The following is a 114152-nucleotide window of genomic DNA, read 5'->3' as shown; positions in this document are numbered from 1 at the left end:
GGTCCTGACCGTCAAACCGATCTATGAATTCTTCAAGGTCGGTCTGGTGCGAGAAGCCCATCGCAACGGCAGACATGTTTTCGATTTCGCCGCCTTGATCCTCATAAGTCGCGCTCACTTCGAGGACACCTAGCCGATCGAAGTTTGCTTGCATGTGAAATGAAAGCCAAACTAGATATTCTAGCGGATAGCCGGGATTCCCTGCATATGTCACGACATAGGGATAAGCCAAACGAAATCGTTCGGCCAACGCTTCGCCATCGGAGGCAAAGACGAGAAGATCGCTTTCCTCGTCGACGTCGTGAAGTTCGATCGTCAGATCGTGTTTGCGCAAAGCGACGTACGCGCCAAGTCGGTCAGATGGTAAGGATGTGAATATGATGTCGCGCCATTTTTGAACGGCTTCATCGAGATCGGTGCGGATCAAAAACATGAAGCATCCTCAGCAAAGCCATCCCATGATCAAGAGCTTGGAGCCGTGCATAGTACAATTCCAGCTAGTAGATATTAGTTGGATCTAAACTTCAAGCTTGGCAGGTTGATTCCAGAGTGTGGACATTCAACAGTCGCTAGCGAGGTGGTGAATCGTATAAAACGTTACAGAAGATCGGATAATCGATCGACCGGAACCGCCGCGCGACTATCCGCGCAAACCATTTGCAATGCGCGGAGATCGGAAGCGGACACCCAGGCCGGGAAATCGTCGCCATTCCGCAATTCAGCGGAGCGGCTTGCCGGCGGTGGTCCCAGTCCCAATCCCCCTCGGCTGGCCGGCGCTGTGCTGTCCTGCGGCGACCCTTTTGACCGGTCAAGCCGCGCGCGAACTGGTTCTGGCCGCGCGGCGCGGAGGACGCCTGGCGCTAAATCTGGGGGGAGCTACGCAATCCCGCGTTCGCCCATAAATCAGCCGCTGCGTTTGATCGAGCGACATCCGTCATCGAGTAAGCCGGAATTCCCCGCTGAAACTGACTAGGTGTTGGTGAAGCCGGTCGATGACCGCTGCTCGAGGACTGGCCCGGCGCTCTATAAGGCAGATCTGGCGGTAGATTGGCGGCTCGCCAAAGGGCACCGCGACCACCTCGCCGCCGGCTTCTTTTAAGGCGCTCCAGGGCGCGATTGAAAACTCCGAGTCCATCGACCACGCAGGCGACGACCGCTGTGATCGTGTCGATCTCGGCAATGACATTCGTGACGATCCTTTTGTCGGGCGGCCCTTCCTCTACGCAGCGGTTGTCGCCGGCAGTCCAGCTATCCGCAAAGCTATCGACATCCTAAAATCGGAAATCCATCAGGACATGGCGCTCCTCGGAGTCGTGGCGATAGATGACATCGATGGCTGTTTTGTCGTTCGCCCTGATCGCCTCGCGTGACGGTTAACGCGTGATTGCAGTAAGCGCTGTAGGTGGCGGTCGGGGTCTTGCCCAACGCAGCCAATGCCGCAGCTGGAGTCAATTGACGAAACGAGGGCTTATATTAGTGAGCAACGTCACCACCTCGTCTTCGATGGCCTGGCATTTGTCGGTGTATTCAGCCTTCAGCGGTTCATCAGACATGGCATGCTCGCTCAACTCATTGCGAGTGACTACAGCTAGGCCGTAGGCTTCGATCAGAGTGCTCAATGCCAGAAATCGCAATTCTGAGAGCTGTTTGCGGTGTCGTGGCAGCCGTATCATGAGGCGTGCTCGGCCGATTTTCTCGAAGTCCAATGGCTGTCGCCTCTCAGATCCAGGATCCGTCATTGTCCTCCACAAAATTGCCGATAGCAACGTCAATCCAAGCACGTGGACTAATGGTCGCCGATCGCTTCAAGAGATTGGATGCAGTAGCGATGCCTGATAGCTTATTCAGAAGCGTCCCCTGACGCCAACCTTTGCGCCCGCAGATGTCTCGCCGTCGCCTTCGATGTTGAATAGCAGACCGGTGTCAATCGACCAGCTCTCCCCGGTTTGCAGCGACAGGGCGGCCGAGAACGAACCGAAGAGGCCCGCCCCATCAAGGCCGGAGTATCCGAGCGTGCCGCCGAGTTTGGGTGTCAGGATCCTGTCGTTATCGAGGGTGAACGGCCGGGCGATCTCCGCCCCCAGGCTCACCCTCAGCTGCTCTTCGGTAAAGCCCTTGAGGTCGATCTCGTCGCCGGTGCCATTCCTCACCCCGTAGTCATCAACCGTTTCAGAGAAATAGACGGCCCGCAGCGCCGGCGTAAACACCGTTGCATCATCAAGCTGCCATTGCCCCTTGACCGCCGTGTCCAGCAGAAACCGGCGCGTGTCGAACGTGCCGTCAAGGGCAGTCGTGTCGATGGTGTTGGACGAGCCGCCATAGAGCAGGCTCGAATCCCAGAAGATGCCCTTGCCGAGTTCGAAGGAGGCATAGGGACCGGCCAGCCAGCCATCGCCGAACAGCTCCGCATCCTCGTCGGTCGGGTCGGTCATCCGGTCGTAATGGAAGGACACGCCGAGCAGTGCTTTCTCCGACAGCAGATAGTCTGCGCCAAGCGAGACCATGCCGAAGTTGCCCCACCTGTCGTCGTCGTCCTTGCGGCGGTGCATCAGGAACGTGCTGTCGAGCCAGATGTTGAAGGGCGAGGCTTCAGCCTGGTCAACCCCATCGGCCCTGTCGCGCGCGGCCTCCATTTGGGCAAGGCTGGTGGAAAAGCCGAGTGTGACGCCATCGGTGGAAGGTGTCATGCGCGTGGTGACCGTGTCCGTTCCTACGGCCATCCGCCGCCGGTCGAGCAGACCCGGCACCTTGATGGTCGAGGCGATCAGGTTCTGCCGCGTCCGCACGAAGTCACGCACGAGCGCATCGATCTCCGCGGCATGCCCGGACGCATCGAAGGCGAGATTGTAGGTCACGGTCCCGGTGTTGGAAGTACCGAGCGCACTGACCATGCGGAAGCCGACGCGCACCTGGCCGGAGTAGGCCCTGTTGGGCGTGAATTTCAGATACCAGCCAACCGGGGCGGCGACCGGACCGACCTGTGCCAATTCGCCCTGGATGATGGATGCCGTTCCGGCTTGGGCCGGCTCGACAAAGATCGTCTCGGCCGCTGTGAACGGGCCGCCGGTGGCGCCGCGATTGAGATAGACATCAGGCGGTGCCGATCCGGCCGGGACATCGACCACTTTGTCGGCGACCGTGATGGTGCGAGCTTGGACTTTCACGGTATAGCTCGCCGTTCCCGTTGCGCCGTTGGTGTCACAAACCTCGATCGTGAACGAGTAACTGCCTCCGGCGTCGGCGGCCAACGGGCCGGTCAGCTGACCGGTTGAAACGTTGAGGACCATGCCGTTAGGCAAAGCGCCGGATGCAAGGCGATAGAGCATTGGGCCGGTTCCGCCTTTGGCGGCGATCGGCTGGCTGTAGTCCTCGCCGGCCATGGCTTCCGCGAGCACTCCAGCGGGTGGCTCGAAGGTGAAATCGACTGGAGCCGCTGCAACCACGATCGAATAGCGCGCGGTTCCCGCAGCGTTGTTGGCATCTGTCGCCGTCACGGTGAAATCGTGGTTTCCGGCCCGGGTTGGAGTGCCGCCGATCGCGCCGGTCGCGCCGTCGAGCGCGAGGCCCGCAGGAAGCTGGCCCGATGTGATCGCATATCGATAGGGCGCGCCTCCGGCCGAGGCGGTGACGGTGATGCCGCTATAGGCGCTTCCGGCGGTTCCACTCGCCAGCGCACCAGCCGGCGGCGAGAAGGTGAGCGTCGGTGCTGTCACTGTGATCGCCACCGTTGCGGCAGGGGAGGTGCCGGCGGCGTTGGTGGCCACATAGGTGAAGCTGTCGGAACCGGAATAGCCCGGTGTCGGGGTGTAGGTGATCGCCAGTCCCGACACGGCGGCCGTGCCGTGCGCCGGCTGGGCGCCGACGGCCACGGAATTCGCTGGGCCGCCGGTGAGATCGAGCCTGATCGGGTTGGCTGCGGAGTTTGCTGCGACAGTCGCCCGCACATCGTTGGCTGTCGGAGCCTGGATGACGATGGCGATCGAGTAGCTTGCGGTTCCCGTTGCGTTGTTGGCGTCGGTCGCTGTCACGGTGAAATTGTAGCTTCCGGCCGTCGTCGGCATCCCCGAAATGCGACCGGTGATGCCATCGAGCGCAAGGCCTGCAGGCAGTGCGCCTGAAGTCACGGCATAGCGATAGGGCGCGGTGCCGGCCGACGCGACGAGGGTGACGTCATAGGCTGTCCCGACGATACCCTCGCTCAACGTGCCCGCTGAGGGCGAGAAACTGAGGGTGGGGGCGGTGATGGTGATCGTCACCGTCGACGCCGTGGACGTGCCGGTGGCATTGGTGGCGGTGTAGGTGAACCTGTCGGAGCCGGAATAGCCCGGTGTCGGGGTGTAGGTGATCGCCAGTCCCGACACCGAAGCCGTGCCGTGCGTCGCCTGCGTGCCGATGGTCAGAGTATCGGCGATCCCGCCGCCGAGATCTGGTGTGACGGGGTTGGCCGTGGAGTTCGCTGCGACCGTTGCGCTCACATTGCCGGTGGTCGGCGCCTCGACCGCAATGGCGATCGAGTAGGCTGCCGTCCCCGTGGCGTTGTTGGCGTCGGTGGCCGTGATCGTGAACGGGTAGTCCCCGGCCGTCATCGGCGTTCCCGATATGAGGCCGGACGCTGGATCGAGCGTCAACCCGTCCGGCAGCGTGCCGTTGACGGCGTAGATGTAGGGGGCGGTGCCGGCTGATGCCGCGACCGTGACGCCGCTGTAGGCGGTTTTGGCGGTACCGCCGGGCAAGGCGCCGGCCACGGGCGAGAAGCTGAGGGTCGGCGCAGAAACGGTGATGGTCACAGTCGCCGCATTCGACGTACCGGTGGTGTTGGTGGCGGTGTAGGTGAAGCTGTCGGAGCCGGAATAGCCTGGTGTCGGTGTATAGCTGATCGCAAGTCCCGAAACTGAAGCTGTGCCGTGGGATGGCGACGTCCCGATGGCCAGCGTATCGGCAACCCCGCCGCCGAGATCGAGCGCTACCGCGTTCGCCGTGGAGTTTGCCGCGACCGTCGCGCTCACATCGCCGACGGTCGGCGTCTGGACCGCGATCGCGATCGAGTAGGCCGCTGTCCCCGTGGCGTTGTTGGCGTCGGTGGCCGTGACCGTAAAGGTGTAGTCTCCAGCGGCCGTCGGCGTTCCCGAGATAAGACCGGACGCTTGGTCGAGTGTCAGCCCATCGGGCAGCGTGCCGTTGGCGGCGTAGGTGTAGGGCGCGGTGCCGGCTGCGGCCGTGACGGTGGCGCCACCATAAGCGGTCGCGGCCGTTCCGCCCGGTAGGGTGCCAGCCGGCGGCGAGAAGGTGAGGGTCGGCGCAGAAACGGTTATCGCAACGGTCGCGGCGGCGGAAGTGCCGGTGGCGTTCGTAGCGGTATAGGTGAAGGTGTCAGAACCAGAGTACCCAGGCGTCGGGGTGTAGGTGATCGCAAGTCCCGATACCGAAACCGTGCCGTGCGTCGGCTGCGTGCCGATGGCCACTGCGTCCGCCGCACCGCCACTGAGGCTGAGCGTAATCGGGTTCGCCGAGGAGTTTGCTGCAACCGTCGCAGTCACAGCGTCGGCGATCGGCGCAGGCTTCGGTGTGACCGAATTGGACGCATTGGAGGCCGGACCGGGGCCGATGCTATTAGTGGCCGTGACTTTGAATGTGTAGGCCGTGCCGTTGGCAAGGCCGTTCACGGTGATGGGACTTGATCCGCCGGTTGTTGCGGCACCACCCGGATCAGCCGTCACGGTATAGCTGCTAATCGGTGTGGTTCCGGTATTCACAGGGGCAGTGAAGCTCACCGTCGCCTCGCCGTCACCCGACGCAGCGCTGACGGCGGTAGGAGCATCCGGAACTGCGCCCGCGCGATTGACGACGATGTCGTATGTCTTCTTGGTGACGGCGTCCTGTGCCGTAACCACGATGCTTATGGCGTTGTCGCCGACTTGTAGATTGACGGGAAGGCTGCCCGGCGCCGTGATGACGGTCCCGTTGACCGAGACGACGGCGCTGGGATGTGCGTTGGCCGGCGTGACGGTGATGGCGGAAACGCTATTGCCCACCGAGACCGTGTAGCTGGTGGTGGCGGCGTCGAAGGCTGGGGCAAGCGTGCCGCTCGAAACGCCTATGTCCGAGAGGCTTGCGTCGCTCGAGGGCGGCGCGACGATCATGGGCGTGCCGCCGGTGAACCCACTGGTCATCTCGTTGCCGGCGCTATCCTTGATCCCTGTGCCGGTGGACAGGCTGAGAGCCAAGGTGCCGTCTCCCGAAACATCCGCCAGATGAACTTGATAGGCCGATCCCGATCCCGACACACTGTCAATCGTGCCTTGCGCCGTTCCTGTTTTCACCAGGTTGAACTTGCCGACGTCCACGGCCGTGACCGGTTCGGAAAACACGACATCGAATACCGTGCCCGTCGAAGCGGGTTTGATTGACGCGACCGTGGGCCGGACAGCGTCGATCCTGATGCCTGACGTGTCGGCAATATTGCGCAGGGTGATATCTGCGTCCGCTACGTGGTTGTAATCCTTGACCGTGGCGCCCTCGAGCGACATCGACGAGATTGCGATTCCGTCGTCGTCGAGATCGTTTTCGGCAACCGTGTAGGAAAACGTCATGGTGTTCCAGACATATCCGATCAAATTGATCCGCCGCTCGACAGCGCCAAAGACAGCCTTGAGTTGCGGGCCTCCGTTGCTGACGGCGATCTTCTGATCGAAATCTACGTCGAAGTGCAGCTTGGCGCCGATAGCATAGGTTCTTGCGGGCGTGTTGAGCGGTTTGACGGCGGTGACAACAGGCGTGCCGACGTAGGTATAGCCGTTCGCGCGCGTCACGGAGCTGTTGCCGACGGTGGTCACGGTCACATCGGCCGGTCCGGCCGTTCGAGCAGGTGTAGTGGCGGTAATCCGGGTGGCGCTATCGACGGTGAACGTGGACGCGGGAACGCCGCCGAATGCAACGGCGCTCACACCGATGAAGTTGGTGCCGGTTATGGTCACGGACTGTCCGCCGGCGGTGCTTCCGATGGACGGCGAGACATCGGTGATCGTGGGAGGTGCGGCGCGCTTGACGACCACCCAATAGGTCCGCTTGACCGTGCGGTCCTCGGTCATGTCGGTGATGGTGAGCGTGTTGTCGCCGACATTGAGTGGCACCGCGGTCGATGCGCCCGATACCGCGCTTACGCCGTTGATCTTGACCACCGCTGTGGTTCCGGCGGTGGACGGTGTCACCGCCAGGGTGGAGACGCCGTTGGCTACCGTGGCCGAATAGATCATGGTGTTGGTATTGAAGACCGGCTCGAGGTTGCCGCTCGACAGGGCGAGACCGGAAAGTGCGGCGTCCAGCGGGTTGCTTTTCGTTACGCAAACGACGTCCATACGCCAAGGAGAGGTCATCTGGCTATAGTTTATTGCTTCGACATAAATGCCGCCTAGGACAAGGTCTTGCCCGGAAAACGATGCGGACTCATTGCCAGTTACAACGCCGCCATCATAACTGGCCTCGATATATGAGGTTCCACTTCCGGCAAACGCATTGAAATACGCGCTCTCCCAAAAGGATGGATTGCGGATCAGATCGATATGAAGCTGGTCCGTCGCATGAAAATCGCTATTGGGGTAGGTCTTCGTGAGAAATCCGACGTCCTTCCCATTCAGATCAGCAACGATATTCTCGCACCCTTTCGACCCGGCGAACGCTTCTTCCGCTACCGCTACGAGGCCGGAAAGAAGGAAGATGAGGGCTGTCAGCAGCCGAATCTGATTGCGCCAAAACCGCTGCGTCTTTTCAGCCTTCGGCACAGCCTCCACCGGCGTGCCGATGCACTTTCGCTCGCGGCTGCCGTCAGACGGCATCGCATCGTGGGTGATGCCGCTTGCCACACGAACGGCTCGGTTGCAGGAGCGTGCGGACGTGGCCGATCGATAGCTTGGCATGACGGATTTCTCTCAACAAAAACCGCGCCATGGCAGACGCGCTTTGTGTTAGCTCGGAGAAAGTGCCGTCTTCAATTGTCGGAGGTGGGCAGACGTGGAAATGCGCACCACGTGCCAATGACCCTGCGTTTACTGCCAGATCGGCTGTCTCGCCACCACATCCAACGCTTGTCGCAGAGGTCCCTATCGCCCGATCAGGCCGATCCATTGTGACCAGTCGGTCGCCGACAATCCGGGTGAGGATTTCAGCAGGGCCGGATGGTGCGCCGAAAGATGGCGTAGCTCCCGCGGCGACAGGCCGAATTCGCGGCGAAATGCGCAGCTGAAATTTGCCGCGTTGGTAAAACCATGGGCTAAGGCGAGGTCCGCAATCGCGACATGTCTATAATCCGGCGATCGAAGGTTTATGAAGGCGCGCCGCAGGCGCTGCTGCGCCAGGAAAACCGAAAATCCCCCAACCTGTTCCAGAAGGCGGTAGACCGTTCGGCGCGACAGCGCGAATGTGGCCATGACACGCTCTACGGTCAGATCGGGTTCGAGCAAGTGGTCGGTTATGTAGCGCCTGACCGCGATCGACAGCGCATGGCCGACGCTCGCTGCATTGCCTTCGCTCGTCTGGCTGTTTATCGCAGCGCCGGCAAGATCAAGCAGTGGAGACAGGACCGCTTCCGCGTCGCCGACGGAGATATGATCCAGCTGCTTGTGAAGGCTGCCGAGCGTGTCCCTCAACAGCGAAACGAGCGGCATTTTCGCTGGTAGGACCAATTCATGATTGTCGTCCGGGCGCTTCAGGCGGGGGGCCAGCATCTGGCGCGGAATGACGAGGCTGAGATGCTCATGATCGATGGTGGATGTCGCGAGCGGCTGCGCCATATCGATCACATAGAGATCGCCAGGGCGGGCGACAGTGCCGGAGGTTCGACGGCTTCCGCTCTCACCGCTGAGATAGAACTGTACGAGATACCCATCCATGCCGTCCCGGGCGATTTTGTAACGGGATCGATCGAAATCTTGGCTTGTCGATCGGGTGCGTGCAACGCCGACGCCTCCGATCAGGGCGGCATCGACACTGGCAAAAAATGGGTCTTCGGTCGGCGCCCGAAGCCGCGTATCGAACAGTACGCCGATCGACTCACGCCACATCAGATGGGCGTCTTTCTGTCGCATGGTGGTCGTGTCGAATCGAGACCGTGGCAATCCCAAGGGCTCGGTATGTGTGTCCGAGCTTGCAGTTGATTCACATGACGAGTTCATAGACTTCATTCATTGCGGCGTGGGCTTGCGTGCAAGGATTGTGCACGCTCCGACGGGTTTCTAATGAAAGCGCAAGTTATTGAAAACTTCCGGCAAAGCAACCGCAGGCGGTGGGATCGCCAGAGGTTCGGGTCGACGATCGCGTGACCAAGGGGGTAAGGACCCACTGACGCGGTGCACCGGCACGCTTTCAACGCACGTTGGGGTGGTAGCAAACTGTGATCGTCTGTGAAGAAACTCTGAGTTTGTCCGCAACGACCTGATCAGGCTCGTAACCGCAACTGAGACGCGGAGGCGAGGGCGTCGAGTCGGTCTCCCGGGATGCCATATCAATGATTATCGCCAGGTCTGGAGCCTGCGGGTCCCCACGAAGAACCGATCGCCCCATGGTGACAGAAAAGCTTCGCGGGCGCGCTGCGCGAGCTTGAGCTTGATTGCAGGCTGATGGGCGGCCCGCCGCTCCCCGTTGAGAAGGGCGGAGGTCTTGCCGAACGCAACGGTTGGGCATTCACAACCTTAATGCGAAAATTCGTCGCGACAAAAACTAATCGTTGACGCGGCAATCCCAGTCACTTATAGATGCGGCATCGATCTTTTGCTTGCCGAGCTTTGTCTACCGCGCGATTGGCACCGCGCCTTAAGCGAACTTCCCTTTCAAAAACAGTCGGTTTCCACCTGCTCAGCATAGGCTGAGCGGTCCCTCACTCTATGCTTTGAAAGGGTTCATCATGACCACAGGCACAGTAAAATGGTTCAACTCCACCAAGGGCTTCGGCTTCATCCAGCCTGATAACGGTGGCGCAGACGCGTTCGTGCACATCTCCGCCGTCGAACGCGCTGGAATGCGCGAACTCGTCGAAGGGCAAAAGATCGGCTTCGAGCTCGAGCGCGACAATAAGTCGGGCAAGATGTCTGCTACCAATCTGCAGTCTGCCTAAAATTGAGATTTGCTTCCCTTTGACCACGGATGTACTGGCATTGCCGGAAGCAGTTTCAACAAGGCCGGGCGTTTCGCCTGGCCTTTTTTGTTCGCGACGCCGAACTAGTTGAGGTTCCAATGAAAGAAGCACATAGCAAATCCCGTCAGCAGGCGGAGATTGCCTTCATGAAAGTCCAGACGCAGTTCTTCTCCAAAAACAACGCGATGGAAGAGGTGGAATCCGTTGCTCAGGCCCGGGATGCCAAGACTCTCCGGCTTCGAGAGGAGCGCCTTGCAAAGGAGTTGGCCGACCGCTTGTCGGCGACACGCAACCTCATCGCCAAACGCGCCAACGCACGCTGATCTCTGACGCACTTACTATTGGGATACGAATGAAGAACGCCGGAAAAAACGACATATCCGACCGCCGAGCCGCATCGGCAGACGCCAAAGCTGCTCTCTTGAACGCCTACCGAGCGGCAAGGACTGCAGCAGAACCAGGGAGGATGGCAAGGCAGGCCGAGCGCGAAGCCCTTTCCACCGCTCGTGAAGAGCGGCGCGTTGAACGCGAGCGTCTGAAGCTTGAGGAACAAAAGCGTATCGAGACCGAGGCGACAGCGCGGCAGGCAGCCATTGACGCGGCAGCAGCCGCCGAAACCGAAGCGCGGGCGATTGCCGAAAACGCGCGTATAGCGCGGGTGATCGAAGATGAGGCGGTGCGAAAGGCCAACCGCGACAGGCGCTATGCCAATCGCAAGGCAAGACAAGGATAAATTTCTGCGTTGCGCCGCTACCCGACAGCATGGCGATGTCATGCGAGGAACCAATGAGTGGACCGAGGTGCTCGTCAAGGAACGGGCGCGCAATTTCGTAACCACCTTTGCTGACGTCCTTACCTACGACCGAGCCTGACTGGGAGCACATACGCTAGTTGCGATCGCCGATGCCGATGTCACGTTGCTTGGTTCTTGTAGCTGAGGGTCGGTTCGCTCATCCCGCAAAATTATTCGTCAATCTTTGAGCCACAGACAACGTGACAACCCCCGTGCAACGCCTTCGGCGAAGGCGTATCGGCATGTTCGGGCGAGGCAAGGCGCGTCTTGGCCATGGACGAAAGGGAATCATGATTTGCGTCCGGCACGGAATCCCCCTGGCGCCACCCAACGCGGCCAGCCTTCACTTACGCACACTTCCCGTCAGCCAGTCTGGCAGTCTGGCACGCAATTTGCTCCGGTTATCAAGAATGCGGCCGTTTCTTTCTGCCTCGGTCGAAAAGCGAGGGGCAACATGTAGATAACGGCGGCGGAACTCACAAAGAGCTCTGCGCCGATTTTTATGCATCCGCAGATCCGCCTAGACCTTGCGTGTCCGCGATCCGGGCGAGCGCAGCATCTTCGGGAAGCAGGTAGACCTTGTCGATCATTCGGTCGAGTAGTTCGCGCTCAAGCCGCAAGACCGGTTTTCGGCTGTCGGGCAAGACGTCTTCAAGATTGTCGATCATAGCGCGAAGCCGTCGAGCGATCTGAAGGTTGTCGGCGCCATAGATCCTGATTTCTCGACACGTCAATTGTACAAAGTCTTCCCAATCGGGCATTCGGTACATCACCCGCACGCGCCCCTGCGGGTCGCGGGAACTGCCGTCACGCAGATCGCGGCTACCGACACTGCGGAGCAAACGATGCAGTTGGTCAATAGCTAGCACAGCCGTCGTCGGATCGTTGATCGCTCTCGAAAGTGCCTTGGTCGCGATATCGACGATAACCCTGAAGGCAAAGGTCGGATCCTGTTCAATAGTACGCTCGCGCCCAAACGCAATACTGCCACGGAGGTCATTGGCCGGGATTGTCGCGGTTCCGCCGTAGAGCAGGAACAGCGGTTGGCCGTAAGAGACAAAGTCGCCAATCCGAGCGGCAAGTTCGATGACACCGTCAACCCTTGTTGCGCGGGTGGTCAGGAAATTTATGTCCACCGCAAGAATAATGTCCGATGTGCCGGCATGCGTCACCACTCTGTCTGGTACACCAAGTGAACCATACGACCGTTGTGTTTCGCTCGTCTCTCTTAGGACGTCAGGATACACCTCCTCGATCATGGCGAAGCCTTGCTCCGCGACGCGATGGATGATGCTGACTGGACGTAGCAAACGTGCTGAGTAGTCGATAAAATAGAGGAAGGCAGCCAACGACAACACGCCCAGTGCGCCCGAGATCCACACGATTGAGGGGGGTGGTGTCGACGTATTCACACGACTTATTACGCCGATCGCGAAGAGCAGCGTGAAGATGAACAACCCGACGGTGAAGCGAATAACATTGTCGCGCAGCAGGGTGATTGCGATGATGCGCGGCGTAAGTTGTCCGCTCGCAATTTGTATTGCGACAAGCAAAGATCCGAACGTGAAGACGATGAACGAAAGCGCGAGGCTGATGATTGCCTGCATAGCAGCGACAGTGCCCTCGACGCTTAAGGGCCACGGGGGTACCCATCGTGTCCACTCGTCGGACGCCATCACCATTCGGAAGAGAACTTGCTCGGCGACGAGTGCGAGGAAAGGGATGATCCAGAGCGAGGATCGCATGTAGTTCTTGAGCCTGTATAACCTGTTCCAGCTCATCTGATCTCTGCCCCTGCCTCCCGATAGAGTAGAGGCCAGCCCGTCAGTCCGAAACGGCAGCCCCCCGACATTTGTTTAATACGCTCGGTCAGGCTTTCATCGCGTCCGCACGAGTAGTCGCATGGGCGACCAGGCGAAGCCTTCCGTCGACAGAGCTGTCTCTAGCGTGCAGAGCTGAAGCTGAGGTCCCTCACGCATTCATTCTTCGTGCAACGTCCACCGCAAACCCAGTTCGGCAACTGTCGGAACCGACAGTTGCCGAGGAGTGGCACCAAGGGAGGGGAACTGGCATTGGCTAGCAGTTGTAGACATTCGCCGCACAACGTCGCGTGGTCCGGCGAGCAACGCCGGCCACGCTGACTGGCGTTAACGGTCGGCCAACTCTGGCGATGGCAGGGGTGACAAAGCTGAGGTCCGCTACGCTTGGCGTGTTGCTCGTCAAGTCGCCGATGCAGAGTACAGCGGCGAAAGCGAGCCAGATGATTCCGATGCGCTTAAGGAAAGTCATTTTCCATCTCCCATCACGAAGTTATCCGGCATTTCGCTCATTTTCTGCTTGAGGTCGTTAACGTCGGCCTTTTCGGCGTTTGTCGTGTTCTCGAAGGCGAAATCATCCGCGGGCACACCGTCCCCGGATTTCCAGTCCCTGATCTGGATGCTGTATTCCGGCCCTCCCTTGACCTTGCTGGAGGTGATGACCAACCGGCAGGGGTACGGTTGTTCGCCTTGTGCGACCCAGATCTGGAAGTCCACGTCGTCCTTGCGGAAGGCGAGTGAATCGCACTCCTTGCCGTTGACGAAGCCGCTTCCCAGGTCCTTAGCGTCATAGACGCCCGTCATCAGCTCCTCATATGAATTGGTCATCAGCAGGTCTGCGGCCGGCAATGGCAGGCCGTGCTTGTCCTTCAATTCGTCTATCAGCTGATCAACTGTCCCATGCATTTCTACCTGCGTGTACTTGTTGACGTTCTTTCCAAGGAGCGTGAGTGTTTTTCCGTCGAACAGGGTCTCGGTATCGACAAAACCGCCGGAACGGGTCGTATGCACCCGATCTGGCCGGCTAAGGTTCACGGTACCGGAGCTCGATAGCCCAAGCTTCTGGTCTGCGTTGGTGACGACCTGAAGGTTGGAGTCATAGCTGAACGACAGGGCCTTCTGTGCAGCCAGATAGTCCGACATGGATTTGAGAAGCTTCTTGGCTTCCGGGGAGTCAATAACTCGAATGAGTTCGACCCTTCGGTTGAGAGTTCGACCTTCAGCCGTCTTGTTGCTGGCAACTGGCAGAGTCTGACCGGCACCGGAGGCCATCAACTTGTCGGCGGAAATCCCTCGTTTGACCAGCGCTGCCTTGATCATCTCGGCACGTTCTTGCGAAAGGCGCTGGTTGGTTTCTGCATCGCCGCTCGCATCGGTGTGAACGACAATTCTCAAACTCCAGTCAGGGAACTTCATCAGCACGGCAGCAACGTCGTCAAGAAGCTGTTCTGCGCCAGCCCGCAAGGTGGACTTTGCTATGGCGAAGCGCAGGCCTGGCATATCGTACTGTTCTTTCGTCTGTAATGCCTGCTGCAAGGCTTCCCTGCTGTACTGCAAATTCGAGGCGCTCGTGTCCTGGGCCCAGGACGAGGCGCTTGGTGTCGCAGAGAGAATCAAGAGCGCCAACATTCCGCGAACGAAGCGTCTACTGATTGAACTCTCTGCGATAGATATCCTGACGATGCTTAGGATCTTTCCCTGCCCAGGCAGGTTGGCCGGCGCACTTGACATCGCAACGATCCTTCTCACTCAAGTGTAGGTTGAATTAGAATGCAATTGCGGCTAATCGCCTTCGGATATTTGGAACTCACGGGTGTCTGCGGGCTGCACATACGAATTATAGGATTCGCCATGGTCGATGTAGCAATGATCGCCCGAAGATGTATTTCTGCCAACACACAGAGCAGAGTATGAGCAAACGGATGTCGCCGCGTGTCCAAAGCAACGGTTTGGCTCTATGGTACATCTGCCGCATTACCGTGCAATTCATCCTATCTGATTAGGGAATTTGCCACTCTGCATGGGGCGGGCATTGTCTTGACGGCCGTTGACGAAGCTTTAGATCGCTCAAGCCCAAGCTGCCCAATGATGAGGGCCGCAATAAGCGTGGCTGTCACCGTCAATACGGACCTTACGACGACCTCAATCGTGATCATCCGTTCACCAACACAGTCACACCTCGAAACATAACGACGGTGATGGCTTGCATGACTTTTGCCGCACCCAGAAAAGTTGCCTTCTCCCGTCATCCCAGGTGCGTCCCTCAGAAACCGCATTAACAAATGCTCTGAAGCCGGCTCGGGAAATGGACCGGATCAGAAACTTCCTTCTGGAATGGGGCCAACAGCCCTACTCGATCTTCGGAGGACGACTTAACCACCGACGTTCGTGCGGACTGACTCCGCGGCGTTCCATTTGGCGGTGACCTGCTGGATAACGGAGATGAAGAGGGCTGTGGTGATCCCGAACATCATCAGACCGTTGGCAGCCTGAAGTGGCCCAAGCAGCCGCATTCGGCCCTGCAGCACAACGTCACCATAACCAAGCGAAGTGAAGGTTACTCCCGAAAAATACATCGCCGTTTCAAAGTCCGCAAATGCACCGAGCAATCTGTAGAGAAATGCCCAAAATGCGATCTGGACGATGTTGCCCATCATTAGCACCACCATCAGAATCGAGAATTGAAGGAAAATCCCGCGCAGCGGCTTAGGACCGAGCGGTTGCCGGGAGGCCTGGGCGAAGTAACGGGCTGCGAACACCGATGCCAGTACCTGAAATGCAAGACATGCCGACATTGCGAGCAAACCCAGAGCAATAATCGTGATCATGTCGGCGGATCCTCAGTGCGCGGCCTGCTCCCAATGGGGTCGTACCGGAGCCACTCCATGAGCAGTACGTAGCCAACCGCCAAGAGCACAGGGCCAACAAACAGCCCAAGAAGCCCGTCAGCGATCATGCCGCCAATCACCCCCATGAGAATGATCGGCATTGGAACTTCAAGTCCGCGGCCGAGCATCAATGGCTTGAGGAGGTTGTCGCTGAGCCCGGCAATGACGGTCCAGATCGAAAAGATGATCGCCGGCGTGGTGGCTTCCGTTGCAAGAACATAGGCTATGACAGGTAGTGTTATCAGCAACGCCGGCACCTGCACGATGGCAAACAATAGCACCGCGAGCGTCAAAACTCCGGCTGATGAAAGACCTATGGCGAAAAAACCTATCCCGATCAGCAGGGACTGGATGACGGCTACGCCGACTACGCCGACTGCCACACCTCGGATCGTCGCGGCGGTCATCGCCACCAGCCGGGGGCCTTGTGCCTTGCTGCCGGTAATACGTTCCAACAGGCGACTGGCAAATTCGGTGGCTCCTTCGCCATAGGCCATTAGCACTGCAGCGACTGCGAACGAAAGTACGAACGACAGTTGACCGGCGGCCAAACCGCCCGCGAACGACGCCAGCGAAGATGCAACCCCACCCAGCACTTTGCCGTATTTGGCGAGCGCCGCCGGCATATTCGTCTCGACGAGCCCCCATGTCTCCGTCAATTTCTTTCCGACCAACGGCAGGTCGGCAAGCCATGCCGGCGGCGGCGGCACCGTGAGGCTACTGTCTTGCAGGCCCGAGACGAACTCAAGTATAGAAGATCCAAGCGATGTCACCACCATAACCAATGGTACGAGCATCAGCGCGACGCTGACCAAACCGATTAATGTCGCCGACCAGCGATTGCCGACCCGCCCGACCAGACGTTGGTGCAGCGGATAGAGCATGACCGCGAGGATAACCGACCAGAGCAGGATGCCAGTAAAGGGCAATATGATGCGGCTACAGGCAAAGATCAGTAAGGCAACCAGTCCGATCTGAAGAGCTGAATCGAGCATTCTCAAGAGCGATGGGGGCCGCTCAGGGATTGTCACGTTCGGCTCCATCATTGCGCCCCTTCCCAGTCAACTGGATTTACCAGATAGCTTGGTCTCAGGCGAACTATTTACCTAATTCGCGCTTACTGCAAGACAGAGGCGAAAGTGCTCGCTGGACGCGCATCGGACAGGTCGCCCGAGAAGCCAGATGTGGCCTCGCCCTTTAGGGTTATACGAATTCCCTCGGTTAGGCAGGGCGTCGGCGCCCGTTGCGACGGTGACCGCTTAGGACTAGATTGCTATCCCAACGCGACGACCGCGTGATCTTAGGGGAAACGTCATGGTGTCGGATGCGACTGGAGCCTCTCATGATGACGCTCCAAATAAAGTGCACGCGCCTCTGAAGGAGAAAAACCCGCAGCGCAGGGTCGCGATTACTGTACTCCTGTCAGCCTTCCTTCTGTTCGTCGTGACGGTTTTCATGGAGCGCCGCACTCCTTCTTCCTCGCAGGCAACCGTCAGTGCATATGTCGTTGCAATTGCGCCGGAGGTCACTGGGCGAGTCATTGAAGTGGGCGTGACCGACAACAGCGCCGTGACGACCGGCCAGATGCTGTTTCGCTTGGACCCGGAACAGCACCGGCTCGCCGTTGCGGAGGCGGAAGCGCGCCTTGCAGGTGTCGGTCAGACGATCGGCGCTTCGACAGCGGCCGTCGATGCGGCCCAGGCTAAAGTGGTGGAGGCGAAGGCAGTCCGGGTCCACGTTCAGGACCAAGCCACCCGCGCCATGGAACTGGTGAGGCGCGGTATCTACGCGCAGGCCAAGTATGACGAGGCCGAGGCCGCGCTGGATCAGGCGGATGCCGGTGTGGATGCGGCCGAAGCCGACCTCGCGCGCGCTCGGGAGGAGCTTGGGCCCGCAGGAAATGATAATCCGCAGCTGAAGGAGGCGCTCGCGGCGCTTGCAACGGCTCAGCTTGATCTGATGCGCACGACGGTTTCAGCGCCGGCAGAAGGCGTGGTCACCAATCTTCAGCTTTCTGTTGGCGGTATGCTCAGCGCTGGTGAGAGTGCGATGACCTTTATCGATACCGGCACGATTTGGATCACGGCTGCGTTTAAGGAAAACAGCCTCGAGATGGTTGTCGCCGGCGACCGTGCAGAGGTGCTTTTCGATGTTCTCCCGGGTAAGATTTTCGCCGCCACAGTCGAGGGCATTGGGATGGGCGTGGCTCAGGGAAGCGTCGACCCGGCGACGGGGCTGCCCAAGATCTCTACAGAGACTGGATGGGTGAGAGCACCCCAGAGTTTTCCCATACGCCTAGTCCTCAACGAAGGACGGCCCAAGGGGGTACGGTACGGGTCGCAGGCGAATGTCGTAATCTACACCAGAGACCATCCCGTTACCAATGCGCTTGGCCGCATCTGGATCCGTATCCTGTCGGTTCTGACCTATGTCAGCTGACATGCAACTTGCGTACGATGAGGACCGCGCTAATGTAAAGCGCAAGGGTTTGCGTATAGCGATCGCCGTTGCGGTCGGCTTTTCCTGGTTGCTCTATTCGGGGGCACTAATCCCTTTCCTTGGGCCCTTGTTTGCGGCACAGTTTCTGATCTCCAGTTCCCGCCCAATGCCCCTGCAAAAGGCGTTGGCAGTCACGGTGCTGATTCTTGTCGTTGGAGCATTTTTGCAGTTTGTAACGGTTCTGACTGGCGATCGGCCGCCCGTTCTGTTGCTGCTGCTCGGACTGATCTATTTTGGATGTTTCCACCAGCAGGCGAATGGCAGGGGCGGTCCTACAATCTTTCTTATCCTCGTCATCGCGGTTATGGTGCCGCTCCTCACAATCCTGAATGAGGATCTCGGCGACACTATCCTCATGATCCTGGTGCAGAGTGTGTTGACCGGAATGCTTTTGATGTGGCTGGCGTATGCCCTTATCCCGGACAGTGGCGCCCCCCCCTTGAAGGTTGCGACGGCGACGACATATCCGCGTGCGGCACACTACGCTTCCGCTAATACCGCCATACTCCTGATCGCGGTAATCGCCTGTCTGACCCGCGACGGTCTGGCTACGGCGATTGTCATTCCAATAACCGTCGTTTCACTGCTCTTACAATTCGACACCGCAGCCAGCACGCGCGCGGCCGTTGGGCTCATGATAACCAATGTCACTGGAGGCGTGGCCGCGTCCGTCGCATTCGGACTGCTTCAGGTACGGCCGTCTCTCAGTTTCCTTTTTCTATTGGTACTGCTGGCCGGCTTGGTATTCGGCGGTCGTGCTGCCATGCATGCGCCTGCCGCCAAACTTTACGCGGGCGCCTTCACGATTTTCCTCCTCGTATTCGGAACAGGCGTGTCACCGCTTCCGGGGTCTGCTGCCGACTCCTTCTCCACCCGAGTAAGTTACATCCTGGTGGCCATCGCCTATGCGATGTTCATGACGACGTTGCTTTGGCCCAGGCAGGAACGTGGTCTCGATTAAGAAACCGCGACTGCGTTGTGGCCGCGGTGTTGAATGGTGAGAGCAGCCGTGCGGTAGCGGCACGGTTTGGCGGCGCCGTCTGTTCGATGGCCAACGGGAGCAGGAGGCCGTCCTTCGGTAATGCCTTTTCGGATTGGCAGTTTCCAACCGAGTTTGCTCATGAAAAGTCGCGGCAGGCCGTCCCCGACCTGAATGCGACGCTGCCCCACCCCAATCCGAACTTCAGGACCATGTCCGCCCTGGCGAAGCAAGTCGGAGGGCATGACGTCAGGCCTGGTGGATGCCGAGCTGGCGGACATGTCACGGCAGCCGTTTGTCGGCGAAACAACAGACATCTCACGCAGTCGTCTCGAAGTGCGCGACTTGATTACACAAGTGCGGGAAAGCGGATTGAGCAGATGCCGTTCCGGTCTGCTGACGGACTACACTGCGCTCTCCGCTCACACAGGCACGATCATTGCTGCACCACCGTCGCGGGGGCTGCGTGGAGTCCTCAACGATGACATGAGCGGTCCGAACGCCACGGTAATCCGGACGCTTGCGCAGAACATCTCTCGTGATGCGGGACAGCGCACGACCAGCTATATTCCGAACATGTCGAGGGGCTGAAGAAGCGCGCAGCAACCAGCGTTGCTCGGCGATTGAAAGTGGCGTTCCCGTTCGGGAGATCCTAACTGAAGTGCAACCCGCCGGTTTTCAAGGTAGGGGTTCCTTCGAAGGGAACCTGGGCATGTTCATCATCGCTACTTTGTTCATCGCCGAGCTTCTGACTCCGTCAAACTCGGCACTCTCGGCGCGTCCGTCATCTCCGCAGCCCTGGGTCTCTGGCGCTGATCTGGCTGACGTCTCCTGGCAGATGGTAGTAGCTCGCTCCGTCGGCGCCACTCGGCGTTCTACTGTCCGGATCGGCGATTGCTGGCCTCAACTCGCAAGTAGCAGCCCGTCTACGAGATTTTCGAACCGCCACCGCCGCGCGGGAGTATGAGCGCAGTTCATTCGGCTAAACCTCAAAGTGCAAATTACCTGATTGAAAAGCGGGCTAGAATTCCGCGTCTACGTGCTGGCCTCCCGTGCCACCGGCAGACCTTGGGTGCCACCACGGTGAACGTGAAAGTGGAATTGAAACGACGCTTTCGCTAAAGCGGTGGCCAAAACCATAGGATCAGAGGCACGCCCAGCACGACCACAATGAATGAGAGCGGCAGCCCCAACTTCCAATAATCGCTGAAACGATAACCGCCGGGTCCCAACACCAAGGTGTTGCACTGGTGTCCAACCGGCGTAAGAAAGTCACAAGCCGCCCCCACCGCGACTGCCATCAAAAAGGCGTCCGGATTGTAGCCAAGGCGCTGAGCAAGGGTGACAGCGATCGGCGCGACGACGAGAACGGTGGCTGCATTGTTCAGGAACGGTGTTGCGGCCATTGCGACCACCATGATCATTGCAAGGGCCCCATAGGGAGGCAACGTGGCAGCAAGTTGAGCGAGGCCGCCGGCGATTAGGTCGGCACCACCGGTCTCACGGATCGACTCGCTGACCGGAATGAGAGCGCCCAGCATTATCAGTATGGGCCAATCGACAGCCTCGTAAGCTTCCCGAAGCGAAAGTGAACCGAGCATTACCGTCAGCACAGCAGCCGTAAAGAAGGCCGTGGTGACGGGCAGCAGGCCGAATGCCGTTAGCATCATGGCACCAGCCAGGACCACCACCGGCATCAGGCCTTTTCGGGGGTTCCCCAAGCGGATTTCGCGCCCGACCAACGGAAGAAGACCGAGTTCCATCAACCTGGTCGGGAGAAGCACGAGATCGCCCTTCAAAACGAGAACGTCGCCTGGTCTTAACGCGATGTCGCGCAATCGATCAGTGAATCGTTCGCTGCTTCGGCTTACGGCGAGTAGATTGATATTGAAGCGATCATGCAGCGCCAAACGTTTGGCGGTTTGCCCGATCAAGACTGATTTCGGGCCGATCACTGCTTCAATTCCGGCAATCTCCTCATCTGCTCCCTTTGCTTCCGTCGGGCGGTCGTGCCCCTCAAGTTCCAAACGCGCACGACTGATGCCCCGTTCGAGCGCCTGAGGGTCTCCTTCCAACAGAACGATATCGCCTTGATGGAGAATGACCTCCGGCAGGGGCATCAGCGGTTCGACCCGATTGCGAATGAGGCCAGTGACCAGAACCTCCTCGTCCAACAAGATCGACAGGTGACGGATCGACTTGCCGATGACGGACGAAGTCGCAGTGATGCGGGCCTCTGTCATGTAGTCGTTAATGTTCAGCGCCTTCTCCATTGTCGCGGCCGCCTTGCGCTCCTTTGGAAGCAGCCGGTAACCAAACGCCAGAAAGATCACGCCCGCTGCGGCAAGCCCTATGCCGACGGGGGTGAAATCGAACATGTTGAAAGGGCGGCCCGTCAGTTCCTCGCGCATCCGGGAGACGACGATATTTGGCGATGTTCCGACGAGAGTCGTGAGACCGCCAAGCAAGGAAGCGAACGCCATGGGCATGAGAAAAGACGACGGGGAGGCTTTCGAACGGCGCGCCATCTGGAATGCGACTGGGATCATCATCGCCAAAGCGCCGATGTTCTTGATGAAGATGGAGAGAACCGAGACAGTCGTCACGAGAATGACAACCTGACCCTGGACAGAGGTCATGCTTGGCGCCGCCCGATGGAGGAGTGCCTCTATGACGCCACTTCGCTCAATCGCGGCGCTGACGACCAGCGCGCTGGCTACAATGATGACAATGTCGTCGCCGAAGCCGGAAAACGCTGCCTTGTGGGGCACTATCCCGGTGAAAACTGCGGCAAGCAACGCGAGAACCGCAATGAGGTCGTAGCGGAGCCGTCCCCAAATGAAAGCGACCATCAGGCCGATCAGAATGGCGAAGGCGAAAGCCTGAGCCTGTGTCATGGATAAAGTCCCGACCAACTCTTCCCAATGCCGGGCCCATTTTACTCGCCTGAAAGAGCTAATGTCTGGATTGCTTACCAGCTTTTTTCAAAGGCGCCGCACCCCGAACGTCCATCCAGGACGTTTTCCAGCCTCGTAGCCCGGATGCACGCATGATCAGGCGACTACAGGATGCTTCCGAAGAGGACCGAATAGACAATCACTGCAATCGCCAGAGTAAACGCAAGCGATACCAACAGGCGCGTGAAGTCGTACGTAGAGAAGCGGGCGGGGATGAGGTTTTTCATAACGATCTCCTATGTTTCGTCGGATGCCCAAAGAGCCGCGTTACCGCGCTTCAGAATAGTGCGCGACTGCAACTCGTGCTGACCTTGCTGACGACGTCAGCTGGAACTTGGATGTTGGCCATAATGCTCGCTACGAGTTCGTCACGCTTCGCACGATTGGCGTAGCCCTGAAGCGTTGCGAGATCCGTGCTGGTGGCAGTAGCCATTCGTCCAGCGGTGTCTGAACAGATGCCGGCAAAGGCGTCCACTCTGGCCGTTTCTGCCGCCAGATTGCTGGCAGTCGTAGTGGTGAGCCATCCCGCATTGAAGCCGATGATTGGGCTGAAGAAAAGCCCGACCACCAAACCAATGGCGTAGGGTTTTGCATGTTCAAGGATTTGTCCGAAGGTCATGGATTTAATTCCCTATAATCAGGTGATTATCGGGATCGTTGCGGGCCCGCGCTCCGACCAGGAGCCAATGGCAATCCAGATCCTCTACAGTGCGCTTTAAAAGAATTAATGTAAACAACCAATTCCGATCGTCACTAAAAAGTACGTTCCAAATAATGATCATGCATGATCTTCGGACGAAAACGACCGTATCTCGATTTATCAGTGCTCGTATATTTATAGGGTCTGAACGTATTTTTCGATAACAGCTTCGCAATCAACAAACAGAGTAAAGCCGTATTCAAGGCATACAGGGTTTTGATTGTTTTTGGCGCCAGATTGGCTTTTTGCTTCACCAAACTTATCGGTCTCGATTTCGCATATTCACCTGCGGCGCCGTGGTTATGAGCTTCGTGCGAGTACGCTGAAGCGATGGGAGCTGTTTGCGCAGTGACAAACGGCCGATCCCGGCTGAATCTCGCCCACGTATGCCGCAGAAAAGGAGGGCAGCGTGTTGCCCGGACGAAACATCGAACAGTCCATTTCGACCGACCATTTTGGATGCTAGACCTCGGCGAGATAGTGGCACCTGGCGAATAGCCGCAATCTTGCCGTCACCCTAACCGTATTAGCAACGTTAAAGTGTCACCATCGATCCCGACCGGTCTGTCAGTGCGCCATGGAGATCGCGCAAATATTTCACCCCGTGCGGCGGAAACGATCCACATCGCCAAATCCGCTTCAGGTACATCTCGCCTCGGTATCACATCCGCATGATGAACGCGGCCAAAGAGAGCAACGAAAGACAATCCGCAACCGATGAACAGGGCATGACGCCCGATAGCAGAGCAGTGTCGCCCGTCGTGGCACATCGGCTGCCGCAAGGATGGCTGCAGATGAAAAGCAACGAAGAACACGCGTTCGTCATCAGCGAATGGGAATCCGAAGGGGGGGCGCCGAACAGGTCTGAACAGCTCGGTCAGTATGGTCGCCGTTTCGACGGAGACGGAACCTATTCGATTTATCACCTCTTCACGGGAAAGACCGCAGAAATAGGCACCTGGAAGATGGAAGGGCTCAGCCCTAAAAATGCAGCGCGAGCGCTGCGTATTCTCAATAGCCCCAAGCTGGCCGGCAGTCGCCTCCGCCCGTGAAGAAACATTCGCAGCGTGTGTTGATAGGAGGCGCTGCGGCCCGGCGTCTGCCCAGCATTCCATCGGCCGAAGCCCTACTACGTTCGGAGATCGCTATTCCATGCTCAGAGCCCGCTGCGGAGCCGATACCGCCGGTTGCACTCCCAGGCGTTACCGGAGCTCTGAACCCGGCGACGTCAACGGCTGACTATGTCGTCCGATGCGAGTATGTTGGAGGGCGTATGCCTGCAATCTTTACTGTGCCTTGGTACCTTGCTTCAGGCGAATGCTGACGGGCCGGCCCTCCGCATGCTGGACCTCGAACTTGTTTGTCTTTCGGATGAGGTCGCTGAGCTTTCGAAACCCGAAGGTACGCGGATCAAAGTCTGGTGCCAAGTTGAGCAGTTGCTTGCCAACAGTACCGAGGTTTACCCAACCTTCCTCGGTTTCTTCTTGGGCAAGAACTTTTTTTATCAACGGCACGGCGGCGCTCACCGGTTGCAAGGACTTTGCGGCTGATGCGGTATCCTGTTCGTCTTTCCCTGCGTCTGCGAGCAGGTTCTCAGTGTAGATGAATCGGCGGCAGGCCTGCCGGAAGCTCTCCGGAGTCTTTTGTTCGCCAAAGCCAAAAACGTCGATGCCCTGCTCGCGAATACGGGCGGCCAAACGCGTGAAATCGCTATCGGACGAAACGAGGCAGAAGCCATCAAAACGACCACTATGCAGCAGGTCCATGGCGTCGATCACGAGCGTGATATCTGAAGCGTTCTTGCCGGTGGTGTAGGCGAACTGCTGCTGGGGAATGATCGCGTGTTTCGCGAGCACATCCGCCCAGGCCTTGGAACGCGTGCCCGAGAAATCGCCGTAAATGCGGCGGACACTCGCTTCCCCGATCTTTGCCACCTCTTCGAACAACCCGTCGGCGATCTTTGCCGAGGTATTGTCAGCGTCGATAAGGACCGCCAGGCGTGGTGATCGAGGCTCGAACGGCATGCTTTGCTCCTCTCGTCCAATCATCAAAGCTTAGCAGCCGGTTCGCCATAGCACTATCCGGCTTTCCAGCCAGCACTCTTTTTCACCCGCATCAACGCCATCAGCATCGGGCCGAGGGAGAATTCCCCCGCCGCGCTTTGCCGATCAGATCCCTGAGATAGCCGCCTGGCGAAACTGATATACCCCGCCCCAAGGGTGATCACGCTTACATTTATGGAGGCGTAGTCCGGCAATTGGAGATTGCTGGTCCTTTGGAGATGCGAAAGGTCATCTGAAGATGATTGTGCGGCTTGACAGAGGGCCCATGGCGGCAAGCCGCTAAGAGAAGTCGGGAAACGTCATGGGCGATGGTCAACGGCGTCTGGCGTCGCGCCAAATAAACAGCTCTGAACAATGGCGAGCGGGTGTACCGTCGCCCACCGCTGGCGCCGGAACGAACGCGCATTTGGCGCGTTACATCCTACGTTGGAGTACGGCAGGAAATAGCATCGTCAATCATCCTGATCGACGATAACCAGGTACTCCCAAGAGGCCCCGATGGATATCACCACACTACTCATCATCGTTCTCGTTGTTCTCTTGCTGGGCGGCGGCTGGTACGGTCGCGGTCGCTGGTATTGAGCCGTTCGTCACGGGCGGGCACTCCCCTATCCTGGACTGATCGGATTTCTCGAAGCGATCCCTTTGAGGCCCATCGTGACCGGATCGCAGCCTTATGGGTCAGTTCCTCTTATTGCGGTCACGCGCATCCCTAGCTCCGAGAGTGTTTCAGCAACGCTCGTCGGAGCTACTCGTTCTGAACCTCTGACCGCTGCCAGGTTTCAGCGTTTCCGCAGTGTCCGTCCAATGCGACTTGCCATGCGAGACGTCGCCCCGCTTTCTGGCAAAACGGCGATCGGTCCAGAGGAGGCGGATCGGTAATGTTAGATCTTCGCAGCTGGATAGGCTCTGTACTCGCTCTCGGTGCGCTTACACTTCTATTTGTCGGCTGCGCGCTGGTCCTTTGGCCCTTCCTGTCGGCCTTGCTATGGGCTGCGGTTATCTGTTTTTCGACGTGGCCTCTCTACCGCCAATGCGAACGTGCCGTCGGAGGATACCGTGCCGCTGCCGCGGCGATAATGACGATGGTGGTGGTCTTTGCTTTGGCAGCACCGCTTGCGTTCCTTGTGACCGCGCTCGTGGACGACATAGAGAACCTGGCAGAAGCGATTACGCAGGTCCTGGAGGAAGGGCCTTCGGCGCCACCCAACTGGGTCAACGGTCTACCCATCATCGGCGAAGGCGTCGCGGCCTACTGGGAGAACCTCGCTCACGATGCTCCAGCGTTCATAGCTGAGCTCAAGAAATTAACAGGCCCAATCACGGATATCGCGCTTTCAGGCGGAGCGGCCCTCGGCGGCGTCCTGATTGAACTTGCCCTCAGCATATTCATCACCTTCTTTCTTTTTCTGCATGGTCGTCGCATGATCGGCTTCATGCGCCAGATCAGCGAGCGCGTTGCTGGCCCGCGGTCCAAGAGGCTGCTGACGGTCATCGGTGCGACCGTAAAGGGGGTCGTCTATGGGATGATCGGAACCGCGCTTGCGCAGGGCTTGCTTGCCGGTACGGGCTTCTGGATCGCCGGTGTGCCCCAGCCCGTATTGTTGGGTTGCCTAACTTTTGCGCTGTCATTCGTGCCGGGTGGTCCACCGTTTCTGTGGGTGCCGGTGGGGCTTTGGCTTCTGCTCCAAGGTTCCATGGGCTGGGCGATTTTCGTCGGCTTGTGGGGTTTTCTTCTTGTCAGCAGCATCGACAATTTCCTGCGGCCGTACCTGCTCAACCAAAACACCAATCTGCCGGTGTTGCTCAGCTTGTTTGGACTCGTTGGAGGGGTGCTCGCCTTTGGGTTGATTGGCCTCTTTCTTGGACCCACATTATTGGCGGTCGCGTACAATCTGTTTCTCGAGTGGGTGGCAGCCGAGATCGAGGGACGGGCCCAAGCAGCCTCCGGCTTGCCCGTGGATTTGGCAACCAACTCAGAGAACTGAGCAAACGTTGTAAATCTGGCCTTGCTGAAGTTCCTGTCTGGCTGGGCTCTTCTCACCGGCGGCCCGGCGATAGCAATGGCCTGGCAGTGACCTCATGCTTTGCCTGTCGAGGAGATAGCGGCTACCGGCACCAAAGTGAGCAATGCAGAAGAAAACGGCAATTGGTGCCCCATCCGATCAATGGACTGTCTCCGGCGCTGCGAGATCAGGCTGTACGCCGCCACCTTCGTTTTCCCAGCGGTCGACATCTTCACACGGGAAAGGTGGCGAGAGCATTTCGATCTGGCTCATCAGAATGGTGACGAGCGCTGCTTCGGAGCAAGTGCCGCGTTGAAAAGCCGAGATCAGCAATCGAGCTGCGGCTCGTCTTTTCGCGCGGTGCCACGTACTCCCGACATCGAATATCCCGACGGTGTCGAGCACCCGTTTGAGCATATCGAGGGGAACGGGGACATGGGAGGCTACGTTGGAAGACATCTTGTCCTCCTTTGGTTGGAGGTATATCCGCAGACCGAACTTGAGGCCTGCTTAAGAGTTTGCCTGCCATCACTGTGATCCCGCTGCAAAGATATGGGAAGCACTTTCGTGATCGCAGTCTGATATCATGAGTTGGAGACGACAGACTGGACCCCCGGCTGTAGCCGGGAAGCTTTGCCAGAGTCCCGGTCCCGACGCCAAGCTTGAGCCCGGAGCCTTTGCCCGGCTCGATAAAAGGATCAAGCCGGGCTGGTGTTTGCGTCAGGCCGCTTTTCGGCGGTCTGATTGACGACCTTGGTGGCGGTCGCGGTCAGGGCGATCTCCGTCGCCTGCTCTTCGTCAAGCGTCGTCATAAGCAGCTTGGCGTCTTTCATGCCCAGCTGCAGCGCCCAGGTCCTCGGCGAGCCGTTCGTAGTGTTCGACAGCCTGCGCGGCTGCAAGCAGTCCGGCGTCGAGCGCGGGCGAGCCTTGATACACTTCCAGGATCGAGCCGCCTTCCCATGATCGCGTCACACGGCTTTTCAGGCTGTTTGCCGGTGATCCTGAACACTTCCTCCAGCCGCTCGACATGGACCTTTGTCTCTGCGAGATGCTTGATAGACGCGTCTTTAAGGTGCTTGCTCTCGGCGGCATCGCGCATCACGTGTTGGAGCGCACATGGTACCCGACGGTGCGCCGGTTTAGCGCGCGGGCCAATTCAATAGTTCGCCAGCCTTCATGACGTTCTCCCCTTTCTTGAGGGATTCAAGCACACGAACCTTCGCGGATGTTCCACACATCCCGGTTGGCTACGCTGACCTTGAATTGACCTCAATTGACGCGCATGCTCGTTAAGTTGATTTAAGCCTGCTTGGCCTGTCGCGCGTCAGAAACTCTCGCCATTTCCCCCTTAGATCGTCGCGTCGTAGCGCTGCGCCATGCAGCGGTATCGGCTCACAACCATCATGACAAACGAGATCGCGTGCCGGGCAAATGCCGGTATGGAGAGGAGATGTCATGTTCGACTGAACGATCAACCGGACAATCCATTTCGACCGGCCGTTCAGATGGCGGGCGTTGATGAGACAATAGTTGCGGGCGACTACGATATAGGTGCCGATCGAATGGCATAACTGCCTAGCCTGCCGTGATGTTGCCACCGCCATCAAATGGCCCGTGACAGTCGAGAACCGCTCCGGCAAGCGAATGATTCCAATTGAACCCGACGAGTTGGCGCGTCCGATCGCGCTTGGTGGCGCCGGAATATCAGATGCGCCAAGACAGGAGATAGACGCAAATGGAATCTACCCATCGAAAAAATGAGATTGTCATCGCGCGCTGGCAGCGAGACGGTGGGGCACCCGATAACTTGGGCAAACTCTATCAATACGGCAGGCGTGTGGAAGGTGACGGGTCCTGGACGATTTACCACGTGTTTACGGGAGTGCCGGCCCATATCGACTCCTGGACGATGACCGGTCTCGATCAACAGTTGGCCTCCGATGTGCTTCACATCCTCAATCGGCCTCTCCAGATCTAGGAGGAGGCGAGACGGGTGCCCGAATTCAGCGAGAATGGGAACGACTTGATGACCGTCGCGGAAATCGACCTGCTGAGGCGGAGGCGGTTTGCGCAAGGTATCAGATACGCAACGGTTCTCGTGCTGAACATCTCGCACGGCTTCTGGTGTCCGAGTTCCGAGTATCCATTTCGAACGAAAGCTCTCTCTTGGCCGCTGTGCTACCAGCCTACGTCAGGCGGGAGAACGCGCCATCTGGATTAAACAGCGGAGGGTGAGTTGATATGTCGTCTTCAACGACGCAGGACGACAACAACGAGCTGCCGCCCTTCTGTCGGAAACGTTATCCGTTTCGGCGATTTCGACTTTGCGACACGAGCCGATCGAGCGCGTGCAGCCGACTTTACGCGCCCGCATGTTGCGCGCAACATATTAGGAACGCCGCAAGGAAGGTCATTGATCACGTAAATCTTGCGGCCAAGACGTTTTTGCCGTCCATCAGTTGATGGCCTCGGCGGTTGCCCAGAGGGATATATTCATGAAGCGTCGCCACTTGGCGCACGTTCTCAGCTCTTCACGCGCAATGGCGCATCATTGAAAGGGTGTCCCGTGCCAAGACAATCATTTGTAAAGAGCGGTCTTAAAGGACCTACGGCGGTGCGGAGGCTTGCAAGAAAGACGACCTCTTCTGTTGCTGCCGCCGACATTCCGGTCGTCGGCATCGGCGCGTCAGCTGGCGGCATCGAGGCACTGAGCAGCTTTTTTGACGCCATGCCGGTTAACAGCGGCTGTGCCTTCGTCGTAGTGCTGCATCTCGATCCGAAGCGCAAAAGCGAGATGGCTCGCATTCTTGGCTCTCACACTGGAATGCCAGTCGTGCAGGTCGAAGGCGCACTTTCGCTCGCTCCCGACAGCGTCTACGTCATTGCCCCCGATACGGATCTCGAGCTGGAATCCCAGCGGCTGAGAGTATCAAGGCCAGCGGAGCCTCGCGGGAAGCGGCATCCGATCGACGTGCTGTTTGCGTCGATCGCGGCGGAACGCCATGAGCGCTCAGTTGCAATCGTGCTTTCGGGGACCGGAAGCGACGGCACGGAAGGCCTGAAGCAGATCCGGGCGGAAGGCGGGATGAGCCTGGTGCAATCGCCCGAGACTGCCAGATTCGATGCTATGCCGCGAAGTGCGATCGCTGCTGGGCTTGCCGACCATGTGCTGGCTGCCGAGGCGATGCCAGCAATCCTGGTTGCGTATCTCAAGCATGGCTATGTTTCCGATCCCGCCGGGGTCGAGCCCGGTCACGCGGCGGGCGAAGCGGCGATAGAACAGATCCTGGACGTCGTGCGCGCTCGAAACGGGCACGATTTCGGCAGCTACAATCGCAACACCCTGAGGCGGCGCATTCATCGTCGCATGGGGCTGAGAAACATCAACACACCCTTGGACTATGTCAAAGATCTCCGGACCGACGCCGGCGAGGCGGCCGCCTTGGCGGCCGACCTGATGATCAGCGTGACCGGGTTCTTCCGAGATCCGGAAGCATGGAGGGCGCTCGCCAGCCTCGCAATCGCGCCACTCGTTGCAGAACGCGACAGCGGCAGTGAGGTCCGCATCTGGGTTCCTGCCTGTGCCACGGGAGAAGAGGCCTATACCAACGCCATGCTAATAACCGAGCAGGCGGAGGCCGCCGGAAAGCGGTTCGATCTGAAAGCCTTTGCCACCGACGCGCTGGAGGACAATCTGCGCAAGGCGCGTGACGGCATCTATCCGGCAGCCGCGCTGGCAGGGTTTTCGCCCGAACGCCTCCACCACTTCTTCGAAAAGCTCGACGGTTCGTTCCAGGTCACCAAGGAGCTTCGCGATACGGTTGTTTTCGCGGCGCAGAACCTCCTGCGCGACCCGCCGTTCTCGCGGCTGGACCTCATTTCCTGTCGCAATTTCCTGATTTATCTGGAACCGGAGGCGCAGAGCCGCGTCATCGCCCAATGCCACTTCGCCCTGCGTCCCGATGGGCATCTGTTCCTCGGCAATGCCGAGACGATCGGGCGGCATGACGATCTCTTCGACACCGTCTCGAAGAAATGGCGCATTTATCGCCGCGCCGGACCAACCCGCCACGATCTCATCGACTATCGCCCCCTGCGCGGACCCGCCAGCGCGGGAGCCGCGGGCGAGCCGCGCTCGATAACATCTGACACGGCGACCCTAGCTGAAACCGCGCGCCAGGCCCTGCTGGAGCGCTACGCCCCCGCATCGGTCCTGATCGATCACAAAGGTCGCGTCGTCTATTTCCACGGGACGACACGCGACTACCTGGAACAGCCCTCTGGGGAGCCGACCAGAGATTTGCTTTCCATGACGCGGGAGGGATTGGGCCTCAAGCTACGCGGGGCGCTACGCGAAGCCACAAAGAGCGGCAAGACCGTCACGGCACATGCGCACGTGGTTCAGACCGGGGCCTCCCGAAGGATAGCCATAACCGTGATGCCGCTGCCCGTCTCGCTACAAGGGGGGAAGCTGACTGTGGTGAGCTTCGCGCCGAATGAGTCTGTTGCCGCATCCGACGACGCGACTCTTCGCGATGTCGTCGAAACGACGTCCGGCGAGCGCGCCCTTCAGGAAGAACTCGTGTCGATGCGTTCTGAGTTGCGCAGCACCATCGAGCACCTCGAGACCGCCAACGAGGAATTGAAGGCATCAAACGAGGAAGCGATCTCGATGAACGAGGAGCTTCAGTCGAGCAACGAGGAGCTTGAAACCTCCAAGGAGGAGCTTCAGTCCTTCAATGAGGAGCTGAACACCGTCAACAGCCAGCTTCAGCACAAAATCATGGAACTGGAGCGAACCACCAATGACCTAAACAACCTTTTGGCTGGCTCGGAGACGGCAACGCTGTTTCTCGACGAGAACCTGGCAATCACCTGGTTTGCGCCGGCGATGAAGGAGCTGTTCGATCTCGTGTCCTCCGACATCGGTCGGCCGATCGCCCACTTTGCGCGCAAGTTCTCCGACGAGAACCTGCTCGATGATACGCAGACAGTGCTCAGCAAACTCACGACCAGCGAGGCCGAAATTCGCGCTGACACCGGGCGCTGGTACCTCCGTCGTATCCTGCCTTACCGCACGCGAGACAACCGCATCGCCGGGGTCGTGATCACCTTCATCGATATCACCGAGCGGCGCAAGGCAGCCCAGGCGATCGACGAGGCGAGGCGTTATGCCGAAGCGATCGTTCGAACGGTTCGCCAGCCCTTGCTTGTTGTCGACGCCGAACAACGCGTGGTCTCGGCCAATCCCGCCTTCTACGAGCTGTTCAGGGTTTCGCCGAAAGACGCCGAAGGCAGGCTGCTCTATGCGTTGGGCAATGGGCAGTGGGATATTCCGGCGTTGCGGACATTGCTCGAAGAGGTGCTACTGAAGGATCAGGTGGTGACCGACTACGAGGTCGAGCACGAATTTCTTGGTCTCGGCTGGCGCAACATGGTGCTCAACGCCTGCAAACTCTCCGAGGGCGACGGTCTCGGCGACCTCCTTCTGCTCGCCATCGAGGACGTTACCACACGAAAAGAGGCTGACGATGCCATTCGCGCCAGTGAACAGCGCCTGAAGGATCTCGTCGAGTCGCTGCCGGGCGCAGTTTACACGACCGATGCCGAGGGCCGGATCACCTCCTACAATCCCGCCGCCGCCGAACTGTGGGGACGCAGTCCGGATCTGGGCACGGCGTGGTGCGGCTCCTGGCGTTTGTATCGACCGGATGGCACGGCCCTGCCGCATGAGGAATGCCCAATGGCAATTGCCCTGAGGGAGAAAAGATCGATACACGCTGCCGAAGCCGCGGCTGAGCGACCCGACGGCGTGCGCGTACCCTTCCTGGCCTGTCCGACCCCTTTGCGCGATGCCTCCGGCGAGGTCACCGGGGCGGTGAACATGCTGGTGGACATCTCCGAACGCAAGCAGGCCGAGGCGGTGGCGCAACGCCTGGCCGCCATCGTCGCCTCGTCAGACGACGCGATCATCAGCAAGTCGCTGGAGGGCGTCGTCAAAAGCTGGAACATCGGCGCAGAGCGGCTGTTCGGCTACGAGGCCGATGAGATTGTCGGCCAATCGATAATGACCCTGGTTCCGCCGGACCGCCACGATGAGGAGCGGGATATCCTGGAGCGTGTCCGAAGGGGCGAGCACATTCAGCACTACGAGACGTTGCGCCAGCGCAAGGACGGAAGCGAGATCTGGGTTTCATTGACGATCTCACCGCTCAGGAATGCCGTGGGCGTTGTCATCGGCGCTTCGACCATCGCACGAGACATGACTGAACGGCGGCGCGCCGATCAGCATCGCATAACCCTGATGGGGGAGCTCAACCATCGCGTCAAGAACACGATGGCTGTCATTCAATCTATCGCGGCGCAGACACTGGGGCACGCATCGACGCTGGAGGAAGCGCGGGAGGCTTTCGGGTCGCGGCTGATCAATCTGTCCAAGGCGCACGACCTTCTGACGCGAGAGAGCTGGCAGAGCGCAGATCTGCGTGAAATCGTGGCCGATACGGTGAGGCCTCATGCCGGGGGAGAAAACCGCTTCCAGATTGAAGGCCCGAGCATTCGGCTTTCGCCGAGTGCGGCATTGTCGGTTGCCATGGCGCTCCATGAACTTAGTACGAATGCCGCAAAATATGGTGCACTTACGTCGGAAAAAGGCCGCGTCCTGATCGCATGGAAAATCCAAGGCGAGGGCGCCGGACGGCAGCTCTTCCTAAGCTGGCGGGAGAGCGGCGGACCTCCGGTCGCTCGGCCGACACGCAAGGGTTTTGGCTCACTCCTGATTGAACGGGCACTGGCTTCGGAACTGCGAGGAGAGGTTCGTGTTGGCTACGAGATCACCGGCCTTGAGTGCACGATGGTCGCACCAATTCCCGCCGGTGAAGACTTCCTGGGAGGGCGAAGTGGCCAGAGCGGAGGGGCGGCGGATTCTGATCGTCGAGGATGAAGTTCTCATTCTCTAAACCTTGAGGACCTTCTCACTGAAATGGGACATGAGGTCGTGGCTTGCCGCAGCTTAATGCCGCGACGCATCTAGCAGCTCAAAGGAACTCGATTTTGCCCTTCTCCACATAAACTTAGGTAGAGATACGTCGTTTCCGGCCGCCGCCATCTTGCCCGCAAGATATTCGGCTTCGCTGCCGCGTCCGGAATAACGGGCTTTTTAGCGTGACATGGCGACTTGGCTGAAATCCGCTCATGCACGTGCAGGAGCAACGACCGCTTCGCCGAAATGTCCATATCTTCCCGACCTTAGCCGGCAATAGGCCGCATGCAGGTGAGGAATGTTGTTTCATAAAACCGGGGTACTGCACCTCTTCGCGATTTACGCCTTCCGAATCCAACCGAATCGGAGGGCTGCGCGACGTCGCCCATGTACCCATGTGCGACAAGCCAGTCGCGCAACTAGCTCGTGACGAGTGACGCTGTCTGCAAACATTGAGCGGCCCGAGCATGCGCCGTCCGGCCAGTTCTCCAAGTCGGGGAGCGCGATGAAGCGGTGCCTGCCCGCGAACAGGCCGAGCAGCTCCGTTCTTCCGTCAGGAGAGAACGCGCAGCTTGCAAGAAGGTTCTGTGTGCCTTTGGTGATTGGCCTGTGGCAGAAAACTCCGGGCATCCGGGAACCAGTCACGCCGTTCGCGGGTTCGGTTGATCTTGAAGGAGGCACCGGGCATGAAAGCAGTCGGCAAGTGGCGGCATATCTGCGTCGATGCCCAGCGGATGTTTTTGGAGCAGACGCCCTGGCACGTGCCGTGGATGAAAAACGTACTACCGCAACTTGTCGAAATATCGGAACGCCATGCGAGCAACACAATCTTCACCCGATTTATACCACCCCTAAATCCACGCGACGCGGCGGGAAGTTGGAGGGACTACTATCAAAAATGGTGGATGATGACCGGCGAGCACCTGCCTAAAGAAATGCTCGAGCTGCCGCCCTCGTTTCAAAACCTTGTGCCGCCAGCCCGCGTCTTCGACAAAACGACCTATTCGCCCTGGGTTGATGGCCGGTTGTTTTCGCACCTTCGACAAGAAGGCGTGGAAACCCTCGTCGTTACTGGCGGCGAGACGGATATCTGCGTCCTGGCGACCATCCTCGGCGCGATCGATCTCGGGTTTGGCGTCACCGTGCTTTGCGATGCGGTCTATAGCGGCGCCGACGAAACGCACGATGCCGCCATGGATCTGCTCAGCGATCGGTATTCAGTCCAGCTCGAACTCGTGAAGACCGAAGATTTCTTAGCGGCGACGCCTCGCCGTGAAGCGTAACGCAGTCCGGAGCGTCAACGACATCTGGTCGTTTGAACAACCCGGTTACCCGTCCCGAGTGAGAAGGATCCGTCGATGCCTCTGAAAGCGCTTGCCTTAAACTGCACCTTAAAATCCTCCGCAGCCACCGAGGCGTCGTCCACCGATAAACTCCTAAGTCTTATTGCGGCGGAATTCGAGAAGCATCGCGTCGACACTGAGACGATCCGCTTGGCCGATCGCAACGTAAAACCAGGCGTGACTTCCGATGAAGGCGAGGGGGATGATTGGCCCGATATACGCAAGAAGATCCTCGATGCTAACATCCTGCTCATCGGCACGCCCATCTGGCTCGGGCAGCCATCGAGTGTGTGCAAGCGTGCCCTGGAGAGGATGGACGCATTCCTTGATGAAACCGACGAAAAAGGGCGCATGGTTTCTTACGGCAAGATTGCCGTCGTTGCTGTCGTCGGCAACGAAGACGGCGCCCATCACGTTTCCGCCGAAGTTTTTCAGGCACTCAACGACGTCGGCTTCACCATTCCGGCAAATGCGGTCGCTTACTGGGTTGGCGAAGCGATGGGCTCTACCAACTTCGTCGATCTGAGAAAGACCCCTGAGCCGGTAAAAACGATGATTGCAATGCTTGCCCGCAATGCATCCCATGTTGCCACCCTGCTGAAGAACTCTGCATATCCGGGTGACGAGAACTAAGGCCCTCCTACAACCGCCAAAGCAAGCCCCCTCGGTACCGGTTGAAGGATCGGGGTTGCAGAGACTCAAGCGCTCCTTCTCAATTTCCCCTGCTACAGGGATTGCGCGCCGCGTCAAAGCGGGTCCAACCCTGCTCGGAGTAAGAGCCCGCGACCGCGCGGATCCGCAACAGATAGGCTGGGGTAAACGGTCACGAGGATCATGAAGGCGGCAGCGACGTCTATCGGGCGCCCGCGATCGCGCATGATCTTGACCGACCCCCCGAGCAATGCCTGCGCGGCGGTCGCGCCAAGTGCGACGACCGCATCCGAGCGGACGAGGGCAGCTCGGCGCCGAACCACCAGCAGCAACGTTGGAGTTCGCCTGCATTCGGTCGTGCATGTAGCCTTCGTTTGCCCCGTTGTTCATGCTTGAAATCCTTGACGGCGTTGGTCAGGTAGCAGTCTTGGCGGGATACCGGCCAAGACGCTGAGGACCCGACCGGCCGGAGCGACGAAAGGGTGGCCGGCGAGGTCTTATCCCCGGCTGTTCCCCGACGAGCACGAGGTCCGCGTCGGGCGGCGCTTCACCAAACACGATTTGGGTTGCGTGCTTGGGGCCGCAGCAGCGGCAGTCCCTGGCCTCCTTTAAGACCGCGCGGAGCGACGAGCCAGGGACATGGTCGCCGAAAGCGAAACCGCCCGATCGGCGATCGGTAGTTGGCGCGGTGCGGTTGATGCTTAAGGTCGCCATAACACGAGAAATCCGTCTGAGCCCGGGGGCAACCGGGCGGACGGGATTTGGTTCCACGGCTGCAGGGGCGCGCACCAAACTTGGATGGTTCAAAGCGCAATCTTGTGCCCGGCTACCCGGAGGCTCGCACTGCGATCCTCGTCACATCGAGTTTCATCTCGGATAGTCCCGGCCGTGCCCTCGAACGCCATTGCGCTATTTGATAAGGTTCTCCGCCATTTCCAGATGGTGCTCCAGGGCCGGAAGCATTTTTGCAGCCCAAGCCTTCAACTCCGCGTTTTCTCCGCCTTCGCTGTAGCGCTTGAACAGGTCCACCGCATCTTCATGCGCTTCCTGCTGATCGGAACGGTACTGTTTCCCAAAGTCTTCGCCCTTGAGATCGTTCAGCTTGGCGAGCATCTCCTTTTGAGCGGTCGTCATGGTCTTCGGCAGGGTCGCCTTTACCTTGCCACTGGAGACGAGGCCACTGAGGTCAGCAGTCGTCTTTTCGTGGTCTTGGACCATTTTCTGAGCGAAGACCTTCGTTGCGGCATCGCCCTTTTCCAAAGCAAGCCTGCTGGACTGAACTTCGAACAGATCGCTTGTCGCCGCTTCCTGGACGAAATCCTGTGTTTTAGGTGCAGCGCCGATCAGCGAGTTTATGCCGGATTTTTCCATTGCGGACTGGGCGAGGGCCGAACCGGCCAGAGTGAGCACGAGTGAAGCAAGAACGAGCTGTTTCATGATAGGTCTCCTGTCGGCAGGTCCAACTGCCAAGTGGAAAGAGTTACGCCGCATGCGGGAACCGGGGTGCAGCCGAGCGCCCGCTGGCAACGCGCTGGCGATCGAGCAAACAAGACGTGCGCGCGGGCCGCGTGTCTAGCTTTCGTTCTTCGAGGGATCGGAGCGTCCGGTCGGAATAGAGCTGGTGGTCGCGGCAACCGGGTCGCTTGCGGGAAACGAACTCTCGAGACCTTCGTCGAGCTGTTCTTCCAGAGTGCCGGTATCCTTTGCGCTGCGCGCGCTTCTCAAAGACTCCACCGCCGGCGATCCCGTTTCATCGCCACCGACGATTTCGCGGTCATCCCCCTCTTCGAACGCGGCTACTTGCACCATCATAGCTTTGGCCTTGGTCACGGCCGCATCGACGCCAAGGTCTCCGCCAGTGCTTTGTAGGCGTACGGAAATCACATCTCCGCCTTCTGCAACCCATTCGACGGTCATCACGCCTCCGGGATCTGTGAGCACCTGTTGTGCGATGATGTTCATGGTTCATGTCTCCTGTCGTTGGTACACGCCAACGCAAAACACGGTGCGGCGACCGGTGGTTCCGAAGATAGTCAACGCTTTCATGCAAAAAGGACCGCCCGCCGAGTATGGCGGACGGTCATCATGCTAAACCAGGATGAGCCAGCCCGTCCGGTTAGCGAGTGGACAAATCGGCACTCGGGACCTCGCCTGGAACCGGGCAGACAGTCCGCATTTCGTCCTCAGTCTCCAGACGGACTTCCGCGTTTCGGTCATCTGATCCCGGGAAGGGTTCGAGGCACTGTAACCTGCCGACTTCCCGAAACCTCTGGGTTCGGTCGACGTCATCGAGTCGTGCACGTCCTTGGCCGCCTTTCCATGGAACCTCAGCTCTTGCGGTCGGTGCCGCGACCGCCGCCCGTGGTGCCAGCGCCACTCTTAGCCCCGCCCGAACCGGCACTCTTGCCAGCCCCGGTTTCGCGACCGCCGGATTGTCGCTGCTTGTCGTCGTTCTTATGGCTTTGTTCGCCAGCCTTGCGATGCTGTTCGCTGCTGCCGCCCTGGCTGCGTTGATTTGCCATTGTCGTTCTCCTCGGTTGGTGCCCGCCGTAGACTCGGCGGGCACCAACCGAAGCGTGGGGGATCGATATGGTTCCCCGCCAAGCAAAAAATCGCACCCCCGACCTTGGGTTTCGAACCCGCATACGTGCAGCGCGCCGTTGCCTGTGCGGATGCACCCCGATGGGAACTTCAACGCGCATCGCCGGTTCGGCCTTTCAAAAAGGAGGCAGACATGTCGAGTAACAAACCGAACGATGGCGCGCCGGGCACCGCTGACCAGTCACCGCGATGGGGAGGGCCCGAGAAAACGAGGCCGGATGATCCCGAAAAGGATCGGGATGCGGCCGGCGAAAACAATCGGGAACCCGCGAGAAATCGCCCTTCTGACGCGACCAAGACCAGGGACGACGCGAAGGGCCAGTTTGCGGAGCCCCAAGGCAACCGCAAGAGCACGGGAGTATCGAGTGCCAAGCCGACAGTGATCACCGGGTCTGAGGATATGTCGGGTCACCGCAGTCCGCCAGGAGGTAGGGAACCTCCGAAAGACTGGGACGTGGGTTTCGATCAGGCCGCACCGGACCGATCGAAAGAATAGTTCGCTCGGCGAGTGGGCGCCGGTTGGGGCGGTCGTGGAAACGACCGTCGCACCCGCGAGATTCTCCAACATCCCGGCGGATCAAGCAACGAAGCTCAAGAACTGCCGCAATAACAACCACGAGAATGTTCCTAACGCGTTGGTTGAGTTCGGAAATCAGAACCCGCTCCCGCGCCTCTCAGCGAGCAGCGTCGATGTCCCGGCCACGCTATAGGGTGCCTGCCCTCCGGTCGCGGGCCAGTTGAAGTGCGCGGGCTCGCCGCTGTCGAATACGCCCTGGTAGCCATCTCCAAGGTGTCCTTATGCCCCATTGCGGGGGGGCAGAAAGAGGAACCACGGACCCTAGGGAAGATCGAGAGAGTAACGAGAACGGCGGTCGATAGAAATGCACTTTGCCAGTTCTGAAGGACGCGAATCAGAACTGAGAGCTGGCGAGGTGATCGGTCACTGAAACAGAGGATCCCCGTGGCTCGAGGCTTCCGCGTTCTCCGCCTGACTGCTTCGTGTTGTTATAGCATCGTGATTGGCGCTAAGGAGGGCTATCGCCTTTCAAGTGGCGCGAGAGAAATTGATTCCGACCGTAACATCGTTCCTCAAGCGGCGATGGCATTCGGTGTGAGCTTCGCTGAGCAGGCGTATCATGTTTGGGAATGCAATTTGCGTCTGACTACCAGCTCTCCTCGTGAAGCCGGTCAAGCACGACGACGACCTCAGCCTGTAAATCCAGGCAAAGCTGCTGAAAATCATGGATTCGCTCCTCCCGTCGGGGCGTCTCTCGCTGAAGAGCATCGAGTGTATTTGCCGCCAACGCATATTTTTCGAAGAGGTCGTACAAACCATGATCTTTGACTGAACGCAATCGTTCGCGATGAGCGGGCAGAGCCATTGCCAAGCGCGCCCGTCCGAGGTGAACTAAACCCATGTAGCCTCCAGATTACTCATGTGAGGGGCCACGAACACGGGATATTTCACCCAGCCCACGACGAGACAAGAACTCCGATTGTCGCGTATCCCGCTTTGTGAACCAGAGAGCGCACTCCAGGAGGCAAGCCTCGTCGGTATGGCCGACACGGAACTCGTCAATCAGGAATCTTGCCAGTTGATTGCCTCGCTTGGAAAGTTTGGGAAATCCCGCTAAAAAGCAGGTCCTCTCAAATACTCGATGCAGCATTTCTACGTCTTTAGGACCGAGAGCGCAGTTGAGATCATCCGAGTGAAAGTACATTTGGGACCTCCCATGAAGGGCGGCGAAGCGTTCGTGGTATTCGCGTCCAGAAAACGTCGGCAGGGCTTGCCTGGTTCCACCGGGGAAATACCCAATTCGGGCTATTCGGGCACGTGATGAAGGGGATTCTGGAGGGAGGTCGAGGGCGGGCAGTTGAGGACATATGAAATTATGGCCCCAGGGCTAGGGCGACCAGCCAACCTCCAAGGCGATCAAGACCCAGAGGCGTGCGTGCCTAAACCGTTCCCATATGGCCCTCTCCCAATCGTAGCTCAGGAAGCGAAACTTTTCATGTCGGCGGGAGCATGCACTTCCATTCGGGTGAATTGTCGCCCCGCCCTCCATCTGTAGCTTTTGAAGCGTGCTCCATCCGTTCAGACGAGCCGCTTGCACCAGCGTGCTTTGGCCTCTGCCGATCCCGGCAGAGGCCTTTATTCTACCCGTAGCCTCGGCACTGTGTCTGCCCGCGGGAGTTTGCGAAACTAGTGACGGGTGATTTCGGACGCAAGCTCTAGGAACCGGCCAATCGACCAAAGGTAGGCGACGATCTCCCACCTCAGGGCGTCGCGATTGCCGTACTTCTCTACTATTCGGTCAAGCTTTTCCTTAGTTGCAGTCTGCTCCTCAATTTCGCTAATCACGTAGCTGTCATGCCCCACGGCGCAGATGTCGCAGCCTGCCTCGATGACGTCGTCGACGAAGGCCGGGATTTCACCGGGGTCCATCTGACGTCGATTGTTTTCAGTCGAGCCGCTCCTCCATTGAGGCCGTGAAGCCCTACTGCGACCCACTTCGCTATCAGGCGCAAAACTGTCTCCGCCCTTGTCGGGGATACTGGGACAACGCTTGCGCTTGGCCATGCTCATGGAAATAGTAGCTCATCGGTTAGCGTGAGTAGGCGACGACTCTGCCTTGTCGGCGTAGATCTGTTGGCGTTCGGCAATCTGCTCTTTACGGGCCGGGTATTCCCGCAGAAGCTCGCGTTGAGGAGACGATCGCGTAAGCCTCGAAGAGATCGAGTAGGCAGCGCTCTCTGGCTTGGCGTCGCTGAGGGCGATATCGTGGCAGAGCATTTCAAGGCGGGTTCGCCCTAAGTGCATCAGTCTCATGGCTGTTTTCCTGTTTCAGTCGAAAACTACTGCGGGGATGCCAAAGGTGTCGGAAGGACGATGGCGACGGATTGTTGAGGTTCGTGCGATAGCGCGCTGTTCACGACGAGGTATCCGCCGATGACGAGCATCGCCAAGAGCATCACGCCGATAAGAAACCCTGTCGAGAATTTTTTCGGTGGCCCGCCGTAGCGGTATTGTTCGTACATAGTCCATTCCTCCGGTCGGCAACGACACCAGAGCGAACCGAAGGGACGGGCAGGCTGCCCTGGTGTCGTTGTCGGCCTATGCCGAATAGTTCGCCATAGGCTGAGGTGAGAAATAGCGTATCAGGGTCAGTTCTCCACGGGATTAGGACCATTGCGCCGGGGTTATGGGACTGAAGTCCCATGGTGGAACCGTTGGCGCTTTCCTAAGCTCTAACGTGTTGCTCGACCGCCGCTTGGTGATCGAAAGCGCCTCTAGGCCCCACCTTCAACCTCAACTCCGCAGATGGGGCCTATCGAGCGCGGTTTGCCTGTAGAAGCGTCAGATGTTTTACCTCACGGCCCCAGCGATGGGGCTGTCTTTTTCAATGAACGCACGCAGAAGCGACTAAATAGGAAAAGGCCCCTTCCGTCGACAGAGCCAACAGGCTGTGTTTGCAACGGGGTCCACTCCCACGGCGCGCGCCGATCCTGCTCAATGCATTCGCCGCTAAATCGGGCGCCTTCGTCCACCCACGACGATAATCCTCATCGGCAACCTCCAACCAGCTGCGCGGGCCCCGTCGTGGAAATGGCCGCGGCGACTAGGGATCATAAAAGAAATGGCCCCGTCGGGACGAGGCCAGAGGCACTTATCGAGAGAGAGTACTTCACTTCCGGGCGGATTGTGAAGGTGTCACCTGATCGGGGGCTCAGGGTCTCACGAAGCCAGAAACGTCGAGACTTCGTATCGGTTCCATTACACCGTAAGAAATGACCAGGCGGCGCGCTGGCGCGTGGGCGTGGGGCTCGTCCGTCGGGCACCTAGTGGGCCAAAGCCATCGCAGGTCCGGGAATCCCCTGTCGATCAATTCATAAAGAAGTGGCCCCGTCGGGCGCGACGAGGCGAGGGGCTACTTCGGGGGACACTTGGCATCAAGACAAGCGAAAAAACGCACGGGGCTGAACAGGTTCCTGTCGGCAGGGAGCGAACACAAAAAATGGCCCCGAAAGTCGATAACGGGGCCAAGCGAGCGTGTACCTGGCAGGTTTCGCACGCCTTCGCGTCGGAACCCGGTCGATGATCCGGCGTCGGGGATCATCGGCAAATCACAAACGGCCATCGATCCGAAAAGTTCCCTATGCGTCCGCACCGCGTCGGCGTGCTCCAGCCACATGGCACTCTCGAACAGTGCACCCTCGTCGCGTACATCCACGATCGAACTGGATACACGACTATTTTTGTCACGCACGACCCGGGGGAGGCGCTTGAGCTAGCCGACCGTATTGTCGTGCTGAACAACGGCTCAATCGAGCAGACGGGGCACGCCGGACGAGATCTACGATCACCCGTCTCAGTTCGTTTATGGGTTCATTGGCCAGTCGAACTGCCTAAGCGTCAGCGTGTCCGGCCGCGAGATCTGGCTTGAGGGCCGATCTACGGGGCTACCGACAACTGAGCACGATGGTCAGGCGGCCCTCTACTTTCGGCCCACGATATACAACTCGTCATGGGCTCCGAACACGGTCTTGTGGGGTCAATCACCGGAAGCCGGCGCGTGGCAGGCACTCGGCATCTTGAGGTGAGGTTGGAGAAATCCGCTTCAGTTGTGGAGCTCGAACTGCCGCCCGATCGAGTACTCTTTCCCCGCGAGAGTCGCATCGCCTTCAAGCCAACGGATGCTCTTTCGCGGCGAACACCGCGCGAATTTATCTGAGGCAAGTTTTCCCGACCGGTAGTTGGAGGTCAGTTTAGCGGCCCGACGCGCCGTAGCCGCCGGGCCGCTTAGGGAACAACAGATGCTCCGCCTGGGGCGGGGCGCTCTGAAGATTACCAGGTTTGCCGGCCGAACCAGTCATCCACGTCTTGTCGTGCCCGATCTTTTTCGAGGCCATACCGTTCCTGAATCTTGCCTTCGAGCTGATCGCGTTTGCCAGCAATTTGGTCCAAGTCGTCGTCGGTCAATTTGCCCCACTGTTCCTTGATCTGTCCCTTGAATTGCTTCCAGTTACCTTCAACACGGTCCCAATCCATGTCATTTCCTCCTGTGAATTGTGGATAGCAGCTAAACGCCTTGGCTACGCATTTGTTCAAATCTGCCTGCGGCGATGGTTCCGGGGACAACGGTGCGACGACTCCACAGGCGATCCAGCCGATCCCGCCACGGGAAGAGTTTGCCCGTCGACGATCCCGCGCCCGTAGCTTTATGGCCTCAGCGGAGAGCAAAGCAGTGCTAAAGATACGCGGCGCCAGCTGGACGCCGGCGAAATCCCGGCATTCGTCACTCGGGGGATAGAAGCAGGCTGCGACATCAGCGCGGTGGGCCACCTGAGCTATGGGATTGGCGAGGCCGAGGAGCAGGGTTACACGACGAAGCTCGACCAGATGGGAGAGACCGCGACCCGATTAGACTGCAGATCGTCGGGCTAATCTCTGGTCGATCGCGCGAAACGTGGAGGTTCCCTCCGAAGCAGTAAGTCAGTGATGTTACCGGCGGAGCCTCGCTCCATTGTCTGCCGGCCGACGATTCCAGCGAAACCGGTACCGACACCATGTCTAGTGGTTTGATCGAGACAAAGGAGTCCGATTTAGGATTCCAATTTTTGTGCGCCTATGCGACGATCTTGCATGCGCACAGGTATCATATTTGAGGTTTCCGCTGCCGACCGGGCTCGGCTGAACGCAATCGTTTCGGCAGGCAACTCGCCGCAAAAGCATGTGTGGCGGGCGAGGATCATCTTGATGAGCGACGCCGGTCTCGGAACCGTCGCGATCATGGAGGCCACGTCTAAGTCAAAGACCTGCGTCTGGCGTTGGCAAGAGCGCTTCATGACCGAAGGCGTAGACGGCCTTTTGCGCGACAAGAGCCGGCCGCCCGGCACTGCGCCGCTTGAGGTTGACCTTGTCGAGCGTGTTGTTGCTCTGACGCAGGAGCCGCCCACCCAGGAAGCCACACACTGGACGGTTCGTGCCATGGCAAAGGCTGTGGGGATTGCGGCATCCTCAGTCGTCAAGATCTGGCATGAGCATGGTCTTGCACCCCATCGGTGGCGCAGCTTCAAACTATCGAACGACAAGGCTTTCGCCGAGAAGCTTCACGATGTGGTCGGTCTCTACGTCTCGCCGCCGGCCCATGCGATTGTCCTTTCCGTCGATGAGAAAAGTCAGATCCAGGCGCTGGATAGGACGCAGCCGGGTCTTCCCATGAAGAAGGGTCGTGCCGGCACGATGACCCATGATTACAAGCGCCACGGCACCACGACACTTTTCGCGGCTCTGAATGTTCTCGACGGCTCCGTCATCGGCCGCAACATGCAGCGTCACCGGCATCAGGAGTTCATCCGCTTCCTCAACACGATTGAGGCTCAGTTGCCCAAGGATAAGGCGGTTCACGTCATCCTGGACAACTACGCCACACACAAACAGCCCAAAGTCCGGGCCTGGTTGGCGCGGCACCCGCGCTGGACCTTCCACTTCGTTCCGACATCCTGTTCCTGGTTGAATGCCGTCGAGGGTTTCTTCGCAAAGCTCACTCGACGAAGACTGAAGAATGGTGTCTTTCATTCCGTCGTTGATCTTCAGGCAGCCATCAACCGCTTTATCAAAGAGCACAACGAACAGCCGAAGCCGTTCATCTGGAAAGCAGACCCTGACGACATAATCGCAGCCGTCAGACGTGGGCACCAAGTGTTGGAATCAAACCACTAGACGCCGATCCCGACCTGTTCCTCTTCCCGGTGCTTGAGCTTCTGCGAACAGTCTGCGATGTTGGTTTCGGTTTTGTGCGCCAAGGATCCCTCATGATGTTGGAATGCCTTACCGAGGTCGGGGTGACAACGTCCTGACGCGTTGGAAGACGCCGCGTGAAAGTGCGGGGGCCTGTCGCTTCACGACCCCATCAACAATTTCCGACAGGCGCCCATGGCAAGAAACTCATTCGTAAGGGGCCTTGCGGGGGCACCCATCGACAACGAGAAGAAGGCAGACCGGCGATAAGAGGGGGTCGGATCCGTGCCCAACCTCGCTGCTCGAACTGGGAACACATTCCTGTTTTTCCGGTTTGAAGGTGTTCGAGAAGGAGAACGCCATGGCAGAGGATCGGTGGGAACGCGAGGAACGCTACGGACGCGATCTAGAGAAAGCAAAACAACCGGCGCCCTGGAACGAAAGCGTTGTGATAAGCCTGCCCAATGCGGATCACGAGGGGTTGGTTGGATCAGCCAGTGAAGCGGTAGCGGTTTTGCGAAACACTTGGTCCGGATCCAGATCCGGTCCGGCATATCAGGCTGCATTGACCACCTGTCTCGAAGCCATGAATGGTCACTTGCCTGGTTACATGGCCCGATTGGCCTTTGAAGAAGCTGCCCGTGAAGCAGGAGTCCTGCGCTGAGGCTTGTAGGACGTCAACTTTGAAGCCTTTCACCCTCTGGCCGATGCCTTGGTGCGAGGGGAAGCGGAGTGGAACGTACCGTGTTCGAACCCTCGCGGCACTCCACCTCGAGGCAGATTTCGCTCGAGCAAAATTCGGCCTTTGGGTGATACGCCCGCGGATGAGATCAAACATTTACGGAAGGAACAAAGCCGCGTGCTCATCGGTTGATGATCGACTGCACATCGAAACGAACGCGTTGGATCGGATCGTTCACATGGAGGCGCCACCACTTGAAAGAAAGCTTGCAGCGATCCTGGCTGCCGATATCGAAGGTTACTCGCGGTTGATGAATGCCGACGAAGAGCAGACCCTGGCGACCTTGACATCGCATCGTACTATCATCGACGGCCTTATTGAAAGTGCTCATGGAGAGATCTTCGGGACCGCGGGGGACAGCGTGTTGGCGGAATTCCCATCGATTGTGCATGCCTTCAACTGTGCGATCGCCATCCAGCAGGCCATGTGGCGTGCCAACCGGCCGCTTGCCGACAAACACAAGATGTACTTCCGCATCGGGATCAACGTCGGCGATGTTCTGGTGAAAGACGGCGATATCTTCGGGGATGGGGTCAACATCGCCGCTCGGCTTGAAGGCCTGGCCGATGCCGGCGGCATCTGTGTAACGCGAGGAGTACGAGATCATCTGCGCGATCGCGTCGACACCACCTTTGAGGATTTGGGTGAGCATCAGGTCAAGAACATTTCGCGCCCGCTCCGGGTGTTCCGTGTTCTGTTTGACCCGCAGTCCGAACCAAGCCCCAGTGCAGAGCTAACGTCCGTCCAACACCCGGAGCGATCCTCTTCGGTCGATCAGACCCTGCCGGAAGACCAAGACAAAGATGAAGCGCGCCGGGTTGAGGTGGCTTTTTGGGAGGCGGTTCAGGAGAGCGATGATCCGGCCGAATATCTCCTATATCTGAAGCGATACCCTGCGGGCGAGTTCGCCGAACTCGCAGCCGCGCGCGTTGCTCAAGGTGGGTCTGGGGCGGGCGAGCCAGGAATCGAGGTTTCATTCTGGGAAACGGTGCGGGACACCCGTAACGCCGAGATGATTGAAGCGTATTTATCAAAGTATCCAACGGGTCAGTTCGTCGAACTCGCCAAGATCTTGTTGGCAGACATTCACGCCAAATAAAAACACGCAACGATCCTCGTCACGACCAAATGGCTTGAAAAGCAGATGAGAGCGCCGACAGCGTCCGGAACGGGTGCGATGTTCCGGGTCGAGCCAAGTATGCAACGTGATTGTGGAGGTATCGCTAGGGTAGCGCGTCTGATTCCTGTGCAACGCCCGCCTGAGAAACGCTAAAGGCTTGCCTTCCAAATCCGGCGCGGTGAAGCGGCCGCCTTGCGGCGGCCTCTTCTACTATATGATTTGGGTCTTGGGTGGAGGAGTGATCTGCCCTTCGAAAGGGTCGTCCTCTTGAGGCAGGACGCCGTTGGGGGTCAGATCGTCAACCGCCTTTGGCAGATCTCGGCTGAGGCGGCTCAAAATCTCCTCAGGAGAAAGACCCGTCCGCGCGGAAAGATCCTCCAGGACTTCCGGCCCGAGCGCTTCCGATAACTGCCTATCATCAATCTCGCTGTTTGGACCGGTCTGCACCCAGGATTTTGCGGTCTCCCCGTGTCCGTTGTGCTCGAACTGTTTGAGGAGATCGTCGAGACCACCCCTCAACACGCCGCCGGTCGATGAACCGCCGAGCAAGCCTCCGAGGCCACCAGAGCCTCCAGTCAGACCGCCAAGCAGGTCACCCAAACCTCCTCCGGCCTCCTGCTGACCGGTTGGCCCTTGGTCTTGTCGGTTCTGGGTCAGACCTTTCAGAAGCTCCCCGATCTTCTCCCTGTTCTGGTATCCTGCCACCGCAAGGACACTTAGCAGGGCTTTAAGTGCAGTGCTTACCATGTGCTTCTCCTCTTCTGTCATACATGCCCGTTCAGGCATCTACTGATTAACGACGGAGGTCGCGATCGCTGTTAACGCGAGGTCGGTGGCCTGCTCATCGTCGAATTTGTGGCGGATGGATCGCCAATGGCGCGGACCGAGGCTGGGTAATGGCTTTTCCTTTGGGTTAGAAGGAGCATCGGTAGACGCTTAAACTCCACCCGGCATCTCTTGTTCCGTTCAGCTGATGTTCCATGCCCCGATGGCACAGCGTATAAACTTTACTGACGAGCGAAAGTGGACTGGGGACGGCCTCAAAATCGAGGCTCATGATGTTAACGCCAGTCTTCAGTCGAAAGAGGGGAACGATAGTCAGAGCACGGTGTTTTGATCTTACCCGCCGGGCCGGATCTGCTGCCGCGCCAATACCTTAATCTCCAAACGAGAGAAAAGCCATGATTGAACGTCCAAATCAGCCCCCTGGGACGCTTGAGCGCAAGGTCGAACTCGAGCAGACGGTGCACTATGCAATCCAGGTCCTTGTCGAGGAAGCTTGCCTTTTGGGTTGGACCCAGGCTGAATTTCTGACGAGCATATCGGACACTGCGATCGCCAGGCTGAGCCTTCTGGATGAGGACGAAGCAATTTCCCCACCCGCAGAGGGTGACTTATCGCGGACCATTTATCCAACCGATTAGCCGGGTTGCCTGTGTGATCAAAAATGGGCTTGGAGCAGCGAAGCCGGTGTGCGGTGTCGGTCTCAAGATTTGTCCCGGCATCGTTCAGGCGCCGCTTGGCACCAGCCGCATCCTGATCCACAAAGAGGAACACCAATGTCGAGTTTGCCATGCGCGTGCGCTGCGCATCCACCCGCGGCATCGTCGCCGCTATCTCCTCCTTCCTGGCGGAAGAGGAATGCAACATCACCGACAGCGCACAGTTCGACGACGCTGATACCGGTCACTTCTTCATGCGTGTCAGTTTCCGCTCCGAAGGGGGGCGGGCGCTAGAACTGCTGAAGGATGAGTTTAAGCCGATTGCGGACCGTTTTGGCATGGAATTCGAGTTCTTCGACAGCCGATCGATGACGCGGCTGACCGCCGCCGCTTTGCGGCTCATCTCGCCTGAAGCGGTGCGCACGATGTGGTTTAAGGCAGCCTTCGAGGCTTGGTAGGAGATCCAGCCTCTCAGGCGATTGTCGCCGATCGAGCCGACCCGTGCGAGCAGCTCCCCGCTGAGCGGAGAGAGTTCATGATTTTTGCGTTCGTCGCCTAATGTTCCGTTGGGAACTGACCGCCATGGCGATTTGTGTCCTTGTTACCTTTGAGCGATCGCTTGTTCGTTTGTTCTTTACTGCCAAGCCGAATGTCCACGAAGCGCGCATCGCTTTAAGAACCAGACTTATAATTGTGGGATTGGTTCGCAAATGGCGAGCATTGAATGACTAGAGCAACATGGTGAAGTGATGCGGAGTTTTACGCTCGAAAACAACTGTCTCATCAACATCGATGAGAAGAGATCGGCCCACGGCGACATTCGCACGTTGATTGAAGCCGCAAGGCGTGGAGAGGCGGATATCGCCATTTTGGCTTCGAGCGCATATGAACGTCAGCCCGGTGGCGCACATCTAAAACGATTTGCAGACTTTGAAAGCCGAATGAGCGCGCTCGGACTTGGTCACATCAGCCTCTTGCGGCCGATCGGGCGACACGGTCTTTCATTCCATGGTTTCTCTATTATGAGTGATGAAGCGGCGATTGAGCGCGAGCGACTTATCTTCAGAACCCTTTTTCCGACGACGCCAGCACGATGGTCGGACTACGCGGTGAGCTACGGCTTGGACAAAAAGGATCTGTCCAGCGCCGCTGCTTGGCATTGGCGCAATTGCCTGGGCGCTGCTCAGGCGTTCTGGGCACATGAAAATGGCGGGCGCCATGTGTTCGTGACCACCAACGAAGGCTTTGCGCGCCTTCCGAAGAAACTCGAATTTGCCAACGCCGTAATCATGACCCCGACGCAGGCGGTTCAGGTTTTAGCTGGCGACAATCGCCGCAGCCCGGCAGCCGGCTTGCGCAGACAGAGTCGGCCCGTTGCGAACATGGATTTTCTACTGAGGTAGCAACAACTGCCATGGGCCTGCTTGGACAGGCTTTCTCCGCAAGCGATCATTGCAAAGGCTCTGTGCCACCTAATGGTGTATAGCGACTGAACTGCACCTTCGGATCATCGCCCCGTCGCGAGTTTCGTCCGACCTCGGATGAATTGAGGGTTCCTTACGCCCAAGTTCATTCTAGTGTTGGTGACGAACGTTGACCTCGACCCGGACGAGAGCCCTGCCGGGCCGACCTTGCGGGGAAGCGAATGGCCTATGCCGAAAGGCGGTCCTTGGCGAAGTGCGCCGCGGCTTTTTCTAATGCCTCCTCGGCCCACTGATTGAGACTCTTCCCCGACAGTTCGGCAGCCAGAGCAGCTCGGCGATGCACTTCGGGAGCAACTCGAAACATCATCTTGCCGGAATAGGGTCTTTGAGGCTCTTTGCCGATGCTCTTGCAGGTCTCAAGGTAATCATCGACAGCCTCATGGAACGCCTTCTTCAGTTCAGCAACGCTGTCCCCGTGAAACCCGACTACGTCAGAAATGCCAGCAATCTTACCGAAGAACAGCTCGTCCTCCGCGTCGAATTCTATGCGAGCGTGATAACCGTTGTAAGTCATGGTGTTCATGGTTCTACTCCAATTTGCGTCAGGAATTCGCGAGCATCGCGAACTTGATAACGTTTTGCCTCCTTGTCGGGATGAGGACGATGGAAGCTCGCGATTATGCCGTCCTTTTCGAACTTAACGCGCGAGCCGTTTCCTTCGATGACGTTCGCGCCGGCAGCGACAAGCAGGTTTTCTATAGTGGCCCACTCGATGGTTCCCGAGATCGGATCTTTGAAAACCGCCACGAGAGTCTTTTTCTGCTTGCTGTTCATGCTAGCAAATATAGCGATGCTTGCTAATTCTGCAAGCATTATTTCTCATGCAAATACGATCCGTGTGTTTAGAGCCCTGGGTGCGAATCGCTCGATGGGTCCGATTTCAGTGCACCCGTGATGCTGCGAAAATCCGTGCGCTCGTGACTTTTGGCATAGCCATTTGCAAGTCGCACGCCCGGAAAGATCCAGCTGCGGGTTCGATTCTCTTCAAGGACAGAGGTTCGTTGGTTAACTTTCGGCCCAACGCCGACAATAGCTTTGAGCGGGCCGGCCAATTCCGAATGGCACTTAAGTCGCACTAGTCGACGGGCGGCCACGCACGAATAACGAGCCAGCTGGGAACGGGTACGACAGTCACGCTCTTTCTCCCGGATGGGTCCGGCGCCGACAAAGCAAGCATCGGCTCGGCTCCGTCCCAACACGGGAGTCTGATGGGTGAAGGTGAGGTCGTGCTCGTTGTGGAAGACGACAGCGCCGTGAGGCTGCTGATCGTCGACGTTCTGAAGGAACTTAGATACAGGACGCTCGAAGCCGAAGACGGAGAACATGCGCTGCCGATAATCGAAAGCGCGCAGCGCATCGATGCCGTGGTTTCCGATGTCGGCTTACCAGGGATCAACGGGCGGCAGTTGGCCGAAGTGGCTCTGGCAAGGAGGCCGGGCCTCCGTGTTCTGTTCTTAACGGGCTATGCAGCAACAGCATTGTCACGCGCGGACTTTCTCGGACCGGGCATGGACATGATGACCAAGCCGTTTTCCATGGACGATCTGGCGCGAATAGTTCGAGAAATGCTTGCAAAAGATTGAGACGCCGGCGCAACTCATGCCGACAGTCAGCGCCGACTAGCCGGCAAGGTGTGCGGCCTCTGACGTGCCGCCGTCGCGACGTAACAACCCTTCTCGCGACGGAAGACCACCGACCGCCTGGGGACGACCCGGTTCGTGCTCGATCAAAGCATGGAAACATGGGAAATCATGATTGCTAGGGGCGTTCGGCAGGCAAACCAAATAAGGGTAAAGAGCGGTTGCTATTCGAATGACAAAGGCGCAGTGTCCAGTCTCCAGTAGCAGATGTCACGGGCGCTGCTGTATGAGGGTTTGATACCCTGGCCCCAATCAAGGGGGCGCCATGTCCTACACCGAACAGACATTTTCGCCTTGCGATCCAGCAAATTCCGGTCGGTCCTAGACATTTGAGGCTGCGAACTGCACAGCGCTATGCGCAGTATGTTCCCTGCCACGACAATCTGGCATTGGTTGGGACGAACCGATGGGCGCAGGTAAGCGCCGGCCGCAATGGCTTCACACTTCTGTGACCACTCAACCGCCCATTTGGAGACATAAGGACATGCTTCAACCGTTCTTCCTAGCGTTGGCTATACAGGCGAGCGTTCTTCTATCCGCAACTCTGCTCTTGATCCCTGGGGCATATGGTCAAGGGTCGGTGCCAGCAAATTCCGAAGCAAAACGCTACGGATCGGGATGGGAGTGCAATCGTGGATTCCGACAAGAGGCCGATTCCTGCGTTGCTGTGACGGCTCCCGACAATGCTTTCCTGACATACGCTTCCTATGGCAACGGCTGGGAATGCGATTACGGGTTTGCCGAAAAGGACGGCCAGTGCCTTGCGGTTCGGCTGCCCGCCAATGCTTTTCTCGACTCTTATTCTGGTGACCGCTGGAAGTGCATGCACGGATATCGTCAGCGCGATACTGAATGCGACCTCATCGAGGTGCCGGACAAGGCGTATCTGACGGATTCGAGCTATGGCGAGGGCTGGATCTGTGAACGGGGGTATCAGGTCATCGCTAGCAAATGCGTCGCACTGATCGTTCCTGACCATGCCTACCTGACCACCAGCGGCAATGAATGGTTGTGCGACCGTGGATTTGAAATGAAAGATCAGGCCTGTGTTGCTGTAAAGGTTCCCGAAAATGCAACCTTTGCGGACAACTCCTATGGCCAGAAATGGAAATGTGACCGCGGATTTGAAGCAAAGGGATCGGTCTGTTCACAGATCAATCTTCCTGAAAACGCACATCTGGATCGTTCCGGAAACGGCTGGGAGTGCAACCGTCCGTATCGGCTCAGTCGCGGGGTATGCGGTATGGAGTGACGGCAGCGCGACATATCTAGATGTGCGCGTCTAGATGTGCGCGCCGTCGCCGCTCGATGTGGCCGCTTTTCAAGAAATCGTCTGGACCCACCGCATAGCGTGAGGGCTGAGAGTACGGCCCATCAGGGTGGGCGACCTTGTAAATTGGATGTTCGCTGCGCCGGCGTCACTCGCCGTTTGAGGCATCTCCACGCGGCGAGTCGACAGATCAAAAGGGCGGGTGGCCACGAAGGAAGTGTGCGCGGTGTTATCTCATCAGACCCGCTGCACGTAGCGCGTCTTCGATCGTCCGCCGAATGCCGTCCGCCGGTCCCTTGGGACTCGGATTATCGTTGCTCCGAGCCTTGGGGATAGCGACGTCAGTGGCGACGCCCCGGTTCACCTGTCTCAAGGATGGCGCCGCAACCCCGAACGATTTGGCAATTTCCTCGGTCGACGAAATGCCGACGTCAAGCATGTAGGGCCCTGCCCGACCGTACCCACTTTTCGCATTGATCGGTGTGCCGTGGCCCATACCCTTGACGCGGTAAAGCTGAAGGCGTTCCTCCCCGTTGGCATTGACCCAGACCCTGCGTTCAAGCCGCGACGTCGGTTGGTCTACCCGGGGCGATCCTCGGGTTTCAACAACGCCCAGCCACTGGTCGACAATCGCATCTGCGTTAGCCGAGTTGACGGTCATGTCCTGCGTTCCCTGCCAGACCGATATCGCCGGCCATGGGCCCGTTGTTTTGGAAGCGGACCGAAGCAGCTTTTGAAGCGTGTTAGTGTCGGGAATGCCTTGCGCGCGCATGCGGTCGAACGCTTGGGGTATCGTGTGTGCCGTGCCATAGGGGAGACCGGCTATGATTGCGCCGCCGGCAAAGACTTCGGGATAGGTCGCCAGCATCACATTGGCCATCGCTCCACCTGCCGAAAGCCCGGTTATGTAAACTCGCGAGGTATCGATGTCATAACGTGCTTCGGCGGTCTCGACCATCTGGCGGATTGAAAGCGCTTCACCATCGCCGCGCGCCATATCGTTCGGCTGGAACCAGTTGAAGCAAAGATTGGCGTTATTGCTGCGGGTCTGCTGCGGGAAGAGGACGACAAAGCCATAGTCGTCGGCCAATCTGCTCCATCCCGAGCCTGTGTCGTATGACGACGCCGTCTGGGTACAGCCGTGCAAGACGACGACGAGCGCCGGTCGTGGAATAACTGTCGATGGGACATGAACTTTTGCCTCAAGCTGGCCAGGGTTCGGTCCAAAGGCCTCGAATTCCGACAAGTGGCTCTCCCGAGAAGGGTCGACCGGATGGGTGCGGAACTGCTTGAGCAAAGCGAGGGTGTTAGACAAGGAGCGCATAACGAAACCTCCAGGCCGTAACGGCCAGGATGGCTATCATAGCGGCCTCATGCAGCACTCGGTAATCATTGCTGCAGTGCACAATATAATGCTGCGACGCAGCGTTTCAATGGAAGGCGCGAGATTTCGCCAGGCGAACGCAAATCCATCAATCGCGCCAGCGGTTGCTTCGACAGCCAAAGCTGCGGCACACGATCCCAGAAACGTTATGAGGCGGCTTCCAGGGAATGGGCGTCAAGAGGCGCGACCCCGCGCTGATCTCTACGCCCGCCTTTAAGATCGGTATTAAGTCCTCCTGTGTCCGATCGCGTTTAATCCCTCGATTGGCCGCCGTTCTTTCGTAACCTGAATGATTGGATATCGCTGCGCCCTCCTGCGCTCCATCATTCCCAACCAAAGAGGCCCGCCATTGTCCATGCCCTAGCGTAGAGCTGATCCTCGGTAGAGACCTAACTTCTCTTCCTGGAACTCGAAGCGGGCGTAGTCGTCAGTCGAAAATCAGCCATTTCCTTCGCCGTCAAATAATAAAGGCGATCCGCAGGCGTTTCCAAAGCGTTGAACCAGAGTTCAGCAGCAATGCCCATCGCCTCGAGATGGCGGGCGACACGTGCGGTGGCGGATTGTGTGGTCGACATGACCTCGTCTGCGGCAGGTATGACGTTGCTGACGTTAAATAGCTGGTGCACTCCAACCACCGCGTCTTTTTCCGCGAGGCGTTCAACGCCACCTGCAAGCACGATTGGACACGAGGATGCGCAGAGTGCTCTCGACACAACTTTCGTCGTCAACGATTTTTCGCGTATCAGCTTGGAAATTGCCAGCGCGTCGTCCACTGAGCCGCCTGGGGAGTTGAGCGCGACGGTTCTTACATACTCGCCGCGAACTTCGATCTCTCTGGCAAAGCGCAAAGACGCGCCTGGATCGAAGGTACCTTCGACAAGCAGGACGCCGCCGGGGCCAAGTTCCAATGTCATCGGCTTGTTCAGCACTTCGGCCGGGCTCGATGGGCTTTGCGCAGCATCGCTCGGATCCCCCTTGGTTCCTGCAGGCGGCAGGAAAGGGATTTGGTAGGCTGGGTCGGGGGTTGACAGCTTGGGGCTGGTTTCCATGTTGCGAACGTCGATAATGAGAAAAATCGCCGTCACCGACAGCAATAGATAGAACACGCCTCGCATCGCGGTGCCATCGTCGAGGCGCTTCAAGGCCTTGATCGGTTCATCGATCCTCATGTGGGCGATCCTTGGGACGTATTCTCGGGTCGAGGTTTGTGATGTTGTTTGCCTCTTCCGTAGTTTTCTGCGCTTCAAGCTCGGCGGCAACCTCCATCAGATCCGAGCCGCTTTCCGCCAGCGCACGCTTCAATTCTATTGCCTGCACGAGTTCGGCTGCCGTGATGCGTTCGGCAAATGGCATCCTCTCTTCCTGTTTTCGGATCGCGCCGTGCACGACTGCAAGAATGAACACGAGTACACCGGGCAGGAGATCGATGGAGATGGCGCCAGCCCATGCTGGAATAAAGTCCGAAGCGTAGCGCAAAACTGCTTCGGCGGACGATAGTGGAACGAACCTTCGCTCCTTTACCGGTGCGCGCGCAAGGATCTCGTCAGCGGCGTCGGACAGAACCTTCGACTGGGCCGCTACTGAAGCGCGCACTGTCGCCATTACCCTGTCCTGGCGGTCAACTAGGTCGGCATCGCCACCGTCGGCGACAGGTGCAATAAAGCCGAGTGAAAGATCATCGGCCGCGCGACGGATCGAAGGGGCAATTGAAGTCTGTCCGAGCGAGGCTATGACCCCGGTGAGCGCGACGACTTCGGAGGAGAACTGATCGGCACGCGGTTCAATGGCGCCGGGCGCCGATACCAGCGTACGCATGGTCTCAAGCCGCTTTTGTCCTTGTTCGAACAACGTCGTTACCTGTTCGCGCGAGGCGTTGATGCCGTTCTCTAGATCTTTCATCTGCGCTGACATCTGCGACAGCAACTGAACGACGCTTCCTGAACCGGTCGTACCGGTCAGAGCGCCCGATTGCCGTTCCGACAGCGCCAGCTGAGCAAAGCGCTCGGAGGCGCGCTGGATATCGGGCAGAAGACTCTGGGCAGCAAGTGCGTTCTGGTGCGCCTGGTCGAGGTCGGCGGTATAGTCTTCGACCGTCTCGGCCAGGTGCTGCTCAAGTGCCGCAGAACCTGCTAGTGCAGCAGCATTTAGCCAGCTTGACATGGCCATGATCATGACCGCGCCGATGGCCATCACACCGAGCATGGCGGCGCGGCCCGTATGGGTCGTGATATGCGGAAAGAAGCGCGCCATATAGGACCAGAAAGCGTAGATGCCGACCGAGACGGAGGCCGAGTAGATAATCGCTGCGAAGAAGATCGCCGTTGGCGAACCGTCCAGGATGCTGCGCACGCCGAGATAAGTGTACACGCCGGAGGCAAGGGCTAGGACGGCAATGGCAAACCGCGTCATCGTTTCGACGGCAGCGACCCCGTCGTACAATCGCTGGGATGCGCCGGTCGCCATGGGCCAGTCTCCGTAGAAGGAAAGTATTCCTTAAAAGAGGATCAAGAAGCGGGCGGAATAAAGGCCGGTTTAACACCGCGTCCCGGACAGCCGTTCCAATTGATTGGGATGAACCAAAGCGCGCCGGTCGCGGATAAAGTTCAACGGCACCAAGCAGAAGCGCACGCACGTAAATCGCCTAGGAACTATCGCGTCCTCCGGCAGTTGGTGGTGTGCGAGAAGGAGAGCGCCGATGACCCCAGATATTCGAAACTCCACGTTCTATGTGTTGACCCAGGACGATCCCTCCGCGCCAACAGACGCGGTTCCGGTTGGCTTCGAAGAGGCCTATGAGGAGGCTCAAAGGCGCACCGAAAGCGGTTTGGCGGTTCATGTCCTTTATACTGAAGACGCAACTCAAATGCAGCTGACGCGGTTTACTGAGGCCGGAATCAGAACGAGCTTGGCTTCGCAAGGGTAAGGGGAACAGTCGGTTCTCGGCGATCGACAGGATTCACGTTCTGCCTGAGAAGTGATGAGGCCAGCAGTTTACCTTTCACCCGGTGTGATCGCCGCTGTTGTCCTCGTTATTGCCTGGGCTTACCGGACGCTTTTTGCTTTAAGCGACACGTTGATGGTGTTCGTCCTGGAGAACTCTCAAGATCGCGACAGCATAGCTATGCAGGCCTAACTTCATGAGCATTCAGACCTCCAAGGCGAAACGAGTATGTCGGTATCGAGAAGCTGGACAAACACGCGCTGCGAGCGCTGATCACGGTGTTGGAAAGACAAGCCGGGCGGTCTGGCGAAGAGGGAGATCGAGCGCCATCGCGCGGCCTCGGGCGTCGACTTGAGGTCCGAGCGATAAGCGGTCGCAGGCCGCGTCAAGCCGACCGCTATGGAGATGGAGAACATCCGGATTTTTCCGCCCTCTCCTTTGGCCCACGCAATGGCAGTCGAGCTCGCTACCCACCCCTCCCGCGACGGTCGGTCCGCCAGCGCTCGCCAAGATATCGACAGACGACGATACAACCTTCAAAAATGTACGAGAATGGAATCGTCGCAGTTTGCGTCTTCAAGGCAAAGTCGCACTGCCGAAGCGTAAAATCTGGTCGCGTAGGGATCTCTCAGCGACGCGACGGGCGGCCTCTCGATATTCGAACCAGACAAGTTTGCGCTCGCCCTTCTCCGGAAAGTTCCCGCGCAGGCCAGCAACTTTCATCGCAAAAACGCGGACCGTGCAAGAAACTTTCAGCCCACTGTCTAACTTCTTCCTGTAGAGGTAGTGGCCAATTGGAGCCCTCTCACAGCTCCCTTTTACACCGGCCTCTTCGAACGCCTCCCTTGCCGCGACCTCATGAGCACGTTTTCCTTTCATGGGCCACCCCTTTGGGATGACCCAGCGACCGGTATCCCGGCTGGTGATGAGAAGTATTTCGAGCGGATGCCCTGTGCGGACACGGTAGCACAAGGCCGCATACTGCAACCTCGGCGGACGACGAAGCATCAACTGCACGTCGGCAAGGACCCTGTGCAGCAATTGCATGGAACGTTTTCTCCCTCGGCGCGAAAAGAGGTTGAAGAGGACGTCAAATGAACAGTGGAGCCTGTCGTTTGGTTCCTCCGAATTGCTGGACGGGAACCCGAAACCAATCGACGAGTTTACCGATAATCGCCACATGAGGATTTACCAATGACCGATCGTCTGATGATGCAAGACCCCCGAACACAGTACCCCTCGCCGCCGTTTGACCCTCAACCACAATCCATGCCCGGTATTGTTGGTAGGATGCATCCAAAGCCCGATCACGGCGAGAAAACCTACAAAGGGGCAGGTCGGCTGAAAGGGCGCAAAGCCCTTATCACCGGAGGCGATTCTGGCATCGGACGAGCCGCTGCGATTGCGTTTGCACGGGAGGGTGCCGACGTCGCCATATCGTTCCTGCCGGAGGAAGAACCGGACGCGAAAGAGGTTATCGAGTTGATCGAGGCCGAGGGCCGCAAGGCGCTCGCCTTGCCGGGTGATGTGAAGGATGAAGACTGGTGCCGCGCGTTGGTGTCGCGGGCACTGTCCGAGCTTGGTGGCATAGATATCCTGGTGATCAACGCGGCCCGACAACAGTTTCGCAAGAACGTCTCGCTTGTAACGTCCGAGGACTTTGACGCCACGCTGAAGACCAACCTCTACGCCTTGCACTGGATTGCTCAGGCCGCCGAGCCGCACTTGCCCCCAGGCGCGTCCGTCATCACAACCGCGTCCATCCAGGCATATCAGCCATCGCCAATTCTCCTCGACTACGCCACGACCAAAGCTGGGATCGTCGCCTACACCAAGGCACTCGCAAAACAACTCATCGAGAAGGGTGTCCGGGCCAACGTCGTGGCACCGGGTCCGTTCTGGACGGTCTTGCAGCCAAGCGGCGGCCAGCCTGACGAGAAAGTGAAGAACTTCGGGAAGGACAGCGATTTCGGTCGGCCCGGCCAGCCGGTTGAGCTGGCCCCAATTTACGTCTTCCTCGCCTCGCAGGAGGCAAGTTTCGTCAATGGTGAAGTTTACGGTGCGACCGGCGGAAAAGGCGTTGATTGATGCCGTATGATTTCGGCGCGGCCGTTGCCCTACCAAAATCAGGGCCGAACCGCCGAGCGACGTTCGCGGTTAGAACTTCGTCGGCGCTGGGCAGAAGCGCAAGCCGAGCGAAGCAAACCGGAGACAAGGAAGGCACGTCGAGAGGAAAAACTGGGGGAGCAGGATGGAAAGGCCAAGGGCATGGAAAAAGTGCAGGCGCGCTATCCGATACTCCTCGATGGGAGATCGTCCTACGAGCGCGCGTAACCGGGTCTGACGGCGAACTAGCGGATCTCAGAACGGTCCGTAATCTCTATTTCCCTCCATGGGTGCGATGGAATTGTCTGGGCTACCTGGCCGCGGGTTCACTCGATGAACTGGTAAGGACCTGGCCCGAAAAAACGTCGCCGACCTCTGAACTCAAGCGGGGCTGATGGTTTCCGACATTGGAAGATTTGCGGCAGGCGCGTCGCGGGGGCCGATTGAAACGAGAAGCCGGGAGGCGTAGAGGTGAGGAGAGACAATGCGGTAAATGATCAGCAACGGGCGCTGGAACAGTTTCTGCGGCTTCCGCCGCTGGAACCGGGCGAGCTTGCCGGCCTCTGGCAAGGTCGGGGAGTTCCAACTGGTCATCCCTTCGATGGCGTCTTGGAGAACCTCGGCTGGTTCGGCAAACGGTTCAATCCGGATCTGCGGGCCGATGCCCTTCTTTTTCACGTCGGTGGGCGAAAACTGCGAGCCATCGATCCGAAGTGGGTTCCGCTTCCCCTCGCACTTCGCTTTCATGCGTTTGGAAGAACGGCCCTTGCCGCCGTGCTTTTTGCCCGTCTTCAACCGTGCCTTCAGGCAAAGGGTCCCGTCGCCTCGATCAAAACGGTTGTCTTTGAAGGCGTCGCAAGCGCGGCCATGATCTATGACGACCAGCCAATGGTTGAATAGCCCCGAGTTTCGTAGACACCCTCGGGTTAGATTTTCTGCTGCTTCTCGAACTCGACGGGTGACAGCATCCCGTTCCTGACGTGTTTGCGTTTCGGGTTGTAGAACATTTCGATGTAGTCGAACACGTCCTGGCGAGCTTCATCGCGTGAACGGTAGACCCTGCGACGTATCCTCTCTCGCTTCAGAAGATTGAAGAAGCTCTCGGCCACCGCATTGTCATGGCAGTTGCCGCGTCGGCTCATCGAGTGAACCAGATTGTGGTGCCTGAGGAACGAGGCCCAGTCCATGCTGGTGAATTGCGAGCCCTGATCGGAGTGGATCAGCACTTTGTCCTTCGGTTTGCGTCGCCACACCGCCATGAGCAGAGCCTGCAATACGACGTCCGTGGTTTGGCGGCTCTGCATCGCCCAGCCGATGACCCGGCGGGAATAGAGGTCGATGACGACGGCCAAATAAGCAAAACCTTCGCAGGTCCGGATATAGGTGATGTCCGTGACCCAGGCCTTGTCCGGAGCCGCTACGTCAAACTGCCGGTCGAGCGTGTTGTCGATAGCGACGGCAGGCCTGCCGCCATAGATGCCGGGACGGCGTTTGTAGCCAATCTGCGCCTTGATCCCGGCGAGACGGGTCAGACGCGCAACCCGGTTCGGGCAGCATATCTCGCCCTGATCGAGAAGGTCGTCGTGCAGCTTGCGATAACCGTAGACCTTCCCGCTCTCTTCCCATGCCTTCAGGAGCAGATCGGTCTGTCGTTTGTCCTCGTTGGCTCGCCTGCTCAGCGGGTTCTTCAGCCAGGTGTAAAATCCACTGGGATGAACCCGCAGAAGGCGGCAGATCGTCCGCACCGAAAACTGCAAGCGATGCAGAGCAATGAACGCGTACTTCACTTTGCATCCCTGGCGAAATACGCGGCCGCTTTTTTTAGGATATCTCGCTCCTCGGTAACGCGAGCCAGTTCCTTCTTTAGCCGCCTGATCTCCTCGGTCTCGTCGTTGCCCTTGGCGTTCGACGCAGCAAACTTCTTCTTCCATTCGTAGAGCGAATGCTGGCTGACGCCGAGACGCTGCGAAACCTCAGCAACCGGATAGCCTCGCTCCGTGATCTGGCGCACCGCGTCACGCTTAAACTCTTCGCTGAAATTCGATTTGCTCATGATGCTCTTCTTGCCTCAAAATTAGGAAAGAAGGCGTCTACAAATCTCGGTGCTATTCAGGTCGACCATTTTCGACGGATCAATGACGACAGCTTGATGGGACTGATGACCATGCGAGATGACGATCGGTTTTATGTCTTTGAACTTGAGAGGGTCATCGATCCCACCGCGCTGGTGCAGAACCTGCCCGTGGGCTGACGAGAGCCAGCCGTGCCGTCGTCAAGGTCTAAGGGTCGCGGATGGTTCATTTCCGGGGACGACGCTCCGCTGCGACCGACTTTTTCAAGGCGTCCATGATGTTGACGACGTTGCTGGGTGGCGATGGTGTGGTTGACGATTTGGACTTGGCCCTGGACGGTTTCTTTATCGCCTTCTTCTTGGCAGCGATGATGTCGACCAGGCGTTCCTGCACGGGGTCCTCCACCATGCTGGGGCTCCAATCCTTCGTCAGCTTCTTTATCAATCGCTGCACAAGCGGCATCATCTCGGGGTCCGCCTTGGCGTCGCTCGCGGTGGTGAAGTACGTTTCTTCGCCACGAACTTCGTCGCCGTAGCGCAATGTCCAGAGCACGATCCCCTTGCCACGCGGCTCGAGCATGACGGCTCGTTCCCGACGCGATATGACCAGTCGTGAAATACCGACCATTTTCTGGGCTTCCATCGCATCTCGGATAACAGAAAAGGCCTCCTGGCCGACCGGTTCGCTCGGAGAAAGGTAGTAAGGCGTATCGAGCCATATCCACTCGAGGCTGTCGCGCGGGGTGAACGTCGAGATATCAATGGTCCTGGTGCTTTCGAGTGCGACGGTCTCAAGCTCCTCGTCCTCGATCACGACGTACTCCTTTTCCCCGCGCTGGTAACCCATGACCTCATCGTCTTCCTTGACCTCTTCCCCGGTTACCGCATCGACGAAGTGACTGACGACACGGTTCTCGGTCTCGCGATTAAGCGTGTGGAAGCGAACCTTTTCGCTATCGGACGTGGCCGGCATCATCTCAACCGGGCACGTCACCAGCGAGAGTTTCAAATAGCCTTTCCAGTACGGGCGGACAGCCATGGCTCAATCTCCCGTCAGCCGGTGCGACGCGACGTTGCCGCCTGTTTCGACTTGGGAGACGAGCTCGACTCCTTTTGCCGACGAGCGCCCTTGTTTGCGTTGGCCGCTTGACGCTTGGACTTCGACTTGCTCGCATTGATGCCTGCGCTCTCGCGGAGCGCCTTGAGCAGATCGCCGGGCTTGGATGCTACGGGCAACTTTTTCTTCGGCAGTGCACGCCCCTCGATTTTGGCTTTGACCAGCTCGGCAAGAGCCGCCTCGTACCGATCGTCAAAGTCGCCGGGGTCAAAACTGCCTTTCTTTGTGCGGATAATGTGCTCTGCAAGTTCCAGCATCTCGCCCTCTATCTTGAGGTCGGGAAGCTCCTGGAACGCCTCTTTCGAAGATCGCACTTCATAGTCAAAGTTGAGGGTTGCCGCCACCAGCCCCTTGCCGTGTGCGCGGACAAGTACGGTTCGTAGCCGGCGAAAAAGCACGGTCTTGGCGATCGCGGCGACCTTGGCCTTAGCCATCCCATCACGGAGCAGTCCGAAAGCCTCCCCGCCCATCTTGTCGGGTGCAAGATAGTAGGGTTTGTCGAAATAGGTTGTGTCGATCTGCGAGCAGGGAATGAAGGCCTCGATCTTCAGGGTCTTGTCGCTTTCCGGAACCACCGCTGCGACTTCTTCAGGTTCCAGGACGACGTATCGTCCACCCTCGATTTCATAGCCTTTTACCTGATCGTCGGCCTGAACGGGCTCTCCCGACTCGCTGTCAACGAACTCGCGCTTTACCCGGTTGCCTGTTTTTCGATTGAGCCTATGGAAGCTGATGCGTTCGGACGAGGACGCGGCGGTGTAAAGTGCCACTGGACAGGTGACCTCTCCGAACTTGATGTAGCCTTTCCAGTTCGCTCGCGGGGCAACCATGGCTCCATTCCTTTCGACACCCGGGAGGACGCAACCTGTCGGTATGCAAATCGTTCCACGGTCAATTTCGTCAAACTCTACGAAACGTCTAAGCGCTTTTGTCAGGTGCCGTTGTTGCGCCTGAGTTGGGCGCCGGGACGAGAGAGCCTGCCAATCATCAGGAACGTGCGAAGGCCAGTTTACGGTTCAGGTGATCTGAACGCATCATGGCCGCCTTGGTTCAAACTAGCGCATGCTCTCGAGACGTTGACGTTCCTTCTCGACTTCGTCGGCGGTGTAGGGATCGAGCGTCTCGTCAAAGCGTGTCCAGCCCTGTTCCGTGTAGGCGGCGCGGCGTTGGACAGGATCCACCCAGGTACCTCGGCGCAGGATCGCTTCGGCATCCGCCTGGAGCGCGTCGTCGACCCGTGCCGTGACGACCGTGCCACCGCGCCGTACGCCTTCCGCATAGACATGGGCATGTTCCTCCGGAACGCCCGAATCCGTCATCGCTCCGATAATCCCGCCGGCGGCACCACCTGCTACCGCGCCGGCGGCAGCACCAGCCGCGGTCGCGGCAAGCCAACCGGCTGCGACCACCGGCCCGACACCGGGAATGGCCATGAGCCCGAGACCAGTCAACAGGCCGCCAATGCCACCGACCGCAGCGCCGACACCGGCGCCCGTTCCAGCGCCTTCAGCCGCGTTGCTTTCGTCTGCAGTGCCGTACCAATCGCCAACATTGTTGGAAACGATGCTGATGTCGTCCGACGGAACGCCGCGATCTTCAAGGGCTGACACTGCTGCTTGGGCGTCCGAATAGTCGTCAAAAAGTCCACTAACGGTTTTCATGGGAATTTCCTCTTTGCTGGAGTTAGTTGGCAACAATGTTGCCCTGATAGTCGAGCGCGACCTGCATGGATTTGCCGTCCTTCGAGGCCGTTGCACGCCAGACGCCCTTGTCGTCGAGCTTTAGACCGGTCACATCGGTGTAGCCGGCGTCAGTAAGGCGATCCTTGGCCTGTTCTTCCGTGAAACTGTTGGCGCCGGCGACGGGCGCTGTTGGATTGGTGGTGTCTGGTGTTGCCACGGCAGGCGTATCACCATCTGCCGTAGCCGGAGGTGTGGCGGTCTGCGCGAGCGCGCCCAAACTCGATGCGCCGAGGAAGACCGCGGCGAGCAGTACGTTCTTCATGATGTTCGGTTCCTTTTTCTCAGCCCGTTAACGGCAATGTTCAAACTCGGCGAAACGCTTTTGGTTCCTAAGCATTTGGTCTTTTCCACTCCCGACCGGAGCACTCGAACCATGAGCGGAGGCTAGTCCGCAATTCTTTGCGCTTACGCAAGTTGCATTTGCCGAAGTCGGGTGGGAGCCGCTTTTAGCATCAAGAAGTCAACGCCGGACGTTCTCTGCTTTGTAGGAAATGTGATTGCTGCGGATAGTCGACGTGCCATCGTGAGCCGAGCCTCACTGGCACGCCCGATGTCTGGCGCCGCAAATCTCGTTTAGCGTTGGCCCTCGAACGCCGTCCGCCGAGACCCATCGGTTAGAAGGTGCCATGCTTATTTTCTGGCGCTTTTGCCTCTTTGCATAAGAAGCTGCATTTCTTCAAATCGGCGTCGGCGTTCGCCATCTTCCTGGTCGGAAGAGTAGCAAGTCCGGGAGACGCAGAAGCGTAGGAGTTTTGTGATCGGATTTGGCTGATCGAATTCGCAGTCGAACGTATCTGACATTTCGGCCTTCTTCGTATCCGATCTCTCAGAATATTTGAAGCGGACGCCAGGGGGCTTAAGCTCAGGGAACGATTGCACGACCCCGACATTCAGCGTGTCGGTCATGAAAAAATTCCTTGCGACCGACGTGCAGGCCGATTCAAGTTCGGCACTTTGGGCAAAGGCTGGGCCAGCGATAAGAACTGCGGTGACAGGAAGCCATTTCATTTTCCTCTCCATTCGCACCTGGTCCACACGAAAAGGTTGTTGCGTGAACCCGAAAAGACCGGGAAAAGTTCCAATCCATGAGCAAAATGCGGACAACCGATAGAAACCCACGCCTGGTCCAAGAAAATCTCCTGCCACCACGACCTCATCGAGGTTTCAAGGAGCGAATGGAGGGACGCCGAGCTTAGAGGTGGGCCGCCAGTCGATGTCGTCATGCTGGACAAGAACCTTCAGGGGATAGCGGGCTTCCGGTAGCAGACGCCTGCAAGGAGAAATCGATAGCGTTTCTTATCTTGAAGTTCGGGAGCGCCCAAACTGCCCCAATTCTCTCCAAGCCGTTTTCGAGCTAGGCCTCATCGAGGGGGTTGAGGCCCTTCTTGAGCAAAGCAAGAGGAACGGCATCTTCCTCAACATGATCGGTCAGTAGAGTCCTAAGCTCGCAGCACCGCAGTTGGCGGACGCCGCGGTGCTGTGCAGGGGCTGAGGGAATCCCTGCGCAGGGCGGGGTTGTTCCACGAGATCGATCGCAGTCGCCCAGCGTCTTCATTGGGCAGCGCCTTCGGATCGAACAAACGCCAAGCCGAGTGGCCGTATGAGGCAGGGAACAAGATAGCGATCCGCTGGTTGGAGCGCAACGAAGGGCCCGCGTCAGATAACCAGGAGGTTTGTGATGATCGAAAACCCGGAGAACCGTAGACAACAACAGCAACCTATTTCGCCCTCACAAGAAGGCGGCCCTTATTCTGGGGGGGGCGAGAGCGATGCAGGTCGGCCCCGCGTCGACCAGAACGTCGCGAGTGACGATCTTTCGGGCCAGGCAAAAGCGGCAGCAGCCAAAGTCGTGGATGACGAAAAGGGGGCATTGGCGCGCCAATTGCGTGGTCTTGCTGGCGCCATGGAGAAGGTGGGATCTGAACTTCGCGATTCCGATCAACCGGGGCTTGGCCGCTACACCCAGGACCTTGGAAATTCGATCGGACGGCTGGCCCGCGAATGCGAAGACCGGGATCTCGGTGAAATCGCGTCGATTGCAGAAAACTATGGGCGGAAGCAGCCCCTTGCCTTTCTTGGCATGGCAGCGATTGCGGGACTGGCAGCGAGCCGATTTCTGATCGCTTCGGCAAAGCGAACGGCCACCAAGACATCGAACTCCTCGTCATCCCCCCGCGCAGGCGACGATTGGTCATTTGAAAAGGACTTCCGCGATGCATAACCCCCGTGACGACCGCTCTTTACCCGACCTGATGACGGGACTGGTGACCGATATAGCCGGACTGTTTCGCAAGGAGATCGACCTCGCCAAGGCCGAGGCAAGCGAGAATATTGACCGGGCGATCGGCAGCATCGAGACGCTCATGGTTGGCCTTATCTTTGCTATTGCCGCGATCGGCGTGCTTCTGAGCGCTGTGGTCGAGGGTCTGGGCGCCTTTTTGATGCAGCAGGGAATGCAAGAGGCAAATGCCCATGCGCTCTCAGCGGTCGCGGTTGGTCTTGTCGTCGGCGTCCTCGCGTGGGTTATGATTTCGCGCAGCCTTGCCAGGCTCGGAAACCGCAGCATTCGGTTTGAAAAAACGACGGCGTCGCTCCAGCGCGACCTGGACGTGGCCAAGGAGACAGTGAAATGAACGTCGACATGCATTCGTCCGCCGACCTTCAACGGGAGATCGAGACGGACCGTCAAAGGATTGAAGAAAAACTGCATGCCATTCAAGAGCGAATGTCGCCTGGCGAATTAATGGATGAATTCATCGCCTATGCCAGAAGGAGTGGAGGTGCCGACTTCCTCAACAATCTGGGTGGGGCAATGAAGGCGAACCCGATCCCGGTCGCATTGACAGGGATCGGTCTTGCATGGCTCCTTGCCGATCCCGCCTCGCGAGCGCCTCAAGCGTCGGGCGTTGAGAAGGGAGTGGATGATTACCCGCTTGCGAGAGTAAAGGGCAACTTGCGACGGGTCGGACCGATCGAGGCAAATTTTGGCGAGCGCTACAGCCATTTTGAGGATGAGGACGGCAGTCGTTTTCGCGCGAAGACCGATGCGGCCGGCCGAAGGGCCGGTCACTTCGTCGATCCAAGTGGAACCGTCTATCGCGGTTTCGCCGATACGTCGGGCCAGGCGATTGCGGAAATCCGGGATGAGGCAGGCAGTTTGTTCGATGAAACAACCGGCTGGGCATCAGCGACATGGCGCGAGGTGAAGGGGGCGGCCAGCGGTGTCTCCGGTGCCGTTTCAGATGCCGCCCGGTCAGCAGCCGACAGCATTCGGAGCGCCCATGAGAGTGCTCAGGATCACGGGGCGCAGCTGAATGCCGCCATGCTCAAGACATTTCGAGATCAGCCTCTGGTTGGCGGAGCGCTGGCCTTTGCGATCGGTGCGGCCATCGGAGCGGCACTCCCCGCAACGGACTTTGAGGATGAGACCGCTGGCGAGGTTTCGGATCGCGTTCGCGGCCAGCTTCAAGCAACGGCTGGTGCAGCTGCCGAGGGCGCGATCGAGGGTGCCAAGAGCGCCTTGGGAGAGGCCAACAAGCCTGAAAACGAAAACCCTTCTGGCTGACGGCCGGAAATTGTCACTGACCGCAACCTTGCGGACGCCTGCTGTTTGCTAGGGGCAGAGGCGATCCCCGCGCGCGCTGAGGATTTGCGATCTTGGCGTTCAGGAGAATGCCGAGCGCGTCGCGAAGTCTCCCCTGCTTTTGGGAGTGGCGGCAGCCGTTCTTCGGTTCCTGCGGCAATGCGGCGCGCCTCGCTCAATCGGGCGGAACGCCGTCATGCGATGGGCAAATTCGATAACGCGCACGAATTTGTCCGCTCTTGTGCCGAGCGCACAATCGCAGATTGCATCCTTGCCGCTCAGGCCGTAAGCGGCAACGAGCAACGGAACCTCCCTGTCGAGAGCGGTGCGTAGCTCACCGTTCAACACCTACCAATCCCGAGAAGTTAAAATCGGCGCGGGAACGCTTTCTGGAACTTTGCGGGGAGGCTCGGGTTAAGCGATCAACTCTTCTGGAAAGGACAGTAAAACGCCACGCCTCCGATCTCAAAGACGAAAATTGCTCCAAAGGCTGCCCTCAATCGCGGTTGCTCTGCCTGGCTGCCAGGGCACTCAATCCGCGTTGAGCCCTGCGGGTTCGGAAGCAGAGGCGACGTTGACCCTGTTTGTCGTCATGTCCTTCGGCGCAGCCGCGATCTGGTTCGCGGTGGTCGCCTTCGTCTGCTTTGCCGTGCGCAGTCAAAGACGAGTTTTCGCAGAGCCTGCCGCAAGCCGGCTCGTCCTGTGGGGCGGCGGCGTGTTCCCAACTGTGACGCTCTTTGCCCTTTTGACATATGCATTCTGGTTAATGCCGACGCTTAGACCTTCGCCGACTTTTCGCGATGCTACGGATTTTCGGGTCGAAGTCACCGGCAGGCAATATTGGTGGCAGGTGGTCTATGTCCATCGCGGCCTCACAATCGCAGCGGCAAACGAGATCCGCTTGCCGGTCGGTCGGCGAATAGAATTTTTACTGAAGAGCGATGACGTAATCCATTCCTTCTGGATACCCTCTCTCGGGGGCAAGATGGATATGATCCCGGGTCGCGAAAACCGCCTTTCGCTGATGGCGCAAAGAACGGGGGTATTTCGCGGCGCGTGCGCCGAATTTTGCGGGACGTCTCACGCATTCATGGCGCTCACCGCAGTGACCATGGAACCCGACGCGTTCGACGCATGGCTTGCCAGCCAGGCGAAAGCCTCGATAAACGTCGCGGGAGAGGGGCGTGCTCTCTTCTTGCGCCATGGCTGTGGCTCCTGTCATCGCGTTGCGGGCACGGAGGCCGCAGGCGCGGCTGGACCCGATCTTTCTCACCTAGGGTCTCGGCAGATGCTAGGAGCCGGGATCGTCGCCAACACCGAGGACAACATTGCTGGCTTCATCGCGAACCCGGGTGCGATCAAGCCTGGTGCGGCCATGCCCGCTTTCTCCATGCTGGCGCCGCAAGATATCCGTGCAATCGCCGCCTGGCTGAAAGGACTGAGATGACCGAGCCGGGCGCCCGCGCGAGTGAAGAGGAGCGCGCAGCGCAGAGCGAGCGGCTGCGCAAAGTCTGGGAGAATCCGCACGGCTGGCGCTACTGGACGAGCGTCAACAACACGCAGGTCGGGCTGTGGTATGCGTCCACCGCCTTCATCTTTCTGCTCTTTGCCGGCGCGCTGGCATTGATTATGCGGGCGCAATTGGCCATGCCCGACAATGATCTGGTTTCTGCGGACTTCTACAATCAGCTATTCACGCTGCACGGGACCGTCATGATGTTCCTGTTTGCCGTGCCAATCTTCGAGGCAGTGGCGATTTTTCTGTTGCCGCCGATGATCGGGGCTCGAGAGTTGCCGTTTCCGCGACTGGGCGCGTTCGGGTTCTGGAGCTTTTTTCTCGGTGGCATCTTTGTGTGCGGCTCGATTTTCTTTGATGCAGCGCCTTCCTCCGGTTGGTTTATGTATCCGCCGTTGGCAACCGACGAAAAACTTTCCGGCATTGGCGCCGACATCTGGCTGCTAGGCCTCTCTTTCATCGAGGTGGCTTCGATTGCAGCGGCGGTGGAGCTCATCGTCGGGATCATGAAATGTCGCGCACCCGGCATGCGCATCAATCTGATGCCGCTCTTCGCCTGGTATCTGCTGATTGTCGCCGGCATGATCCTCTTTGCATTTCCGCCGCTGATTGCCGGCGATATCCTCTTTGAAATGCAGCGCATGTTCGACTGGCCCTTCTTCGATCCGGCACGCGGCGGCGATCCGCTGCTGTGGCAGCACCTTTTCTGGATCTTCGGCCATCCGGAGGTCTACATCATCTTCCTGCCGGCGATTGCCTTGATGGCGATGATCGTTCCGACCTTTTCGGGGCGTCCGATCGTGGGTTACTCCTGGATCGTGCTTGCCGCGGTCGGCACCGGCTTCCTGTCATTCGGCTTGTGGGTACACCACATGTTCGCGACAGGACTGCCCCAGATATCGCTTGCCTTCTTTTCGGCCGCTTCCGAGGCAGTGGCGATCCCAACGGCGGTTCAAGTCTTCGTCTTCATTGCCACCATGCTTGCGGGCCGCGTCATCCTTTCTACTCCAATGCTGTTCGGGGTAGGCGGCATCGCCATTTTCGTCATCGGCGGGCTAACCGGCGTCATGGTGGCAATTGCGCCCTTCGACTGGCAAGCGCACGACACTTACTTCGTGGTTGCCCACCTCCACTATGTCCTGATTGGAGGGATGCTGTTCCCGGTCGTTGCGGGGATCTACTACTATTACCCCCTTATCGATGCAAAACGCCTGTCCAATACGCTCGGACGCATTGCCTTCTGGCTGATGTTTGTCGGTTTCAACGTCACCTTCTTTCCAATGCATCTGACCGGCCTTTTCGGCATGCCGCGTCGGGTTTTTACCTATCCGGGCGACCTTGGGTGGAACCTCTTGAACCTTGTGTCGTCTGTCGGCGCCATCGTGTTTGCCTTCGGCGTTTTGATCGTGGTGTGGGATGTCCTGCGCCCTAAGCACCGGGAGCCTCGCGCCGAACAAAACCCGTGGAATGCCGGAACGCTTGAATGGGTCAGCGAGCCTGAGGAAAACTGGGGTGTGCGCTCCGTTCCCTTCGTTTCGAGCCGCTATCCACTTTGGGATCAACCGACGCTTGCCCGCGAGATCAGCGAGGGGCGATGGTATCTTCCCGACGCCAAGGAAGGGCGTCGCGAAGGCCTGGTCACCTCCGTGCTCGATGCACGGCCGGAACAGGTCTTGCGCGTTGGCGGCACCTCAAAGGTCACCATCCTCTCGGCCTTCTCGCTCGGTGCCGTGTTCATCGCCTTGACGTTTAAGTGGTGGGTCGCAGGGGCCGTCGCCGCCTTCACCTGTTTCTGCGCGATCCTCTATTGGCTTTGGACGGGGACCGGGGAAATTCCCGAGAAGCCGCACAAGGACGTCGGCGTTGGGCTCGCCTTGCCGCTTTACGCATCCGGTCCGTCTTCAGTCGGCTGGTGGGCCATGTTCATCACGATGGTGGGCGACAGCACCGCCTTTGCGAGCCTGATCTTCGGCTATTTTTTCTATTGGACGATACACGAAGACTTCACGGCGGGATCAGCTGGTCCCGGGATGATGTGGCCACTGGTTTCGGCAGCGCTCTTTGTCTTTGCGTGGCTCGCCACCTTGGCTGCAAGACATTTCAACGCCCTCGCGCGTACGGCGTTCGCGCGTGCCGCTTTGATCGTGGCGCTCGCCCTGACGGTCGTCGCATCCGCGGCTGGCATCGCGGGGCCCTGGTTGCACGCCATGAACCCGACCGCACATGTTTACCCGGCCATCGTCTGGGTGCTGGTTTGCTGGACAGTCGTTCATGCTTGTGTCGGCGCTGTCATGCTAGCCTATTGTCTTGCGCGAAGCCTTGCCGGGCGCCTTACGAAAACCCACGACATGGACCTGCGCAACGTGGCCCTCTACTGGCATTTCCTGGCAATTACGGCGCTCATCACCTTCTTCGTGATCGGTCTTTTCCCGGAGGCACTTTAATGCGTCTGCTGCCAAGGGAAATCGAAACGTTCTGGACGCTGTTCACGGGGCCGGCCATCTGGGCCGGGCACTTCCTGATATGCTACGCCAGCGCGGCGATTTTCTGTGCCAAACCAGCGTTGTTCGCGATGGAGTTCAAATCCTTGCGCCTAGGCATCGCCGTCATCACGGTTTTAGCGCTCGCAGCCATTGGGCTTTCGGCGTTCCTTGCGTGGCGCCAGTGGGGCTTCGGCGCGCACGATCCTCCGCATGACGATCCGACGCGCCACGATCGCCTTCTGTTTCAGGGATTTGCAACCTTGCTGCTTGCCGGCTTGAGTTTCGTCGCCGTCCTGATGACGGCACTGCCGACGATCTTTGTTTCGGAGTGCTTGCGATGAGGGTGCTCTGGCTTGCGAATGGTTGCCTCCTTTTGGCCGTTATCTGGCTTGGCCCGCTTTTGAGTGCGTGGCGCGGCTCGGTTACCGCCCACATGCTCGCGCACATGGGGGTCGTAGCAGTCGCAGCACCTCTGATCGCTATAGGTGTTGCTCCCCGTCTCGCCAGCTGTCGCCGGCCCGTGCTCACCGGGTTGCCGATCGTCGCCTCGCTCGTCGAACTCCTGGTGGTCTGGGGTTGGCATGCACCGGCTGCACGTCGGTTGGCGGAGAGTTCGCTTTGGGGCACCGCCCTTGAGCAGGCCTGCTTTCTAGCCGCCGGGTTGTTCCTATGGTCCACGTGTCTTGCGGCCGGGAGCACGAACAGGTCTTCAAGCAATGCGGCAGGCACCTTCGGTTTGCTGCTGACGAGCGTTCATATGACGCTCCTCGGCGCCCTCTTGGCGCTCAGCCCACGCACGCTCTATCAATTTGGCGATGTCACCTGTTTCGGCACGACCTTGACGGCGGCTCAGGATCAGCAACTCGGCGCCGTTGTCATGCTGATGGTTGGCGCCGCAGCCTATCTCGCAGGTGGGGTCGCCTTGCTTTCCGGTCTGCTTGCAGAGCCAAACCGGAGGGTCGCCTGATGCATGTTCGATGGAAGCACCTGGCCGTCGGGCTCGCCATCCTGCCGATCGTCGTCCTTTTTGCCACCTGGATCGGCTTCTTCAACGTCGGTGCGTCTTCCGGCCATTGGAGAATAACCGAGTGGTTTTTGCATTTTGCCATGCGTTCGGCCGTTCGCACCTATGCGCTCGCCGTTGATGCCCCGGAGAGGCTACCTGATAACGGCATCCCACCGGCAGCCGGTCACTTTGCCCGTGGCTGTGCTACCTGCCACGGTGCGCCGGGCGAACCGCGGTCCCCAGCAGCACTTGCGATGTTGCCGCGACCGCCGGATCTTTCCGCTGTAGTCGAGCAATGGGAGGACGCAGAACTGTTTCGCATCGTGAAGCACGGGGTTCGCTTCACCGGCATGCCGGCGTGGCCGACCCAGGCGCGCGACGACGAAATCTGGAGCATGGTTGCGTTCCTGCGAAAGCTTCCGGCTATGGATGCGGCCACCTATCGTTTGCTCGCCTATCGCGAGAGGCCACAGCCACCCATGCATGCGTTCCGATTTGAAGATGCATTGGCAGAATGTACCCGCTGCCATGGGACCGGTGGGATGGGCTTTAGCCCGCTCACGCCTGTTCTTGCAGGACAGAAGGAGGCCTATCTGCTCGAAAGCCTCAACGCCTATCTCGAGGGACGTAGACCAAGCGGCATGATGCAACTTCCCGTGCAGTCGGTGGATCCGGGGCATCTTAGCGCTCTTGCCAGCCATTTCGCAGCTTTGAAGCGCAATGCGGTGGTGCAACCACTAAAAGACGATCGGGTGGGGCAGGGCGAGCAGATTGCGCAGCACGGCCGTCCCGCCCAAAAAGTTCCGGCATGCTTGGGCTGCCACCAAAATTCGCAACGTAACCCGTCCTACCCAAGGCTTGACGGTCAGCCCGAGGCATTTCTCGCGGCACAACTGAAGCTCTTTCGCGAAGGCTCGCGATCGGGAACTCCGTTCAGCCATTTGATGGAGAAAGCGGCAGAATACCTGTCTGACGCAGATATCGAGAATGTTTCGGCATATTTTTCGAGTTTGCCTCCTGAGGATTGAAACACCTTCGTGCCGAAATCGTTTGGCTCGGTCATTGAGGAGCCGGTCATGAAAAAGCTGCTGATCACCGTTCTTGTTGTCGCTGCGCTTGTGGTTGCCGCGGGTGGGGGCTTAGTTGCGCTGTCCCGGCATGAAGCCACGGTGCCGATCGAGCAGACCTATGGACCGGATCCGGTTCTCGTTGAACCGAAAGCGGAGTGGTTGCCCTCCGTGAACGTCGCCGAGGCCACGCCCTGGCCCAATGGGCAAATGCCCGTCGCGGCGCAAGGGCTTGAAGTCAAGGAATACGCCGGCGATCTGGAGCATCCACGCTGGCTCCATGTGCTGCCCAATGGCGATGTTCTGGTGGCCGAAAGCAATGCGCCGCCGAAGCCCGACGAGGGCTTTTCGATCCGGGCCTTCTTCATGGGCCTCTTCCAGGCTAGAGCCGGTGCCGAGACGAAGAGCGCCAACCGCATATCGCTTCTGCGTGATTCAGATGGTGACGGCGTGGCGGAAACCAAGACACCGTTCATCACTGGGCTCTACTCCCCCTTTGGAATGTCATTGCTCGACAGCACACTCTATGTCGCCAATGCCGACGCCATCGTGGCCTTTCCCTATCAGGAAGGTGCAACGCAAATCACCGGGGCGCCTGACAAGATCGTCGACCTGCCTTCAGGTCGCAACCATCACTGGACAAAGGATGTCATCGCCAGCCGCGACGGAACAAAGCTCTATGCAACCGTGGGCTCCAATTCCAACGTAGCCGAGAATGGCATGGATGAGGAGAAAGGACGAGCCGCGGTCCACGAGATCGACCTCGCCAGCCGACAGACGCGGCTGTTCGCATCCGGTCTTCGCAACCCCAATGGGTTGTCCTGGCAGCCTGATTCAGGCCAGCTCTGGGTCGTCGTCAATGAGCGCGATGAGATCGGCCCTGACCTCGTGCCCGACTATATGACGTCCGTACAAGATGGTGCCTTCTACGGCTGGCCCTATAGCTGGTATGGCCAACATGTTGATGATCGCGTCGAACCCCAGAACCAGGAGCTTGTGGCCGTCGCTATCAAGCCTGACTACGCGCTCGGGCCTCACACGGCGTCACTCGGCCTGACTTTCAACACCGGCGATCTGTTCGGGCCGGAGATGAAAAGCGGTGCCTTTGTCGGTCAACACGGCTCATGGAACCGCATCCCGCGCAGCGGCTACAAGGTCATTTTCGTGCCTTTTGCCGCCGGCCGGCCGTCCGGCCCGCCGCGCGATATCCTCACGGGTTTCCTAAGCGCCGAAGGTAAGGCTTTGGGTCGGCCGGTGGGCGTTGCGATTGCTCGCGACGGCGCGTTGCTGGTCGCCGATGATGTCGGAAACAAGGTGTGGCGCGTAGCACCCCACGCCAATTGAGTGTCGGGATCACCGCAGCGTTCGGCTGACCTTGCCCCTGGGCTGGAGGAATGCGGCGTTGCACGGTGGTCACCGCTTTTCCAGTGCACCATGGCACGATAGCCGTAAATGTCACCGTCACGCTCCTGTCACGCGACAAGGCGGCCAGGGCGCGATAAGTTGCGCGCTCATGTCAAGCCTCGAATTGTCGCCTGCCGCGCGCTCGGTTTCATCAGCGCAGCGGCGTCACGTACGGAGTGGGATCTCATGCGCCGCTATCTATTTAATATCCATACAGCAGGCGTCGTTAGCCGCGACGAAGTCGGTCGAAAGTATTCATCGGATGGGGCTGCCGTCGCTTACGGTCAACGGGTCGTAGATGAGCTGACCAAGGATGAGGAATATTACGACGCCATAATAGATGTGGTCACGGCATCTGGACGGTTGGTTGCGCGACTTATATCGCGCAACGCTCCGCCCATGCGTCCCGTGAGCCAGCCGACGCGCCAAGTTTCATTGCATTGAGCATTATCTTCAGTGAGAATCTCTCCCGATCGCTAAGGGACAGGATGGAGTTTTCGCAGCATCTCCGGGGAGATCATCGATATTGCTCGTTCACTGGTGTGTCAAAGATGTGAGCTGTGCGCGGCGGCGGTACCTAACCTGGCGACCCCGCCCGAGGAGCGATGCTCGCAGTCCGCCTGGTTCCCGTCGCGACCTGTTGGATGTAACTCTCAGGATATCGCGGCCAATTTACAAACAAGCGACACGGAAGAATGGTTGTCGGGGCTGTCGACTGCTCATCCAAACGTGGGTTGTTCACGACCCTCCTGGAATCAGGAGCAGCTTGCCAGTTGTCTTGCGGCTGGCCATGTCCTTATGTGCCTGGGCGGCATCCTTGAGAGGGTAGCTTCCCCCTGCAGTGACCTTCAACGACCCGTCCGCGATCCAATCGAAAAGCCGGCCGTCGCGCTCGCGAAAGAGTTCGGGTGAGTGGATATGGTCGAAGAAGACGCCATAGCCGATCTTGACGCTTTTCGGCAGGCTCATGATGTCGAGCGGGCCCGGCCCACCCAGCACCGGGCCATACCAACAGAGCGTTCCTGACCGCCGCAGTACTTCGAGAGACGCTTTGAATGTCTTGGGACCGGAGCCATCATAGACCACGTCCACTCCCCGACCACCGGTGAAGTGGAGCACCTCGTTGACAAACTCTCCTTCTGTATCGACGATCACGTGCTCGGCGCCGGCATTTTGCGCGATGGCGACCTTGTCTTTCGATGACACGCGCCCGATGACGCGCCCGCCTCGGAGCTTTATGATCTGCGTCAGGAGCAGTCCTACGCCGCCCGCTGCAGCATGAACGAGCGCGATGTCCCCAGGTTGGACGGCATAGAAATCGGTGGCAAAGTGGCTGGCGGTCAGGCCCTGCATCATGATTGATGCGGCCGTTCGGTCATCAATGAAGTCGGGGACCTTGACGAGCGACGTTGCCGGGATCGACAGCCGCTCGGAGTAGCTTCCGGGGGCATAGACCCAGGCGACGTGATCGCCCACGGCAAGATCCGTAACGCCGTCGCCAACACTGAGCACGCGGCCGGCGCCCTCGACGCCAAGCACTTTCGGGTTCGGGGTTTCCGTCCACGCCATGCCCTGCCGAACGCCGATATCCATGAAATTCACACCTGCCACGCGGACCTCAACGATAACGTGTCCGGGCGTTGCCACAGGCTCTGGGCGCTCGACGAATTCCATAACGTCGCTATCGCCCACGCCGTTCATGACCACAGCTTTCATAGTCAGTTCCTTTCTTGACTGATTGTTCCAGAATTGTGCAAATTTTTTGGGGTGCTACCGGATTGCACGGATTGCCAGTTCTCCGAGGGATTCCAATTCCGAGCGAGGGCTACCTCCACGGGCCGCGATACGAATGCCAGCGATGCTGGTAATGAGGAAAGAGGCAACAGCCTCTGCCGACAGCGATTTTTCGACATCGTTTTCGGTTTGGGCTTGCTTGATGCATTCCACTGCCGCTTTCCTCAAGCGATTGTCGGCAGCATGATGGAGCGCGTTAAGTTCCGGCCGGCTCTGGCCAAATTCACAAATCGAATTGACGCCGAGGCAGGCGCAATCGGCGCGCTCCACCACTCGTTCTATCATTGCGGCGATCCCGTCGACGGCCCGTCGCTGGCTGCGCAACATCGTCACGTGGGCTTCAGTTTCTTCGAATGCATAACGTTCCACTGCTAATCGGTAGAGCGCCCATTTGTCTCCAAAGGTGTCGTAGAGGCTTTGTCGTCCGATCTTCATCGCGCGCACCAGCATCTCAGTCGATGTGCCCTCGAAGCCGTGTTCGCGAAACACGTCGATTGCGGCACCCACCGCCTTGTCTTTGTCGAATTCCTTTTTTCGCGCCATCGCCGTGAAATAGCTATTCTGGAACGATCTATCAAGAAATGACATTGTGATCTGTAGTCTATGCGGCAACGCACAGGCGATCTTGATTTCGAGGAGTCGAGCGCGTCGCGGGACAACGTCATCGATATCGCTCGACGGCGAGGCCCCTAGTAGGTGAGGGGCGGGCCTTTCTCGTTGGCGATCGGCGGAATGCCACGGCCAAGATACCTCGCCTTTGCCCCGCCTTTGGCTATGATCCCTTTGGCTTGGGGGGCAAATTTTCTGAGCGAGGTCTAGGTCACCTCTTATCGCCGTCGCATCGACCAGATCTTGCGTGAAGGGCAGCCTGCCGCCTGGCAGCGCCAGCCCTCACGGACATGCGCCAGAAGATCGACCGTTATGGTCCCCTCGCGCGGCTCGGCGCCGAATTCGTTCATCAACCCGATTGCCGCAAACCAGAGAGCGTTGACTGCCGCGCGCCATCTTTGGCGTAGTGCCCGCCGGCGACGCTTCAGCCAGAGAGACTTCAAAATCCTTGGTTGCTGCTGATGGTGATACCGGTCGCGGTCGGCCAGATGTCGACCGAAAGGCTGCCGACGAGCGGACCCAGCTCCAATCAGCCGGCAACGTCTTCTGCCGACTAAAGTTCAATCCTTCACGGTCACCGACGGCGACAGTGTTCGCATCAGCATGGTACGAGCGTTCGGCTTGTCGGCTTCAACACTCCGGAAAAGTTCGAGCCCAGATGTTCGCGCATCGCCGACATGTCCGGTCGCTGGTGGCTGGCCAGGTGAGGTGTCGGCGCCCTGGATGCCGAGAAATTAAGCTTTCACGTCGAGTGTCATCTCGACCATCGTCGGGCGAAAGCCCGCTGCGGCAAAGAGCCGTTGAGCAGCTTCGTTTCTGTGCGCCGTGGAAAGCACGATAAGGTTTGCTCCTCGCTCTTTAAGCGCTGCAACAGCTGCCTCGAGCAGCATCCGGCCGATGCCTTGGCTGCGCTTTTCGGGCTCGACGAAAAGATCGTGAATGACGCCCGCCGGTCCTCGGAGCGCCATGTAGTCATGGCCCTCAACAGATGCATAGGCGTAACCGACGATCATTTCATCTTGCTCAGCGGCGAGGACCACGACCTCGGACTTTTCAAGCTGACTTCCCAACCATCTGGCATAAGATGCCTCCGTGCCGGTTCCCGTCGGGATGAAGCGCTCGGGGTCCCATTGATGATGAAGCGCCATCAGGTCAGCCCCGTACTTTCCGAGTACAGGCACATCTTCATCGCGGGCGGCTTTAATCGTGATGGTTGATAGCATTTTACGGCATGATCCGTCGTTGGTGTTATCCGGCCATCACCTTCGATATGCCCGGCCGAAGAACCTTGCATCGTAAATGAACTTCGTCGTGGCTCAACGGCTCGGAGGCAAACAAAAGGCGCTCTATCTTTGCCGCCAGGCTCTGTTCGCCAAATTTAACGGCGCGGTCGCAGACACGCCGCGCCGCTTGCCTTCGGACTTGGGGAATTGGGCGGTTTAGCGTAGAGAGTTTGCGGGGACAGCGTCCGGTCAATCCGCAATAGCAGCAATGTTTCCAAGTTATTCTATTGCCGCTTTCCGCGACCGCTCGCTGCTTTCGTCGAGATCGATAGCGTCGCCGAGCGGGGTAGCCGCGATTGATTTGATTTGTTGCGCGAGAGCCGAAAGCTTGCTCGCTATATCCTGCAGCTCCGACGCTGAGTTTGAGCCCGGGCGGATGCCGTTTACGCCACGTTTGTCCACGTTCTCGTCCCTCGCGATTGAACTTGGGTGTCCAGTATATTTTCAAGATTGAATATAAGGCCACCAAGTTCCGCGCGCTCTTACCTTGGCGCACAACCGGCCATTTGGATCTGAGTGCCGGTCCAAGCTGGGCCTCACCTGCAGTTGGATTGCGAAACAATGCTGCTTATCGGCTACACTCGCGCGCCGTTCGTTACAAAAAATGCTGCGCGCGCGAAAGAATCTGACGTGGCGGGTAGCGGTGCGGGTAGTCGTGTCTGTTAGTGCGTGCTAATGAGAATTCAACGATCTGACACGAACACCGCTACGAGCGTCGCAGACCTCGTGATCCAATTTAAAACGGCCCAGTGCCAACTGGATGAGACGGTTTACGGGTATGACATGAGCGCTTCCGCTCACTCGAAGAGACGATTAAGCAGTTGTTTCAATCGATCGAACGACGAGTGCCGCGCGACGCAGCCGAATTCGGGACGATCGCGACATTCTATCTCGATCTGCTCGAGGACTGTGATGGCGGCTTCAACAAACGGCTTCATGATGGCTTGCGCCAGCTGTTCGATCGGCACACCCCGCGTGGGCGCCCGAAGGGAATTGGGTTTGCGACGAGTGGCCAACGGCAATTGATGGCAGGGGGTTAGGCGGAGCAATAAAGGAGGGCGGAGAGCGCACGATTATTGTCGAACTCACAGATGCGGATGCGACGGACTCCGGTATCTTCACCTGGGATATCGTTCGCGACCTTGTCTATGGAGATTCGGCCCTGGCTGCGCTCTTCGGTCTCGCCGCGAGCGAGACGAGCCAGGGACTGCCGCTGAGACTTTATCTCGACCGGGTCCATCCGGAGGATCGACCAGGGTTGGCAAAGACAATTACGGAAAAGATCGTGAGCGGACGAGCCCAGCAGTCGTTCTACCGCGTCAGGACGCGGGCTGGCTGGTATGTCTCGGTCGTTGCTTTTGGTCGGTGTTTCCAGGATCGCGATGGAACACCGGTCCTCTATTCCGGCATCGTTGTCCTGGAAAGCGCAACATCGACCAACGACAACCGGCGGCATTAGCGCCGGAGCAGGATTTTCCCGGCGATGTTGGTGGGCCTGGCCGGACCTTCGCCGGATCGTTGCCGGTTGACCGGTGGACCTCGAGCTCCGATCTAAGGCTCCTGACGCTGTACAACCTGGCGCAACAACTGGTCTGCGGAATTCCTGCTCTAAGCGGAAGAAACGAGAGAGCCAAACAGTGAGACTGATCATCCGCCCGAACGACCGGTATCCGCATCTCGGATTGGACCGTCGTCCTTTGGCGATTGCCTGCGGCGAAGGTTGGCTGGGCATCCTGCACGCATTCTTCACCGAGGCCGACAAAGTGATGGCTGTAGGAGGCTCGTTCACGGTGCTCGAGGTGATGGAGGAGAAGGGCGTTCTGCACATGCATTATGCCATCGCACAGATCGCACCTGATGCTCGCCGCGCGATCGACGATGCCTGCCGCCTAGCCGCCGCGCGATCCTTTCACATCTGCGAGGTCTGCGGACGCCGTGGGCGTCTGCACACCTTCGGCGACCTCCGTAAGGTCGTCTGCAGCGAGCACGCTGACGGCGAACTCGGCAAGGGCGTACCATTCGAAGACCCTCTCAATGCTCTCGATCCCTATTTCCCTGACGTGGATCCGTTCATAGCAGCTCGGCCGACCGTTACGGAGTTCGATGCTGCTCCGATCATTGAAGGGTGGCTTATCGAGGAGGACAGCGAAGGCGGCCGGCGCCCGTGGCTATACGGCTGGTTCTTCAGCGAGCCTGTGACCCGCGACGGGGAGCATGGGCACACGTCTCCCATCGTCCAAATGGACGATATGGTGCCCCCACGATGGGTTCGAACAGACACTCGGCTTTACCGCCTCGGCATGTGTTACCCGCCGGCCGAGCGCGAGATCCGTTACTGGGCGCAGAAGCTGTCTCGACGCCCTGTGCCCTACGGCGAGCGTCCCGGTGGCAGCGATGACATGGAGGCGATGCTGGCCTTCCTCCGTTCCAGCGGCCGCCTGCGATCAACGAAGATTGACCGCCTGGAACAAGCCTACCGCGAAGAGCAGGGACACGTAAACGAAGTTGGAAAAGTTCGCGCGACGTAAGGCTATGCTGATCGTGGTGCATCGGCTCCAATGCCGGAGTTCCGCTGATTTGGGCCCCGCTTTCCTGCTCGTCGGGGTGTTGCGGTTTTCGTGCGCAGCGGGTCATTCCAAGTATGGGCGCCGGTGCGCTGACGCGCGCGGTTGCCCCATTGTACCTTATGTAACCCTTGTCCATCAGCGCTTCGGCGTAGCAGCCGTGGCATGCCGGACTGACCTTGGTGCAGCTCATCCATGGTTTCGAAGTGTGGGTAATACGGGAGATCGCGGAATTCTCGGCCATCATTCGGCGCTACCTGCGTTTCGGTGCGCGTTGCCGCGCTCAACCCCGATCAGGTCGTCGAAGAAGTCGAGCATCCCCTGGAGGTGCGGACGAATTCTTGGACTGCTTATGCTGCAATTCCTCAGTTCGCTTGACACCTCTTTGAAATCGCCGATGGAAAAGCCGTCGATCGGCCGGATGCACGCCGCCAAGGGCGGACCCAGAAGCAATGGACGGAATGCCGTCTCAAAGCTTGGTGGAACAACGAAACCGACGTCGTTCGCTACTCGGAGATGAAGGAAGCCAACGCGGCTGAGAAAGCCGCGACCTCCGCGAAGAGATCTCGAAGCCCAGATCTTCCGCATCAAAAATCCATGAACAGGGCCACAACGACGTGCAGACTATAAACTCGCAGTGATCACCCGTCTTCGTGATGGGTGCCATCGGTCACTCGCTGCCCTTGAAGAGCCCGCGGCGGCAGCATGAGTTAATTTCTCACCTCAGGCTGGGCGACACCAACGTTATCGGAGAATGCCGGCTTCTTTCGCAGCAGCTTCAAAGGCGGCCCTGGCTTCCGCGCCAGGAATCGTTCCCTCGGCAGCATCCAGGCAAGCTTTCCGGGCCGCTGCGTAACTCGCGCTCTTCGTCTCTGGCCAGGACTTCATAAGGAATGCGACCGCCTCTCGGGCATTCCTGATGACGTGAAAATGATTATCAAACGTTACTTCAACGTTCGCGTCCCAGATGTTTATCATCGCGGCCTCCGTAGGGTTGGCCTTTCCGAAACGTATATTAGGGAATTCTGTTCCAACGGAGAGATCCGACCGGGAAGCTTAGCAAGCATAACCGCTCATCTTCGCCGGTATTTCCTCACCTGGCACAGGGGTGACGTCTGGCGCCTCTTCCGGGACGTCGTCCGGTCCGGGCTCCTCAATGGGGCGATCCGGATTGTCTGGCATGGGATCGGGTGTCTCGCCGGGCGGGACCTCCACGGGCTTTCTCGGCTCTTTGGGGTCGTCGGTCATATCGGTCTCCCTTCTTGCAGGCCTAATGGAGCCGCATAAGTTTTGTTCCGCGAACCGGGAGGTGCGGCAGCATAAGACGAATGGATTCAGCGCAGCCTTGTGACCTTTGCCTCGGCGATCGCTTCAATGAACGCGGCGCGAGCTTGCTCCCACGGATACGTGCCCATCGCCGCGTCGGTGCATTTGTAAAGCGCGTCCGAGTACGCGACGCCAAAGTCTATGGGCCAGTTCTCGCTCAGGAGCTTAGCCGCTCGACCCGGGGTCCATACGATTTGCACCCCGTCGAGCTCCGGAAGCTGGATGATCACGCATTTGCTCCAACTCTGGATTTCCACCGGCCTCTCCTTATCTTGCGGTCGCGCCTACATTTTCGGCGGAATAATTGCGCCGGGCACAGGGCTAATAGGAGGTACGTCGGGACCGACGTCGGGCTCCGGCTCCTGGATCGGGGGCTCCGGCAGATCTGGTGGAGCATCCGGCGGCAGGTCCGGCGGGAATTCGGGATCTGGAACGGTCGGGATTGGGGACTTGGGCATGGAGGCCTCCTCTTTGGTGGTGCAACCGCGACCGAGCGGTGTTTGTTCCAAGAGCTCGGGCCGGGGCGCCCCGGCGAGGTGGCGGCGTGACCGAGCACCTGTCCGCGAAACAGTACCAGGCCGCCATCGCGATGCCGAAGCGTGGGAACAAGTACCAGGCGCAGCGCACCGCCTCTCGACGACATCCGGCGTCGACGAGGCCGGCAAATGCATCGCCCAACTGATGGAGGCCGGCATGATGACCCCGCATCGATCCAGTCCGAAGATCCGACCGAGGAATATCGGATCGCTCTCACGGGCATGCTGATCCACGGTCTGCGCACCGTGTTCGTCGGCCTGAAGCGTGGCGAATACAAACTGCAGAACAGTTCCGTCCTGCCGATCTCATCAGAAATGCCGGCTATGGCCAACCTCGAATGCCGAAGCCTCCGCGAAGAGCGGATGCGCCTAGGAATCAAGGCTGGCCGCGAAAACGCTGCGCTCGGTGGCCCGTGCAGGTCCCGCTACGGGCTTAAGGACGTGCGCATCACGCAGGAGAAGAGGCGAGTTCGCCGCCCAGGGCTTCGTCGTCGTCGCCGAATGCCAATCGCACGACGAGTTCGCCAACGGCTGCAAGGCGAAGCAGGTCCTACCGGAGGCGCAAGCCTCTGCTGCATAAGCATCCCCCCGCCCAGACACCAACCAATCACGTCATCGCCGTCCGCGTCCACCAGCTGCGCACGCTCGCCTACCTGACGCCCACCGACTATGTCCGGCTTCGGAGCCTCGAACTGCGGATTCTGTCAAAGGTCATGCTCGGCCCGTCGCACTTCATATTGCTCGCGAAGGCTGTCCTCTATCTCTTAACGGACCCCCCGGCGAGAGGAGGACATTGCGACAGTTCGAAGACGTTCTCGCGGCTCTCGAATTCGCCTCGTAGGTCACCCAAGAACGCGGACTGTGTTTCGTCCCTACCGCCCCAATGTCAGGTGGAAGTGCCAACTACAAGTTAATTTACAGTTTGGCAGTGGCCGTCGAGGCGAATGTATAATGTCGCGTTTTACTCGGCTTTCTTATTGGCCATACAAGCGTTTGGATCCCCAAACGAAATCGATAACATCCCCAACTGTCACGAGTTGCTCCATTGACTCCTCGGCGATGAATATCCCAAACTCCTCTTCGATCAACATCGATAACTGGGATATTTTCAGCGGGTCAGTTCCAAGATCGTCCACGATTGCAGCGGAGTCGGCAAGGTCCGCGGCTTTGACGCCGAGTATTTCGATGAAAATCATCTTGACGCGGGCGGAGATACCGGCTCGTGTGGTAGCCATACGTCGCTCCCGTTTTTGTGTTCCCGACGCCGAGTTTAGCCCTTCTTTCGTTTCTCGGCTAATGCGTTCGCCTTCTCTCGCGAGTTTCCTGCTTCTTTGATGATCTTGCGGGCCCGGTCATCGGTGAGGCCGTGCTTCCGCTTGAAGTAATTGAGTTCGTAAGCCTGTCCGGCGGCAACTCGTCCGCGATCGCGACCAACGTTCTTCTTGTCGTCTGCCATAGGGTTCCTCCCGGGTTGTGACTGTTCACAACCGTGGAAGCCGCAGGAATGTTCCGCGACAAACTGAAATCCCATAATCTAGTGGGGGTTAGTTGTTCCGCTTTGCCACATAAGTTGTTCCCGGATCGTTCTGGTGCGTATTAGTGGCCGAACCAAGCAAATGTTCTACGTGAAAGATATCAACCACCGAGCTACCAACAGGCCGACGCGGTGGTGGCAGCTGAGGGATCCGGCAACAAATCGATGGAGGCTGGCTAGCGGCGAAAACCGAATTGGATTCGCGTTACTGTCGCTCGTCTTTATCGCCGCGTCAGTTCTACTTTTTTGGCCTTGACGACGAACCAGTGCGTAAGGCGCAGTGTCCGCTAACGCAGCCCGCTCGAATGTCGGCGTTGGCGTTACTTCTTATTGGTGTCCTTCACCTGAGATCCGAACGTCGGCGCAGCGGGTTTCGCGGCAGCCTTGTCCTTGTCCTTCTTGGGCTTTCTGGCTTCCTTGTTGCTTCGTACTTGACCCTTGGCCATTGGCGCGTCTCCTGTTGACGAAAAAAGCTAGCCGCTAACGGCGGGAGATAGCAACCGAATTCGGTCATCTTGAATGCATTCCCACTCTCCAAGGTTGGATCAATACCAGTCCTGAAAAGCGCGCGGTACGAGAAGTTCGCGCAGGCACTCGCCAAAGGCAAGACAGCAGATGACGCATATGCGGCTCGATCAGAGGGACACTCGCTGGATCTTAGCGAGGACTTCACCGCCTCACGCCTGCGTCTATCACTGCTAATATTTCAGAAATCCGGCCGCCGCTGGTAACCGATTGGGCAACGTGGCGCGGCGCCTGTTAGTCTTCAGCTAGTTGCTCCGCAGTCGCGACGACCTCGGAGTGCCGAACGTCCCGTCGACATACTTGAAAAAAGTATGCTCATGATCCAGGCGACGATTGCGATGACGACCATCTTCATGAGGCACTTCCGGTTCGTCACGATCTACAGCAACACCCCGGACGCCCCATTATTCCGTCGCAGAGCAATCGGGGGGTCCCTAATTGGTGGGGACCATCGCCGGCGGCTCCGGTGGTGCCGTCTCGACCCCCGGTTCGAACATTAGGATGCTCAATACCAGGGCAACGAGAATGCAGATGAGCACCAGGAAGGCGACGCCGGCTTTATCCATGCCCCAGTTCAGCCCTCGAATGTGGGCATAAGGAGGCAGACAAGCGCGACGACCCAAGGACCGCGGTTTATGTGGTAGGGGCGGCAAGCAAGAGAACAATCGCGATAGCGATCAGCAGCGGCCCCATCCATCGAAAGTGCCTCGTGAGTTGAGCGAGCCATGGTACCTGAGTGTTGGTCTGAACGTAGCCAAACCCTGCTGCCGTCATCCAGAGGCCGGCGCAAAGCATGATGATCTGATCAACATAGGCCAACACTTCCAATTCCTTTGCCTACAGCCGGAGAGGTGGATGACGCGGGTAGCCAAATCGGGATACGGGGGAAATCGCAGCGGCCTTCAGTTTACCGAATGATGAACCATTCCATGGGATCGGCGCCTCGCTTGTAGCTCAGCCCCGCTTTCTCCAAGCTCTGCTTTAGGTCAACCGGACACAAACAGAGGTCCATTCGGCGCCAGTCCTCGCCGGGAGGCCATTTGGAAAACGGGTTGTGATCCTGCCACACAAGGTTTCGGCGCCGCTGAAGTCAACGAGTTCGCCAGGAGGTTGGATCATCGCCTACGGCCCGATTTGAGCACGAATCCTGGAATCGCGGCGTCATTGATGTCCAGATTAACGCAGCCCGCGCGACCGTCGGCGTTACTTCTTATTGGTGTCCTTTCACCTGAGATCCTAACGTCGGCGCAGCGGGTTTCGCGGCAGCCTTGTCCTTGTCCTTGTCCTTCTTGGGCTTTCTGGCTTCCTTATTGCTTCGTACCTGACCTTTGGCCATTTGCGCGTCTCCTTTGACGAAAGAGCTAGCCGCCAACGGCGAGGGAATAGCAAGCGAATTCGGTCATCTTGCATGCCATCCCCACTCTCCGAGGTTGGATCAATGCCAGTCCTAAAACGCGCGCCACGAGAAGTTCGCGCAGGCACTCGCCGACAAAGGCAAGACAGCAGATGATTTATGGAGGACGGCGCCTGTTAGTCTTTAGATAGTTGCTCCGCAGTCGCGACGACCTCGGAAGTCCCGAACGTCCCGTCGACATACTTGAAAACAAGTATGCTCATGATCGAGGCGACAATTGCGATGACGACTATCTTCATGAGGCGCTCCCGGTTCGTTGCGATCTACAGCAACACCCCGGACGCCCCGTTGTTCCGTCGCAGACCAAGCGGGGGGCCCTAATTGGCGAGGACCATCGCCGGCAGATCTGGTTGTGCCGTCTCGACCCCCGGGTCGAACATTAGGGTCCTTAATACCAGGGCAAGGAGAATGCAGATGAGCACGAGGAAGGCGACGCCGGCTTTGTTCACAACCAACTTCAGGCTTCGAATGTGGGCAGAAGTAGGCGGGCGAGCCCGCGAAGAACGCCGGTGGTCGCTTCCAGCACTATGTTAACCGCCGCAATAGAGTTTCAGTGAGGCTGCGCGCTTGCCAATCTCAACAGATCTCGCAACGGCGGAAGGGCTTTGCGTTGGGAGCTTGCCGCCGCTTGATTGCATCATGACTTCGAGGGCTTGCTCGAATTCTGTCAGATCAACGGTCTTCTTCTGCGCAAGAAACCAATCTGACGTTTTTTGCCGTATCATATTGCAAAATCCTGCCTCTACGGCGCCCTTGTACTTAAGTGGGGCAACCACGCGCATACGCGCCGGTTTCCCGTCGGACGTGCAACCGTAGACGAAAATGCCGTTCTTCGCGGCGATCGCGTTCTCGCTACAAAACGAGAGCACCCCGGCTATTAGCAATGTAGCAGTCAGCGTGGGTTTCACAATTGCCTCTCGAAATTTCCCCAAGTATAACGTTCACTCAACGGCGCAACAAATGCAAGTTGTGCCCCTGGAATGCGCGACCATGCAATGACCGCCGCCTATGCGGGAGGGTGGCCGCCTTCTTTCGCGGTCTATTGGCCGTCCGATTCCCTCAACGAGGTACGGCGTCTATGCGGTCGGTTTTGGCTGCGCTAGGCGGTGTTTCATAACCAGTGAAGATCGTCGGCGCGGGTCTGAAGGCCCAAACCATAAGGATGCCCACGGAAGCGATGAGTAGCGAGAAAACGAGACGACTTGACATGGTGCTTTCCTCCTAGTTGGAGCGCTGTGAATGCTGATGCATTCGTCGCCATTGTCAGCTCGTCATTTCTGGCAAAGAGACGCGCAAGCGCCGTTTGAGCCTCGCGGTCCGTGCGGTTAGGGAGGGGTCGGTTGTGTCCGGTCGCCGCATGGCAACCCCAGAACAATAGCACAGTTATCGCCGTGTGGTCGCAATTAGATAAGCGCCGAAGTCTTCGTCAAATTACCAACTGCACGATATGAGCAAAGGGCGTCATTGCCCACTTGCCGCTGTTATCCTTCGCAGTTTTGTAGATGATGAAGTCGCGCCCAATAGTAAAGGGTCCGTGCATCGTAATCTCATTGCCGGTTGAGAGTATTGCCCGAAATTCGTTTGTGTGGCGCTGCTCAATTTGGCCCCTGATCAAATCGGATAGGTCCTGGTCCAAAATACTGGACTGCGTGTCTATCATTGGATTCCCCCGAATTGTTGCCGCCTAGATTTTGATGGCGCCACAAATCCCGACCGTAGGCAAGGGGCAGCCGTCAAGTGTCTCCGAGCGGTGGAGCGGCCGGCACGAGTTCGCAAAGAGTGAGCACCGGCAACGATGAGATAACCAGCGTTCGAGCACCAGTCGGTCTGGTCGTGTGGGCATGACAGGAGCGACTGGCGGCGAACCAGGACGGGCAGTTGAGAAAACACGCTCAACAATCTCAGTTACGATATCCGGCTTGTGCGGGAGATCCTCCAGTGCCTGGAAGAGAACGGTCGTGGTTCAAAGATCCGCTCGCCCAAAGCGTGAGGAAAAGAGCGTCAAATGGCGCGCTCGCCTGTTGTGGACTGTTGCTCAAACTTGCAAGCATTGTTCGGGCCCGATGCCTGCAAATGCAATCGTTGATAGCGAGCATATACACACTTATCCCGGTTTTTAGGCAGGTCGCTGAAGCGGCGGCCTCGATGCGCGCCGTGGAGGCAGGCCGACCAGGCCACCGACGCCCCCGGCAACTGCGCCAATCAGACCGACAAGTTCGGTGCCAAAGGATTGCCTCGAAGCGCGCCTGACGGGGCCATAAGTTTCGAGGTCATCGACGGGTCCGGAGGGGATTGCCAATCCAGACCCGGTACGTAACAGATAGGATAGGGGCCCTGGACCGCTTGACACATTGAGTGCATGACCGAGCCACCACTACTCGGTGTGCAGCAATAGATGGCTTAGCGCTTGCGGAAGAACTGTCCGGACCCTCCACGTTGGAACATAACTCGAATGTAGTACGCAGGACGCCCGTTTGGGTGAATTGCCTTGCATTTCTCAGATTGGCAAACTGCGCCTGCATTTACACAAACCGCTACCGATTTCGACGCTATCCACCTGCGTTCGCGGTTTATATTGGCGTGTAGATGCTTGATATAACATATATAATTATGCGCGCATGAGCCTCCGCTCGGTGTCCCAGCGGAGGCTCACCCTCTCAGGCGCGCCGTAGGTAAGCTCGGATTTGAAAACAAGAAACGGCGTCGCGGGTTCTAATTGGGCTCATCGGTTTAGGGATCCGACTAAGAGAAATGGCCCCGATGGCGTGGTGGGGGGGAAGCCTTGGGTCGTCGCCGAACTCGACGCTGTCGCGGCGATGGCCCCCGGCGTGAGCTTCTGGGCTATCAGACGGATCGTGTCCGTGATCATTTGCGATCTGGGTAAACAAAAAGGCCTCGTCGTATGGGCGCGACGAGGCCAGTTGGCTTCATAATCATGAAGCACGGGCGCGCTTTCAATCCCCGGAGGGCGGGGAGCGATATGCGCGTTATCTAATATAGAGCGCAGACGTTCCAGTGCGAGGGCTCCGGCGAGAAGAAATCGCCCGGCAATACAGGGCTGATGATTGGCGTCAATGTGAGCGCTAGTGCCGCGTCGTCTCGGCCGCAAGCTCTATGTATCGGCCGATCGACCAGAGGTAGGCGACGATCTCCAGCCTAAGAGGATCTCGGTCCCGGTATTTCTCCGTTATCCGACGTACCTCTTCGGTTGCAGAACCCTTCACCTCGCCGATCACGTACATCTCATGTCCAATGGCCGTGATATCGCACCCAGCCGCGATCAACTCATTCACGAAATCCGGGATTTCATTCGAGGTCATCTGAGATCGTTGCATGCATTTTACCACTCAACCAGTAAAGGCGGAGGATCTTGGGTCTGACAACGGATTAGGACCTTTGCGGGAAAAGTATCAGACTAAAGTCCGGTGCGCCATTGGGACCAATTCCTCTCGCGCAGCAGAGGAAGGAAAACCTGGGAGCCAGGTACCAACCGCTGCGTCTGGAAACGGTTTAGTAACCCACCGACTCCTCGGAGGCGCTCCTCAGGTCGCTGCCGATTGACCCGACGTAGCTGATTATCTGCAGCCTCAGTGGATACGGTCGCCGTCCTTAGGGTTCCCCTTCGTAAAAAGAGAAGGCCCCGTCCGGGAGAGCGGGGCCTGAGGTCGGCGTAGTGCCAATAGGCTCCATTCCGGGGACTATCGATGGAGCTCGGCCTAGATCCGCGGGGGTAATGGATCATAGGCAACAGGAAACGCCCGGAGGCGCCGAACGTTCCTGACGCCAAAAAAAATGGCCCCAAAAGTGCAACCAACGGGGCCAAGAGGTTCAGTGTCCAATGAGCCCTCGCAGGGGAAGTGGATAGCTTGGGCTCGTTGTCGAAACCGCAATCCAGGGGACTTGTTCCGCGCCACCATGTCGAATCCTACAAATTGCGCACTGGGGAAGCCTGATCTGATACAGGCATGGTCACGAAACTCACAATAGGTGGCGCTGGGTTTTCAGAAAAGAGGCCGGGGCGCACCTTCATAGGTGCCCCACATGCACGTGCGGGCTGCGCAGAACAGCAAGAATTGGCCCCCTGGAGCTATCGGGGGCCAATTCCTCTCTCCGCAGGGCAATGGGAAAACCTGGGAGCAGACTACAAACTGCTGTCTTTGGAAACGGTTCCGTCGTGACGAGACATCTAGGACGAACTCTTCAGGTGTCTGCCGACACCGTTGGGGTGCCCATCACGTTTAAAGGACTTGGAACTTAATTGATCTACGATCCGCTGCGTGAGCACGGAGTCTTCCCGCTTGACGGGCAAGGTACGCAAAGTTGTCCATCGTCTTGTCGCTTTTGCGCTTCTTAGGCTTTTCGAAGCCGATCAGTGTTGACGGTCTTTGGATCCGGGCTTTCTGTGGGGGAAATCAGGGTGAGCGTACAAAGTGCGTTGGCAAAGCCCATGATCTTAACCGAAACAAACGCGCAATTGCATCATTCGACCGAATTTGGGTGAGCTATCTGTTTGGGGCCGTTGGACAATACGTCCCCGAACTGAGGAGATGCCAACTCGAGCCAGGGTCTTTCCTGTCCTTACCGACTGAAACTATTGCAGCGACGATTGTTCATAAGGCGGCACATGCCCGGTTTATCAACGTCGGCATTCCTTACGAAAAGCTTGCATCCGACAAGGGTTCCCCCACCCACGTCGAAACAGGGTTACTGCGACACCGCCCGCGAGCGCACTTGGAAAACAGGCGAGATCGCTAGTGTCGCCATTCGGCAAGCAAAATGGCCCCGTCATTCTCGACGGGGCCTAGAGCGCGCGTGCTATACCAACCGTGCTACACAAAAGGGGTCTCCATTCTTAAAAATTTCGATGAAGGCCCGCCTTGATCCGTTGGGCAGTGGATCATCAGCAATGCAAACAACGGCCGCGGATGCGGAATGTTCCTCTGCGCTGACCGATTGCGAATGAGATCGCTTGGTACGCCAATCGAATCGAATCAATTGTGGCGTTTAACTGTCTGTCGATAGTAAAGTGAACCTATCCACGAGTATTGCGTTAGGGCCAAGCGGTGCGTTGAGGAGGCGGTGCTGTGAACACGAAGCTCCATATCGACGGGTCATTTCAGGCCATGCGTCAGGCGATTGACGATGCGCGCCAGGCGTTCGCGAGCGGAGGCGCCGATCATCATCGCGACGCCCTACAATACCTCGGTCGCGTGGTAATGAACTCATTGGCCGAGATCATTGAAACTGACGGCGGCACAGATGGTTACCTCTACGACGCCGACGGCATCGCGCAGGATATCGAGGATTGCTACCAAAAGCTGGTAGAGGAGGAAGAGGCCGCGGAACCGGACAACGAAGCGCGGCAACCTACTCATGGAACTATGAACCTTCGACAGCAGGGAGTGGGGCGATGATCACTGGCTCGGATCTGCTGCAGATTTCCTTGGCACGCATCAACATGGAGCGCTCTGAACTCGAAGAGGCCGGGGTAATCGACAAGGGGATTGACGGCGATAGAGCGTGGTCCAACTTCGGACGGGACATCGATACTTTCATTATAAAGCTGCCCCAAAGTCGGCTCGCTGCGTTAGCCGCGATGATCCAGAGACGAGCAAATCGTCAACGTTGAATGGCTAGAACCCTTAGAAAGAAACCAACCTCCACGCCGCTGCCCGAACCGATGCCGCGGCGCGTCGAGCCATGCGTCGCTACCCTCGTCGATCAGCCGCCGAAAGGTCCGGAGTGGACCTTTGAGGTGAAGTGGGACGGGTATCGGCTGGCGATCCATGTCGAGCCAGGCGAGGTGAGGGCGATCACTCGCGGCGGATATGACTGGGCTAAGAAGTTCGGTTCCGTCGTCGCCGATGCGCGCGAGCTCGGCCATGCGACCATGATCATAGACGGCGAGGCGGTTGTTCTCGACGACCGGGGACGCTCGGATTTCGGGTTGGTGCAACGCGTGGTCGGGAGAAGGCCGAGCCTGCGCGATGCCGGAGAGATCATCTTCTTTGCCTTCGATCTTCTCTATCTAGACGGCCAGGACCTTCGGATGATGCCCCTGAGCGAGCGCCGGCAACTGCTCGAGCCGATCGTCGCCGGTAGGGCTGGCGCGATACGTTTCTCCGAGGAAGTCCAGGCTGACGGCGCCGAGTTCTTCCGCGCAGCTTGCGAACTCGGCCTTGAGGGCATCATCGCGAAGCGGCGGGACGCGCCCTATCGATCCGGGCGCCGGCCGGAATGGCTTAAGGTTAAATGTGCTTGGCGCGATTGGTTCGTGATCATAGGATATGAGCCCTCGACGATGCCGGGCGCGATCGGCCGCCTGCTTCTGGCGGCGAGGAAGGGGGACGAGCTCGTCTACGTCGGCGGGTGCGGAACGGGATGGAGCAACAACGAGTCGGTGCAGCTTCGCGAACTGCTCGACGCGATCCCGGCTAAGCGGCCACCGGTGGCACTCAAGCGCAGGGGCGCGATCTTCTCCGAACCGCTGCTAGTCGCCGAGGTCGAGTATCGGGCGTGGACGCAGGACGCGAAACTGCGCCATCCCTCATTTAAGAGCGTCGGCGAGCGGGCGGAGAAGGTCGAAGTTTACCATCTCGATTAAACGTCTGATCTTTTGGTCGCCGTGCTTGGTGAGGCAGTCAGTGCTCGTGCCCATGCCGACAAGTCGGGCAACAAATCTCCGACGGTTCCACCTCCACCGGCCGCCATCCCATAGTCGATCGGGTCGCAGAATTCCTTTAAGCGCGCTTCGAGGTCCAACTCATTACGCGTGCCGGTCATGTACAGTTCCAGCGCATATCGGGCCAAGCGTTCAGCCTCCTCGCTCTCGCGGCTTATTGCTCGCGCAATTGCGACCTTATCAAAGACCGATGAGACGACCGTAAAATCTTGAGGAAGAATGTATCCAGATTGGCGTGGAGAAAGCATAGCGCAATCCCTCCCTTAGGGCGAAAGCGCATATGATCTCCCAGCCGCCGGAGCCCTTCTTAAAGTCCAGCGATAGTCTCATAATGCGCCGTTGGAGGCGCATTGGAAATTAACTTTGACATGTGGAGCGGAATTCTCGTTTTTCCGCTCTTGGCTGTCAAATTTTCGGAAAATTGCGGCGCGCAGCATCCACTCTTTAGCATTGATGCGGATGCAAACTCGCGTCGCGGAATCCCGGAATAGTTCCCGAAGTCGGTGTGTCGACACCGCGCAAACGCTCTACGCTGGGCCGGATAGCCCCACGCTCCTAGGGACCTCGACACGTCATGATTGCTCGCTCATAGCTGCGTGCCGTATCGGCCATTCATGTTCGAGAAAATCCGGCGCTGTCGTAAAACGATGCGAAAATGCGGTTTGTTCCTGGCTGCAGGCGAACCGATAGCGGAACCGTCGAAGGTATCTCAAGAAGCGCTAAATATCCTCCTTCGGCAGCTAACGGGCTGAAAAATAAACTGAATTAGTCGTGTCGGGGGGCGGGCTAGTACATACGCCGTACGGATTGCGACAACGCGGGAGGGGAAAAGCTGGTGCCGACACGATTAGGATCGTCATTCGAGCCGGTTGATATATTAGCAAAGCCGTACCGGAATTGTCGAAAGCGACCTTCCTTGCGGGCGGCTTTGTTCGTATCTGAGCGCATCGGCTTGGCCGATGGAGTTTTTCTTCCCCGCGTTCAGAGAGCCATCTGGGTGCGAACCTTGCCCCGCCTTCCCCGGCGGGGCCTTCTCTCCGCTTGGCGATTGTCCGTGCGCGAAGATTTCTGCCTCGTCGGCAGCGCCAGGGCGCGACGAAACCTGATCAACCGCGAGGTGTGAAAAAGCATGAGAAACCTGGTCGCAGGGAAGCTCCATGGCATTTATGTCACCGAGGCGAACCTCAACTATCATGGGTCGATCACTCTTGACCCGGACCACTGTGAGGAGGCCGGCATCTTGCCGATGGAGTTCGTCGAGATCTGGAACAAGAATTCCGGGGCGCGCATCTCCACCTACGTCATCCTCGGTGAACGCGGTTCTAGGTGCTGCATTTCAATGGTGCGGCCGCACGCACATGCCAGCCCGGCGACCAGATCCTTATATGCAACTCCGTTTACCTCGACGAAAGCCGGCTTACTTCCTTGAAGCCGAAGGTACTGACCTTCGACGAGAACAACCGCGTGCAGGATCGCCTCAGCTACTCGGTTGAGGTCGATGCATCTGGCAAATTCACTTTCGAAATCCTCGACGAGGCCGAGACGGCATTGCCGATACCGCTTATGGTGTCCGGCAGCTGATTGGATTTGGCCAAGAGGCAAACCTGACGGCTGGGTCGTCGCCAAGGACAAAAACGCAGCGGTCGCGGCCTCGCCAGCAACACGGCGTTCGTTGCTGCTGAACCAGTTACCGACGACCTTGCCGCACGGGTGCAGGCTCTAGCCAAAAGCGCAATTTGGACGGCAGATTATCAAAGGCAGAACAAGGCTCAGGGAGGCGCTCATGACCGCATTCAATGTCGTCCGCTTCAAGGTCAAGCCGGGGATGGCTGAGGCTTTTCTCGGCGCTCACCGGGACATAGCTCAAAGCTGGTCGGGTCTGCGTCATGCCAACATCATCGAGGCTGGCGAGGGACGATACTGCATTATCGCGGAATGGGAGAGCATGGAAGCATTGGTGGCGAGCCGGCCGCAGATGGTCGCCACGCTTGACAGCTTTCGTGAGACGCTCGAGGACCTCGGAGGAGGGCTCGGCGTAACCGACCCAATTGCAGGCCTGGTCGTCCTATCCGTGAAATAAACCGGAAGCGGGTTTGCCGTGGCGATGCGTCGTTGGGCTCAACATTAGCCGGCGATGCCACAAGACCTGTCTCGTCGTTTAATTGCGCTTTGCCGTTCGGGCACGTTCGCGCAGCATTTTCAGGTGCCTCCGCCGGATGTCATCGATGGAAATGTCACCCGCAATCCAGAGTCTGAGCAGAGCCTGGAACTCGGCGGTGTGGTCAATTGCAATGCCCCTTGCTTGCCACTTGGCAATCACACGATCGGCGATTTCTTTGCGGGTGGCCACGTCCTTTCCCCTTTCTGGTCTGTCCATTCATTATGGCGCGGGGCGCCCCTGCGACGTCAGTAGCAAAGATTGGTCTGGGCACTCGCGCGCCGTCGAGGACTGCCGATAAGTGTTCGTCAGCCTTTCCGCAAGTTGCATTGCTTGCTGCGCGGTCAATCTGAACTGCAGCGCCGACACGTTTTCGAGATCCGGATCGGCGCTGAATTCGATCCTCAGGAAAAGCTCGCCCGTCTCGTCGATTGCAGTGTTCCAGCCGACGACCGTTGATGCCCTTATGTTGCCGTGACCGTCCGTATTCCAGTCGATCATATTCGAACCTTTCCTCTTCGGGAAACAAGGACGCAGAGTTGGTCATCGTATCGATGAGCCGAACTCATCCGTTCACGGCGATTGCGTCGCTCTAGAGCGCACTTCCCATGACCTGGACTACAACGGCAACGACGGTGGCCGCGACAGTGAGCGCGGCGCCAAGACGTGCAACCTTCATCCGGCGATGCCGCGCGCCGCTCCAGTCATAACTCATCGCTTAACCTTGCGCTTGTGGTTGAGAGGTGCCTGGCTTTATGGGCAAAACCGTAACCCGTGGGCGGGGTTACGGTTCTGAGTTGTCGCTGTACGCTGCAATGTGATTGGCGACTGAACACAGTTTGCAAGGTTATGGTTAATTAAGAGTTTACTGAATAAGGTTCCCTGCAAAGGCCGCCCGTTCGGTGATCACGATTTCCGATAGTTGATCGCCAACCCTCATTCGGTCGTTCGGTGTCCTGGCGGACGAGCAAGGTGTTTTAGAGCGCGAAGGCAAGCTGTGGCTTGCTTTCGATCGTTGCTTCATCGAGTGACGACAGTGTCACGCCCAGCAACCGAATGCCTTTTGGGGCAGGGAAGAGTGGAGACAACAGCATCGTCATGACCGCGGCAAGCTCTGCAGTACTTGCGATCGGTGCCGCTGTTGTCTTGCTCCTAGTGATCTGCGTGAAATCCGCCCATTTCACCTTGAGCGTCGCGGTCTTGGCGCGAATACCGTTCCCTTCGCAGTAGCGCCAGACCTTTTCGATCAGCGGTTCGAGGCCAGCCCTGGCGGTCTCGAAATCATGGACGTCCACGGAGAACGTGTCTTCCGCGCCGATGGACTTGCGCACCCGGTCGGCCTTCACCTGACGTTCGTCGACGCCGCGGGCGATCCAGTAGAAGTAAGGTCCCGATTTTCCGAAGTGTTGCTGCAAGAAGGCGATATCGTGATCCTTCAGATCGGCGCCCGTTTCAATCCCGAGCTTGTGCATGCGCTCGGCGGTTGCCGGACCGACGCCATGGAATTTCTTGACGGGCAGCGCCTCGACGAAGGCCGGACCGTTCTTTGGCGTGATGACGAAGAGGCCATCCGGTTTTCTCTGGTCGGACGCCATCTTGGCGAGGAACTTGTTATAGGAAACGCCGGCCGAAGCGGTCAGGCCTGTCCTTGCCTTGATCTTGGCGCGGATCTCCTCGGCGATCTCCGTCGCAAGTTCCATTCCCTTGAGGTTCTCGGTGACATCAAGATAGGCCTCGTCGAGCGAGAGCGGTTCGATGAGCGGCGTGTATTCGGCAAAGATCGCGTGGATCTGCTGTGAGACTGCGCGGTAAGCATCGAAGCGCGGCGTCACAAAAATCAGCTCCGGGCATTTCCGCTTGGCGGTGACCGACGGCATGGCCGAATGGACGCCGTATTTGCGCGCCTCGTAGCTTGCGGCAGCCACGACGCCGCGCGCCTCGCCAAAGCCAACGGCAATCGGAAGCCCGCGAAGTACGGGATTGTCCCGCTGCTCCACCGAGGCGTAGAAGGCATCCATGTCGACATGGATGATCTTTCGCGTGCGCTCAGAGCGTTCCATCACCGATCACGCGACCCAACGACTGGTCATAGCAGCAGGTCTTCTTCGGGCAGGGCAGCAGGAGGCTCGACGACAACAAGCAAGTTGCCCGGAAGCGGCCGCTGCAGGTGCTTCACCTCGTCCCAGGATCCGGTGAGCCACAGATCGACCTCGTCAGGTGTGGTCAGAATCACCGGCATGGCCTTTTGATGGATTGGCGAGACGATCTCGTTCGGGGATGTGGTGAGGAAGCCGAAGAGCTCGTATTCGCGCTCACCATCGCGCACGCGCCTGACACCCTTCCATGGCGTCCAGAAGCCGGCGAAGAACATCAGCGGCCGCTCCTTAGTTCCGGCAAACCAGGCATTGGGGATTTTACCGCCGGGAACCTTGGCCGCCGGATCCGGCTCGGCGAAGGAGTTGAAGGGGACGACGCAGCGACTGGTCGCCCCGAGCCAGCGTCTCCAGTGCGGAGAGGCGACGTTTCGGATGTTGGTGACGCCGGGATCGTAGTTCTTCACGAAAGCGGGCGGCGAGGGCATGCCCCAGGTGACACGCGCGATCTCTCGCTCTCCGTCTTCGCCGACGCGGACTACGGGCGCCTGATAGCCGGGGTAGACGTCATAGGATGGCTGGTTCCAGCCTGCCTTGTCGCGGAATGCCTTGGTGAATGCGATCACGGCATCACGTGTCGTCGTGATGTTGTAGAGATTGCACAAAGTTCAGTCTCCCTTTCTCACCTAGCTTCATATCAACGACTGCTCGCTTCTGTCCCCGTTCCCCGGCATTCGATCTGTTCATTGCACCAAGCAGCGTGTCCGTGCTGGCGTCTCGATCGCAATCAACAGTCTCTTTTCTGAACTTCGTTGACTCGCAACTCAAATAGGAACAAATAGAGAACATATCAACAGGAAGCGCTAATGCATAGCCCTAAGGAGTTGTTCCTTCCAAAATGCCCCGTCCAGTCGACAATACCGTCGTCTCAGAACTTCGCGAGCGCATCCAGCGCCTTGAAGGCGCAAGCGGCCGTGGACGACAGGTGCTGCCGTTTGGTGTCACCGAGATTGATCGGCGATTGCCGGGTGGGGGGCTTGTACTCGGCTCGTTGCATGAGGTCGCCGGCGGCGGCAACGGTGCGATCGACGGTGCGGCGGCGGCTCTCTTTTGCGCGGGCATTGCCGCCCGCTCGAAAGGCAAGGTGCTCTGGTGTGTGACGCGGCCCGATCTCTTCGCGCCGGCGCTGGCTCAAGTCGGTCTTTCGCCGAGCCGCGTCATCTATGTGGAGGCCGGCGACGAAAAGGCGCTTCTTTCCTGCATGGAAGAGGGGCTTCGCCACGGCGGCCTCGGTGCCGTCGTCGGCGAGCTCGCGCGCCTTTCGATGACCGCCTCGCGCCGCTTGCAGCTTGCAGCCGAGAGTTCCGGCACGTTGGGCATTGCGATCCGCCGCTGGCGACGACAGGCCGAAGCCTCGGATTTCGGGCAGCCGACGGCATCGGTCACGCGCTGGCGCGTGTCCGTCCTGCCATCCGTCCCCTTGCCGGTTCCAGGCGTCGGCCGCGCGCGCTGGCTCGTCGAACTCATCCGCTGCCGTGCCGGCGAAAGTGCAGATTTCGAAGTGGAGGCCCCAGATGCCAAGGGTCGTATCGCTCTTCCTTCCGAGCTGGCCCACGGATCGCCTGAGGCGCAAGCTCGGCGACGCAGCGCCGCCGGCTGAAACGCCTCTCGTCCTCGTCGGTCGCGAACAGCGAAGGCGTGTGGTGCTCTCGGTAAATGCCGCGGCGATTGCCGCAGGCCTGAGACCCCGCATGGCCGCCACGAAAGCCCAGGCGCTCGTCGCAGGTCTTGTCGTCATGGACGCCGATCCGGCCGCCGATCAAGAAGCGCTCGAACGCCTGGCGCTCTGGGCGCTGCAGCGCTATGCGCCGATCGTAGCCGCCGATCCGCCCGATGGCCTGGTGATCGATACGACCGGTGCCGATCACCTGCATGGCGGCGAGGACCTGATGCTGTCAGGCATGGTCAACCGGTTCTTCGGATCCGGCATCGAGGCGCGGGCTGCGGTTGCCGATACCTGGGGGGCGGCCCATGCCGGCGCCCGGTTTCTCGCTCATCCGACGCTGGTCGTCGCTCCGGGGGCGCAGCAGGAAACCATCCGTAACCTGCCCGTCGCAGCGCTTCGCCTCGATCCTGCAATCGTCCATGGCCTTCGCGTGCTGGGCTTCAACACGATCGGTGAGGTGGCCGGCGTGCCGCGGGCGCCGCTTGCCCTTCGATTTGGACCCGAACTTGGCCGTCGCATCGACCAGGCCATGGGAGAGGTTGCCGAGCCGATCGATCCGGTCCGCACGCCTGAGCTTATCGAAGTTCGCCGTTCCTTCGGTGAACCGATTGCGGCCGCCGAGACGATTGCGCGCTATGCCGCGAAGCTTGTGGGCGCGCTCTGTCTGGTACTGGAAGAAAGAGGCCTCGGCGCGCGGCGCGTCGACCTTCTCTTCCATCGCGTTGATAACACCTGCCAGGCGATCCGCGCAGGCACCGCGACGCCCGTTCGCGACGCCAAGCGCCTGATCCGGCTCATCACTGATAGGATCGAGACGATCGATCCGGGCTTCGGGATCGAAATCATGTCGCTGACGGCGACCCACGCCGAGCCGCTGGTGGCAAGACAGGTCGTTTCCTCGCTGGTCGAGGAACCGGAGGCCGATGTTTCCGGCCTGATCGACATCCTGGGAAACCGCATCGGCGCACGCCGGCTCTATCGTTTTCAACCGGTCGCCAGCGACGTGCCCGAACGCTCCATCAACCGCATCGCGCCGATGGCGCCGGACGAAGGTCTCGCCTGGCCCGGCCATTGGCCAAGGCCGGTGCGCTTGCTTCTCCATCCTGAAGCGATCGAGACGATGGCGCTTCTGCCCGATCATCCGCCAGTCAGTTTCACATGGCGTGGTGTGCGCCGACGGGTGAAACGTGCCGACGGCCCCGAACGCGTCTTCGGCGAATGGTGGAAGCGGGATGCCGAGCTCGTCGCCGTACGCGACTATTTCCAGGTCGAGGATGACGCCGGCGAGCGCTACTGGATTTATCGCGCCGGCGACGGCGAACACAGCGAGACCGGCAGCCACCAATGGTTCCTGCACGGGATTTTCGGATGACGACGCCGCTTTATGCCGAGCTGCAGGTGACCTCGCATTTCTCCTTCCTGCGCGGCGCATCCTCCTGCGAAGAGCTATTCCAACGTGCCGCCGAACTTAGGCTCGAGGCGCTGGCCATTGCCGATCGCAACAGCCTCGCCGGCATCGTGCGAGCGCACCAGGCGGCCAAGGATGTCGGCGTGCGGCTGGTCGTCGGCTGCCGCCTCGATCTTGAAGGCGATCTATCGGTCCTCGTCTTTCCGACCGACCGGCCGGCCTATGCGCGGCTTTGCCGGCTGCTGTCGCTCGGCAAGAAGCGCGGCGGCAAGGCGAAATTCCGGCTTGCCTGGTCCGATCTCGTTGCCTATGGCGAGGGACTGATCGCGGTTCTCCTTCCCGATGCCGCTGACGAGGACTGCGCGCGGGAGCTGCGCCGTCTGAGGCAAGAATTCGGCGACCGCGCCTACCTGTCGCTGACACTCCGCCGCCGGCCGAACGACCAGCTGCGCCTTCATCAGCTCTCCAACCTGGCAGCTTCAGTCGGCGTGCCAACGGTCGTCACCAACGACGTGCTGTTTCATGTGCCGGACCGGCGCATCCTGCAGGATGTCGTCACCTGCATTCGCCACAACATCATGATCGACGAGGCCGGTTTCCGCCGCGAGCGCCACGCCGACCGCTACCTGAAGCCGCCCGAGGAAATGGCGCGGCTCTTTGCGCGCTACCCCGAAGCGCTTACCCGCACCATCGAGATCCTGGAGCGATGCCGGTTTTCGCTCGACGAGCTCGCCTATCAATATCCGGAGGAGCGATCCAATCCTGCACTGACAGCCCAAGAGACACTGGCGCAACTGACCTGGGAAGGTGCAGCCTGGCGTTACCCAGAAGGGTTGCCGGAAAAAGTCCGCAAGAACCTCGAGCACGAACTGCGGCTGATCGAGAAGCTTCAATATGCGTCCTACTTCCTGACAGTGAATTCGATCGTGCGTTTTGCCCGTTCAAGGGACATTCTATGCCAGGGCAGAGGATCGGCCGCCAATTCGTCTGTCTGTTATGTGCTCGGCATCACCTCGATCGACCCTGAAATCAACGACCTCCTGTTCGAGCGCTTCGTCTCCGAGGAACGGCGCGAGCCGCCTGACATTGACGTCGACTTCGAGCACGAGCGCCGCGAGATCGTCATGCAATGGGTCTTCGAGACCTATGGCCGTGATCATGCGGCCCTTTGCTCCACGGTCATCCGCTATCGGTCGAAAGGCGCCATCCGCGATGTCGGCAAGGCGCTGGGGCTGCCCGAGGACATGACGAAGATGCTGTCGTCGCAGGTCTGGGGCTGGGGCGAGGACATCGGCGAAAAACATGCCGAGGAACTCAATCTCAACCTGTCCGATCGGCGCCTGCGCCTCACGCTCGATCTGGCCCGGCAGCTGATGGGGGCGCCGCGTCACCTGTCGCAGCATCCGGGCGGCTTCGTCCTGACGAACGATCGCCTCGACGAGCTCGTCCCGATCGAGCCGGCGGCCATGGCTGACCGGCAGGTGATCGAATGGGACAAGGACGATATCGATATCCTGAAGTTCATGAAGGTCGATTGCCTGGCGCTCGGCATGCTCTCGTGCATGAAGCGCGGCTTTGACCTGCTCGCCGAACACAAGGGCATCAATCTCGATCTCGCGAGCATCCCGGCCGAAGATCCCCGCACTTACGCCATGATCCGGCGTGCCGACACGCTCGGCACCTTCCAGATCGAGAGCCGCGCGCAGATGTCGATGCTGCCGAGGATCAAGCCGCGCACCTTCTATGACCTCGTCATCGAGGTGGCGATCGTGCGCCCCGGCCCGATCCAGGGCGACATGGTGCATCCCTATCTTCGCCGGCGCGAGGGCAAGGAGGCGGTGGTATACCCGAAGCCGGAACTGGAGCAGGTGCTTGGAAAGACGCTCGGTGTGCCGCTCTTCCAGGAACAGGCAATGCGGGTCGCCATCGAATGCGCCGGGTTCACGCCGGGCGAAGCCGATCAATTGCGCCGCGCCATGGCAACGTTTAAGCATACCGGCGGCGTTTCGAAGTTCGGCGAGAAGCTGGTTCGGGGAATGGTCGCTAACGGCTATGAGCCGGACTTTGCGATTAAGACCTTCAAGCAGCTCGAAGGTTTCGGCAGCTACGGCTTTCCGGAAAGCCATGCCGCGTCCTTCGCGCTGATTGCCTATGCCTCCTCCTGGCTCAAATGCTGGCACCCGGATGTCTTCTGTGCGGCTCTCCTGAATGCCCAACCGATGGGCTTTTACGCCCCGGCCCAGATCGTGCGGGACGCGCGCGACCATGGCGTCGAGGTCCGGCCTGTGTGTGTGAACGCCAGCCGCTGGGATTGCACGCTTGAGGCAACAGCGGATGAAACTCGCTTTGCCGTCCGTCTTGGTCTTCGCATGGTCAAGGGACTGGCGAATATCGATGCAGCAGCGATCATTGCGGTGCGCGAGGAGCGAGCTTTCGAGAGCGTCGACGATCTTTGGCGTCGGGCAGGGGTGCCGGCCGGCTCGCTCGTGCAGCTTGCCGAGGCCGATGCCTTCCAGCCTTCACTGAGGCTTGCCCGGCGCGAGGCACTTTGGGCGATCAAGGCATTGCGCGACGAGCCGCTGCCGCTCTTTGCCGCGGCATCTGCCCGTGAAAGTCGGACCGTTGCCGAACTCGATGAGCCATCAGTGGCGCTAAGGCCGATGACTGCGGGCGGCGAAGTGGTGGAGGACTATGGGCATGTCGGGCTGACGCTGCGCGACCATCCGCTCTCGTTCCTGCGCGCGGATCTGACGAAGCGCCGCATCGTCACCTGCCGGGAGGCGATGCAGACGCGTGACGGCAGGTGGCTTGAGGCGGCCGGCCTGGTGCTTGTCCGCCAGCGGCCGGGCTCCGCCAAAGGCGTGATGTTCATCACGATCGAGGACGAGACGGGCATTGCCAATCTGGTTGTCTGGGCCAAGACCTTCGAAAGCTATCGCCGCGTGGTCCTCGGGGCCGGCATGCTCGGCGTCTATGGTCGTATTCAGCGAGAAGGCGAGGTCGTGCATCTGGTCGCCCATCGGCTGACCGATTTGTCAGGCGAACTTGCCAGCGTCGGCGAGCGGGATGCCAGCTTTCCGCTTCCGCATGGGCGGGGGGATGAATTTCATCATGGGGCGCCGGCGCCCGATCCGCGCGGCCTGCCGAAGGGGCCGCGTCCGCGCGATATCGTCGATCCCTATCTGCATCTCGATCAGATCAAGGTGAAGACGCGCGATTTCCGGTGAGAAGTGTTTTCTTGGAATCCTCGAAAGCCGGTTCACTGCTTCGTGCGGCCCGAAGTGCCGACGCTCGGCGAGGCGTGGGATGAGGTATCGCCCCACTCGGGGCGGTTCCCCCATGCCGCACCAAGCTCTGGCTAACGTTTGCCTAGCCTCGTCCGCCCCGCAGCCCGAATTGAGAGAGATGAGTCAGACGAGAGTCCGATAAGTCCAGAGCCAATGGCCACTTCGAGGGTCTGGCTGTATTCACTTCCCGCGAGCCCTTGTTTCTTGGCATGATTTTCAGCGGCGCCGCGTGAGACGGATGGCGACACGCCATACCGCACACTGTGGAAGGCGCCCAGAATAATAAGAAGTTTTTCGTCCAAGCTCTTCATAGTTTACCTTCAATCTATCTTGTGATGGAGGCGGCAATGGCGACCACTGGTGGACGGCATTGGACTCACCTGCGGTCACCCGCGTGCTGCGGTTCCTTGGCTGCGTAATGGTTAGCCGCGCTTATCGCGCAGGCGTTGGTAAGGCGCTTTTCTTCGACGAGATCGCTCCATCGACACCTGCTTGTCAGGTTTGATGAAACCATGCCTTTGTTGGAAGCACTTAGAGGTGCCGTGGCCGTGACGGGTCCTTCCAAAGCAAAAGTAAGGCCCCGGCCCTAGGCATGGGTTCTGACCGCGATTTTGAAAGGAAGGTTTGTTAGAGCGCGATGCCAATCGCGCAACAATCAAAGCTAGCGAGCAAACTCGAGAGATCGTTCTACCTGTGTCTTCGCCTAAGCGTCAATCGGTAGTAAAACCCGACTGCGGCGCGAAGCCTCCTATTTAGAGAGACCGCAACACGTCGCCAAATGCATCCAACAGCATGTCCGCATTCTCGCGAGAAAAGACGAGAGGTGGCCGGATTTTCAGAACATTGGCATTGGGACCGGAGGCGCTGATGAGGATGCGGCGATCTCGCAGACCATTTACGATCCGAGTCGTTAGCGCGGCATCAGGGCTCTTGACGGCAGGGTCGGCAACGATCTCGACGCCGATGAAGAGACCGGAACCGCGCACGTCCCCGAGAGCGTGGTATCGATCCGAAAGGCTCTTGAGGCCACCCATCAGGTAGGAGCCGACCTCCAGCGCATTTTGCTGCAGCCCCTCAATGCGGATCGTGTCGAGCACTGCCTTGCCGGCCGCGGCGGCGACCGGATTGCCGCCGAACGTGTTGAAATAGCGCGCCTTCGGGCCGAACTCAGCGATAACCTCGGGGCGCAGCACTATACCCGCCATCGGATAGCCGTTACCCATTGGCTTGCCGATCGTCACCATGTCGGGTGCAACGCCGTGGCGTTCGAAACCCCACATCGTTTCGCCCGTTCGACCGAAGCCGGGCTGCACCTCGTCGGCGATGAAGAGGCCGCCAGCCTCGTGGATCGCGTCCACCGCAGGCTTGAGAAAACCTTTCGGCCCTTCGAAGATGCCGTCGCTGGAAAAGATCGTATCCGTGATCAGCATCGCCGGCTTGATGCCGTGACGCTTGAGATCGGCGATTGCGGCGCGCACGTCGTTGCCGAATTTTACCGCCATCTGTTCGGGCGAGTGACGGTAGCTGTCCGGCGCGGGCACCGTGCGCACATGTGGGCCGAGCGTCACGGATTCGCCGAGCGAGGGCGAGAATTCGGCAACCGCGCTCGTCAGGCCGTGATAGGCGAGGTCCGTCGCGATGATGCCGGTGCCCCCAGTGACGAAGCGGGCGATGCGAACGGCGAGATCGTTCGCTTCACTGCCGGTGCAGGTGAACATGGCCTGGCTGAGCGCCTCGGGGAAGGTGGCCGTCAGTGCCTCGGCATAGGCGACGATCCCTTCGTGCAGGTAGCGTGTGTGAGTGTTGAGCACGGCCGTCTGCTTCGTGATTGCCTCCACCACGCGCGGATGGCAATGGCCGAGCGAGGCGACGTTGTTGTAAGCGTCGAGATACCGCTCGCCGGCCGTGTCGTACAGAAAAACGCCTTCGCCGCGGACAAGATGCAGCGGTTTTTCGTAAAACAGGCGGTAGGCGGGACCGAGCACTTTTTCTCGGCGCGCGATAAGCGCCCTCTCGCTCTCGTCTAGTCGGTCGAAATCTGCACGCGAAAAAGCATTCACCATCGACATGATCAAGCCTCGGAAAGGTTGGGCGCGAGCCGTTTCAGCCCGGCCGGAGTGAGATCGACTATGTTCTGCAGGCCGCGGCATGCGGTCGCGTGGTTACGCATGATATAGGCCCGGTTCTCAGGAAAACGTGCGGAACGCCACTCCGCGATGATGATGGACATGGCGAGGCGGGAACGGGCGAGAAGCGGTAGCAGCTCGATTTCGGCCGGCTCCAGCGCGCGCGCCGACAGGAAGCCTTCGAGGAAGGCGCCGGTGCGGGCGGCCCAGTTGTCGGTCGCAAGGTGATAGGAGAGGGCGACGGCAAGGTCATTGATCAAGGGCGCATGCACCATGTCGCCGAAGTCGATGATACCAACAACTTTGGTCGGCTCTGCCGGATCAAGCAGGATGTTGTGCGGATTGAAATCGTTATGGATGATCTGCCGGCGCTTGATCGCGGCGATCGCCGGCATCGAGCGTTCGAACTCGGCGAGTATGGCCTCCACCTGCGCTCGGCGCTCGATGCCGACATGGTCGAGCAGGGCGACAAGGTCGAGTGTATGAGAAATGTCCCACATCAACTTTCCGGCGGGCGGGCGCCCTTTGTAGTCTTCGAGACCCAGCCCAAGTTGTGCGAGCGCCCGGCCGACGTTGCGGCTCTGCGTCTCTGAGGCCGAGGTGCGGTACTGCAGTTCGCCGCCGAGGAAGGTCAACAGGCGCATGACGCGGGGGCCATCGGAGGTGGAAAGCGTATGGCTCGGCGCTCCGGTTTTCGTGAGCATGAGCCTTGGCACCGGTACATTGGGGGCCGCAGCCTCCAGATGCATTAGCGCACCATCCTGGAACTCAAGCGAGGCCGGGTCTTCGGCGGGATTGGCAATCTTGAGGATGAAGTCCTTTCCATCCGAGCGGGTAAAAAGAAAGGTCTCGTCCCTTTCGCTTGAGAGCCGCCTGATCGAGCCGCTCGCGCCATAGACCTGCTTCACCGCCGCCTCCGCATCGGAAAGCGATGTCGCGCTCCATGTTGCCGACATGGAATCGGCGTTCTTGGCGGTGGGCGATGGCTCCGTCATGCTTGCTCCGTTGGCGCGGTCGCCCGCATTTCCGTCAATCTCTGCCCGTCAGCTGACCACGACGACGACGACATTGTCGCGCCAAGCCGTTCGGTGAATGATGTCTGCGACACGCCATACTTGAAACACAGCGAAAAAGATGCATCAAGTATCTTGTTATTCCATTTTTCGGACGAATTCCATGCCTCAATTCACGTCACTGGATCATGAGAACCTCAACAGCGTCGTCTATGGTGCGTTGTGCGATGCGCTGATCCAGGGACGGTTCCAACCCGGCGATCGGCTGAAGATCCGGGACCTGGCAGAGCAATTCGGCACAAGCGTTACGCCGATCCGCGACGCAATCCTTCGGCTTGCCAATGACGAGGCGATCATCTTCCGCTCGCCGCGCGACATCCGCATCCCGGGCTTGAGCGAAAACCGCTACCGCGAGATCCGCGCAATACGGGTGCGCCTGGAAGGACTGGCGGCGGAGACTGCGGCTCAGGTGGCGACGAGCGCGGATATCGAAGCGTTGGAGCGAATCTTGCGCGAAAACGAACAAGCAATCGAGGCCGGCGACCGACTGAAGGGTACGCAACTCAACCAAGCCTTCCACTTCCTGCTGCCGCAGATCGCCGGGCTGCCGGTGCTGAACAGCATCCTGCGGCGGCTCTGGCTGCGGATGGGGCCACACATTTCCGATGCTTACATAGAGGGCGGAAGGGCTATGATTGACCACCACTACCCGGTCGTCGAAGCCCTGAAGCGGCACGATCCCGCCGCCGCTTCGATGGCAATCGTCGACGACATCCTGCTCGGCGGCAAGCCGATCCTCGAGCGCATCGAACGGGGCAGCGAGCCGGAGGCGCGCCGGGCTTGACGTCGCTTGGAATAGGAGACTTGCAATTCATGGGCAGCCTATTACGATGCATCAAACATCAAAAGGAAGCGCTCCGATGACCGATGATTGCCGGTACATGTTGCTGACGGGGGCGAGCCGGGGGATCGGGCACGCAACGGTCAAGCTCTTTCAGTCGAAGGGCTGGCGTATTCTCACCGTTTCTCGCCAGTCCTTTTCCGAGGAATGTGCCTGGCCGTCCGCACGCGAGAGCCATATCCAGGCCGACCTTGCCGATCTCACGCAGATTGACCGCCTGGCTGCGACCGTGCGCGAGCGCCTACCGAACGGGCGCCTGCATGCACTCGTGAACAATGCGGGCATTTCGCCGAAGGGACCGGGCAAGAGTCGCCTCGGTGTGCTGGATACCGATGCCGATGTCTGGACGCAGGTGCTCAACGTAAATCTTGTGTCGACCGCTTTGATCGCCCGCGCGCTCATGCCGGAACTGGAAGCGGCGAAGGGCTCGATCGTCAATGTTACGTCCATCGCAGGCTCTCGCGTCCACCCTTTTGCAGGCGTTGCCTATGCGGCGTCCAAAGCGGCGCTGGCCTCACTGACCCGCGAAATGGCGCACGAATTCGGCCAACGCGGCGTCAGGGCGAACGCCATCGCGCCGGGCGAGATCGAAACGTCTATCCTGTCGCCCGGAACCGATGAACTGGTGGCGGCGGAAGTGCCGATGCGAAGACTGGGCGAACCGCGCGAAGTCGCGGAGACCATCTACTTCCTTTGCACCGAGCCATCGTCCTACATCAACGGCGCGGAAATCCACATCAACGGAGGGCAGCACGTCTGACAACGGTCAAATCGGGAAAACCCGTTGGCCTGCAATGACTAGAATGCATCCATCGGTTGAAACGTCCAAGGGAGAATGGGCGCAAAGACCGGTGAGGCCGCAGCCACCGCCGCAAACAGGACGGGGACAACGGTCTGCATGGGATCGTCATCGGAGCCGCAGCGGCTCTTTCACCAACGAAGAAAAGGGGAATGCCATGAAGACAATCTTTCAATCGGGTGTCCTGGCGGCGGCTGCCGTCGTTCTGTCGGCGGGCCTTGCTGTGCCGGTTTTCGCGCGAGATCTAACAGTCGTTTCATGGGGTGGAAACTATCAGGATGCCCAGCGCAACATCTACTTCAAACCGTTCTCCGAAAAGTCCGGCAAGCCAGTGCTCGACGAAGCCTGGGACGGCGGGATCGGCGTCATCCAGTCGAAGGTCAAGGCCGGCGCACCGAACTGGGATGCGGTGCAGGTGGAAGCCGAAGAACTGGCGCTCGGTTGTGCCGACGGTCTTTATGAAAAGATCGACTGGGACAAGATGGGCGGTAAGGACAAATTCCTCGATTCTGCGGTCAATGACTGTGGTGTCGGCGCCATCGTCTGGTCGACGGCCATCGCCTATGACGGCGACAAGCTGAAGGAAGGCCCGACTTCCTGGGCGGACTTCTGGAACGTCGAAAAGTTCCCCGGCAAGCGCTCGCTGCGCAAGGGCCCAAAATACACGCTGGAATTCGCGCTGCTCGCCGATGGTGTTTCCAAGGATGAGATCTATGACGTTCTCGGTACAGAGGAGGGGGTCGCCCGCGCCTTCAAGAAACTCGACGAATTGAAGCCTAACATCGTCTGGTGGGAATCGGGCGCACAGCCGTTGCAGTTTCTCGCATCGGGCGAAGTCGCCATGACTTCGGCATACAACGGCCGCATCACCGGCATCAATCGGTCGGAAGGCAAGAACTTCAAGGTCGTCTTTCCCGGCAGCATTTATGCCGTCGATAGCTGGGTCGTGTTGAAGGATGCGGAGAACAAGGAGGCTGCGCAGGACTTCATCGCTTTTGCGAGCCTGCCGGAAAACCAGGCGAAACTGCCGGAATTCGTGGCATACGGTCTGCCGAACAAGGAGGCTGCGTCCAAAGTACCGGCGGAATTCTCCAAGGACCTGCCAACCGATCCTGCCAACATGACAGATGCCATCTCGCTCAATGTCGATTTCTGGATCGACAATGCCGAGACGCTGACGCAGCGCTTCAACGCCTGGCTCGCCCAGTAAGAACATCCGTGGTGAAGGGCGCTCCACCGGGAGCGCCCTTTCCTGGATGGCTGGGTGCGTTTCTTGAGGACGCATCCTTCGCCTTTAGCGATGGAGTCTGCCGTGGCCGAATACATTCGATTTGACCGCATTACGAAATTCTACGGCCCGCTTTGCGTGGTTGAACATCTCGATCTCGGCATCGGGAAGGGGGAGTTCGTCAGCCTGCTCGGCCCGTCCGGCTCGGGCAAAACGACGCTTCTTATGATGCTCGCTGGCTTCGAGCAGCCGACCGCGGGCGAGATCCTTCTCGACGGAACTACCATCAATAAGGTGCCCACCTACAAGCGGGACATGGGTGTTGTCTTCCAGAGCTACGCGCTCTTCCCGCACATGTCAGTCGGCGAAAACATCGCTTTTCCGCTCCAGATGCGGGGCATTGGCAAGGCGGGGATCGATGAGCGCGTCAAACGTGCACTCGACATGGTGCAGCTTTCAACCCTTTCCGACCGACGGCCCTCGCAGCTCTCGGGTGGCCAGCAGCAGCGCGTGGCGCTTGCCCGGGCGCTTGTCTTCGAACCGCGTGTCGTGCTGATGGACGAGCCACTCGGCGCGCTTGACAAGCAGTTGCGCGAGCAGATGCAACTCGACATCCGCGATCTGCACCGCCGCCTCGGCCTAACAATCGTTTTCGTTACGCATGACCAGTCCGAAGCGCTTACGATGTCGGATCGCGTCGCCGTCTTCAACAAGGGCAAGATCGAGCAGATCGGGACACCCCGCCAGGTCTACGACGAGCCGGCGACGCGCTTCGTCGCCGAATTCATCGGCGAGACCAATCTCGTCGAAGGTGTCGTGGAAACCGTGCAAGGCGCGGAAGCGACTGTGCGTCTTCGTTCGGGGGCACAAATTGTATCGGCGGTTTCCGGCAGCGTCGCTTCCGGCCAATCCGTCTTTCTCTCCATCCGTCCGGAACGGGTAGATCTCAGCGAGACGCGCAGTGAGGGTCGAAACGTCTTGGAAACGGAAGTTACGGATTCCGTTTATCAGGGCGATCATTTGCGCGTGCAGTTGCAGAACGCCACTCACCCGCTGATCGCCAAACTCGGCAGAAGGTCGCGCGAGTTTCCGCCAGGCACCAAAGTCTTTGCGGCGTTTTCGGCCGGCGATTGTCGGGTCATTGCGCCATGAGTGGAGTCTCCTCCCGCACTGGACGATCGCTGCTTCTTCTGGCGCCGCTGCTCTTTTTCCTCATCGGCTTCTTCCTTTGGCCGCTCTTCAGCATGATGGCGCAGTCCGTGTCGGATCCGGCCGTGTTGCGGCTGCTGCCACGCAGCGCGGAAGTTCTGGCCGATTGGGACCGTAAGTCTCCACCCACCACACCCATGCAGATGGCGCTGATGGAGGACCTGAAGTCCGTCGACGACGATCAGGCGCTTGGTGACATGGTGCGGCGTCTCAACAGCGCCCGCTCCGGTTTTCGCACGCTGATGGGCAAGACGACGAGTGCATTGAAAGATACGGCGAACCCACCCGCCGACCTCGTTTCCATCGACAAACGCTGGGAGAAGCCGGAGTTCTGGCTGGCGATCGCAGATGCGCTCTCGCCCTATACCGACCGCAACCTGCTTGCCGCCGTCGATCTTGGTCGCAATGCGGCTGGTGATATCGAGCATCTGCCGCCAGACCAGTCCGTCAACGCCGTGATCCTCATGCGCACCTTCTGGATAGCCGCGCTCGTCACCTTCGCATGCGCCTGTATCGGCTTTCCGTACGCAATCATCGCCGCTTCGCTCGAGGGTTGGAAGCGTGATCTGATGCTTGGCGCCGTGTTGTTGCCGCTGTGGACGTCGCTTCTGGTGCGCACCGCGGCCTGGTTCATCCTGTTGCAGGAGCAGGGTCTCATCAATGATCTCCTGCGCGCCATCGGCCTCATAGATGCGCCGCTGACGCTGATCTTCAACCGCACCGGCGTCATCATCGCAATGACCCATGTGTTGTTGCCGTTCATGGTGCTGCCGATCTATTCCGTGCTCATCACCATCCCGAAGAACTTGATGCCGGCCGCCGCCTCGCTCGGCGCGCGCCCGCTGCGCGCTTTCCTGCGAGTGCTGCTGCCGCTAAGCCTCAGGGGTGTGGCGTCCGGCGCTCTGCTAGTGTTCATCTCTGCGATTGGCTATTACATAACGCCGGCGCTGATTGGCGGACCGGGCGACCAGATGATCTCCTCGATCATCGCCTTTTACGCCACGGGATCGGCGAATTGGGGCATGGCCGGTGCGCTCGGGGTCGTACTCCTGGTCGCAACTCTACTGCTCTACAGCGTCTACTCACGGCTCTCCAGCGACGAAGTTGGGGGGCGGTGACCATGCCGATGAAAATCGCCAAGGCCACCTTCGCCACGCTGACGATCCTCTTCCTCGTCGCGCCACTCATTGCCATCCTGCCGCTCGCCTTCACCTCGAGCGTGATCCTCACCTATCCGATCCCGTCGTGGTCCCTACGCTGGTTTGAGGAACTCTTCTTCGCGGACGCCTGGCGGCGGGCAATCGTCAACAGCCTGATCATCGGCACGGGCACGACCTTGCTCGCAACCGCGCTTGGTACGGCCGCGTCGCTCGGCCTGCGCAACCGCCTTCTTCTCTTTCGCGGTTCGATGCGCACACTTTTCCTGCTGCCCATGGTGGTGCCGGCCGTCGTGCTGGGGGTCGGCATGCAAGTGATGCTGGCGGGTTTTGGCCTTACCAACAGTTACATGGGCGTGATCATCGCCCACACGGTCGTTGCGGTGCCCTTTGTGGTCGTGAGCGTCACCGGCGCGCTTGCCGGCATCGACCAGCGCGTCGAGCTTGCGGCCCAGAGCCTCGGTGCTTCGCCAACGACGGTGTTCCGCCGGGTCACCCTGCCGCTCGCCATGCCGGGCGTACTCTCTGGCGCGGTGCTCGCCTTTGCGACGTCGTTGGACGAAGTCGTCCTCACGCTCTTCGTCGCAGGCCCGAACCAGCGGACGTTGGCGCGGCAGATGTTTTCCAGCATCCGTGAAAACATCAGCCCTGCGATCGCTGCGGCGGCCTTCCTCTTCATCGCGGGGACGGTTTTGATCGGGCTCGTTGTGGTTGTGTCGCGGTCCTTGATTGCGAAGCGGCGCTAGGAGACGGGAAGCACAGCGCTCCCAGCATCTCACCGCAGACGGTGTCGAACTCTGCAGGATTGCGGTGCGGCGGCTTGCATTTCCCGGACGCAGTACGTGACCTCCGCAGAGGCATAGGTCTCAGCCAGCAGGAGTTTGCCGAGATCGTCGGCCTCACTCGTCGGCAGATCGCGGAAATAGAAGTTGGCGGTGCGAACCCAAGGTTGGAGACACTGGAGAAAGTCGGCCGGGGGGCTTGGTCGTTGGCTTCGTGGCGAAGCCAGAGCCGGACCCTAGTCTGCTATCCTCGGAATACACGGTTTGAATTCCGTCCGATTAAAAGTGAAATCTCGTCTAAATCAAAGTGGGGCTCACCCACGTTCACAACCTTCACATTCGCCGGATTAAATTGATGCTCAAGCGGAACGCTAAGTACGGGGCATCCGGTCCCATCCCCTTTCGGATGTTGAAGGTCCTGCCACGGCCCTTTTTCCGCGCTTCCCGTGACGCGAATTCCTACTTTCCCCCACAGCGCGGCGCTATGCTGAAAGCTCTGATACGCTTCATCCCCGGCTCGTTTGCAATGCTGTCACAGCTTCGCCGTCCTACCCATCTTCACTGACATGAATTCCGATCCAACCTTGCAGATGGTTTCCGCACCGCGCCTGACGGGAGAAGACGTGCTTTTCGTGCTCTCCTTCTCGGGCCGAACGAGCTATCTTATTTCGAACATCGAGATTGCCAAGAAGGCCGGCGCACGTATAGTTTCCATCTCTCCGGGCGGCTCCGT

The 114152-nt window shown here is 59.0% G+C and carries 109 protein-coding genes and 7 pseudogenes (2 of these 116 only partly in view); 55 read left to right on the top strand and 61 right to left on the bottom strand.

Features of this window, described 5'->3' with window-relative positions; genetic code table 11:
• Nucleotides 1-433, bottom strand: the 5' portion of a protein-coding gene (locus FA04_RS33605; protein WP_034802106.1) for a hypothetical protein. The gene continues 128 nt to the left of window position 1, outside the view; only the first 433 of its 561 coding nucleotides appear in the window; its start codon is at nt 431-433; its stop codon lies off the left edge, out of view.
• A gap of 613 nt (nt 434-1046) precedes the next feature.
• Here FA04_RS33605 and FA04_RS36770 point away from each other — a divergent pair.
• A complete protein-coding gene (locus tag FA04_RS36770) occupies nt 1047-1370 on the top strand; it encodes an alpha-hydroxy-acid oxidizing protein (RefSeq protein WP_083523802.1) in 324 nt (107 codons plus the stop codon).
• Nucleotides 1371-1448: 78 nt separating this feature from the next.
• On the opposite strand, the gene FA04_RS33600 is transcribed toward FA04_RS36770, so the two are convergent.
• Both FA04_RS33600 and FA04_RS33595 read right to left on the bottom strand, forming a co-directional pair.
• Nucleotides 1449-1706, bottom strand: coding sequence for a hypothetical protein (locus FA04_RS33600; protein ID WP_127890887.1), 258 nt, complete (start codon nt 1704-1706; stop codon nt 1449-1451).
• A 138-nt stretch (nt 1707-1844) separates the two neighbouring features.
• Nucleotides 1845-7373 carry a putative Ig domain-containing protein gene (locus FA04_RS33595; RefSeq protein ID WP_208870277.1) on the bottom strand — a complete coding sequence of 1843 codons (5529 nt, stop codon included), beginning with the start codon at nt 7371-7373 and terminating at the stop codon, nt 1845-1847.
• Between the two features lie 186 nt (nt 7374-7559).
• Here FA04_RS33595 and FA04_RS35755 point away from each other — a divergent pair, with 186 nt between their 5' ends.
• Nucleotides 7560-8126 carry a hypothetical protein gene (locus FA04_RS35755; RefSeq protein WP_167550736.1) on the top strand — a complete coding sequence of 189 codons (567 nt, stop codon included), beginning with the start codon at nt 7560-7562 and terminating at the stop codon, nt 8124-8126.
• Here FA04_RS35755 and FA04_RS33590 read toward each other — a convergent pair.
• Nucleotides 8097-9176 carry an AraC-like ligand-binding domain-containing protein gene (locus FA04_RS33590; protein ID WP_156553154.1) on the bottom strand — a complete coding sequence of 360 codons (1080 nt, stop codon included), beginning with the start codon at nt 9174-9176 and terminating at the stop codon, nt 8097-8099. The two genes, FA04_RS35755 and FA04_RS33590, sit on opposite strands and share 30 nt — an antisense overlap.
• Before the next feature lie 719 nt (nt 9177-9895).
• Between FA04_RS33590 and FA04_RS33585 the strand changes: the two genes are divergently transcribed.
• The 3 genes from FA04_RS33585 (at nt 9896) to FA04_RS33575 (ending at nt 10859) form a co-directional block, all read left to right on the top strand.
• Nucleotides 9896-10105 carry a cold-shock protein gene (locus tag FA04_RS33585; protein ID WP_034806062.1) on the top strand — a complete coding sequence of 70 codons (210 nt, stop codon included), beginning with the start codon at nt 9896-9898 and terminating at the stop codon, nt 10103-10105.
• A gap of 119 nt (nt 10106-10224) precedes the next feature.
• Entirely contained in the window at nt 10225-10449 is a 225-nt protein-coding gene (locus tag FA04_RS33580; RefSeq protein ID WP_064817087.1) for a hypothetical protein, read from the top strand.
• A 29-nt stretch (nt 10450-10478) separates the two neighbouring features.
• A complete protein-coding gene (locus FA04_RS33575) occupies nt 10479-10859 on the top strand; it encodes a DUF6481 family protein (RefSeq protein WP_064817079.1) in 381 nt (126 codons plus the stop codon).
• A 560-nt stretch (nt 10860-11419) separates the two neighbouring features.
• Here the strand turns inward: FA04_RS33575 and FA04_RS33570 are convergent.
• From FA04_RS33570 to FA04_RS33550, 5 genes are all read right to left on the bottom strand, one after another.
• Nucleotides 11420-12700, bottom strand: coding sequence for a DUF2254 domain-containing protein (locus tag FA04_RS33570; RefSeq protein ID WP_034800509.1), 1281 nt, complete (start codon nt 12698-12700; stop codon nt 11420-11422).
• A gap of 295 nt (nt 12701-12995) precedes the next feature.
• Nucleotides 12996-13208, bottom strand: coding sequence for a hypothetical protein (locus tag FA04_RS36255; protein WP_034800507.1), 213 nt, complete (start codon nt 13206-13208; stop codon nt 12996-12998).
• Nucleotides 13205-14365, bottom strand: coding sequence for a DUF2092 domain-containing protein (locus tag FA04_RS33560; RefSeq protein ID WP_167550740.1), 1161 nt, complete (start codon nt 14363-14365; stop codon nt 13205-13207). Before FA04_RS33560 ends, FA04_RS36255 begins: the two co-directional genes overlap by 4 nt.
• A 743-nt stretch (nt 14366-15108) precedes the next feature.
• On the bottom strand, nt 15109-15564 hold the full coding sequence (locus FA04_RS33555) for a potassium channel family protein (RefSeq protein ID WP_034800505.1): 456 nt from the start codon (nt 15562-15564) through the stop codon (nt 15109-15111).
• Nucleotides 15561-16670 carry an AI-2E family transporter gene (locus FA04_RS33550; protein WP_234798840.1) on the bottom strand — a complete coding sequence of 370 codons (1110 nt, stop codon included), beginning with the start codon at nt 16668-16670 and terminating at the stop codon, nt 15561-15563. Before FA04_RS33550 ends, FA04_RS33555 begins: the two co-directional genes overlap by 4 nt.
• A gap of 268 nt (nt 16671-16938) precedes the next feature.
• On the opposite strand from FA04_RS33550, the gene FA04_RS33545 reads away from it, so the two are divergent.
• From FA04_RS33545 to FA04_RS33535, 3 genes are all read left to right on the top strand, one after another.
• The gene (locus FA04_RS33545; protein WP_034800503.1) at nt 16939-18063 is read left to right on the top strand and encodes an HlyD family secretion protein; all 1125 of its coding nucleotides are present in this window, start codon (nt 16939-16941) and stop codon (nt 18061-18063) included.
• Nucleotides 18053-19084, top strand: a complete 1032-nt coding sequence (locus FA04_RS33540) for a DUF2955 domain-containing protein (protein WP_034800501.1) — start codon at nt 18053-18055, stop codon at nt 19082-19084. Before FA04_RS33545 ends, FA04_RS33540 begins: the two co-directional genes overlap by 11 nt.
• Nucleotides 19085-19345: 261 nt before the next feature.
• On the top strand, nt 19346-19693 hold the full coding sequence (locus FA04_RS33535; RefSeq protein ID WP_034800498.1) for a hypothetical protein: 348 nt from the start codon (nt 19346-19348) through the stop codon (nt 19691-19693).
• 527 nt (nt 19694-20220) lie between these two features.
• Here FA04_RS33535 and FA04_RS33530 read toward each other — a convergent pair.
• From FA04_RS33530 to FA04_RS33525, 3 genes are all read right to left on the bottom strand, one after another.
• Nucleotides 20221-21999 (bottom strand): SLC13 family permease, encoded by a 1779-nt coding sequence (locus tag FA04_RS33530; protein ID WP_034800495.1) that lies wholly within the window; start codon nt 21997-21999, stop codon nt 20221-20223.
• Between the two features lie 164 nt (nt 22000-22163).
• On the bottom strand, nt 22164-22286 hold the full coding sequence (locus FA04_RS36500) for a hypothetical protein (protein ID WP_029742645.1): 123 nt from the start codon (nt 22284-22286) through the stop codon (nt 22164-22166).
• A 50-nt stretch (nt 22287-22336) separates the two neighbouring features.
• Nucleotides 22337-22678 (bottom strand): hypothetical protein, encoded by a 342-nt coding sequence (locus FA04_RS33525; RefSeq protein ID WP_034800493.1) that lies wholly within the window; start codon nt 22676-22678, stop codon nt 22337-22339.
• Between the two features lie 752 nt (nt 22679-23430).
• Between FA04_RS33525 and FA04_RS33520 the strand changes: the two genes are divergently transcribed.
• Nucleotides 23431-23811, top strand: coding sequence for a hypothetical protein (locus FA04_RS33520; protein ID WP_234798839.1), 381 nt, complete (start codon nt 23431-23433; stop codon nt 23809-23811).
• Nucleotides 23812-24045: 234 nt separating this feature from the next.
• Here FA04_RS33520 and FA04_RS33515 read toward each other — a convergent pair whose 3' ends face one another.
• On the bottom strand, nt 24046-24783 hold the full coding sequence (locus FA04_RS33515) for an NYN domain-containing protein (RefSeq protein WP_034800491.1): 738 nt from the start codon (nt 24781-24783) through the stop codon (nt 24046-24048).
• Nucleotides 24784-25703: 920 nt separating this feature from the next.
• Here FA04_RS33515 and FA04_RS33510 point away from each other — a divergent pair.
• On the top strand, nt 25704-26810 hold the full coding sequence (locus tag FA04_RS33510) for an AI-2E family transporter (protein WP_034800489.1): 1107 nt from the start codon (nt 25704-25706) through the stop codon (nt 26808-26810).
• Nucleotides 26811-26987: 177 nt separating this feature from the next.
• Here the strand turns inward: FA04_RS33510 and FA04_RS33505 are convergent, their stop codons facing one another.
• Complete coding sequence (locus FA04_RS33505; RefSeq protein WP_034800487.1) at nt 26988-27287, bottom strand: hypothetical protein; 300 nt, start codon at nt 27285-27287, stop codon at nt 26988-26990.
• Between the two features lie 239 nt (nt 27288-27526).
• A pseudogene (locus FA04_RS33500) lies at nt 27527-27984 on the bottom strand (YciE/YciF ferroxidase family protein).
• Nucleotides 27985-28563: 579 nt separating this feature from the next.
• On the opposite strand from FA04_RS33500, the gene FA04_RS33495 reads away from it, so the two are divergent.
• The 4 genes from FA04_RS33495 to FA04_RS33480 all read left to right on the top strand — a co-directional run bounded on the left by FA04_RS33495 (nt 28564) and on the right by FA04_RS33480 (nt 35786).
• Nucleotides 28564-28806 carry a hypothetical protein gene (locus FA04_RS33495; RefSeq protein ID WP_034800485.1) on the top strand — a complete coding sequence of 81 codons (243 nt, stop codon included), beginning with the start codon at nt 28564-28566 and terminating at the stop codon, nt 28804-28806.
• A 636-nt stretch (nt 28807-29442) separates the two neighbouring features.
• Nucleotides 29443-33771, top strand: a complete 4329-nt coding sequence (locus tag FA04_RS33490) for a PAS domain-containing protein (protein ID WP_051659552.1) — start codon at nt 29443-29445, stop codon at nt 33769-33771.
• A 725-nt stretch (nt 33772-34496) separates the two neighbouring features.
• A complete protein-coding gene (locus FA04_RS33485; protein WP_034800483.1) occupies nt 34497-35093 on the top strand; it encodes a cysteine hydrolase family protein in 597 nt (198 codons plus the stop codon).
• 75 nt (nt 35094-35168) lie between these two features.
• A complete protein-coding gene (locus FA04_RS33480; RefSeq protein WP_034800481.1) occupies nt 35169-35786 on the top strand; it encodes a flavodoxin family protein in 618 nt (205 codons plus the stop codon).
• Nucleotides 35787-36713: 927 nt separating this feature from the next.
• On the opposite strand, the gene FA04_RS33470 is transcribed toward FA04_RS33480, so the two are convergent.
• The 3 genes from FA04_RS33470 to FA04_RS33460 form a co-directional block, all read right to left on the bottom strand.
• Nucleotides 36714-37241 carry a DUF4142 domain-containing protein gene (locus FA04_RS33470; RefSeq protein ID WP_034800479.1) on the bottom strand — a complete coding sequence of 176 codons (528 nt, stop codon included), beginning with the start codon at nt 37239-37241 and terminating at the stop codon, nt 36714-36716.
• Between the two features lie 135 nt (nt 37242-37376).
• Entirely contained in the window at nt 37377-37766 is a 390-nt protein-coding gene (locus FA04_RS33465) for a hypothetical protein (protein WP_034800478.1), read from the bottom strand.
• A 365-nt stretch (nt 37767-38131) separates the two neighbouring features.
• Complete coding sequence (locus FA04_RS33460) at nt 38132-38326, bottom strand: hypothetical protein (RefSeq protein WP_029742771.1); 195 nt, start codon at nt 38324-38326, stop codon at nt 38132-38134.
• Between the two features lie 386 nt (nt 38327-38712).
• Here FA04_RS33460 and FA04_RS36250 point away from each other — a divergent pair.
• Nucleotides 38713-38901, top strand: a pseudogene (locus tag FA04_RS36250) (hypothetical protein); the annotation flags it as partial.
• A 131-nt stretch (nt 38902-39032) separates the two neighbouring features.
• Here the strand turns inward: FA04_RS36250 and FA04_RS36645 are convergent.
• From FA04_RS36645 to FA04_RS33440, 4 genes are all read right to left on the bottom strand, one after another.
• Entirely contained in the window at nt 39033-39317 is a 285-nt protein-coding gene (locus FA04_RS36645) for a DUF6766 family protein (RefSeq protein ID WP_335669436.1), read from the bottom strand.
• A gap of 251 nt (nt 39318-39568) precedes the next feature.
• The gene (locus FA04_RS33455; protein ID WP_034800476.1) at nt 39569-39823 is read right to left on the bottom strand and encodes a hypothetical protein; all 255 of its coding nucleotides are present in this window, start codon (nt 39821-39823) and stop codon (nt 39569-39571) included.
• A 785-nt stretch (nt 39824-40608) separates the two neighbouring features.
• Nucleotides 40609-40992, bottom strand: coding sequence for a hypothetical protein (locus FA04_RS36640; RefSeq protein ID WP_318267903.1), 384 nt, complete (start codon nt 40990-40992; stop codon nt 40609-40611).
• Between the two features lie 269 nt (nt 40993-41261).
• The gene (locus FA04_RS33440) at nt 41262-41444 is read right to left on the bottom strand and encodes a hypothetical protein (protein WP_034800470.1); all 183 of its coding nucleotides are present in this window, start codon (nt 41442-41444) and stop codon (nt 41262-41264) included.
• A gap of 1187 nt (nt 41445-42631) precedes the next feature.
• Here FA04_RS33440 and FA04_RS35510 point away from each other — a divergent pair.
• Nucleotides 42632-43138, top strand: a pseudogene (locus FA04_RS35510) (ATP-binding cassette domain-containing protein); the annotation flags it as partial.
• A 113-nt stretch (nt 43139-43251) separates the two neighbouring features.
• On the opposite strand, the gene FA04_RS33435 reads toward FA04_RS35510, so the two are convergent.
• On the bottom strand, nt 43252-43455 hold the full coding sequence (locus FA04_RS33435) for a CsbD family protein (protein ID WP_029742764.1): 204 nt from the start codon (nt 43453-43455) through the stop codon (nt 43252-43254).
• 594 nt (nt 43456-44049) lie between these two features.
• On the opposite strand from FA04_RS33435, the gene FA04_RS33430 reads away from it, so the two are divergent.
• From FA04_RS33430 to FA04_RS33425, 3 genes are all read left to right on the top strand, one after another.
• Nucleotides 44050-45129 carry an IS630 family transposase gene (locus FA04_RS33430; RefSeq protein ID WP_034800463.1) on the top strand — a complete coding sequence of 360 codons (1080 nt, stop codon included), beginning with the start codon at nt 44050-44052 and terminating at the stop codon, nt 45127-45129.
• 379 nt (nt 45130-45508) lie between these two features.
• Entirely contained in the window at nt 45509-45811 is a 303-nt protein-coding gene (locus FA04_RS34890) for a DUF982 domain-containing protein (RefSeq protein WP_156553151.1), read from the top strand.
• A gap of 256 nt (nt 45812-46067) precedes the next feature.
• Complete coding sequence (locus tag FA04_RS33425; protein ID WP_034800519.1) at nt 46068-46988, top strand: adenylate/guanylate cyclase domain-containing protein; 921 nt, start codon at nt 46068-46070, stop codon at nt 46986-46988.
• A gap of 231 nt (nt 46989-47219) precedes the next feature.
• Here the strand turns inward: FA04_RS33425 and FA04_RS33420 are convergent, their stop codons facing one another.
• Nucleotides 47220-47756 carry a YidB family protein gene (locus FA04_RS33420; protein ID WP_051659551.1) on the bottom strand — a complete coding sequence of 179 codons (537 nt, stop codon included), beginning with the start codon at nt 47754-47756 and terminating at the stop codon, nt 47220-47222.
• A gap of 826 nt (nt 47757-48582) precedes the next feature.
• Between FA04_RS33420 and purU the strand changes: the two are divergent.
• Nucleotides 48583-48744 (top strand): annotated as a pseudogene (gene purU / locus FA04_RS33410) (formyltetrahydrofolate deformylase); the annotation flags it as partial.
• A 101-nt stretch (nt 48745-48845) separates the two neighbouring features.
• On the opposite strand, the pseudogene FA04_RS36245 reads toward purU, so the two are convergent.
• Nucleotides 48846-48962 (bottom strand): annotated as a pseudogene (locus FA04_RS36245) (C factor); the annotation flags it as partial.
• Nucleotides 48963-49200: 238 nt separating this feature from the next.
• Between FA04_RS36245 and FA04_RS33405 the strand changes: the two are divergent.
• A complete protein-coding gene (locus tag FA04_RS33405) occupies nt 49201-49854 on the top strand; it encodes a hypothetical protein (protein ID WP_034800457.1) in 654 nt (217 codons plus the stop codon).
• 247 nt (nt 49855-50101) lie between these two features.
• Here the strand turns inward: FA04_RS33405 and FA04_RS33400 are convergent, their stop codons facing one another.
• Together FA04_RS33400 and FA04_RS33395 are read right to left on the bottom strand one after the other, a co-directional pair.
• Entirely contained in the window at nt 50102-50458 is a 357-nt protein-coding gene (locus FA04_RS33400) for a type II toxin-antitoxin system HicB family antitoxin (protein ID WP_034800455.1), read from the bottom strand.
• Entirely contained in the window at nt 50455-50709 is a 255-nt protein-coding gene (locus FA04_RS33395) for a type II toxin-antitoxin system HicA family toxin (RefSeq protein ID WP_034800515.1), read from the bottom strand. Before FA04_RS33395 ends, FA04_RS33400 begins: the two co-directional genes overlap by 4 nt.
• A gap of 434 nt (nt 50710-51143) precedes the next feature.
• On the opposite strand from FA04_RS33395, the gene FA04_RS33390 reads away from it, so the two are divergent.
• Together FA04_RS33390 and FA04_RS33385 are read left to right on the top strand one after the other, a co-directional pair.
• The gene (locus FA04_RS33390; protein WP_034800453.1) at nt 51144-51518 is read left to right on the top strand and encodes a response regulator; all 375 of its coding nucleotides are present in this window, start codon (nt 51144-51146) and stop codon (nt 51516-51518) included.
• A gap of 541 nt (nt 51519-52059) precedes the next feature.
• Nucleotides 52060-52827, top strand: coding sequence for a hypothetical protein (locus FA04_RS33385; protein WP_134888037.1), 768 nt, complete (start codon nt 52060-52062; stop codon nt 52825-52827).
• A 247-nt stretch (nt 52828-53074) separates the two neighbouring features.
• Here the strand turns inward: FA04_RS33385 and FA04_RS33380 are convergent, their stop codons facing one another.
• From FA04_RS33380 to FA04_RS33370, 3 genes are all read right to left on the bottom strand, one after another.
• The gene (locus FA04_RS33380) at nt 53075-54169 is read right to left on the bottom strand and encodes an extracellular catalytic domain type 1 short-chain-length polyhydroxyalkanoate depolymerase (RefSeq protein WP_034800451.1); all 1095 of its coding nucleotides are present in this window, start codon (nt 54167-54169) and stop codon (nt 53075-53077) included.
• Between the two features lie 449 nt (nt 54170-54618).
• Nucleotides 54619-55398, bottom strand: coding sequence for a COG3904 family protein (locus FA04_RS33375; RefSeq protein ID WP_029742847.1), 780 nt, complete (start codon nt 55396-55398; stop codon nt 54619-54621).
• On the bottom strand, nt 55385-56692 hold the full coding sequence (locus FA04_RS33370) for a hypothetical protein (protein WP_034800449.1): 1308 nt from the start codon (nt 56690-56692) through the stop codon (nt 55385-55387). The genes FA04_RS33375 and FA04_RS33370 overlap by 14 nt, the downstream gene beginning before the upstream one ends.
• A 232-nt stretch (nt 56693-56924) precedes the next feature.
• Between FA04_RS33370 and FA04_RS33365 the strand changes: the two genes are divergently transcribed.
• Nucleotides 56925-57152, top strand: a complete 228-nt coding sequence (locus FA04_RS33365) for a hypothetical protein (RefSeq protein ID WP_034800447.1) — start codon at nt 56925-56927, stop codon at nt 57150-57152.
• Between the two features lie 594 nt (nt 57153-57746).
• On the opposite strand, the gene FA04_RS33355 is transcribed toward FA04_RS33365, so the two are convergent.
• Entirely contained in the window at nt 57747-58217 is a 471-nt protein-coding gene (locus FA04_RS33355) for an NUDIX hydrolase (RefSeq protein WP_034800443.1), read from the bottom strand.
• A gap of 147 nt (nt 58218-58364) precedes the next feature.
• Here FA04_RS33355 and FA04_RS33350 point away from each other — a divergent pair, with 147 nt between their 5' ends.
• The gene (locus FA04_RS33350) at nt 58365-59258 is read left to right on the top strand and encodes an SDR family oxidoreductase (RefSeq protein WP_034800441.1); all 894 of its coding nucleotides are present in this window, start codon (nt 58365-58367) and stop codon (nt 59256-59258) included.
• Nucleotides 59259-59747: 489 nt separating this feature from the next.
• Nucleotides 59748-60173: pseudogene (locus tag FA04_RS34885) on the top strand (GXWXG domain-containing protein); the annotation flags it as partial.
• A 29-nt stretch (nt 60174-60202) separates the two neighbouring features.
• Here FA04_RS34885 and FA04_RS33335 read toward each other — a convergent pair.
• Nucleotides 60203-61329, bottom strand: a protein-coding gene (locus FA04_RS33335) for an IS3 family transposase (protein WP_156553149.1) whose coding sequence is annotated in 2 segments (ribosomal slippage) — nt 60203-61101 and nt 61101-61329 — 1128 coding nt in all. Because the reading frame shifts where the segments join, the coding sequence is not laid out codon by codon here.
• On the opposite strand from FA04_RS33335, the gene FA04_RS36495 reads away from it, so the two are divergent.
• Entirely contained in the window at nt 61219-61527 is a 309-nt protein-coding gene (locus FA04_RS36495; protein ID WP_156553147.1) for a DUF4334 domain-containing protein, read from the top strand. The two genes, FA04_RS33335 and FA04_RS36495, sit on opposite strands and share 111 nt — an antisense overlap.
• Before the next feature lie 46 nt (nt 61528-61573).
• Here FA04_RS36495 and ku (FA04_RS33325) read toward each other — a convergent pair whose 3' ends face one another.
• The 5 genes from ku (FA04_RS33325) to FA04_RS33305 all read right to left on the bottom strand — a co-directional run bounded on the left by ku (FA04_RS33325) (nt 61574) and on the right by FA04_RS33305 (nt 65214).
• Nucleotides 61574-62386 (bottom strand): non-homologous end joining protein Ku, encoded by an 813-nt coding sequence (gene ku, locus FA04_RS33325; protein WP_034804412.1) that lies wholly within the window; start codon nt 62384-62386, stop codon nt 61574-61576.
• 14 nt (nt 62387-62400) lie between these two features.
• On the bottom strand, nt 62401-63294 hold the full coding sequence (gene ku / locus FA04_RS33320) for a non-homologous end joining protein Ku (protein WP_034804414.1): 894 nt from the start codon (nt 63292-63294) through the stop codon (nt 62401-62403).
• 225 nt (nt 63295-63519) lie between these two features.
• On the bottom strand, nt 63520-64125 hold the full coding sequence (locus FA04_RS33315) for a general stress protein (protein WP_029742952.1): 606 nt from the start codon (nt 64123-64125) through the stop codon (nt 63520-63522).
• 22 nt (nt 64126-64147) lie between these two features.
• On the bottom strand, nt 64148-64468 hold the full coding sequence (locus tag FA04_RS33310) for a PepSY domain-containing protein (protein WP_029742951.1): 321 nt from the start codon (nt 64466-64468) through the stop codon (nt 64148-64150).
• Between the two features lie 368 nt (nt 64469-64836).
• Nucleotides 64837-65214, bottom strand: coding sequence for a hypothetical protein (locus FA04_RS33305; protein ID WP_034800313.1), 378 nt, complete (start codon nt 65212-65214; stop codon nt 64837-64839).
• Nucleotides 65215-65884: 670 nt separating this feature from the next.
• On the opposite strand from FA04_RS33305, the gene FA04_RS35500 reads away from it, so the two are divergent.
• The 10 genes from FA04_RS35500 (at nt 65885) to FA04_RS36765 (ending at nt 75709) form a co-directional block, all read left to right on the top strand.
• Nucleotides 65885-66427, top strand: a complete 543-nt coding sequence (locus FA04_RS35500) for a nutrient deprivation-induced protein (RefSeq protein ID WP_143106284.1) — start codon at nt 65885-65887, stop codon at nt 66425-66427.
• Complete coding sequence (locus FA04_RS33295) at nt 66420-66839, top strand: phage holin family protein (protein WP_034800315.1); 420 nt, start codon at nt 66420-66422, stop codon at nt 66837-66839. The genes FA04_RS35500 and FA04_RS33295 overlap by 8 nt, the downstream gene beginning before the upstream one ends.
• Entirely contained in the window at nt 66836-67771 is a 936-nt protein-coding gene (locus tag FA04_RS33290) for a DUF3618 domain-containing protein (protein ID WP_034800319.1), read from the top strand. The genes FA04_RS33295 and FA04_RS33290 overlap by 4 nt, the downstream gene beginning before the upstream one ends.
• Before the next feature lie 592 nt (nt 67772-68363).
• Nucleotides 68364-69236, top strand: a complete 873-nt coding sequence (gene coxB / locus FA04_RS33285) for a cytochrome c oxidase subunit II (RefSeq protein WP_234798837.1) — start codon at nt 68364-68366, stop codon at nt 69234-69236.
• On the top strand, nt 69233-71749 hold the full coding sequence (ctaD, locus tag FA04_RS33280) for a cytochrome c oxidase subunit I (protein ID WP_051659540.1): 2517 nt from the start codon (nt 69233-69235) through the stop codon (nt 71747-71749). The genes coxB and ctaD overlap by 4 nt, the downstream gene beginning before the upstream one ends.
• The gene (locus tag FA04_RS33275) at nt 71749-72129 is read left to right on the top strand and encodes a hypothetical protein (RefSeq protein WP_034800322.1); all 381 of its coding nucleotides are present in this window, start codon (nt 71749-71751) and stop codon (nt 72127-72129) included. The genes ctaD and FA04_RS33275 overlap by 1 nt, the downstream gene beginning before the upstream one ends.
• The gene (locus FA04_RS33270) at nt 72126-72755 is read left to right on the top strand and encodes a cytochrome c oxidase assembly protein (RefSeq protein WP_034800324.1); all 630 of its coding nucleotides are present in this window, start codon (nt 72126-72128) and stop codon (nt 72753-72755) included. Before FA04_RS33275 ends, FA04_RS33270 begins: the two co-directional genes overlap by 4 nt.
• Complete coding sequence (locus FA04_RS33265; protein ID WP_034800326.1) at nt 72755-73822, top strand: c-type cytochrome; 1068 nt, start codon at nt 72755-72757, stop codon at nt 73820-73822. The genes FA04_RS33270 and FA04_RS33265 overlap by 1 nt, the downstream gene beginning before the upstream one ends.
• 48 nt (nt 73823-73870) lie before the next feature.
• Nucleotides 73871-75205, top strand: a complete 1335-nt coding sequence (locus tag FA04_RS33260) for a PQQ-dependent sugar dehydrogenase (RefSeq protein ID WP_034800423.1) — start codon at nt 73871-73873, stop codon at nt 75203-75205.
• Between the two features lie 108 nt (nt 75206-75313).
• Nucleotides 75314-75709 carry a DUF6894 family protein gene (locus tag FA04_RS36765; protein ID WP_371274060.1) on the top strand — a complete coding sequence of 132 codons (396 nt, stop codon included), beginning with the start codon at nt 75314-75316 and terminating at the stop codon, nt 75707-75709.
• 294 nt (nt 75710-76003) lie between these two features.
• On the opposite strand, the gene FA04_RS33255 is transcribed toward FA04_RS36765, so the two are convergent.
• The 4 genes from FA04_RS33255 to FA04_RS35495 all read right to left on the bottom strand — a co-directional run bounded on the left by FA04_RS33255 (nt 76004) and on the right by FA04_RS35495 (nt 79919).
• On the bottom strand, nt 76004-76981 hold the full coding sequence (locus FA04_RS33255) for a quinone oxidoreductase family protein (RefSeq protein ID WP_034800328.1): 978 nt from the start codon (nt 76979-76981) through the stop codon (nt 76004-76006).
• Nucleotides 76982-77035: 54 nt separating this feature from the next.
• Nucleotides 77036-77602 (bottom strand): TetR/AcrR family transcriptional regulator, encoded by a 567-nt coding sequence (locus FA04_RS33250; protein ID WP_034800425.1) that lies wholly within the window; start codon nt 77600-77602, stop codon nt 77036-77038.
• Nucleotides 77603-78402: 800 nt separating this feature from the next.
• Entirely contained in the window at nt 78403-78891 is a 489-nt protein-coding gene (locus tag FA04_RS33245) for a GNAT family N-acetyltransferase (RefSeq protein WP_034800331.1), read from the bottom strand.
• Nucleotides 78892-79748: 857 nt separating this feature from the next.
• A complete protein-coding gene (locus FA04_RS35495; RefSeq protein ID WP_156400723.1) occupies nt 79749-79919 on the bottom strand; it encodes a hypothetical protein in 171 nt (56 codons plus the stop codon).
• Nucleotides 79920-79972: 53 nt separating this feature from the next.
• Between FA04_RS35495 and FA04_RS34880 the strand changes: the two genes are divergently transcribed.
• Nucleotides 79973-80410, top strand: a complete 438-nt coding sequence (locus FA04_RS34880; RefSeq protein WP_320410588.1) for a PAS domain-containing protein — start codon at nt 79973-79975, stop codon at nt 80408-80410.
• Between the two features lie 178 nt (nt 80411-80588).
• Nucleotides 80589-81479, top strand: coding sequence for a hypothetical protein (locus tag FA04_RS33230; protein ID WP_034800348.1), 891 nt, complete (start codon nt 80589-80591; stop codon nt 81477-81479).
• A 279-nt stretch (nt 81480-81758) separates the two neighbouring features.
• Here FA04_RS33230 and FA04_RS35490 read toward each other — a convergent pair whose 3' ends face one another.
• The 13 genes from FA04_RS35490 to FA04_RS33175 all read right to left on the bottom strand — a co-directional run bounded on the left by FA04_RS35490 (nt 81759) and on the right by FA04_RS33175 (nt 90170).
• Complete coding sequence (locus FA04_RS35490; RefSeq protein WP_060539275.1) at nt 81759-82103, bottom strand: hypothetical protein; 345 nt, start codon at nt 82101-82103, stop codon at nt 81759-81761.
• Between the two features lie 156 nt (nt 82104-82259).
• Entirely contained in the window at nt 82260-82493 is a 234-nt protein-coding gene (locus FA04_RS33220) for a DUF982 domain-containing protein (protein WP_034800350.1), read from the bottom strand.
• Nucleotides 82494-82571: 78 nt separating this feature from the next.
• Nucleotides 82572-82763 carry a hypothetical protein gene (locus tag FA04_RS33215; RefSeq protein ID WP_034800353.1) on the bottom strand — a complete coding sequence of 64 codons (192 nt, stop codon included), beginning with the start codon at nt 82761-82763 and terminating at the stop codon, nt 82572-82574.
• An 86-nt stretch (nt 82764-82849) separates the two neighbouring features.
• Nucleotides 82850-83098 (bottom strand): DUF982 domain-containing protein, encoded by a 249-nt coding sequence (locus FA04_RS33210; RefSeq protein ID WP_034800356.1) that lies wholly within the window; start codon nt 83096-83098, stop codon nt 82850-82852.
• A gap of 1253 nt (nt 83099-84351) precedes the next feature.
• Nucleotides 84352-84612, bottom strand: coding sequence for an acyl carrier protein (locus FA04_RS33205; protein WP_034800358.1), 261 nt, complete (start codon nt 84610-84612; stop codon nt 84352-84354).
• A gap of 35 nt (nt 84613-84647) precedes the next feature.
• Complete coding sequence (locus FA04_RS33200) at nt 84648-84833, bottom strand: DUF3606 domain-containing protein (protein ID WP_034800360.1); 186 nt, start codon at nt 84831-84833, stop codon at nt 84648-84650.
• A gap of 398 nt (nt 84834-85231) precedes the next feature.
• Nucleotides 85232-85357 carry a hypothetical protein gene (locus FA04_RS36490; protein ID WP_255381443.1) on the bottom strand — a complete coding sequence of 42 codons (126 nt, stop codon included), beginning with the start codon at nt 85355-85357 and terminating at the stop codon, nt 85232-85234.
• 513 nt (nt 85358-85870) lie between these two features.
• Nucleotides 85871-86002, bottom strand: coding sequence for a hypothetical protein (locus FA04_RS36485; protein WP_255381441.1), 132 nt, complete (start codon nt 86000-86002; stop codon nt 85871-85873).
• 67 nt (nt 86003-86069) lie between these two features.
• Nucleotides 86070-86255, bottom strand: a complete 186-nt coding sequence (locus tag FA04_RS36230) for a hypothetical protein (RefSeq protein WP_082566399.1) — start codon at nt 86253-86255, stop codon at nt 86070-86072.
• 391 nt (nt 86256-86646) lie between these two features.
• Nucleotides 86647-86772, bottom strand: a complete 126-nt coding sequence (locus FA04_RS36480; protein ID WP_257785212.1) for a hypothetical protein — start codon at nt 86770-86772, stop codon at nt 86647-86649.
• A 608-nt stretch (nt 86773-87380) separates the two neighbouring features.
• Nucleotides 87381-87758 carry a hypothetical protein gene (locus FA04_RS33185; RefSeq protein WP_060529253.1) on the bottom strand — a complete coding sequence of 126 codons (378 nt, stop codon included), beginning with the start codon at nt 87756-87758 and terminating at the stop codon, nt 87381-87383.
• Between the two features lie 518 nt (nt 87759-88276).
• Nucleotides 88277-88510: a hypothetical protein gene (locus FA04_RS36635; RefSeq protein ID WP_034800367.1), complete on the bottom strand. Its 234-nt coding sequence runs from the start codon at nt 88508-88510 to the stop codon at nt 88277-88279.
• Nucleotides 88511-89933: 1423 nt separating this feature from the next.
• A complete protein-coding gene (locus FA04_RS33175) occupies nt 89934-90170 on the bottom strand; it encodes a hypothetical protein (protein WP_034800369.1) in 237 nt (78 codons plus the stop codon).
• A 1764-nt stretch (nt 90171-91934) separates the two neighbouring features.
• On the opposite strand from FA04_RS33175, the gene FA04_RS33170 reads away from it, so the two are divergent.
• Genes FA04_RS33170 through ligD form a run of 3 tightly spaced genes read left to right on the top strand, consistent with a single transcriptional unit; the run spans nt 91935 to nt 93454 of the window.
• Complete coding sequence (locus FA04_RS33170; RefSeq protein ID WP_034800371.1) at nt 91935-92264, top strand: hypothetical protein; 330 nt, start codon at nt 91935-91937, stop codon at nt 92262-92264.
• Nucleotides 92261-92479 (top strand): hypothetical protein, encoded by a 219-nt coding sequence (locus FA04_RS33165; protein ID WP_051659543.1) that lies wholly within the window; start codon nt 92261-92263, stop codon nt 92477-92479. The genes FA04_RS33170 and FA04_RS33165 overlap by 4 nt, the downstream gene beginning before the upstream one ends.
• Complete coding sequence (gene ligD, locus FA04_RS33160; RefSeq protein WP_034800373.1) at nt 92480-93454, top strand: non-homologous end-joining DNA ligase; 975 nt, start codon at nt 92480-92482, stop codon at nt 93452-93454. It abuts the gene before it with no gap.
• On the opposite strand, the gene FA04_RS33155 is transcribed toward ligD, so the two are convergent.
• Nucleotides 93451-93780 (bottom strand): hypothetical protein, encoded by a 330-nt coding sequence (locus FA04_RS33155; protein WP_034800375.1) that lies wholly within the window; start codon nt 93778-93780, stop codon nt 93451-93453. The genes ligD and FA04_RS33155 overlap by 4 nt on opposite strands.
• A gap of 881 nt (nt 93781-94661) precedes the next feature.
• On the opposite strand from FA04_RS33155, the pseudogene panD reads away from it, so the two are divergent.
• Nucleotides 94662-95113: pseudogene (panD, locus tag FA04_RS33150) on the top strand (aspartate 1-decarboxylase).
• A gap of 202 nt (nt 95114-95315) precedes the next feature.
• Nucleotides 95316-95612, top strand: coding sequence for an antibiotic biosynthesis monooxygenase (locus tag FA04_RS33145; RefSeq protein ID WP_034800376.1), 297 nt, complete (start codon nt 95316-95318; stop codon nt 95610-95612).
• A 78-nt stretch (nt 95613-95690) separates the two neighbouring features.
• On the opposite strand, the gene FA04_RS33140 is transcribed toward FA04_RS33145, so the two are convergent.
• From FA04_RS33140 to FA04_RS33125, 4 genes are all read right to left on the bottom strand, one after another.
• Nucleotides 95691-95882: a hypothetical protein gene (locus FA04_RS33140; protein WP_034800379.1), complete on the bottom strand. Its 192-nt coding sequence runs from the start codon at nt 95880-95882 to the stop codon at nt 95691-95693.
• Between the two features lie 30 nt (nt 95883-95912).
• Complete coding sequence (locus FA04_RS33135; RefSeq protein ID WP_034800382.1) at nt 95913-96191, bottom strand: hypothetical protein; 279 nt, start codon at nt 96189-96191, stop codon at nt 95913-95915.
• 476 nt (nt 96192-96667) lie between these two features.
• Nucleotides 96668-97750: a DNA polymerase IV gene (dinB, locus tag FA04_RS33130; protein WP_034800385.1), complete on the bottom strand. Its 1083-nt coding sequence runs from the start codon at nt 97748-97750 to the stop codon at nt 96668-96670.
• Between the two features lie 26 nt (nt 97751-97776).
• On the bottom strand, nt 97777-98448 hold the full coding sequence (locus FA04_RS33125) for an SOS response-associated peptidase (protein WP_034800390.1): 672 nt from the start codon (nt 98446-98448) through the stop codon (nt 97777-97779).
• A gap of 233 nt (nt 98449-98681) precedes the next feature.
• On the opposite strand from FA04_RS33125, the gene FA04_RS33120 reads away from it, so the two are divergent.
• Genes FA04_RS33120 through FA04_RS33110 form a run of 3 tightly spaced genes read left to right on the top strand, consistent with a single transcriptional unit; the run spans nt 98682 to nt 104144 of the window.
• A complete protein-coding gene (locus FA04_RS33120; RefSeq protein WP_034800432.1) occupies nt 98682-99443 on the top strand; it encodes an ImuA family protein in 762 nt (253 codons plus the stop codon).
• Complete coding sequence (locus FA04_RS33115; protein WP_034800393.1) at nt 99358-100881, top strand: Y-family DNA polymerase; 1524 nt, start codon at nt 99358-99360, stop codon at nt 100879-100881. The genes FA04_RS33120 and FA04_RS33115 overlap by 86 nt, the downstream gene beginning before the upstream one ends.
• Nucleotides 100878-104144, top strand: a complete 3267-nt coding sequence (locus FA04_RS33110; protein WP_034800396.1) for an error-prone DNA polymerase — start codon at nt 100878-100880, stop codon at nt 104142-104144. The genes FA04_RS33115 and FA04_RS33110 overlap by 4 nt, the downstream gene beginning before the upstream one ends.
• A gap of 812 nt (nt 104145-104956) precedes the next feature.
• On the opposite strand, the gene FA04_RS33105 is transcribed toward FA04_RS33110, so the two are convergent.
• Both FA04_RS33105 and FA04_RS33100 read right to left on the bottom strand, forming a co-directional pair.
• Nucleotides 104957-106273, bottom strand: a complete 1317-nt coding sequence (locus tag FA04_RS33105) for an aspartate aminotransferase family protein (protein WP_034800399.1) — start codon at nt 106271-106273, stop codon at nt 104957-104959.
• A 2-nt stretch (nt 106274-106275) separates the two neighbouring features.
• Complete coding sequence (locus FA04_RS33100) at nt 106276-107325, bottom strand: phosphotransferase (RefSeq protein ID WP_034800402.1); 1050 nt, start codon at nt 107323-107325, stop codon at nt 106276-106278.
• Between the two features lie 181 nt (nt 107326-107506).
• Here FA04_RS33100 and FA04_RS33095 point away from each other — a divergent pair, with 181 nt between their 5' ends.
• The 8 genes from FA04_RS33095 to FA04_RS33065 all read left to right on the top strand — a co-directional run.
• A complete protein-coding gene (locus FA04_RS33095) occupies nt 107507-108187 on the top strand; it encodes a GntR family transcriptional regulator (RefSeq protein WP_034800404.1) in 681 nt (226 codons plus the stop codon).
• A gap of 76 nt (nt 108188-108263) precedes the next feature.
• Nucleotides 108264-109004: an SDR family NAD(P)-dependent oxidoreductase gene (locus tag FA04_RS33090; protein WP_034800406.1), complete on the top strand. Its 741-nt coding sequence runs from the start codon at nt 108264-108266 to the stop codon at nt 109002-109004.
• 196 nt (nt 109005-109200) lie between these two features.
• Complete coding sequence (locus FA04_RS33085) at nt 109201-110253, top strand: ABC transporter substrate-binding protein (protein WP_034800408.1); 1053 nt, start codon at nt 109201-109203, stop codon at nt 110251-110253.
• A 102-nt stretch (nt 110254-110355) separates the two neighbouring features.
• Nucleotides 110356-111423 (top strand): ABC transporter ATP-binding protein, encoded by a 1068-nt coding sequence (locus FA04_RS33080; protein ID WP_034800435.1) that lies wholly within the window; start codon nt 110356-110358, stop codon nt 111421-111423.
• Nucleotides 111420-112598 carry an ABC transporter permease gene (locus tag FA04_RS33075; protein WP_034800410.1) on the top strand — a complete coding sequence of 393 codons (1179 nt, stop codon included), beginning with the start codon at nt 111420-111422 and terminating at the stop codon, nt 112596-112598. The genes FA04_RS33080 and FA04_RS33075 overlap by 4 nt, the downstream gene beginning before the upstream one ends.
• A gap of 2 nt (nt 112599-112600) precedes the next feature.
• Nucleotides 112601-113383, top strand: coding sequence for an ABC transporter permease (locus FA04_RS33070; RefSeq protein WP_034800412.1), 783 nt, complete (start codon nt 112601-112603; stop codon nt 113381-113383).
• 41 nt (nt 113384-113424) lie between these two features.
• A complete protein-coding gene (locus tag FA04_RS36630; RefSeq protein ID WP_320410583.1) occupies nt 113425-113775 on the top strand; it encodes a helix-turn-helix domain-containing protein in 351 nt (116 codons plus the stop codon).
• A 210-nt stretch (nt 113776-113985) separates the two neighbouring features.
• Nucleotides 113986-114152, top strand: the 5' end (the start) of a protein-coding gene (locus FA04_RS33065) for an SIS domain-containing protein (RefSeq protein ID WP_082936632.1). The gene runs 202 nt beyond the window's last position; 167 of the gene's 369 nt are visible here — the first part of the coding sequence; the start codon lies at nt 113986-113988; its stop codon lies off the right edge, out of view.

It is taken from the genome of Ensifer adhaerens (assembly GCF_000697965.2).
Lineage (GTDB): Bacteria > Pseudomonadota > Alphaproteobacteria > Rhizobiales > Rhizobiaceae > Ensifer > Ensifer adhaerens.
This window is presented reverse-complemented; position numbering and strand designations above follow the sequence as displayed.

Bases quoted from the DNA above. Each gene is read 5' to 3' on its own strand.
- FA04_RS33595 (WP_208870277.1), bottom strand. From the start codon at position 7,373: ATGACCTCTCCTTGGCGTATGGACGTCGTTTGCGTAACGAAAAGCAAC.
- FA04_RS35755 (WP_167550736.1), top strand. From the start codon at position 7,560: ATGAAGCTGGTCCGTCGCATGAAAATCGCTATTGGGGTAGGTCTTCGT.
- FA04_RS33590 (WP_156553154.1), bottom strand. From the start codon at position 9,176: ATGAAGTCTATGAACTCGTCATGTGAATCAACTGCAAGCTCGGACACA.
- FA04_RS33585 (WP_034806062.1), top strand. From the start codon at position 9,896: ATGACCACAGGCACAGTAAAATGGTTCAACTCCACCAAGGGCTTCGGC.
- FA04_RS33580 (WP_064817087.1), top strand. From the start codon at position 10,225: ATGAAAGAAGCACATAGCAAATCCCGTCAGCAGGCGGAGATTGCCTTC.
- FA04_RS33575 (WP_064817079.1), top strand. From the start codon at position 10,479: ATGAAGAACGCCGGAAAAAACGACATATCCGACCGCCGAGCCGCATCG.
- FA04_RS33570 (WP_034800509.1), bottom strand. From the start codon at position 12,700: ATGAGCTGGAACAGGTTATACAGGCTCAAGAACTACATGCGATCCTCG.
- FA04_RS36255 (WP_034800507.1), bottom strand. From the start codon at position 13,208: ATGACTTTCCTTAAGCGCATCGGAATCATCTGGCTCGCTTTCGCCGCT.
- FA04_RS33560 (WP_167550740.1), bottom strand. From the start codon at position 14,365: ATGTTGGCGCTCTTGATTCTCTCTGCGACACCAAGCGCCTCGTCCTGG.
- FA04_RS33555 (WP_034800505.1), bottom strand. From the start codon at position 15,564: ATGATCACGATTATTGCTCTGGGTTTGCTCGCAATGTCGGCATGTCTT.
- FA04_RS33550 (WP_234798840.1), bottom strand. From the start codon at position 16,670: ATGATGGAGCCGAACGTGACAATCCCTGAGCGGCCCCCATCGCTCTTG.
- FA04_RS33545 (WP_034800503.1), top strand. From the start codon at position 16,939: ATGGTGTCGGATGCGACTGGAGCCTCTCATGATGACGCTCCAAATAAA.
- FA04_RS33540 (WP_034800501.1), top strand. From the start codon at position 18,053: ATGTCAGCTGACATGCAACTTGCGTACGATGAGGACCGCGCTAATGTA.
- FA04_RS33535 (WP_034800498.1), top strand. From the start codon at position 19,346: ATGACGTCAGGCCTGGTGGATGCCGAGCTGGCGGACATGTCACGGCAG.
- FA04_RS33530 (WP_034800495.1), bottom strand. From the start codon at position 21,999: ATGACACAGGCTCAGGCTTTCGCCTTCGCCATTCTGATCGGCCTGATG.
- FA04_RS36500 (WP_029742645.1), bottom strand. From the start codon at position 22,286: ATGAAAAACCTCATCCCCGCCCGCTTCTCTACGTACGACTTCACGCGC.
- FA04_RS33525 (WP_034800493.1), bottom strand. From the start codon at position 22,678: ATGACCTTCGGACAAATCCTTGAACATGCAAAACCCTACGCCATTGGT.
- FA04_RS33520 (WP_234798839.1), top strand. From the start codon at position 23,431: ATGATGAACGCGGCCAAAGAGAGCAACGAAAGACAATCCGCAACCGAT.
- FA04_RS33515 (WP_034800491.1), bottom strand. From the start codon at position 24,783: ATGCCGTTCGAGCCTCGATCACCACGCCTGGCGGTCCTTATCGACGCT.
- FA04_RS33510 (WP_034800489.1), top strand. From the start codon at position 25,704: ATGTTAGATCTTCGCAGCTGGATAGGCTCTGTACTCGCTCTCGGTGCG.
- FA04_RS33505 (WP_034800487.1), bottom strand. From the start codon at position 27,287: ATGTCTTCCAACGTAGCCTCCCATGTCCCCGTTCCCCTCGATATGCTC.
- FA04_RS33495 (WP_034800485.1), top strand. From the start codon at position 28,564: ATGGAATCTACCCATCGAAAAAATGAGATTGTCATCGCGCGCTGGCAG.
- FA04_RS33485 (WP_034800483.1), top strand. From the start codon at position 34,497: ATGAAAGCAGTCGGCAAGTGGCGGCATATCTGCGTCGATGCCCAGCGG.
- FA04_RS33480 (WP_034800481.1), top strand. From the start codon at position 35,169: ATGCCTCTGAAAGCGCTTGCCTTAAACTGCACCTTAAAATCCTCCGCA.
- FA04_RS33470 (WP_034800479.1), bottom strand. From the start codon at position 37,241: ATGAAACAGCTCGTTCTTGCTTCACTCGTGCTCACTCTGGCCGGTTCG.
- FA04_RS33465 (WP_034800478.1), bottom strand. From the start codon at position 37,766: ATGAACATCATCGCACAACAGGTGCTCACAGATCCCGGAGGCGTGATG.
- FA04_RS33460 (WP_029742771.1), bottom strand. From the start codon at position 38,326: ATGGCAAATCAACGCAGCCAGGGCGGCAGCAGCGAACAGCATCGCAAG.
- FA04_RS33455 (WP_034800476.1), bottom strand. From the start codon at position 39,823: ATGGGTTTAGTTCACCTCGGACGGGCGCGCTTGGCAATGGCTCTGCCC.
- FA04_RS36640 (WP_318267903.1), bottom strand. From the start codon at position 40,992: ATGAGCATGGCCAAGCGCAAGCGTTGTCCCAGTATCCCCGACAAGGGC.
- FA04_RS33440 (WP_034800470.1), bottom strand. From the start codon at position 41,444: ATGTACGAACAATACCGCTACGGCGGGCCACCGAAAAAATTCTCGACA.
- FA04_RS33435 (WP_029742764.1), bottom strand. From the start codon at position 43,455: ATGGATTGGGACCGTGTTGAAGGTAACTGGAAGCAATTCAAGGGACAG.
- FA04_RS33430 (WP_034800463.1), top strand. From the start codon at position 44,050: ATGCGCACAGGTATCATATTTGAGGTTTCCGCTGCCGACCGGGCTCGG.
- FA04_RS34890 (WP_156553151.1), top strand. From the start codon at position 45,509: ATGGCAGAGGATCGGTGGGAACGCGAGGAACGCTACGGACGCGATCTA.
- FA04_RS33425 (WP_034800519.1), top strand. From the start codon at position 46,068: ATGGAGGCGCCACCACTTGAAAGAAAGCTTGCAGCGATCCTGGCTGCC.
- FA04_RS33420 (WP_051659551.1), bottom strand. From the start codon at position 47,756: ATGGTAAGCACTGCACTTAAAGCCCTGCTAAGTGTCCTTGCGGTGGCA.
- FA04_RS33405 (WP_034800457.1), top strand. From the start codon at position 49,201: ATGCGGAGTTTTACGCTCGAAAACAACTGTCTCATCAACATCGATGAG.
- FA04_RS33400 (WP_034800455.1), bottom strand. From the start codon at position 50,458: ATGAACACCATGACTTACAACGGTTATCACGCTCGCATAGAATTCGAC.
- FA04_RS33395 (WP_034800515.1), bottom strand. From the start codon at position 50,709: ATGAACAGCAAGCAGAAAAAGACTCTCGTGGCGGTTTTCAAAGATCCG.
- FA04_RS33390 (WP_034800453.1), top strand. From the start codon at position 51,144: ATGGGTGAAGGTGAGGTCGTGCTCGTTGTGGAAGACGACAGCGCCGTG.
- FA04_RS33385 (WP_134888037.1), top strand. From the start codon at position 52,060: ATGCTTCAACCGTTCTTCCTAGCGTTGGCTATACAGGCGAGCGTTCTT.
- FA04_RS33380 (WP_034800451.1), bottom strand. From the start codon at position 54,169: ATGCGCTCCTTGTCTAACACCCTCGCTTTGCTCAAGCAGTTCCGCACC.
- FA04_RS33375 (WP_029742847.1), bottom strand. From the start codon at position 55,398: ATGAGGATCGATGAACCGATCAAGGCCTTGAAGCGCCTCGACGATGGC.
- FA04_RS33370 (WP_034800449.1), bottom strand. From the start codon at position 56,692: ATGGCGACCGGCGCATCCCAGCGATTGTACGACGGGGTCGCTGCCGTC.
- FA04_RS33365 (WP_034800447.1), top strand. From the start codon at position 56,925: ATGACCCCAGATATTCGAAACTCCACGTTCTATGTGTTGACCCAGGAC.
- FA04_RS33355 (WP_034800443.1), bottom strand. From the start codon at position 58,217: ATGCAATTGCTGCACAGGGTCCTTGCCGACGTGCAGTTGATGCTTCGT.
- FA04_RS33350 (WP_034800441.1), top strand. From the start codon at position 58,365: ATGACCGATCGTCTGATGATGCAAGACCCCCGAACACAGTACCCCTCG.
- FA04_RS36495 (WP_156553147.1), top strand. From the start codon at position 61,219: ATGCTGGCTGACGCCGAGACGCTGCGAAACCTCAGCAACCGGATAGCC.
- ku (WP_034804412.1), bottom strand. From the start codon at position 62,386: ATGGCTGTCCGCCCGTACTGGAAAGGCTATTTGAAACTCTCGCTGGTG.
- ku (WP_034804414.1), bottom strand. From the start codon at position 63,294: ATGGTTGCCCCGCGAGCGAACTGGAAAGGCTACATCAAGTTCGGAGAG.
- FA04_RS33315 (WP_029742952.1), bottom strand. From the start codon at position 64,125: ATGAAAACCGTTAGTGGACTTTTTGACGACTATTCGGACGCCCAAGCA.
- FA04_RS33310 (WP_029742951.1), bottom strand. From the start codon at position 64,468: ATGAAGAACGTACTGCTCGCCGCGGTCTTCCTCGGCGCATCGAGTTTG.
- FA04_RS33305 (WP_034800313.1), bottom strand. From the start codon at position 65,214: ATGAAATGGCTTCCTGTCACCGCAGTTCTTATCGCTGGCCCAGCCTTT.
- FA04_RS35500 (WP_143106284.1), top strand. From the start codon at position 65,885: ATGATCGAAAACCCGGAGAACCGTAGACAACAACAGCAACCTATTTCG.
- FA04_RS33295 (WP_034800315.1), top strand. From the start codon at position 66,420: ATGCATAACCCCCGTGACGACCGCTCTTTACCCGACCTGATGACGGGA.
- FA04_RS33290 (WP_034800319.1), top strand. From the start codon at position 66,836: ATGAACGTCGACATGCATTCGTCCGCCGACCTTCAACGGGAGATCGAG.
- ctaD (WP_051659540.1), top strand. From the start codon at position 69,233: ATGACCGAGCCGGGCGCCCGCGCGAGTGAAGAGGAGCGCGCAGCGCAG.
- FA04_RS33275 (WP_034800322.1), top strand. From the start codon at position 71,749: ATGCGTCTGCTGCCAAGGGAAATCGAAACGTTCTGGACGCTGTTCACG.
- FA04_RS33270 (WP_034800324.1), top strand. From the start codon at position 72,126: ATGAGGGTGCTCTGGCTTGCGAATGGTTGCCTCCTTTTGGCCGTTATC.
- FA04_RS33265 (WP_034800326.1), top strand. From the start codon at position 72,755: ATGCATGTTCGATGGAAGCACCTGGCCGTCGGGCTCGCCATCCTGCCG.
- FA04_RS33260 (WP_034800423.1), top strand. From the start codon at position 73,871: ATGAAAAAGCTGCTGATCACCGTTCTTGTTGTCGCTGCGCTTGTGGTT.
- FA04_RS36765 (WP_371274060.1), top strand. From the start codon at position 75,314: ATGTCACCGTCACGCTCCTGTCACGCGACAAGGCGGCCAGGGCGCGAT.
- FA04_RS33255 (WP_034800328.1), bottom strand. From the start codon at position 76,981: ATGAAAGCTGTGGTCATGAACGGCGTGGGCGATAGCGACGTTATGGAA.
- FA04_RS33250 (WP_034800425.1), bottom strand. From the start codon at position 77,602: ATGGCGCGAAAAAAGGAATTCGACAAAGACAAGGCGGTGGGTGCCGCA.
- FA04_RS33245 (WP_034800331.1), bottom strand. From the start codon at position 78,891: ATGCTATCAACCATCACGATTAAAGCCGCCCGCGATGAAGATGTGCCT.
- FA04_RS35490 (WP_060539275.1), bottom strand. From the start codon at position 82,103: ATGCGGAAGATCTGGGCTTCGAGATCTCTTCGCGGAGGTCGCGGCTTT.
- FA04_RS33220 (WP_034800350.1), bottom strand. From the start codon at position 82,493: ATGATAAACATCTGGGACGCGAACGTTGAAGTAACGTTTGATAATCAT.
- FA04_RS33215 (WP_034800353.1), bottom strand. From the start codon at position 82,763: ATGACCGACGACCCCAAAGAGCCGAGAAAGCCCGTGGAGGTCCCGCCC.
- FA04_RS33205 (WP_034800358.1), bottom strand. From the start codon at position 84,612: ATGGCTACCACACGAGCCGGTATCTCCGCCCGCGTCAAGATGATTTTC.
- FA04_RS33200 (WP_034800360.1), bottom strand. From the start codon at position 84,833: ATGGCAGACGACAAGAAGAACGTTGGTCGCGATCGCGGACGAGTTGCC.
- FA04_RS36490 (WP_255381443.1), bottom strand. From the start codon at position 85,357: ATGGCCAAGGGTCAAGTACGAAGCAACAAGGAAGCCAGAAAGCCCAAG.
- FA04_RS36485 (WP_255381441.1), bottom strand. From the start codon at position 86,002: ATGGATAAAGCCGGCGTCGCCTTCCTGGTGCTCATCTGCATTCTCGTT.
- FA04_RS36480 (WP_257785212.1), bottom strand. From the start codon at position 86,772: ATGGCCAAAGGTCAGGTACGAAGCAATAAGGAAGCCAGAAAGCCCAAG.
- FA04_RS36635 (WP_034800367.1), bottom strand. From the start codon at position 88,510: ATGATAGACACGCAGTCCAGTATTTTGGACCAGGACCTATCCGATTTG.
- FA04_RS33175 (WP_034800369.1), bottom strand. From the start codon at position 90,170: ATGACCTCGAATGAAATCCCGGATTTCGTGAATGAGTTGATCGCGGCT.
- FA04_RS33165 (WP_051659543.1), top strand. From the start codon at position 92,261: ATGATCACTGGCTCGGATCTGCTGCAGATTTCCTTGGCACGCATCAAC.
- ligD (WP_034800373.1), top strand. From the start codon at position 92,480: ATGGCTAGAACCCTTAGAAAGAAACCAACCTCCACGCCGCTGCCCGAA.
- FA04_RS33155 (WP_034800375.1), bottom strand. From the start codon at position 93,780: ATGCTTTCTCCACGCCAATCTGGATACATTCTTCCTCAAGATTTTACG.
- FA04_RS33145 (WP_034800376.1), top strand. From the start codon at position 95,316: ATGACCGCATTCAATGTCGTCCGCTTCAAGGTCAAGCCGGGGATGGCT.
- FA04_RS33135 (WP_034800382.1), bottom strand. From the start codon at position 96,191: ATGATCGACTGGAATACGGACGGTCACGGCAACATAAGGGCATCAACG.
- dinB (WP_034800385.1), bottom strand. From the start codon at position 97,750: ATGGAACGCTCTGAGCGCACGCGAAAGATCATCCATGTCGACATGGAT.
- FA04_RS33120 (WP_034800432.1), top strand. From the start codon at position 98,682: ATGCCCCGTCCAGTCGACAATACCGTCGTCTCAGAACTTCGCGAGCGC.
- FA04_RS33115 (WP_034800393.1), top strand. From the start codon at position 99,358: ATGCCAAGGGTCGTATCGCTCTTCCTTCCGAGCTGGCCCACGGATCGC.
- FA04_RS33110 (WP_034800396.1), top strand. From the start codon at position 100,878: ATGACGACGCCGCTTTATGCCGAGCTGCAGGTGACCTCGCATTTCTCC.
- FA04_RS33105 (WP_034800399.1), bottom strand. From the start codon at position 106,273: ATGTCGATGGTGAATGCTTTTTCGCGTGCAGATTTCGACCGACTAGAC.
- FA04_RS33100 (WP_034800402.1), bottom strand. From the start codon at position 107,325: ATGACGGAGCCATCGCCCACCGCCAAGAACGCCGATTCCATGTCGGCA.
- FA04_RS33095 (WP_034800404.1), top strand. From the start codon at position 107,507: ATGCCTCAATTCACGTCACTGGATCATGAGAACCTCAACAGCGTCGTC.
- FA04_RS33090 (WP_034800406.1), top strand. From the start codon at position 108,264: ATGACCGATGATTGCCGGTACATGTTGCTGACGGGGGCGAGCCGGGGG.
- FA04_RS33085 (WP_034800408.1), top strand. From the start codon at position 109,201: ATGAAGACAATCTTTCAATCGGGTGTCCTGGCGGCGGCTGCCGTCGTT.
- FA04_RS33075 (WP_034800410.1), top strand. From the start codon at position 111,420: ATGAGTGGAGTCTCCTCCCGCACTGGACGATCGCTGCTTCTTCTGGCG.
- FA04_RS33070 (WP_034800412.1), top strand. From the start codon at position 112,601: ATGCCGATGAAAATCGCCAAGGCCACCTTCGCCACGCTGACGATCCTC.